96 protein-coding genes and 2 tRNA genes (2 of these 98 only partly in view) are annotated in these 115,343 nt (G+C 56.7%); 61 read left to right on the top strand and 37 right to left on the bottom strand.

Annotated elements, in window-relative coordinates; all coding sequences use genetic code 11:
• The 3 genes from RBB77_RS15290 to RBB77_RS15280 form a co-directional block, all read right to left on the bottom strand.
• On the bottom strand, positions 1 to 338 hold the beginning of the coding sequence (locus RBB77_RS15290) for a response regulator transcription factor (protein ID WP_353062604.1). 415 nt of this gene lie to the left of the window's left edge; only the first 338 of its 753 coding nucleotides appear in the window; it begins with the start codon at positions 336 to 338; its stop codon lies beyond the left edge, outside the window.
• 256 nt (positions 339 to 594) lie between these two features.
• Positions 595 to 1,554 carry a UDP-glucuronic acid decarboxylase family protein gene (locus RBB77_RS15285; protein WP_353062603.1) on the bottom strand — a complete coding sequence of 320 codons (960 nt, stop codon included), beginning with the start codon at positions 1,552 to 1,554 and terminating at the stop codon, positions 595 to 597.
• A 107-nt stretch (positions 1,555 to 1,661) separates the two neighbouring features.
• Positions 1,662 to 3,080 carry a UDP-glucose dehydrogenase family protein gene (locus RBB77_RS15280; RefSeq protein ID WP_353062602.1) on the bottom strand — a complete coding sequence of 473 codons (1,419 nt, stop codon included), beginning with the start codon at positions 3,078 to 3,080 and terminating at the stop codon, positions 1,662 to 1,664.
• Positions 3,081 to 3,766: 686 nt separating this feature from the next.
• On the opposite strand from RBB77_RS15280, the gene RBB77_RS15275 reads away from it, so the two are divergent.
• Positions 3,767 to 5,218, top strand: a complete 1,452-nt coding sequence (locus RBB77_RS15275; RefSeq protein WP_353062601.1) for a sugar transferase — start codon at positions 3,767 to 3,769, stop codon at positions 5,216 to 5,218.
• 105 nt (positions 5,219 to 5,323) lie between these two features.
• Here RBB77_RS15275 and RBB77_RS15270 read toward each other — a convergent pair whose 3' ends face one another.
• Positions 5,324 to 5,995 carry an RNA polymerase sigma factor gene (locus tag RBB77_RS15270; RefSeq protein ID WP_353062600.1) on the bottom strand — a complete coding sequence of 224 codons (672 nt, stop codon included), beginning with the start codon at positions 5,993 to 5,995 and terminating at the stop codon, positions 5,324 to 5,326.
• Positions 5,996 to 6,371: 376 nt separating this feature from the next.
• Here RBB77_RS15270 and RBB77_RS15265 point away from each other — a divergent pair, with 376 nt between their 5' ends.
• The 3 genes from RBB77_RS15265 to RBB77_RS15255 all read left to right on the top strand — a co-directional run bounded on the left by RBB77_RS15265 (position 6,372) and on the right by RBB77_RS15255 (position 8,694).
• Positions 6,372 to 6,617: a PAS domain-containing protein gene (locus tag RBB77_RS15265; protein WP_353067643.1), complete on the top strand. Its 246-nt coding sequence runs from the start codon at positions 6,372 to 6,374 to the stop codon at positions 6,615 to 6,617.
• 255 nt (positions 6,618 to 6,872) lie between these two features.
• Positions 6,873 to 8,246: a sigma-54 dependent transcriptional regulator gene (locus RBB77_RS15260; protein WP_353062599.1), complete on the top strand. Its 1,374-nt coding sequence runs from the start codon at positions 6,873 to 6,875 to the stop codon at positions 8,244 to 8,246.
• 214 nt (positions 8,247 to 8,460) lie between these two features.
• Positions 8,461 to 8,694: a hypothetical protein gene (locus RBB77_RS15255; RefSeq protein WP_353062598.1), complete on the top strand. Its 234-nt coding sequence runs from the start codon at positions 8,461 to 8,463 to the stop codon at positions 8,692 to 8,694.
• 152 nt (positions 8,695 to 8,846) lie between these two features.
• Here the strand turns inward: RBB77_RS15255 and RBB77_RS15250 are convergent, their stop codons facing one another.
• From RBB77_RS15250 to RBB77_RS15240, 3 genes are read right to left on the bottom strand one after another with little or no spacing between them, the layout of a single operon-like run.
• On the bottom strand, positions 8,847 to 10,997 hold the full coding sequence (locus RBB77_RS15250; protein ID WP_353062597.1) for a PqqD family peptide modification chaperone: 2,151 nt from the start codon (positions 10,995 to 10,997) through the stop codon (positions 8,847 to 8,849).
• A complete protein-coding gene (locus RBB77_RS15245; protein WP_353062596.1) occupies positions 10,994 to 11,881 on the bottom strand; it encodes an efflux RND transporter periplasmic adaptor subunit in 888 nt (295 codons plus the stop codon). The genes RBB77_RS15250 and RBB77_RS15245 overlap by 4 nt, the downstream gene beginning before the upstream one ends.
• Before the next feature lie 9 nt (positions 11,882 to 11,890).
• Positions 11,891 to 14,236, bottom strand: a complete 2,346-nt coding sequence (locus RBB77_RS15240) for an efflux RND transporter periplasmic adaptor subunit (RefSeq protein WP_353062595.1) — start codon at positions 14,234 to 14,236, stop codon at positions 11,891 to 11,893.
• A gap of 149 nt (positions 14,237 to 14,385) precedes the next feature.
• On the opposite strand from RBB77_RS15240, the gene RBB77_RS15235 reads away from it, so the two are divergent.
• Complete coding sequence (locus tag RBB77_RS15235; protein ID WP_353062594.1) at positions 14,386 to 14,739, top strand: STAS domain-containing protein; 354 nt, start codon at positions 14,386 to 14,388, stop codon at positions 14,737 to 14,739.
• 84 nt (positions 14,740 to 14,823) lie between these two features.
• On the opposite strand, the gene RBB77_RS15230 is transcribed toward RBB77_RS15235, so the two are convergent.
• Both RBB77_RS15230 and RBB77_RS15225 read right to left on the bottom strand, forming a co-directional pair.
• Positions 14,824 to 15,126, bottom strand: coding sequence for a cytochrome c oxidase assembly protein (locus tag RBB77_RS15230; RefSeq protein WP_353062593.1), 303 nt, complete (start codon positions 15,124 to 15,126; stop codon positions 14,824 to 14,826).
• 403 nt (positions 15,127 to 15,529) lie between these two features.
• On the bottom strand, positions 15,530 to 16,117 hold the full coding sequence (locus RBB77_RS15225; protein ID WP_353067642.1) for a response regulator transcription factor: 588 nt from the start codon (positions 16,115 to 16,117) through the stop codon (positions 15,530 to 15,532).
• Between the two features lie 1,082 nt (positions 16,118 to 17,199).
• On the opposite strand from RBB77_RS15225, the gene RBB77_RS15220 reads away from it, so the two are divergent.
• The 4 genes from RBB77_RS15220 to RBB77_RS15205 all read left to right on the top strand — a co-directional run bounded on the left by RBB77_RS15220 (position 17,200) and on the right by RBB77_RS15205 (position 19,030).
• Positions 17,200 to 17,463 (top strand): hypothetical protein, encoded by a 264-nt coding sequence (locus RBB77_RS15220; protein WP_353062592.1) that lies wholly within the window; start codon positions 17,200 to 17,202, stop codon positions 17,461 to 17,463.
• 154 nt (positions 17,464 to 17,617) lie between these two features.
• Complete coding sequence (locus RBB77_RS15215; protein ID WP_353062591.1) at positions 17,618 to 17,836, top strand: hypothetical protein; 219 nt, start codon at positions 17,618 to 17,620, stop codon at positions 17,834 to 17,836.
• A 163-nt stretch (positions 17,837 to 17,999) separates the two neighbouring features.
• Positions 18,000 to 18,608: a response regulator transcription factor gene (locus RBB77_RS15210; protein WP_353062590.1), complete on the top strand. Its 609-nt coding sequence runs from the start codon at positions 18,000 to 18,002 to the stop codon at positions 18,606 to 18,608.
• 50 nt (positions 18,609 to 18,658) lie between these two features.
• The gene (locus RBB77_RS15205; protein WP_353062589.1) at positions 18,659 to 19,030 is read left to right on the top strand and encodes a response regulator; all 372 of its coding nucleotides are present in this window, start codon (positions 18,659 to 18,661) and stop codon (positions 19,028 to 19,030) included.
• A gap of 698 nt (positions 19,031 to 19,728) precedes the next feature.
• Here the strand turns inward: RBB77_RS15205 and RBB77_RS15200 are convergent.
• On the bottom strand, positions 19,729 to 22,362 hold the full coding sequence (locus RBB77_RS15200; protein ID WP_353062588.1) for a PAS domain-containing sensor histidine kinase: 2,634 nt from the start codon (positions 22,360 to 22,362) through the stop codon (positions 19,729 to 19,731).
• Between the two features lie 271 nt (positions 22,363 to 22,633).
• Here RBB77_RS15200 and RBB77_RS15195 point away from each other — a divergent pair, with 271 nt between their 5' ends.
• The 3 genes from RBB77_RS15195 (at position 22,634) to RBB77_RS15185 (ending at position 28,120) form a co-directional block, all read left to right on the top strand.
• Positions 22,634 to 23,182 (top strand): MarC family protein, encoded by a 549-nt coding sequence (locus RBB77_RS15195; protein ID WP_353062587.1) that lies wholly within the window; start codon positions 22,634 to 22,636, stop codon positions 23,180 to 23,182.
• 439 nt (positions 23,183 to 23,621) lie between these two features.
• Positions 23,622 to 24,737: a hypothetical protein gene (locus tag RBB77_RS15190; protein ID WP_353062586.1), complete on the top strand. Its 1,116-nt coding sequence runs from the start codon at positions 23,622 to 23,624 to the stop codon at positions 24,735 to 24,737.
• Between the two features lie 41 nt (positions 24,738 to 24,778).
• Positions 24,779 to 28,120, top strand: a complete 3,342-nt coding sequence (locus tag RBB77_RS15185) for a two-component regulator propeller domain-containing protein (protein ID WP_353062585.1) — start codon at positions 24,779 to 24,781, stop codon at positions 28,118 to 28,120.
• 316 nt (positions 28,121 to 28,436) lie between these two features.
• On the opposite strand, the gene RBB77_RS15180 is transcribed toward RBB77_RS15185, so the two are convergent.
• Entirely contained in the window at positions 28,437 to 29,324 is an 888-nt protein-coding gene (locus RBB77_RS15180; RefSeq protein WP_353062584.1) for a LysR family transcriptional regulator, read from the bottom strand.
• Positions 29,325 to 30,080: 756 nt separating this feature from the next.
• On the opposite strand from RBB77_RS15180, the gene mdcA reads away from it, so the two are divergent.
• The 8 genes from mdcA to mdcH are packed head-to-tail and all read left to right on the top strand — an operon-like array spanning position 30,081 to position 37,161.
• Positions 30,081 to 31,739, top strand: coding sequence for a malonate decarboxylase subunit alpha (mdcA, locus tag RBB77_RS15175; protein ID WP_353062583.1), 1,659 nt, complete (start codon positions 30,081 to 30,083; stop codon positions 31,737 to 31,739).
• Positions 31,739 to 32,656: a triphosphoribosyl-dephospho-CoA synthase gene (locus RBB77_RS15170; RefSeq protein ID WP_353062582.1), complete on the top strand. Its 918-nt coding sequence runs from the start codon at positions 31,739 to 31,741 to the stop codon at positions 32,654 to 32,656. The genes mdcA and RBB77_RS15170 overlap by 1 nt, the downstream gene beginning before the upstream one ends.
• Positions 32,643 to 32,939 carry a malonate decarboxylase subunit delta gene (locus tag RBB77_RS15165; protein ID WP_353062581.1) on the top strand — a complete coding sequence of 99 codons (297 nt, stop codon included), beginning with the start codon at positions 32,643 to 32,645 and terminating at the stop codon, positions 32,937 to 32,939. Before RBB77_RS15170 ends, RBB77_RS15165 begins: the two co-directional genes overlap by 14 nt.
• Positions 32,936 to 33,805: a biotin-independent malonate decarboxylase subunit beta gene (locus RBB77_RS15160; RefSeq protein WP_353062580.1), complete on the top strand. Its 870-nt coding sequence runs from the start codon at positions 32,936 to 32,938 to the stop codon at positions 33,803 to 33,805. Before RBB77_RS15165 ends, RBB77_RS15160 begins: the two co-directional genes overlap by 4 nt.
• Positions 33,802 to 34,635 (top strand): biotin-independent malonate decarboxylase subunit gamma, encoded by an 834-nt coding sequence (gene mdcE / locus RBB77_RS15155; protein WP_353062579.1) that lies wholly within the window; start codon positions 33,802 to 33,804, stop codon positions 34,633 to 34,635. Before RBB77_RS15160 ends, mdcE begins: the two co-directional genes overlap by 4 nt.
• A gap of 9 nt (positions 34,636 to 34,644) precedes the next feature.
• Positions 34,645 to 35,592, top strand: coding sequence for an AEC family transporter (locus tag RBB77_RS15150; RefSeq protein ID WP_353062578.1), 948 nt, complete (start codon positions 34,645 to 34,647; stop codon positions 35,590 to 35,592).
• Complete coding sequence (locus tag RBB77_RS15145) at positions 35,589 to 36,242, top strand: malonate decarboxylase holo-ACP synthase (protein WP_353062577.1); 654 nt, start codon at positions 35,589 to 35,591, stop codon at positions 36,240 to 36,242. Before RBB77_RS15150 ends, RBB77_RS15145 begins: the two co-directional genes overlap by 4 nt.
• 1 nt (position 36,243) lies before the next feature.
• On the top strand, positions 36,244 to 37,161 hold the full coding sequence (gene mdcH, locus RBB77_RS15140) for a malonate decarboxylase subunit epsilon (protein WP_353062576.1): 918 nt from the start codon (positions 36,244 to 36,246) through the stop codon (positions 37,159 to 37,161).
• Between the two features lie 181 nt (positions 37,162 to 37,342).
• On the opposite strand, the gene RBB77_RS15135 is transcribed toward mdcH, so the two are convergent.
• From RBB77_RS15135 to RBB77_RS15125, 3 genes are all read right to left on the bottom strand, one after another.
• Positions 37,343 to 37,418 (bottom strand) — tRNA-Lys (locus tag RBB77_RS15135).
• Between the two features lie 187 nt (positions 37,419 to 37,605).
• On the bottom strand, positions 37,606 to 38,460 hold the full coding sequence (locus tag RBB77_RS15130) for a menaquinone biosynthesis family protein (RefSeq protein WP_353062575.1): 855 nt from the start codon (positions 38,458 to 38,460) through the stop codon (positions 37,606 to 37,608).
• Between the two features lie 91 nt (positions 38,461 to 38,551).
• Complete coding sequence (locus RBB77_RS15125; protein WP_353062574.1) at positions 38,552 to 39,148, bottom strand: biotin transporter BioY; 597 nt, start codon at positions 39,146 to 39,148, stop codon at positions 38,552 to 38,554.
• A gap of 274 nt (positions 39,149 to 39,422) precedes the next feature.
• Here RBB77_RS15125 and RBB77_RS15120 point away from each other — a divergent pair, with 274 nt between their 5' ends.
• On the top strand, positions 39,423 to 39,812 hold the full coding sequence (locus tag RBB77_RS15120; RefSeq protein WP_353062573.1) for an FtsB family cell division protein: 390 nt from the start codon (positions 39,423 to 39,425) through the stop codon (positions 39,810 to 39,812).
• Positions 39,813 to 39,879: 67 nt separating this feature from the next.
• Here the strand turns inward: RBB77_RS15120 and RBB77_RS15115 are convergent, their stop codons facing one another.
• Positions 39,880 to 42,375, bottom strand: a complete 2,496-nt coding sequence (locus RBB77_RS15115; protein ID WP_353062572.1) for an ABC transporter permease — start codon at positions 42,373 to 42,375, stop codon at positions 39,880 to 39,882.
• Positions 42,376 to 42,723: 348 nt separating this feature from the next.
• Between RBB77_RS15115 and RBB77_RS15110 the strand changes: the two genes are divergently transcribed.
• From RBB77_RS15110 to RBB77_RS15070, 9 genes are all read left to right on the top strand, one after another.
• Positions 42,724 to 44,700, top strand: coding sequence for a peptidyl-prolyl cis-trans isomerase (locus tag RBB77_RS15110; RefSeq protein ID WP_353062571.1), 1,977 nt, complete (start codon positions 42,724 to 42,726; stop codon positions 44,698 to 44,700).
• A 311-nt stretch (positions 44,701 to 45,011) separates the two neighbouring features.
• Entirely contained in the window at positions 45,012 to 45,908 is an 897-nt protein-coding gene (locus RBB77_RS15105) for an alpha/beta fold hydrolase (RefSeq protein WP_353062570.1), read from the top strand.
• 179 nt (positions 45,909 to 46,087) lie between these two features.
• The gene (locus RBB77_RS15100) at positions 46,088 to 47,122 is read left to right on the top strand and encodes an FUSC family protein (RefSeq protein ID WP_353062569.1); all 1,035 of its coding nucleotides are present in this window, start codon (positions 46,088 to 46,090) and stop codon (positions 47,120 to 47,122) included.
• Between the two features lie 66 nt (positions 47,123 to 47,188).
• On the top strand, positions 47,189 to 48,784 hold the full coding sequence (gene malQ, locus RBB77_RS15095; protein ID WP_353062568.1) for a 4-alpha-glucanotransferase: 1,596 nt from the start codon (positions 47,189 to 47,191) through the stop codon (positions 48,782 to 48,784).
• Positions 48,785 to 48,821: 37 nt separating this feature from the next.
• The gene (locus RBB77_RS15090; RefSeq protein WP_183761474.1) at positions 48,822 to 49,007 is read left to right on the top strand and encodes a hypothetical protein; all 186 of its coding nucleotides are present in this window, start codon (positions 48,822 to 48,824) and stop codon (positions 49,005 to 49,007) included.
• A complete protein-coding gene (locus RBB77_RS15085; protein WP_353062567.1) occupies positions 49,004 to 49,606 on the top strand; it encodes a 3-hydroxyacyl-CoA dehydrogenase NAD-binding domain-containing protein in 603 nt (200 codons plus the stop codon). The genes RBB77_RS15090 and RBB77_RS15085 overlap by 4 nt, the downstream gene beginning before the upstream one ends.
• Before the next feature lie 128 nt (positions 49,607 to 49,734).
• Positions 49,735 to 50,991: an ABC transporter permease gene (locus tag RBB77_RS15080; protein ID WP_353062566.1), complete on the top strand. Its 1,257-nt coding sequence runs from the start codon at positions 49,735 to 49,737 to the stop codon at positions 50,989 to 50,991.
• Positions 50,992 to 50,995: 4 nt separating this feature from the next.
• Positions 50,996 to 52,237, top strand: coding sequence for an ABC transporter permease (locus RBB77_RS15075; protein WP_353062565.1), 1,242 nt, complete (start codon positions 50,996 to 50,998; stop codon positions 52,235 to 52,237).
• Between the two features lie 154 nt (positions 52,238 to 52,391).
• Positions 52,392 to 53,060 (top strand): pentapeptide repeat-containing protein, encoded by a 669-nt coding sequence (locus RBB77_RS15070; RefSeq protein ID WP_353062564.1) that lies wholly within the window; start codon positions 52,392 to 52,394, stop codon positions 53,058 to 53,060.
• Here RBB77_RS15070 and RBB77_RS15065 read toward each other — a convergent pair whose 3' ends face one another.
• Positions 53,061 to 55,043, bottom strand: coding sequence for a M1 family aminopeptidase (locus tag RBB77_RS15065; protein ID WP_353062563.1), 1,983 nt, complete (start codon positions 55,041 to 55,043; stop codon positions 53,061 to 53,063). It abuts the gene before it with no gap.
• Positions 55,044 to 55,088: 45 nt separating this feature from the next.
• Positions 55,089 to 56,303, bottom strand: a complete 1,215-nt coding sequence (lpxB, locus tag RBB77_RS15060; RefSeq protein ID WP_353067641.1) for a lipid-A-disaccharide synthase — start codon at positions 56,301 to 56,303, stop codon at positions 55,089 to 55,091.
• Between the two features lie 57 nt (positions 56,304 to 56,360).
• On the opposite strand from lpxB, the gene RBB77_RS15055 reads away from it, so the two are divergent.
• Positions 56,361 to 57,029: a YdeI/OmpD-associated family protein gene (locus tag RBB77_RS15055; protein WP_353067640.1), complete on the top strand. Its 669-nt coding sequence runs from the start codon at positions 56,361 to 56,363 to the stop codon at positions 57,027 to 57,029.
• Positions 57,030 to 57,103: 74 nt separating this feature from the next.
• Complete coding sequence (locus RBB77_RS15050) at positions 57,104 to 57,835, top strand: alpha/beta hydrolase (protein ID WP_353062562.1); 732 nt, start codon at positions 57,104 to 57,106, stop codon at positions 57,833 to 57,835.
• On the opposite strand, the gene RBB77_RS15045 is transcribed toward RBB77_RS15050, so the two are convergent.
• Both RBB77_RS15045 and RBB77_RS15040 read right to left on the bottom strand, forming a co-directional pair.
• The gene (locus RBB77_RS15045) at positions 57,832 to 59,868 is read right to left on the bottom strand and encodes an ABC transporter ATP-binding protein (RefSeq protein WP_353062561.1); all 2,037 of its coding nucleotides are present in this window, start codon (positions 59,866 to 59,868) and stop codon (positions 57,832 to 57,834) included. The two genes, RBB77_RS15050 and RBB77_RS15045, sit on opposite strands and share 4 nt — an antisense overlap.
• A gap of 59 nt (positions 59,869 to 59,927) precedes the next feature.
• On the bottom strand, positions 59,928 to 60,704 hold the full coding sequence (locus RBB77_RS15040; RefSeq protein ID WP_353062560.1) for a DUF1223 domain-containing protein: 777 nt from the start codon (positions 60,702 to 60,704) through the stop codon (positions 59,928 to 59,930).
• Between the two features lie 101 nt (positions 60,705 to 60,805).
• Between RBB77_RS15040 and hemW the strand changes: the two genes are divergently transcribed.
• Positions 60,806 to 62,032 carry a radical SAM family heme chaperone HemW gene (hemW, locus tag RBB77_RS15035; RefSeq protein WP_353062559.1) on the top strand — a complete coding sequence of 409 codons (1,227 nt, stop codon included), beginning with the start codon at positions 60,806 to 60,808 and terminating at the stop codon, positions 62,030 to 62,032.
• 39 nt (positions 62,033 to 62,071) lie between these two features.
• Positions 62,072 to 63,118 carry a threonine aldolase family protein gene (locus RBB77_RS15030; RefSeq protein ID WP_353062558.1) on the top strand — a complete coding sequence of 349 codons (1,047 nt, stop codon included), beginning with the start codon at positions 62,072 to 62,074 and terminating at the stop codon, positions 63,116 to 63,118.
• 38 nt (positions 63,119 to 63,156) lie between these two features.
• On the opposite strand, the gene RBB77_RS15025 is transcribed toward RBB77_RS15030, so the two are convergent.
• Both RBB77_RS15025 and RBB77_RS15020 read right to left on the bottom strand, forming a co-directional pair.
• The gene (locus RBB77_RS15025) at positions 63,157 to 64,959 is read right to left on the bottom strand and encodes an ATP-binding protein (protein WP_353062557.1); all 1,803 of its coding nucleotides are present in this window, start codon (positions 64,957 to 64,959) and stop codon (positions 63,157 to 63,159) included.
• A gap of 37 nt (positions 64,960 to 64,996) precedes the next feature.
• A complete protein-coding gene (locus RBB77_RS15020) occupies positions 64,997 to 65,365 on the bottom strand; it encodes a response regulator transcription factor (RefSeq protein ID WP_353062556.1) in 369 nt (122 codons plus the stop codon).
• A gap of 160 nt (positions 65,366 to 65,525) precedes the next feature.
• Here RBB77_RS15020 and RBB77_RS15015 point away from each other — a divergent pair, with 160 nt between their 5' ends.
• The 7 genes from RBB77_RS15015 to phoU all read left to right on the top strand — a co-directional run bounded on the left by RBB77_RS15015 (position 65,526) and on the right by phoU (position 72,264).
• Positions 65,526 to 66,230: a response regulator transcription factor gene (locus RBB77_RS15015; protein ID WP_353062555.1), complete on the top strand. Its 705-nt coding sequence runs from the start codon at positions 65,526 to 65,528 to the stop codon at positions 66,228 to 66,230.
• Between the two features lie 16 nt (positions 66,231 to 66,246).
• Positions 66,247 to 67,617: a sensor histidine kinase gene (locus tag RBB77_RS15010; protein ID WP_353062554.1), complete on the top strand. Its 1,371-nt coding sequence runs from the start codon at positions 66,247 to 66,249 to the stop codon at positions 67,615 to 67,617.
• 74 nt (positions 67,618 to 67,691) lie between these two features.
• Complete coding sequence (gene pstS, locus RBB77_RS15005) at positions 67,692 to 68,735, top strand: phosphate ABC transporter substrate-binding protein PstS (RefSeq protein ID WP_353067639.1); 1,044 nt, start codon at positions 67,692 to 67,694, stop codon at positions 68,733 to 68,735.
• A gap of 179 nt (positions 68,736 to 68,914) precedes the next feature.
• A complete protein-coding gene (gene pstC / locus RBB77_RS15000) occupies positions 68,915 to 69,931 on the top strand; it encodes a phosphate ABC transporter permease subunit PstC (protein ID WP_353062553.1) in 1,017 nt (338 codons plus the stop codon).
• A 1-nt stretch (position 69,932) separates the two neighbouring features.
• On the top strand, positions 69,933 to 70,844 hold the full coding sequence (pstA, locus tag RBB77_RS14995; protein ID WP_353062552.1) for a phosphate ABC transporter permease PstA: 912 nt from the start codon (positions 69,933 to 69,935) through the stop codon (positions 70,842 to 70,844).
• The gene (gene pstB / locus RBB77_RS14990; RefSeq protein WP_179637861.1) at positions 70,844 to 71,602 is read left to right on the top strand and encodes a phosphate ABC transporter ATP-binding protein PstB; all 759 of its coding nucleotides are present in this window, start codon (positions 70,844 to 70,846) and stop codon (positions 71,600 to 71,602) included. Before pstA ends, pstB begins: the two co-directional genes overlap by 1 nt.
• Positions 71,602 to 72,264 (top strand): phosphate signaling complex protein PhoU, encoded by a 663-nt coding sequence (gene phoU / locus RBB77_RS14985; RefSeq protein WP_353062551.1) that lies wholly within the window; start codon positions 71,602 to 71,604, stop codon positions 72,262 to 72,264. Before pstB ends, phoU begins: the two co-directional genes overlap by 1 nt.
• A gap of 12 nt (positions 72,265 to 72,276) precedes the next feature.
• Here phoU and RBB77_RS14980 read toward each other — a convergent pair whose 3' ends face one another.
• From RBB77_RS14980 to RBB77_RS14970, 3 genes are read right to left on the bottom strand one after another with little or no spacing between them, the layout of a single operon-like run.
• Positions 72,277 to 75,936, bottom strand: a complete 3,660-nt coding sequence (locus RBB77_RS14980; protein ID WP_353062550.1) for a UvrD-helicase domain-containing protein — start codon at positions 75,934 to 75,936, stop codon at positions 72,277 to 72,279.
• A complete protein-coding gene (locus RBB77_RS14975; RefSeq protein ID WP_353062549.1) occupies positions 75,893 to 78,676 on the bottom strand; it encodes a PD-(D/E)XK nuclease family protein in 2,784 nt (927 codons plus the stop codon). Before RBB77_RS14975 ends, RBB77_RS14980 begins: the two co-directional genes overlap by 44 nt.
• Complete coding sequence (locus RBB77_RS14970) at positions 78,673 to 79,830, bottom strand: MFS transporter (protein ID WP_353062548.1); 1,158 nt, start codon at positions 79,828 to 79,830, stop codon at positions 78,673 to 78,675. The genes RBB77_RS14975 and RBB77_RS14970 overlap by 4 nt, the downstream gene beginning before the upstream one ends.
• A 58-nt stretch (positions 79,831 to 79,888) precedes the next feature.
• On the opposite strand from RBB77_RS14970, the gene RBB77_RS14965 reads away from it, so the two are divergent.
• The 5 genes from RBB77_RS14965 to RBB77_RS14945 all read left to right on the top strand — a co-directional run bounded on the left by RBB77_RS14965 (position 79,889) and on the right by RBB77_RS14945 (position 84,350).
• Positions 79,889 to 80,779: an SCO family protein gene (locus RBB77_RS14965; protein WP_353062547.1), complete on the top strand. Its 891-nt coding sequence runs from the start codon at positions 79,889 to 79,891 to the stop codon at positions 80,777 to 80,779.
• A 71-nt stretch (positions 80,780 to 80,850) separates the two neighbouring features.
• A complete protein-coding gene (locus RBB77_RS14960) occupies positions 80,851 to 81,189 on the top strand; it encodes a hypothetical protein (RefSeq protein ID WP_353062546.1) in 339 nt (112 codons plus the stop codon).
• Positions 81,190 to 81,327: 138 nt separating this feature from the next.
• Positions 81,328 to 81,705: a hypothetical protein gene (locus RBB77_RS14955; protein WP_353062545.1), complete on the top strand. Its 378-nt coding sequence runs from the start codon at positions 81,328 to 81,330 to the stop codon at positions 81,703 to 81,705.
• Positions 81,706 to 81,774: 69 nt separating this feature from the next.
• Positions 81,775 to 83,646: an ABC transporter ATP-binding protein gene (locus RBB77_RS14950; protein WP_434557065.1), complete on the top strand. Its 1,872-nt coding sequence runs from the start codon at positions 81,775 to 81,777 to the stop codon at positions 83,644 to 83,646.
• Positions 83,647 to 83,699: 53 nt separating this feature from the next.
• Positions 83,700 to 84,350, top strand: a complete 651-nt coding sequence (locus RBB77_RS14945) for a class I SAM-dependent methyltransferase (protein WP_353062543.1) — start codon at positions 83,700 to 83,702, stop codon at positions 84,348 to 84,350.
• Here the strand turns inward: RBB77_RS14945 and RBB77_RS14940 are convergent.
• Complete coding sequence (locus RBB77_RS14940; RefSeq protein WP_353062542.1) at positions 84,347 to 86,431, bottom strand: S9 family peptidase; 2,085 nt, start codon at positions 86,429 to 86,431, stop codon at positions 84,347 to 84,349. The genes RBB77_RS14945 and RBB77_RS14940 overlap by 4 nt on opposite strands.
• 136 nt (positions 86,432 to 86,567) lie before the next feature.
• On the opposite strand from RBB77_RS14940, the gene RBB77_RS14935 reads away from it, so the two are divergent.
• The 3 genes from RBB77_RS14935 to RBB77_RS14925 all read left to right on the top strand — a co-directional run bounded on the left by RBB77_RS14935 (position 86,568) and on the right by RBB77_RS14925 (position 88,856).
• The gene (locus RBB77_RS14935; protein WP_353062541.1) at positions 86,568 to 87,248 is read left to right on the top strand and encodes a DUF4142 domain-containing protein; all 681 of its coding nucleotides are present in this window, start codon (positions 86,568 to 86,570) and stop codon (positions 87,246 to 87,248) included.
• Between the two features lie 106 nt (positions 87,249 to 87,354).
• Positions 87,355 to 88,146 carry a TPM domain-containing protein gene (locus RBB77_RS14930; RefSeq protein WP_353062540.1) on the top strand — a complete coding sequence of 264 codons (792 nt, stop codon included), beginning with the start codon at positions 87,355 to 87,357 and terminating at the stop codon, positions 88,144 to 88,146.
• Positions 88,147 to 88,271: 125 nt separating this feature from the next.
• Positions 88,272 to 88,856 carry a LemA family protein gene (locus RBB77_RS14925; protein ID WP_353062539.1) on the top strand — a complete coding sequence of 195 codons (585 nt, stop codon included), beginning with the start codon at positions 88,272 to 88,274 and terminating at the stop codon, positions 88,854 to 88,856.
• A gap of 72 nt (positions 88,857 to 88,928) precedes the next feature.
• Here RBB77_RS14925 and RBB77_RS14920 read toward each other — a convergent pair whose 3' ends face one another.
• Both RBB77_RS14920 and RBB77_RS14915 read right to left on the bottom strand, forming a co-directional pair.
• On the bottom strand, positions 88,929 to 89,276 hold the full coding sequence (locus RBB77_RS14920) for an STAS domain-containing protein (RefSeq protein WP_158945525.1): 348 nt from the start codon (positions 89,274 to 89,276) through the stop codon (positions 88,929 to 88,931).
• Positions 89,277 to 89,290: 14 nt separating this feature from the next.
• Positions 89,291 to 89,818: an ATP-binding protein gene (locus tag RBB77_RS14915; protein ID WP_353062538.1), complete on the bottom strand. Its 528-nt coding sequence runs from the start codon at positions 89,816 to 89,818 to the stop codon at positions 89,291 to 89,293.
• A gap of 144 nt (positions 89,819 to 89,962) precedes the next feature.
• Here RBB77_RS14915 and RBB77_RS14910 point away from each other — a divergent pair, with 144 nt between their 5' ends.
• From RBB77_RS14910 to RBB77_RS14890, 5 genes are all read left to right on the top strand, one after another.
• The gene (locus tag RBB77_RS14910; protein ID WP_353062537.1) at positions 89,963 to 91,240 is read left to right on the top strand and encodes a magnesium transporter MgtE N-terminal domain-containing protein; all 1,278 of its coding nucleotides are present in this window, start codon (positions 89,963 to 89,965) and stop codon (positions 91,238 to 91,240) included.
• A gap of 39 nt (positions 91,241 to 91,279) precedes the next feature.
• The gene (locus RBB77_RS14905) at positions 91,280 to 92,356 is read left to right on the top strand and encodes a CgeB family protein (protein ID WP_353062536.1); all 1,077 of its coding nucleotides are present in this window, start codon (positions 91,280 to 91,282) and stop codon (positions 92,354 to 92,356) included.
• Complete coding sequence (locus RBB77_RS14900; RefSeq protein WP_353062535.1) at positions 92,353 to 93,891, top strand: GMC family oxidoreductase; 1,539 nt, start codon at positions 92,353 to 92,355, stop codon at positions 93,889 to 93,891. Before RBB77_RS14905 ends, RBB77_RS14900 begins: the two co-directional genes overlap by 4 nt.
• A gap of 28 nt (positions 93,892 to 93,919) precedes the next feature.
• A complete protein-coding gene (locus RBB77_RS14895; RefSeq protein WP_353062534.1) occupies positions 93,920 to 94,924 on the top strand; it encodes an aldo/keto reductase in 1,005 nt (334 codons plus the stop codon).
• A gap of 129 nt (positions 94,925 to 95,053) precedes the next feature.
• Positions 95,054 to 96,304 carry an Nramp family divalent metal transporter gene (locus RBB77_RS14890; protein ID WP_353062533.1) on the top strand — a complete coding sequence of 417 codons (1,251 nt, stop codon included), beginning with the start codon at positions 95,054 to 95,056 and terminating at the stop codon, positions 96,302 to 96,304.
• A gap of 37 nt (positions 96,305 to 96,341) precedes the next feature.
• On the opposite strand, the gene RBB77_RS14885 is transcribed toward RBB77_RS14890, so the two are convergent.
• The 5 genes from RBB77_RS14885 to RBB77_RS14865 form a co-directional block, all read right to left on the bottom strand.
• A complete protein-coding gene (locus tag RBB77_RS14885) occupies positions 96,342 to 96,815 on the bottom strand; it encodes a (deoxy)nucleoside triphosphate pyrophosphohydrolase (RefSeq protein ID WP_353062532.1) in 474 nt (157 codons plus the stop codon).
• Between the two features lie 52 nt (positions 96,816 to 96,867).
• The gene (locus RBB77_RS14880; RefSeq protein ID WP_353067638.1) at positions 96,868 to 97,509 is read right to left on the bottom strand and encodes an HAD family hydrolase; all 642 of its coding nucleotides are present in this window, start codon (positions 97,507 to 97,509) and stop codon (positions 96,868 to 96,870) included.
• A gap of 352 nt (positions 97,510 to 97,861) precedes the next feature.
• Positions 97,862 to 98,494 carry an outer membrane lipoprotein chaperone LolA gene (gene lolA, locus RBB77_RS14875; RefSeq protein WP_353062531.1) on the bottom strand — a complete coding sequence of 211 codons (633 nt, stop codon included), beginning with the start codon at positions 98,492 to 98,494 and terminating at the stop codon, positions 97,862 to 97,864.
• A complete protein-coding gene (locus tag RBB77_RS14870) occupies positions 98,494 to 99,018 on the bottom strand; it encodes a type II secretion system protein (RefSeq protein WP_353062530.1) in 525 nt (174 codons plus the stop codon). Before RBB77_RS14870 ends, lolA begins: the two co-directional genes overlap by 1 nt.
• A 63-nt stretch (positions 99,019 to 99,081) precedes the next feature.
• Complete coding sequence (locus RBB77_RS14865) at positions 99,082 to 100,398, bottom strand: M16 family metallopeptidase (RefSeq protein ID WP_353062529.1); 1,317 nt, start codon at positions 100,396 to 100,398, stop codon at positions 99,082 to 99,084.
• Between the two features lie 136 nt (positions 100,399 to 100,534).
• On the opposite strand from RBB77_RS14865, the gene rlmN reads away from it, so the two are divergent.
• Complete coding sequence (gene rlmN, locus RBB77_RS14860) at positions 100,535 to 101,731, top strand: 23S rRNA (adenine(2503)-C(2))-methyltransferase RlmN (RefSeq protein WP_353062528.1); 1,197 nt, start codon at positions 100,535 to 100,537, stop codon at positions 101,729 to 101,731.
• Positions 101,732 to 102,032: 301 nt separating this feature from the next.
• On the opposite strand, the gene RBB77_RS14855 is transcribed toward rlmN, so the two are convergent.
• The 4 genes from RBB77_RS14855 to RBB77_RS14840 form a co-directional block, all read right to left on the bottom strand.
• Complete coding sequence (locus RBB77_RS14855; protein WP_353062527.1) at positions 102,033 to 103,160, bottom strand: gluconeogenesis factor YvcK family protein; 1,128 nt, start codon at positions 103,158 to 103,160, stop codon at positions 102,033 to 102,035.
• Between the two features lie 61 nt (positions 103,161 to 103,221).
• A complete protein-coding gene (locus RBB77_RS14850) occupies positions 103,222 to 103,785 on the bottom strand; it encodes a tetratricopeptide repeat protein (protein ID WP_353062526.1) in 564 nt (187 codons plus the stop codon).
• 188 nt (positions 103,786 to 103,973) lie between these two features.
• Positions 103,974 to 104,561, bottom strand: coding sequence for a DUF4254 domain-containing protein (locus RBB77_RS14845; RefSeq protein WP_353062525.1), 588 nt, complete (start codon positions 104,559 to 104,561; stop codon positions 103,974 to 103,976).
• An 83-nt stretch (positions 104,562 to 104,644) separates the two neighbouring features.
• The gene (locus RBB77_RS14840; RefSeq protein ID WP_353062524.1) at positions 104,645 to 105,922 is read right to left on the bottom strand and encodes a GlcNAc-transferase family protein; all 1,278 of its coding nucleotides are present in this window, start codon (positions 105,920 to 105,922) and stop codon (positions 104,645 to 104,647) included.
• Between the two features lie 120 nt (positions 105,923 to 106,042).
• On the opposite strand from RBB77_RS14840, the gene RBB77_RS14835 reads away from it, so the two are divergent.
• The 4 genes from RBB77_RS14835 (at position 106,043) to RBB77_RS14820 (ending at position 110,963) form a co-directional block, all read left to right on the top strand.
• Positions 106,043 to 107,110 carry a glycosyltransferase family 9 protein gene (locus tag RBB77_RS14835; protein ID WP_353062523.1) on the top strand — a complete coding sequence of 356 codons (1,068 nt, stop codon included), beginning with the start codon at positions 106,043 to 106,045 and terminating at the stop codon, positions 107,108 to 107,110.
• 61 nt (positions 107,111 to 107,171) lie between these two features.
• Complete coding sequence (gene hldE, locus RBB77_RS14830; protein WP_353062522.1) at positions 107,172 to 108,680, top strand: bifunctional D-glycero-beta-D-manno-heptose-7-phosphate kinase/D-glycero-beta-D-manno-heptose 1-phosphate adenylyltransferase HldE; 1,509 nt, start codon at positions 107,172 to 107,174, stop codon at positions 108,678 to 108,680.
• Entirely contained in the window at positions 108,677 to 109,657 is a 981-nt protein-coding gene (rfaD, locus tag RBB77_RS14825) for an ADP-glyceromanno-heptose 6-epimerase (protein ID WP_353062521.1), read from the top strand. The genes hldE and rfaD overlap by 4 nt, the downstream gene beginning before the upstream one ends.
• A gap of 94 nt (positions 109,658 to 109,751) precedes the next feature.
• Complete coding sequence (locus tag RBB77_RS14820) at positions 109,752 to 110,963, top strand: ATP-grasp domain-containing protein (RefSeq protein ID WP_353062520.1); 1,212 nt, start codon at positions 109,752 to 109,754, stop codon at positions 110,961 to 110,963.
• 61 nt (positions 110,964 to 111,024) lie between these two features.
• Here the strand turns inward: RBB77_RS14820 and RBB77_RS14815 are convergent.
• Positions 111,025 to 111,100 (bottom strand) — tRNA-Lys (locus RBB77_RS14815).
• 441 nt (positions 111,101 to 111,541) lie between these two features.
• Between RBB77_RS14815 and RBB77_RS14810 the strand changes: the two genes are divergently transcribed.
• Together RBB77_RS14810 and bcsA are read left to right on the top strand one after the other, a co-directional pair.
• Positions 111,542 to 113,854, top strand: coding sequence for a cellulose synthase operon protein YhjQ/BcsQ (locus RBB77_RS14810; protein ID WP_353062519.1), 2,313 nt, complete (start codon positions 111,542 to 111,544; stop codon positions 113,852 to 113,854).
• On the top strand, positions 113,851 to 115,343 hold the beginning of the coding sequence (gene bcsA, locus RBB77_RS14805; protein WP_353062518.1) for a UDP-forming cellulose synthase catalytic subunit. Its footprint extends 3,187 nt past the window's final position; only the first 1,493 of its 4,680 coding nucleotides appear in the window; the start codon lies at positions 113,851 to 113,853; its stop codon lies beyond the right edge, outside the window. The genes RBB77_RS14810 and bcsA overlap by 4 nt, the downstream gene beginning before the upstream one ends.

Below are 115,343 nucleotides of genomic sequence, written 5' to 3'. Positions count from 1 at the left end.
CCCTTCGCGCCGGCGCGAAACAAGGAGATGACCTCGGCATAGTCGGGGTCCTGGGTGAGGACGACGACGCGGGCAGTCTTGTATGCGTCAGGGATGGACTGAAGAATGGAGACGGCGCCGGGAGAGTCCGTCTTTGAAGAGCCGATGAGGATGACGTCGACCGGGACAGGTTCGGCCGGATTGAGAAGATGCTGGAGTTCGTTGGCGGGGAGGACGATCTTAATGTCCGGAACGGCTTGAAATGCACCCTGCAAAAGCTCACAGAGAATGATGGGAAGATTTGCCACCATCACCTTGATGGCGCCATGGGAAGTTCTTTCTTCAATAAATCGCTTCATGAGTCTCTCCAGCCAAAGGTTGGTCGCTCAATTGAGAACATCTTCTCACCTAAAGAGATGTTCTCCAATCGCAAAAGTTAAAACTAATTTGTCCCTCGCACTAAGACGTAAGTACTCATCCAGCGTTTCTTACGGCAACTCATTTACTCGAGAAATTAACAATGAAGGCTCGAATATCGCGGATGATCGCAACTCTGATTCATTGTCTTTTCACGGGGAAATTTTTACTAAATTCTCTATGAGAACAACTTCTCAGTTATGGATTTTGAACTAGCCCGGTTTCGACATTAGCTCGAAAGTAGGCTAACGACATCTCGAGCCCCTGACGAAGCTTAATCTTCGGGGTCCACCCGAGCAGCCTGATTGCCTTGCTGATGTCGGGTCTGCGACGTGTTGGATCGTCCTGGGGGAGGGGCTTGAAGACGATTTTCTTGTCTGACCCGATGAGCTTGAGAATTTCTTCGGCACAACTCAGGATGGTCCACTCTTCTGGATTGCCGATGTTGACCGGGAGGTGCTCGTTCGAGTCCGCCAGGGCGACAATGCCTGCGATCAGATCCGAGACGTAACAGAAGCTTCGGGTCTGCATTCCATCGCCGTAGATGGTGAGAGGCTCACCGCGAAGAGCCTGCGTCATGAGGTTGGAAATGACGCGGCCATCATTGATTTGTAACCTTGGTCCATACGTATTGAAGATTCGCACGAGGTGCGTATTCACTTGATGGTAACGGTGATAGGCCATGACGGCAGCCTCGGAGAACCTTTTGGCTTCGTCGTAGACCGATCGGGGGCCGACCGGGTTGACATGTCCCCAGTAGTCCTCAGTCTGTGGATGAACCTCCGGATCGCCATAGCACTCGGAGGTAGATGCGTGAAGATAGCCGGCGTGGTGTTTCTTCGCAATTTCGAGCGTGTTGATGGTTCCCGCCGACCCGACAAGGAGGGTTTCAACGCCGAGTCGGGCGTAGTCGACGGGACTTGCGGGTGAGGCAAAGTTGAAGACGAAGTCGACTTTGCCGACGTCGAAGGGCTGACAGATATCGATCTCAGTAAAGTCGAAGCGGGGCTCGTTCTGAAGGTGGGCGAGGTTTGCTTCATTGCCTGTGCTCAGGTTGTCGACGCCAATGACACTGTTTCCGGCGTCGAGCAGGGAATCGCAAAGGTGCGAGCCAAGAAAACCTGCAGCTCCTGTGACGAGGATTCTTTTTGAATTCATAGTTCCCCCAGATGCTACAACGGTTTAGCTCTTTGGAAAGAGCCTCACCTATTCGTATTGCAATGATATTTCAAGACTTCGAAGGTATGACGAAAACAAAGCTTCGACTAACGAGAGCGAGATGCAACGGCTGTGAGCTCCGGGGTGTGATGCCGCGTGGGCCTTCCTACACTGAAGTAAGTGATCTCATTTTCCAGCATCAGGTCGGGATCATAGAGATTGCGGCCATCGAGCACGATGGGATAGCGCATGGTGGCCGCGAGTCGCTGGAGATCGAGACGGCCAAACTCCGCCCAATCGGTGAGGATCAGAAGTGCGTCTACATCCGTTGCGGCGTCGTATGGGTCGACAGCATACTGGAAGTTTGGGCGAGGTGGGAGTATGTGCTCTGCACGCTGCATTGCTGCGGGATCGAAGGCTCTGATGGAGCATCCTTCCTCCATCAACATTTGAACTAGCTCGATGGCAGGGGAGTCGCGAATGTCGTCGGTGCCGCCTTTGAAGGAAAGACCGAGGACAGCGAGCTTTTTCCCGCGAAGGGTCCAGAGTGCTGAACGCACCTTGCTAAGAAAACGCCGCTTCTGGTCCGCGTTGATATTTTCGACTTCGGTCAGCAGTGCAAAGTTGACTCCGAGTTGCTCGGCGACGGAGCGGAATGCCGCGACATCTTTGGGGAAGCAGGACCCCCCATAACCGATTCCGGGTCGTAAAAATTTTGGACCAATGCGGCTGTCGAGTCCCATGCCCTGTGCGACTTGTTCGACGTCGGCGTCTGCGGCCTCGCAAAGATTGGACACGGCGTTGATGAAAGAGATCTTCAATGCGAGAAAAGCGTTTGAGGCGTGCTTGATGATCTCGGCGCTCTTGGTGGAGGTGCGTAACAGTGGCGGTGGGGTGTCGTGATTGCAGACGCCGTCGATGGCTCCTGCCTTCGCGTAGTATCTGCCGGAGGTCAGGGGTTCGTAAATCCTCGCCATGATATCGGCAGCGCGGTCGCTGTCGGTTCCGACAACAATTCGATCCGGATGGAGGAAATCGGCTACGGCGGTTCCTTCGCGCAAGAACTCGGGGTTCGAGACAACGTCAAACATCTCACGCGAGACGCCATTGCGTTCCATGACGCGGCGAATCCACTCATTCGTGTAGACAGGAACCGTACTCTTTTCTGCTATCACCTTATAAGTCGTGATGGACCGAGCAATTTCACTGGCGACCGCTTCGACATAAGAGAGGTCGGCATCTCCTGTTTCGCTCTGGGGTGTTCCTACCGCTATGAAGATTGCCTGTGCTTCACGCGTGGCGGCAGACAGGTCGGTTGTGAAACGCACCCTGGCATTGCGGTATCGCTGCAGGAGGTCAGGCAGATACTTTTCGTGGATCAGACTCTCTCCGCCTTGCAACGCGGAGACTTTTTGCTGGTCATTGTCCACACACACGACGCTGTGACCCATCTCTGCAAAGCAAACAGCAGCTACTAATCCGACGTAGCCAGAACCGACGACTGCAATGTGAATTGAATCACTCATAGGATCTCCAAGGGGGTCTACTTTAGTGCGCTAAATCGAGATTGGCGACTGCTGGCCGACTCTATTCTTTTCTTTTTGCATGTAGCTTGATTCTTACAGGCTGTGCCGCCTCTATAAGACGGCCTAAATTGGGAACGCGTTGGCTGGGTAGCGGAGATATCTTAGATATCGCGATCAGACCTCGACAAGGCTTTAAAGACCGGTTGATGGTCGGAGCGCGAATAAGGGTGATGGCACAGGAAGAAGCTATTTCATCGATAAGTCGATCCATGAGATACCTCTGCTGATTATGGAACTTCGCTCGAGTTCAATGGGGTCTGATTCAGAAAAACGGTCAAGTCTTCTTATACCGCAGTTTGCGGTGTGGATGCCATTCTTATTTTTCCGGGGTTCCGCTTCAGTGAACAAGCTTTGAGTGCCTGTCGTCGGTATTTGACAGATGGCTAGCTACCGATGTGTTGACGATGGGCCCCGACCGACAAGAAAATATTCACAATGTTGCAATCGTTTCGTCTCGGTTTTGCAAAACGTAACGTCTCGAGTGAGAAATACTTCTCGGGTCATTTTCTTCATTGCCTGAACGCTTGAAGACGGGTTACTCTGAGGACTGACGAAATCGGGCTCAACCTGCTGCTCAGTAATTCCACGCACTTTTAGAGAAGGCACTCTCAGAAGGGGCTTCCCCAATGACACCTTCCAACAGAGCAACGATTTTAGAGCTGGCGCCAGTCGGCGATATCGCGTTATTGTTCTGCTGTCTCGGCCTCTCCTATGTAGCAACCGTTCATCAGCCCGTCTTCGATGTTCTGAACTCGCTTGAGACCCATTACCCCATTCAGGTCTTTTCTTCGACCTTCGTGCTGGCGTTGGGATGGCATGTGGCACTGCGGGTCAATGGGCTTTATCGTGGGGGGCGACGGCGAGAGTCTCTGCGGGAGACCCTGAAAGTAGGTTGGGCCTGCTCTTTCTGCGCGTTGTTGAGCCTGGTCTGGCTTTGGCTGATCGGTTCAGGATCGATGCGGAATTCGGTGGATCTGGTTGTTGTCGCGGTCCTCTTCGGCATCATGAGTTTTGCGGCTATTCTTACGACCCGTCTAATCTCGCGAGCGATGATACAGACGTTTCGCGCTCGAGGGCGAAACCGTAGACATATCCTCATCGTGGGTACGAATCGCCGCGCGAACAGTTTCGTTCGAGAGCTGGCAGGACATCCGGAGTGGGGCTATTGTGTGCAGGGCTTTGTGGATGATCAATGGTGGAGCAAGCAGACGGCTGACTCACATCTGGGAGCTTTAGTCGGTGGACTTGATTCTGTTCCTGAGTTGCTCAGAACGCTGCCCGTGGATGAGGTCATTGTTGCTCTGCCACTCGCATCGTTTTACCAGCAGATTGCGGGCATCATCTCCTCATGTCGCGATCACGGAATTGCGGTTCGGTTTCTTGGCACTTTTTTCGATCGGGAAGATTCGAAGGAAACAGCTTTTTTGCATGGAACCATCAGCACAATTACTTTGCATGACGAATCATGGAATGCATGGGCTTTCATGATCAAGCGTGTGGCCGATGTGATGATTTGCGTGTTGTTGCTCGTGACACTCGCGCCCCTTTTCCTGATGATTGCTTTATTGATTAAACTGACAAGTCCAGGGCCGGTCTTCTTCAGGCAAACCAGGATGGGCCACGGTAAGCGGCCATTTGAGATTCTGAAGTTTCGTACGATGGTTCAGAATGCGGAGCGTCTTATGGCGCAGGTTGAACACCTGAACGAAACTCAGGGGCCCACGTTCAAGCTGAAGAATGATCCTCGGATTACACCGGCGGGCAAGTTTCTTCGCAAGACGAGTCTGGACGAGATACCGCAGCTCATTAATGTTGTGGTCGGAGAGATGAGTCTTGTGGGCCCGAGGCCACTTCCGCTTCGCGACTACGAGGGATTTTCACAGGACTGGCATAGGCGGCGGTTCAGTGTGAAGCCAGGAATTACCTGCCTGTGGCAGATTATGGGTCGGAGCTCCATTGGATTCGACGAATGGATGGCTTTGGATATGCGGTATATCGATCAGTGGTCCGTCTGGCTCGATATCAAGATTCTCTTTCAGACGATCCCTGCCGTGTTTAGGGGATCTGGTGCAGTTTAGGAGTTTTCTGGCTATCCAAAAGAAAAGGCCAACCGTCTCTCCGGTTAACCTTACAGAAAATCACAAATGTGTGGATTGGTGCGTGAACCCCTATGCCTTGCGGCGCTAGCACCGCAAGCCAAAACTAGGTGTATCGCCGTGTTTCCTAGGGGACATGGAAGACTGTAGTGAGCTACGAAGTAGAGCTCTGGCTCTCACCAAACGCGATTTAAGCGCGGCCACAGAAATCCCTGCTGCGTCCGCAATCTCTTTGTTAGTCCCGTCATGGAATCGTTGAATCTCCATGACAATTCGAAGGGGAGGCCGTAGAGACTCTATTGCTTCTTTCAACTTCAGTTCCGCTTCCTTCTTCAAATAAAGATCTTCAATATTTGATCTGTTGTCTGGAACTTCCCATTGGTCCCATGTCTCACCATCTCCACTCCCATCCATCGAGGTTTCTGGATGGGAACGCTTCCTGCGCAATACCATAAGAGCAGAATTGATCGCTATCCGGGTGAGCCAGGTGGAGAATTGTGAGCGACCATCGAAAGTTTTCAAATGGACGAACGCCTTCATCCATGCGTCCTGTAATGTATCTTCCGCATCGTCGCGATTTCTGAGGATCCGATATGCCGACCTGAATGCTGTGTCCGAATGTCGAGCCCATAACTCTTCAAAGGCCGAATGATCTCCCGATTTGGCTGCCTCAACGAGGATAGCCTCGGATGTAGTGGTGCCAAAGCAATTCAGGTCGATGTTGGCTCGTGCCCCGCAAGATTGCATGAAGATCTCCAAAATAATGTTTCCCGTACTCTGTTTCGAACTCGCGACGTCAAACTGCCATTTTCAACGCAGGAGATTCCAGTTGTGTTCTACAGATTGGGCCTGTACTACGTTATGGTAGGCATAGTGGTGTGGCCCGCCAATCACATCTTCCTGTTAGTTGATTCTGTGACATGATCCGAAGGCAAAACTTCCGACAACGCCGGTCGTTTGCTGGGTTCGTTGGCTGAGACCGGCGATCTTAGGCACGTGGGAATATGACGCGCATCATTGAGGCGATGCCCGCCTTTGTGGGGACCGCTTTGCCTGGCGGATCGGCCGATTTCGTCAGCCAAAGTTGGGTGGATTACACAGGGCTTACCAGAGAACAGTTGCAGGGTTGGGGCTGGTGAACCTATTACATCCCCTCGACCGTGATCACTTGACGGCCAATTGGCAGTCCGCATTGGCCGCCGGAACTTACCTCGAAACGGAGGTACGCTTTAGACGCGCAGATGGAACCTACCGATGGTTCTTCGATCGTGCTTTCCCGTTCCAATCGGATTGGACTTTCAACCTTTGCTTGAGCCGAATCCGTCATAGTCGGTCTGAATCACACTTCCCCAAAAATCTTAAAGCTCGGTGCGAACCATGAGACGAATCGTCAGCTGAAGCTATTAGAGGTAAGTGCATCGGCGATTTAAGACTGATTGGCAAGATCGTTTGCGCTAACTAGTCCGTTATCGTTGAAGAGTCACCTTCGCATCGGGTTCGAAATAGCCGAACCTATGAAACGAGCATCGAACCTTCCCAATTCTGAAGACTCTCGTATAATTCTCGCCTAATCCTTTATATCGAGGCGCCATTGCTATCGAGTGCGGGTGCACTAGAGCCCACAGACGGGCTGAAATTGCTGTTTGCCACTAGCGACGACGGCGCGCTGCCCGAAATCGGACAGGAGCTGGCCTCGGCCTTCTTCATCCGTTTCGCGGCAGACTCCGCAGCTCTCTTCCAGAGCCTCTCCGAACACAAACCAGAGATCCTGGTCATCGACCTCGACACGATCGTCTCGCCCGGTGCAGATGTCTTCGCCTACATCGAGTCTATCCGTGCGGCTGCGCCCCACATCTATCTCACCGCCATCTCGCGCACGCACCTCAAAAACGCCCGCACGCGCACAAAGAAGGCTGGAGCCGACGAGATGCTACAAGCTCCCATCGGCTTTCCCGAACTTCGCGACCATCTCCTCGAAGCCGCGCAACAACACCGCAAACGCCTCGAAGCCAAGCAGCTCCGTGGTGAACTCGCGCAACGCAACTCACTTTGCGACATGATCGGCGGCAGCGAGCCCATGCAGCGCCTGTACGAGACCATTCGCCGCGTTGCCTCCAGCAACAGCACTGTCCTTCTCCGCGGAGAGAGTGGCACCGGCAAAGAACTCGCCGCACGCGCGATCGTCGATCTCAGCCCACGCCGAGGCCAGCCCTTCATCAGCGTCAACTGCGCAGCTCTCCCCGAAACCCTCATGGAGTCCGAGCTCTTCGGCCATGAAAAAGGCGCCTTCACGGGAGCTCACGCCACCCATCACGGGCAGATTGAACTCGCCGACAGCGGAACGCTCTTCCTCGACGAGATCGGGTCGCTCCCGCTCGTCCTCCAAAGCAAGCTGCTGCGCGTGCTCCAGGAGAAGACGGTTCAGCGCATCGGAGCCAAGACTCCGCACAAGATAGATTTTCGACTCATCTCCGCCACCAATGACAACCTCGAGCAGATGGTCCGCCAGGGCCAGTTCCGCGAAGACCTCTTCTATCGCATCTGTGTCATTCCGGTCGCGCTTCCTCCACTGCGCGAGCGTGAAGGCGACATCCCGCTGCTACTGAACCACTACCTCAACAGGTACTGCACCGCGGGGAATCTGCCTCTCAAACACTTCTCGCCCGAAGCCCTCCAAGTGCTCGAATCCAGCGCGTGGCCGGGCAATGTACGCGAGCTGGAGAATCTTGCTCAGCGCCTCGCTCTCATGGTTGACGGCGAGACCATCTCGATGAAGCACCTTCCCGAAAAAGTTCTCTACGAGAGCACCGCGAACTACGACGAGATCCTCGTTCCGCCGGAGGGCCTCGATCTTGAAGACGAGCTGACGCGCATCGAGGTCGCCTACCTTCTGGCAGCACTGCGTCGGGCGGGCGGCAAGACTGCTGCTGCAGCGCTTCTGCATATCCCGGTTGAAAAGATGAAGTATCTCTGTCGCAAGCACTCCATCAACGGAGACCGGGTCAAATGATGGTTTCAAGTGGTCAGGGGGTTAAAAATTAACCCCGTGTGGTGAAAATTTACACCCGAGACACATCTTTCGACCTGGGCTGACGCTTGTAAGTTCCAAAAACTCCGTGTTTTCGTATTTCACGGCTTTGGCACGCCGCTTGCATTAGGTAAAAGCACAGCTCAGCCTTAGAAAAACTACAGCTGACCTGAAGACTTTCAAAGGAGAAATAACCATGGCTATCCAGAAGAAATCGCTGACCAGCAACCTAAGCCCCGAGAAGAATTCCGCCATCACCACGAAGTCTTCACCCAAATCGGCCGCCGCTGCTGCCCCGGTCGCCCTATCGAAGACCGTTGCCAGCCGCTCGATTCTCTCGAAGACGATCGCCAGCCGCGCGGTTCTCTCGAAGACGATCGCCAGCCGTGCGGTTCTCTCGAAGAAGGTCGCGAGCCGCAAGCTGGTCTAAGCGAGGCTCGGTTATCGATGTACGTTATGCTCCCCGCTGTCATCTTGCTTTAGTTCTGTTTTGGATCTCTCTGCGTTCGCTTTCTGCGCGAATTTTTCTGCACCAACCCAACGTACATTTAGGGTGGAAGCTTCGGCTTCCACCCTTTTCCTTTACCAGAGCTTCCGCTGGACGAACTCCCGCACCTCGCGAACCAACGCTTCTGCAAGGCTCTGCCGGCGCACCACGATCTTCGCCGTTCCCGTCATTCCGTCGCGTAGCGTGCCATCGTTTGCGATCATCGCATCGGCCGCAAAGTAAGTCAGCGTTCCCACTCCTCGAATCTTTTCATTCGTATCCAGAGCGGCATCCAGAGGCTCAGGCGTTCTCTCTACGCTCATCACTCGCGATCGCAGGACACCGAACCGTCCATCCGCCAGCAGATGCACAGGCTCTCCCTCGCGCACGCGCGGTAGCGCATATTCAAGCACAAAGATTCGGGCCCGCATCTGCCCTATAGCGCCGATCTCCGCCACTATGGTCCCTGCATCCAGGTAGCTTCCCGCCAGGTCCTTGAGCCCCGCGTTCATCACCACGCCCGAGATCGGTGCGCGCGGACTCAGCCGCTCCGACTCCTCCTCGGCGATCGTCCGCTCTACACCTGCACGCGCGTGTTCAGCGATCACCTGACCCTGATCGCTATGATCGAGCTGCGCCTCCACGCGCTTCATCCCTGTCAACGCAAACTCGCTGCCGGCCCCCGCGCGCATCGAGCGCACCTCGCGGTTCTCCATCTCGATCAGAGGCGATCCTGCCGTCACCGTCTCTCCTTCACGAGCGATTACCGACACTACGCGCCCGGGGATGGTCGTGCGTACCACGGCGCGCTCTCCCGGCTCCAGCACAAATCGCGCCGTCACTGTCTCATGCAACACTGGGGCGAACAGAATGACCAGCGTAGCTAACGCAGCTATCGCTACTCGTGTGGCTGTCCACCACGCCCGCACTCGATCCTTCTTGTCCAGGTATACGGTCTGCGCAAACTGCGTCAGCGTTCGAAGCCGGCCGCGAAACATCACGAGGGCGATGATTGCCGCTGGCACAAATCCCCACTGCGGACTGTACCTGGAGCACACGTTGTAGCTGAATCGCACCACCGTGAACAGCAGCCCGTAACTGTAGATCCCCGAGAGCAGCGCGTATGCCACGTAACCGGGCCGCCGGCGCCGCGTCACATACTCCATCTCCACCGGCAGACGAAATATCCGGCCGCGCACCAGTCCTGAAAGGTATGCGGTCGACTTCTCCTTGATATCCGAAAACCCGATGATCTCGGAGAACGCATAGTATCCATCGAGTTTGATCAATGGATTCATGTTTACCACCACTACTGCCGCTCCCGTGAGAAGCATGATCTTGTACGCAAAGTCATGCGCTCCACTTCCGGGCGGCGTTCCCCACCACACAATCGTCGCGATCGAGCAGAAGATCATTTCCACCCATACGCCTGCGATGATCGTCACCAGCCGCTGCCATCGCGATGCATACACCCAGGCTTCGCTCACATCGACAAAGAACGCCGGCGTCAGGTAAACGAGGTGAAAGCCCATGCCGTGCACCTCGGCGCCGTAATGTTTGCATGTGAGCCCATGTGCCGACTCGTGAAAGAAACCAAGGAACAGAAAGATCAACCAGAACTGCGCCAGGTCCGACGCGCTCTTCTCCGTGAACGTGTAGAACTGCACCGTATCGAGACGGATCTGCTGCCAGTTCGCAAGCGAAAGCAGCAGCATGCAGGCAAACAACGTCACCGTCAGCGCTGTGAACCACCCGCTGTACACCCACTTTGTGTACGGATAGATTCGATTGAAGTATTGGTCCGGATCCCACGCCGAAAATTGCATGTGGGCAATGTCACCCCACTTCGACTTACGATGCGTATGCTGGTGCCGTCCGCTCTCCAGCTTCTGCCGCAGCGCCACACTGCGCTCGAGAGGTGTCCGGTACCAGAGCTCGGCATCATCCAGTCCAGCCGCAAACTCGCGTAGATCATCCGTGCCATAAGCTACGCCGTACCGCTCAGCATGCAGAGCCGCGATCTCCTCGTAGTTTCGTACCCCATCGAAAAGTTCGATGATTCTCCACTGCGTGGGGTTGAAGCGAAACATCTTGTCTGTGCTGCGGTTCAGCACGACCATCACCGGCTCGCCGTCCTCGACGTTCGCCTTCACCACCGCTGCGGGATCCATCTTTGGAAAACCCGTGCGCACCCGTCGCACCGGCATCTCCGGCAATGCCGCGTTCAGTGCTTCGGCGAGGTTCATCGCGCGCCCGCTATCCTTATCGAGGCTATCGTTCCGGGAATCAACCCGGGAAGACGATCCTTCACCGTTGCCACGACCTCGATCGTTCCGCTTCCGGGATCTATCACCGGACTCAGGTGCGTCACCGAAGCAGGCGTGCTCTCGCTGAAATCTGCGGTCGCCGATACCGTTACCACGTCTCCGCGCCGCAACAGCCGGGCATCCTCCGCGGGCAGCGTGAATCGCACCTCAAGTGAGGACCGTCCCACCACGCGAAAGAGCTTCTCTCCCACCGTCACGTACTGTCCCTGCCGCACGTAGCGCTGAGATACCACACCGCGAAACGGCGCGACGATTTGCGTCTTCTCCAGTTCGAGGTCGATCGACCGCACATTATCCTTGGCGCTTAGCTCATCGCCGCGCTGCCGTTCCACTTCGTACTTGCTCGCCGTCACTTCGTAGATACTGTGGTCGTATGCCTCCTGTGTGCTGATACCCGCCTTGTGCATGGCCTCGGCCCGGCGCAGGTCGGCCTCTTTCACCTGGAGCTCCGACTCCCAGTTCTTCAGATCGGCATCCACGCTCTCCGCCTTATGTTCGGCCGTCGCGCGATCTGCTTCGAGCTGCCGCGCATCGAGACGAGCCATGACCTGGTCCTTTTCTACCTCTGAGTCCACATCCACCGGCATCGCAACGATCACTCCGGACCGCAGCGCCACCACATCCAGCTGTTCTTCCACGGTTACCGGACCCGTCACCACAATCGCACGCGGGGCGCTCGCGCTCGGCGCCGAAGCCATGACAGGCCGTGGCCTCTCCGCCGGAGCTGCCGCTACCGGAGGAGGATCCGCTGTGCATCCCGACATCCCAAAGATCACCAAAGCAGCCGCAACCAGACGAACCATTCGTGCTCCTTACCAGGCAAACCAGTTCCACAGCGTTGACCAGACCCACAATGCAGGATCGCGAAACAGCACATACCCCAGCGGCCGTAGACCCACTCGGACCTTCCCGGTGCCCTGCATTCCCGGCCGCAGCCTTCCATCTTCGTTCGGCAACGCCACCCGTGCAAAGAACAGGTGCTTATCCCCCACTGTTATCCCCGAAGGGCTCACGGTATCCACCCGCCCGCGAAAGGTCGCTGCTGGAAACGACTCGAGCTTTACCACCGTCTGCGCTCCCGGCCTTACCAGCGCAACATCCTGCTCCGGCACCGCGACATTCACCACCACACTCTGCGTGCTCATCAGCTCCACCACAGGATCGCCGTTCGAAAGTTTCTTCCCAACGAGGTCCTCCACATGCGGAGTCGCGACCACACCCGCGATCTCCGACCGCAACATCGTCCGCTTCAGCCTGTCATTCAGCCGCGCTACCTCACCGCGCGCGTACTCAGCCTCCAATTGATGTTGCCCAGCTGCTGTCGCGTCGTTGTCGGTGAGCGCGCGATTCATCCGCGACATCGCGGTTTCATACTTCGCCTGAGCGCCGGCGAGCGTCGCCCTCTGGCCCCAGTCTGCCATCTGGAACAGCGGCGTTCCTGGCTCCACGTGATCGCCTTCGCGCACAAACGCATGCTGCACCACGCTGTCCTCTTCCGCATGCACATACTCCGTCAGCGAGGGACTCACCTGCGCCTGCCCAGACACCCGCATCGGCAGCGGAACGAGCACCAGCGCCAACGCCACCAGCGCCACTGAGCCCAATAGCAGCCCGCGCCGTCGCCGCTCAATCGCCATGAATCGGCGCCGCTTTTCAATCAGGGGTTCCAGGATCCCGATGAAAGGGACCTCTTTGTACAGCGAAGCGTTTCTCAGCGCCAACGTCGCCTGGCTCGAAAGAATTTTGATGATCTCCAGGTGAAGCACTCCGAGAAATTCCGCGTCCGAGCTCTCAAACGAAAGAATGCCCAGCCGTCCCTCATCGTCCCCCAGTGGCAGCGCATAAAAACTTCTCATCCCCGAGGTCTCGAAGTATCGCCGAAACTTCTCGCGTGTCTCCGGCCTTGCGTCGCTGATTTCGTCGCCCCGCTGCGTGACATACACCTCCGTTCCCACCCCGCCCACCCAGCTCAGCAATCCATTCAGCGCCTGCACCTCCGACGTCGATCTATCCAGCTTCGTCACTCCCGAAATTGCCTGCACCGAAATCCGGCCTTTTTGCTCCAGTGCGATCGCCGCCCGTTCGTACGGAATCACGAGCTGTGGCTGATTCACAATCGCCTCCAGCACACGCGGTAGATTCAGCGTCGAGGTGATCTCCTGCCCCACTCCTACCAGCGTCCGCAGCACTTCGATCTTCCGTTCCGCCTGCAGCAGGGAAGAGTTATGGAGCGCCTGTGCCGCCGATCCAGCCACCTGCGTGAGGGTAAACAGATCATCTTCCCCAAACTCTCGCCCGACCGCCCGCACAACCTCCAACACACCCGTGAGAGCTTCCGCATGCAGCAGAGGAGCAGCCATCACCGACCGTCCATCTTCCTCCTGCACGAGCACTTCTTCGCCTGTCTCTCCAACTCCACCCACAATTCCTTCGCCGTCCGCGCGACGTTCCCCAAGTGCTGCCCCGTCCTCGCCTACCTGTTCCATCAAGACCAGATCGTTTTGATCCACCATCCACAGATTCACGGCATTCGCCCCGAGCAGGTCCTGCACCTTCGAGCAGATAATTGGAAGGAGCTCACGCATCTCCAGCGTCGCGTTGAAGATCCGCTCAATGTCGTACAGCTGCGTCAACCGCAGTACCGAACCGAGCCCCGCACCGCGTTCTGCCTCATACCGCTGTGCCGCGTCCAGCGCAATGGCCGCGAAGTCCGCCATCTCGGACGCCTCGTCAAGGGCCTCCTCGGTCGCGGCCTCGCCAAAGCTGACAATCTCGACGCAGCCCAGCAGGCGATCGTTCAACAGAATCGGAACATAGCTCAACGCACTGAAGCTTTGGCGCACATCGAAATGTGCGAACTCCTCTCGCGCGAGATCTGTCGCCGCAAACTGTAATACTGCACGCTCTTCGGCGACCGCACTCAAGCTGCCGGCCTCTTCGTACGCAATTGCGCCCCGGCTCGCCGTAATCCCACCTACGGCTGCCCTCGCCTGCCACGTCCTCGCCGATTCGTCCACGGTGTAAACCACCACTGCAGACCCCACGAACAGCGCTTCGACCTCGGCTGCGAGCACGCGTGCCCGCGAAACACTCTCCAGATGCTTCAGCAGCAAGCCAGAGAGACGAATAAGACGCAATGACACTACCGGATCACTCACTCCAGGAAACTCCACGCCATCGATTCGATTGATGGCTAGAATGGTATCCTGCCCCGGCCTTCCTGTGGAGCTTTCCTTTGTTACAAATATTCGTAGGAACTATATCCGGCACATCGGCGGACAGCACGCAGTTTCAGGAGATAGAACCCTTGACCCGATTCGAGATCGACACACTTACGCACGGAGACGTCGAATCCATCCGCCTTCGCGGCCACCTCGTCCTCGGTCAGCCTATCGACGATCTTCGCCAGAAGATGGACAACCTTGCCAGCCACGGCGAATCTCAATTCGTCTTCGATCTCGAAGAGGTCTCCCGCATCGACTCAAGTGGCGTCGGTGTCCTTGTCCGCATCCTCACCTCCAGCAAGGAAGCAGGCGGCTCCCTCAAACTTGTCAACCCGTCGCGCCATGTTACTCAGGTTCTACAAATGTGTTGCGTCCTCCCACTCTTCGAGCTCTTCAGTGACGAGCAGCAAGCCATTGCGTCTTTCAGCCAAACTTGATCGTCACGTCCTTCCGGTTCAGGCCGAATCTCAGCGTTTTAAGGAAACCTGGATGCCGTCTGGCAACGGGTTTGCTAAGTCCGTTTATAGGAATCGATCTTGGGCCGTTCGACGACTCCATAGCTCTGGTAGAGTAATCGCCCTGAAATACGCAGGAATGCCGTCAACCCTGTGTTTTACGAAGTCCGACGTCAACAGGTACGGAATGATCATCCACGAGGTTGATCGGTGTCGTGCCGGCCAAGGCTGCACGATGGGCCACCAGAAGGTGAGGCTCGTCGCGAAAAAACAGAAGTGTTCGAAGTTGTGCCAGTCTTCCGACGACAATGCGAATTCGTACGCTTTCGGAATGTGCAGTCCACATAAGTGAGGTCCATCGCTAGCCACGCACTCGGTAGTCGGGAAAGGAACTCCTGGAGGATGAGCGACCTAAGATCGAAAGAGCAGTCCGCCAATCCAGTGAATAATCGGCCGCGGTAGTCCGCGCAACATGGGGACGAACGGACATCCACCACACATGTCTCGACATCTTCGAATGTGAATTCCCCGAGACAAGGCGTTGGTCTTTCTGTCAGTGCGCTACGTCGACAGCGTGATCGTAGCAATAGGGTGAACCGATCGAAATTACATGTTCCTGTTAGCGATAGATCGAAGAAGGAAGAGCATCGAATATATGTGATCGGTGTCGAAGCTCTTTCGCCGTGACGGGGCCCTGATCATCTTTGGGCGAACGTGTGTGCTGTCGTATCGTGCAGCAGATATACGCGTACGAGATCCCTGGACGATCTAGTCACCTGCGCGAAGGAATGGCAGAATTTCCTTCCACCGTTTCCGCGAAGCGATAGCCGATCCCTGGCTCTGTCAAGAGGTACTTTGGATTTGCAGGATTGTCCTCAATCTTGAGGCGCAACTGCCTGACGAAGATTCGCAAATACTCGCGATCACTACCGTACTGTGATCCCCATACTGATCGTAGTAATTTCCTATGTGAGACCGGCTTCCCCGCATTCCTCATCAGGTTATGGAGAAGTGCGAACTCCTTCGGAGTCAGGTGGAGGGGGCGACCTCTCTTATGTACCAGGTGCCTCGAAGCATCAAGATGCAAATCCCCCACCCTGAATAGAACTTGTTCCTCATTGGAGTCATGAGTCCGTTTCAACGCGGCGCAAACTCGCGCGATTAACTCGTGGAACGGCAACAGATCTATCGAGTAGTCACGGGCGACCGCCTCCGAAGATCTGTCTAGCGGGCCGTGACTGTCTCGTGGCGTATGGATAGCAACCAGGAAACTCGAGGAGATCGCACCTTCCAGAGGGCTGATGTCGACTCCTACGGTTTCCGGTTTACTGCGCCCACGCGCACCTTGGACCAGTGTCATTCCGATTGGGAGCTTGACCTCCGGAATTCGTTTTCCGCTACTACGATTAGCGATGGTTTTGACCTTCCAGTTCATGGAGAACCCTGCCCGGATTGCGATTTTTTAAAAGGAGTGCCGTGAGATTCGAGTTCGTTAAAGATTGCTCGGCGAGTAGCGAGGACTCAGCTCGGGGGCGACTGTGCTCTCGAAGTAATGCCACCTCTACTCAGGAATGTGCTTTCCGCCCTCACCGATGGCCAATGCGATTCAGCATCGTTTTGGTCAACATAACGCTTACAATCCCGTTGCGCCATTACATGTTCATGTGGCAAGGGTGTGCGAACTATGAGCCGATAAGACTGTGGCCTGAGCCGCTACCACGGGCACTTGTTGAGTCGAAGCAAGTTGATCTTCACACTCGGCAAGATATCGATATACGAGGTGTACCGCCATTGAATTCTCGCCGACTGCGGAGGCGACCCGTTTCACGCTCCCCGCTCGCGTGTCGCCAACAGCAATGATTCCTGGGATGTTGGTTTCGAGCATGAGTGGAGGCCGTTTTAGCGGCCATTGATCCTCACATGCGAACGCAGCAAGATCGGATCCGGTGACGATGAATCGTTTGTTGTCGAGGGCGAAGGAATCGTCAAGCCATTCCGTTCGCGGCGCTGCCCCGGCCATCACAAAAACGTGGCAAGTTTTTCTGGCGTCATCTGGGAATTGCATCGCCTGCAACCGTACGATATCCGAAGCACTCCACGTCACGCCATCACATCTTTATGTGTGCTGTCGGCATGCTCAGAGTTGAAATCCGCCCGCCACCATAAACAAGTAATGCACTTATATTCCCTTCAGTAAGAGGCTCAACAGAGCAATAAATCGGAAGATTTGCACGGGAGTCCACTTGGCTGTTGCCGTGAAAATCTTCTCAAGGGATTCACCCGACACGTCGCGGAAATGATGGATACGACTGCACTGGATGCCTTCCTTGAGCGCTCTCCAAATCCCACGTGGTTGGCAGATTTCGACGGCCGGCTCATCTATGTAAATCAAGAGTCGAGAGAGATCACTGCTGCGAGCACAACCCAGCTTGGAGACTTCAATTGCTGGATCTGTCTTCCAGTCTATGGCAGGAAGCGCGGATTCATTATCAGCCCTATCGCGCACGTCTCTTTCTCCGTGCCAGAGATTCTGCACGAGGCGGTGCGGTAGATGTTGTTGGAACGGAGCATATAGCTCCCGACGGCTCCGAAGCGTGGCTCTTCACCGCCGTCGTCTCAGCATCGTTGGGCAAAGCGCCTCCGCCTGTCGAGGCGAATCTTCAAGTGCCCCTCAAGGCGGAGGGCCGATCTTTCGGAGCCGTGTAGCGCGACCCTCGTGGGAATTGTTTTGAGCCTAGACCAATAGATATGTAATGGCATTCTGAACGCTGCCATCCTTATGATGGCGAAGACATTAGAGCTCCGGCGCGAATCAAATTGACTGCCCCCAGCGAGTGCCCGAACGAAATAGGAGGAGTCCATGGTGTGGATCGACATTGGTGTGACCTTGTTGTTGACTATCCGCATAGCACTGTTCAGGCCAACGCTTCCGCAGCTAGTGGATCCGAACCATGATGCCTCGGAGGCAAAAGATGGACAGCAGAAGTACCTCTTCGTGATGATGGAGGAGCGAAGAACATTTTCCGCGAAATCCTTCATTAGCGAAAAATTGGGCTTTCGCAATTACATATTCATGTAATGCGTGATTCGAAGGTGCGTCAATGATTTCGACATGCCTTCCCGATATAATCTCTCACAAGGTGCGCTTAGAAGCGGTGCGCCGAGCATTTTGAGGCTTGTGAATAATGACGAGCGCAGCTATCAGTAGCCCACTCCTGGAGGGGATCGTGCCGTCAACCGAAATGATCTACATCGTTGATGATGATGCCAGTGTTGGAAACGCTCTCTCATCGCTACTGCGGGCCAATGGCAAGCAGGTTCAAATATTCACTTCAGGACAAGACTTCCTCGACTTCGAACTTCAAGACTGCTCCGGGTGCGTGGTTCTCGATTTGAGAATGCCAGGATTAAATGGATTGCAGGTGCAAGAGTCGATTGCCGCCCAGACGGCAATCCCGGTCATTTTTATTACCGGACGCGGCGATGTTCCGTCCACTGTCACAGCGATGAAGGGAGGAGCGATGGACTTCCTCACCAAGCCTATTGACGAGGCGGCACTACTTGCCTGTATCGAAAGGGCGCTCGAACAGGATCGGAAACTTCGGTTGGCTGCATTAGAACGGAAGAATCTACTCGCCCGTTACGGATCGTTGACTCCCAGGGAACAACAGGTGTTACCGCTGTTGGCACGGGGTCTTTTAAACAAGCAGGCAGCCTGGGAGCTGGGAATCACGGAGTATACCGTGCAGATACACCGTGGGCACATAATGCGGAAGATGGGAGCCGATTCATTCGCGACCCTGATTAAACTCGCCAGCAAGCTAAATCTCGAGTCTTCCAAAGCATCCTAAATTGCTGTGAATGATTTTCTATGGATCGCCCCAGAGGGGCGGAGGTTTCAATGGGCATGCAGGCCCGCACGATCGCAGTCATTGATGATGATCTCCGAGTTCTCGAGTCGCTGATAAACCTACTGGCCTCCTCCGGATATATCGCTGAAGGCTATGGCTCGGCAGAGGAGTTTCTCGAGTCAGATGGTCTGGAAAAGAGCTCTTGCGTCATCACTGATGTGGAGATGCGGCAGATGAGCGGTCTGGGTTTGCTCCAACACATTAACAGTACCGGTAGCTCATTTCCAGTCATTGTCATCACCGGAAAGCCTTCTGAGAAGTCGGAATTGTTCTACCTTGAAAAAGGAGCAGTCGGCTTCTTCCGCAAACCGGTTGATGGCGATGCCCTGATCAACCTTCTAAAAGGAGTTTGTGAAGGATAAATCTCGGAATTTATCTGTGCGCCAAGTCGCTTGTTCATAGCCTTCGCGAGCTCCGCCCTATACTTTAGCCCGAAATCGTTCAGCGGATGTGCATGCTGCTGCAAAGCCACTGATTTTGATTTGGTCGACGCTCATTCGAGTGGAACCGACACGGGTTTTATCGTAGTGTTCCAACTCGGATACCTGCTATTACAGATTTCTGGTAGCTGTCATGCCTCCTTGAAGAACGGAGTGGGGTGGCAAGACGGGAGATGGCGATTTCATCTCGGTCTGGCCTGAGCGTCCATATAAAATCTGAGCCGCGAAATCTTAAAATATCTCCGTCGAAAAGAACATCACATATTTTCACTCCGAAGTGGCGTCCCTTTCATGTGAAGCAGAGAACAATCCTGACTCGGCGCAGGATTCCTCTCAACGTGCCACTTGCAAAGAACGCTTGATCAACCCCTGGCGGCTAAGAAGGTCGGCAAGGCTACGAAGACCGGCGCCAAAGACGTTGATCATGCAGCTGAGGTCAGGGCCAGAGACGCCGGAAAAAATGTCAATACCCGTGGAGAAAAGACCGGCGATGGTGTTAACTATGCCGTCACCAAGTAGTTGAAAAATTGATTGCCAGCAACCCGGCGAGAGCAGCTTGGCTCGCCCGGGATTTTTATTGTGGATTGAAGGGTGAGGATCGTTGGACGAGGAGCTAGCCGTCACGTTTTTGACGACACGGGCAATGCGACATTGAAAGTGGCGCCCCCGCGGTCAGGATTGTTCTCTGCCCAGAGTCGCCCGCCATGGGCTTCGACGACAGATCTTGAGACGGCCAGGCCGATACCCATTCCTTTTTCCTTGGTTGTAATAAAGGCATCGAATATTTTTTCGGTATCTTCGAGTCCCGTGCCATTGTCGATGACCTGGACAACGACCTCTTGCTCCTGTGTAAGAAAGGCTCTCATCAGAATCTTGGATGTATTTGGACTCCCGTCGGCCGCTTCAATCGCATTCGAAATTAGGTTGATAAATACCTGCTGAGTTTGAATTCGGTCGACACAAATTGGCGGCAGACTACCTTCAATGGACCAGTCAATTTGGACCTCGCGCTTGTTGGGGCCTTCATGGATAAAACGTAAGGACTCTCGTATGATGTCCAGAACATTCTCGTCCCTCTTCTCGTATGGCTCGCTCTTAAAAAGAGCGCGAATGTGCTGCATGGTCTGGTCAGCTGAGCGAATATCTCTCAATATTCGCTCAATCGAGGCGTTTGTTTCGGGTAGATCAGGCGGGTTGGCTGCCAACCAACGCTTGGCGGCTTGGGCATTTCCAAGCACAGCCATAAGCGGTTGATTGAGTTCATGAGCGATCGATGCTGAAAGCTCAGCTACGGTTGCGATTTTCGACGCTGTGCTGAGCTTGATGCGCGCCTCGTGAAGGTGGTCTTCTGCTCGTTTCCACTCATCGATGTCAATTGAGAGACCGTACCACTGAATGATCTTTCCGTCGGGGTCACGAAAAGGTTCGCCTCTCGTTTGATGCCACTGGTACTCTCCATCCGCACGTCGCACACGATGTATTACGTTGTATGACTCTCCAGTTTCGATTGCGCGGAAGAATGCCTTCGAGGATTCCTCTCGATCATCAGGATGAATGAAGCTCACCCACCCGTGATTTGCGAATTCTTGGAAGGAAGCCCCAACATATTCAAGGAGTCTTTGAGAATTATGGATTGGTTCTCCGGTCGGCGACGTTATCCAGAGCATTGAGGGAATTGTTTCGATAATGCCAACGAGCTCGTGTTCTCGCGCCTGAAGAGCGCTTTCGGTCTCTTTCAATGAATTGATGTCGAAGAGAATCCCATACCATTTAACGATCTTCCCTTCGTCATCACGGAGAGGGAGACTGCGACTCAGGAACCAATGATAGATTCCATCCGCTCGCCGGCAACGAAACTCCTGCTCTACAGATTTTCCTGAAGTCAATCCCACCTGCCAGTTTGCCAACACTCGATCGACGTCGCTGGGATGAACCACACTCGCCCATCCCCATCCCAGAGCCTCTTCTCTGGTCTGGCCGGAGTAGTCCAACCAACTCTGGCTCAGAAAATCAGCTGTTCCGTTAGGCAAAGAGGTTCCCATGTAGGCGGGCATGATCTCAATGATCGTCCGAAGCTCTCTCTCCCTGAGTTGGATCTTCTCTTCTGCCCGTTTGGACTCAGTAATATCGATGACCGCCCCGGCGAACTCGAGGTCATCGGAGTCGGTTTCCAGCGGCCGCGCGAGAACGTGAACATACTTGACGCGTTCGTCGGGAAAGAGCAGACGGTACTCGTAGTCGATGGAGCCGCCGCTGGTAGAGGCTCGTTCGACAGTCTCAAGAACGAAACTACGGTCTTCAGGGTGAACGCGGTCCACGATCATGTCGAGCGTGATCTTCACCGCCGGATCATATTCGAAGATGCGGTATGTTTCGTCCGACCACACATGCTCTTCGCAGCCCGGTCTCCAACCAAAGCTGCCCGTGTGACTCAACCTTTGAGCTTCTGACAGATAGGCTTCGCGACGCCGAAGTTCCTGGGTAAGTAGTTCGTGCTCCGTTACATCCATGGCGCTGCCTGCGATTCGTTTCAGAGATCCCTCTTCTACAACAGGAGCACCCACACAACGAATATGCCTCACCTCGCCGTCAGGTCGCACAATACGCTTGGTGACATCGCATCCCAATCCTTCGGCAAGCATTCGCTTGATCAACGATGCCATGAACTCACGATCGTGCGGATGAACGCGTCCAAGGTATTCCTCAAGGGTTGGGGCAGGTTTGTCAGGATCAAGCCCGTATATCTGAAAGAGTTCACGGGACCAATGGCCAAAACTTCCTGCAGGCTCGAAAACCCAGCTGCCCACGTGCCCTAGACGTTGTGCTTCGGACAGGTAGAATTCACTTCTCCGCAGCAACTGGGCACTGATCTGGAGCTCTTCTTCGGCCCGCTTGCGTTCCTCGATCTCAATGCTCGATCCAACCCACTGGACCACAACTCCATCAACGTCTCGTCGTGGTACCTTGCGATGGAGCATCCAACGATAGACTCCATCAGCCCGCCGTACTCGTACGGCTGTTTCGAAGCGTTCTCCTGTAGCGATCGACTCTCGCCACCTCTGCACAAAACTCTCGACATCTTCAGGGTGAATACAGGAGGTCCATTTCCATCCCAGCAGATTCCTCAGTGGCTGCCCAACGAAGTCCAACCAGGTCTGGTTAAAGAAATAGAGATAACCATCCGGCCGTGCGGTGTGGATCAACGCAGGAGCCGAGTCGATAATCTGACGAAGATCCAAGTCTTGATCGTCCACGGAAGTATGCTCGGCTGCTCCCATGGTGCAGATGGTACACCCATAAGGATTCAACTATAAAGGCGTAAAGCTTGATTGCGCGGATGGAGGCACCGTCTCATCGAACCGCGCGGGGATGGGATGTTCAGCCGGTGCGACGGCGATTCTCCTGGGATACCAGAAAGATGTAATGGACGTTGTGTGAATGGTCCACTACATTGAATCGCAGAATAGGTAACTGAATTGGTCTACAGAGGGTTCACAGCTTTTGCAAATCTGCGGGGCCGTCGCGATGTGCATTTTAAGTCCACCTTTGGCGCATTGCGATCAACCGTTTTTCCTTGCTGGTTGCAACGTATTTTGTCGGGACTTATGTGCTCGCCTTTCTGGGATTTCGCTGCCCGCGGTGCAGGTCGGCGGAGGTTTGATCGTCATTGCGACTGGATGGACGTTGCTGAAGCAGCGAGACGACGAAAAACAGGACGTACAGAAAACCGTCCAGCCGCAAGACTCAATCCGCCGGGCGTTCTATCCCTTGACATTGCCACTGAGTGAAGGCCCTGGATCAATCTCTGCGGCGATCACGCTGGGTGCGAACGCGGCTCACCATCGCGCGTACCATCCCTTGACAATCTTGGCGGCACTCATTGGATTGGCGTTGATAGCAATTAGCATTTTGCTCTGCTATGGATTTGCCGACCGTTTGGCGCGAATCCTGGGAGCAACGGGGATGACTGTGATCACACAATTGTCGGCTGTTTTCCTAGTTTGTATCGGGGTGCAGATTGCTTGGAACGGGATTAAAGCATTGCTGGAGTTAATGACGCTGCATATTGGCTGACTAGAGACCGCATCGCTCAAATTCAGCGCTATGATTGGGTTGTTCGCATGATAGCGAATGACATGGGAGGCACGATCAACCTCTTCGATCGTGAAAACGCATGGATCGATGTGAGCGGCGCGCTCTACATACAGATCAAGAAGAAATCGGGCAGGTGGTCGTGTGCAGAAATATTCATAAATCGCAGTCTCGGGTACGGCACGTATTCGGTAACAGTACGTGATACTTCTCACTTAGAGGCCACCGGGTCTTCAGTATGTTTCCCTTCGAGGAACGGTCTTCCGAGCAGCGTCATCGCGAGATGGACACGGGTGACGCCGGGAGTAAGAACAATGCACAATAGGTCAGAAGTCACCAGGTGCGAACGGGCACGACGCGTTTTGGTTTTGGTAAGCTTGCTGCTCGTAATGCCGCTTACCTCGGATTGTGACGGAGATCGATGATGTCGCGCCCGCACTTAGTCGCAGGTCCCGCAACCTTGTCGGTGCTGCTGCTGTACTTTGTGCTGACCGGATGTCACTCTTCATCAAAAACTTCGCCTCCGACAGTTGCTTTCAGCATGGTCCCTGTCGCATATCAGGAGGATCCCTACAAGACAGACATATTCGAACGTGACTACAAGACAGGCATGGCCGAAGGTCGCGCCACTGGGACTCGAGTCGGGCAGCGAATCGTGTTGTACGCAAAGACAGATGGACGATGGGGTGTGTGCCGGCAATCAGGTCAGCCGTTTACGAATATCGAAACTGACGGCCGGTGGAAAGCTTCAGTCCACTTGGGAATAGAATATGCCGCTTTGCTGGTTGATCCCACCTACAGCCCGCCTGAACAAATTGAATCGTTACCGATCGTCGGCAATGGCGTGGTGACGCTGGCAGTCGTGAACGGGGAAGGCACAGCCCCGGTACTCCCGTCGCCAAAGATACTGAACTTTAGCGGTTATGAGTGGACGACGAGCGCGGGTCCAATTTTTCACGCTGGGGCAAGAAATTTTTTCGATCCTTCGAACGTCTGGACGGACGAAAGAGGTGCACTCCATCTTCGCATCTCGGGAAGCCCGGGAAAGTGGGCCGTGGCAGAAGTGAAGCTCACGCGCAGCCTGGGATACGGAACATACAGATTTCAGGTGCGCGATACCTCTAATCTTGAACCTTCTGCTGTTCTCACGTTAATCACATGGGACGGCGCAGGCACAGAGAGCAATCGGCGCGAGTTGGACGTCGAGCTCGGTCATTGGGGACGCCTTGATAACGACAACGTACATTATGTTGTGCAGCCTTATTACGTTCCAGCTAATATCGTTACGTTTCGGGTGCCGCCAGGTGTCTACACGCACTCCTTCCGCTGGGAACCGGGGCAAGTAACGTTTTCGACAGTAGCAGGATCGGGCAATATCGGCGGCGGCCGTGTCATTAACCAGCATGTGTTTACCTCCGGTGTACCGTCTCCGGAGGGCGAATCGGTGCGCATCGCCTTGTATGTATTTCGTCAAGGCCAAATCCCCCTGAAAAGCGAAAATGAGGTCATAATTGATAGTTTCGAGTACCTCCCGTGATCTGTTCGACGAAGCAAACTCGACGGACTCTTATTGGAATTGTGCTAGCGGGCCTTGTCCCCGCTGCACATGCACTCGATCCTAATCGTCTGCCTTCGCAGTATGTCCGCGAACAATGGACTACCGAAACCGGGTTTCCCGGCGGCGGGATCAACGGAATATCGCAAACCGCAGATGGATACCTCTGGATTGGAACCGACAGTGGCCTGATACGGTTCGACGGCTTTAATTTCAGGCATGTCTCTTTTCCTTTCGCCACCGCTTCGAACGTTCCCATATTGCAACTGCTTACGGATGCCAGCGGACAACTGTGGATCCGTCCGCAGGGCACCGATCTTGTACGCCAAAAAGATGGCAAGTTTGAGAGCGTCAGACACGGTCAAGACGCAATCACCGCCTTGTCAAAAGATAACAACGACGGAGTACTGGTTTCGAGCATTGACCAAGGGACATTCCGTTACATGGCAGACGACGTTCAGAAATTGGGATCCTCTTCACCGCCAGTAATCTCCATGACAGAAACAGCCGACGGCAAGATTTGGATGGGCACACTCGGCGATGGCCTCTTCGTTCTCACAGGCGGGCGAGATACCCAGGTCAACGCGGGATTGCCCGACCGAAAGATCAATTGTCTGGTGGCGATCGGCAGTGACGAGTTGTGGGTCGGCACCGGCACGGGCTTGTATCACGGAGACGGCACACGCTTTCGCCGGTTTGAATTGCCGTCGTTCCTCGGTGATGTTCAGGTTTTGAGCCTCCTGCGCGATCATGATTCGAATATCTGGGTGGGTACGACGCGCGGGCTACTGCGCATCAACGCGAAAGGTATTTCGTTCTCTGAAGAGAATGAGCTTCGCGGAGACGGTGGGATTAACGTTCTGTTCGAGGACCGCGAAGGGAATCTCTGGATCGGAGGTGGGCGAGGGCTAGGCCGTATTCGGGACAGTGCGTTCGTGACTTATTCATCTGTTACCGATCGTCGCTTCGAACACAATGGCCCTGTATATGTCGACCCGGAGGGCCGCACCTGGTTGGCTCCTGCTCACGGCGGGCTGTATGTTCTCCAGAATGGACAAGCTCAACCCGTTACATCAATACCACGAAATGAGGTCGTCTATTCCATCAGCGGACGGGCAGATGAGGTGTGGTCCGGACGTCAACTCGGCGGACTGACTCGTCTACAATTTCGCAACGGTGCGATAGCGAGCCAGAGTTATACAGAGGCAAACGGACTGGCCCAAAACAGTGCCTATGCTGTTTATGAAAGCCGCGATGGCTCTGTGTGGACCGGCACACTCAATGGCGGCGTCAGCAAATTCAAAGATGGGCACTTCACCACTTACACGACGACCAACGGCCTCGCTTCGAATACCGTCTCGTCCATCCTTGAAACCCGCGATGGTGCAATGTGGTTTGCCACACCTGCCGGGCTGAGTTCTTTTTCAAACGGCCAATGGAGAACCTATACGACAGTAGAGGGGCTGCCTTCCCCGGAGGTGAACTGTCTTTTCGAGGATTCATCCGGAACTCTCTGGAGTGGAACGTCTGCTGGTCTTGCATCTTTTACCTCTAATCATTTTCAAGTTCCCAATGAGTCGCCCGACGTTTTGCGCGAACAAATCCTCGGAATGGCGGACGACAAGAGCGGAAGGTTTTGGATTGCGACCTCGCATCATGTTTTGCGCGTTCCTCGCGACAAACTGCTAAGTGATGTTGTGAAGGCAGTCGATGTTCACGAGTATGACCAGGCTGATGGTCTCGACAGCACTGAAGGAGTGAAGCGGAGCCCATCGGTGGTCTCGGATTCAGCGGGCAGGATCTGGTTTTCACTCAGAAGTGGCTTGTCGGTTGTTAGTCCATCCCAGATCAATGACAACTCAGCTCCCGCACTGCCACACATCGAGACGATCACCGCCGATAACACCACCGCAAATCTCGCCGCCTTCGTTCAAATTCCTCCATCTCCCAGGCGAATCACATTTGAATACACGGGGCTGAGTCTCGCGGTGCCCGAGAGGATTCGCTTTCGATATTTTCTCGAAGGTTTCGACAGTAGCTGGAGTCAGCCGGTTGCAGCACGAGAGGCTGTTTACACGAACCTTGGGCCCGGCCACTATCGATTCCGGCTAGTCGCCAGCAACAGCGAGGGGTTGTGGAACGGGCCAGAAACTGCAATCGCTTTCAACGTCGCCCCGGCCTACTATCAAACCTACTGGTTCCGATTGTCGTCTGTGGCTGCGTTTCTGGCATTCCTTTGGGGGTTGCATCAACTCCGATTGCAACAATTGCGACGGGAGGAAAGAAAACTTAGCGAAGCCATTGAAACCATTCCGGCGATGGCGTGGATCACTGGACCCGACGGAGTCACTCAATTTGTGAATCGACGCTTGCTTGAATATACCGGCCTCTCGCAGTTGGGGAAAGCGGAAAAAGTCGGGGAAATTGCTATTCATCCCGAAGATCGCGATCGAATTGTACGACGAATGGGCGCAAGCTTTGTCAGTGGTGAGCCGTTCGAGGACGAGATGCGCGTTCGCAACTCGGACGGGGAGTATCGGTGGTTTTTGGGGCGTGCCGTGCCGCTGCGGGACAAGCGAGGAAAGATCGTGAAATGGTATGGTGCGGCGACCGACATTCAAGATCGCAAGCGTGCGGAAGAGCTACAGGCCAACCTTGCACACACCAATCGGGTCAGCCTCCTCGGGGAACTGGTCGCCTCCATCTCGCACGAACTCGCACAGCCCATCACGGCCACAACCAATCATGCCAAGGCATCTTTGCGATGGCTTCAACGCGACCCGCCAGATCTGGCGCAAGTTCGCAAAGGGACGGAAAGAATCGTCGAGGCGGGCGCCTTTGCCTCGGAGATCATCGACCGTCTGCGCTCGTTGTATAAGAAGGCACCTCCCAAACGGGAGTTGGTCGCGATAAATGAAGTCATCGGCGAAATGGTCAGGCTGCTGCGGGGCGAAGCCAACGAGTATGCCGTTTCTATTCGTACTGACCTTGCCGCCGATCTTCCCAAAGTCGCGGCGGATCGGGTGCAGCTGCAGCAGGTTCTGATGAACCTCATGCTGAATGGTATCGAGGCGATGAAGGAGACCGGCGGAGTGCTCACGGTCAGGAGGGGACGAGGCGAGGACGGTCAAGTGCTGATCTTAGTCAGCGACACCGGAGTAGGATTGCCGGCCGGAAAAGCGGACGAAATCTTCAATGCCTTCTTCACGACTAAACCTGAAGGCAGCGGCATGGGCCTGGCGATCTGCCGTTCCATCGTGGAATCGCATGGTGGCCGTTTGTGGGCCACATCCGACGAGGGACGAGGCGCCACGTTTCATTTCACTCTGCCTACCGCAGTCGTGGAAGTGTCTACGGCAATATGATTCCGAGTTCAATTGGCTCGAGGCTGCTATGGTACGTTGAAATGCCTTCGCTAAGATGGCGGCGCGCCCCGTCCCTGCGGGTTAGTGTGAAATCCCTCCTACATCCCTCCACGACAATGTGCCCTCGAGCCATCCGCTATAACTACCGGAGGGAGATGCCAATCGCCGCATTCTCGACAGGGATGCAAGCCAGAATTCCTACTTCGCTGCGACGCTGAAGAGTTGCTGCATCTCCTCCGGAGTCGCGGTGCGGGAGGCCTGTTCGGATCGAATGCCTGTGCGCCGGCCAATGTAGTCGATGGAATATATCGGCGTATCAATGATCCAGCGACGTCCGAGCGAATTCACAGAATCGGCGTACAACTGCTGCACTGTTATGACGCGCGAGGGCCAAGCCAATCTCGGACTCGGGCAGTCGATCCGCAATCGAGCACACGACCACCTTGGAGACGATTCTTTTTGCGACAGATGCTGGGACAATCGCGACGCCCACGCCAGCATCGACGAGAGAGATAAGTGTAGGCATCTCTCCTGCCGTTTGGACCACCTTAGGGACGACTCCAGCGTTGCTCAGAATTCCAGTCAAGAGATCGTGGAATCCAGGAGCATACTCCCGCGCATACATGACAAACGGATTTCCTTTGAGTTCGCGCAGGCGAATCTCTTTCTTGGCGGAAAGCGAGTGCCATGAAGGTAAGATCGCGACAAATGGTTCCCTGTGAACCTTTGTCACCTCGATCCCCTTGCGATTTTCAATGGGAAGACGAAGAAAGCCTACGTCTAACAAACCATTGTCGATCATTTCCAGTTGAGGGCCCGTCAAGATATTTCTTATCGAAAATTCAACATCGGGATAGCTTTTCCGAAAGCGTCGCATCAAGTTCGGGATGATCTCAAAACCAGCAGTTGATATGAAACCGATGCGAATATGGCCGAGTTTGCCTGCTGACGCCCACTGAGCTTTCCTCTTAGCAAATTCAAGTTTCTCCAGAGCGACCGCAGCGTCTTCCCGAAACGCCTCCCCAGCCTCGGTAAGCACCGTGCCTTGTCGGTTTCGACTTAGCAGTTGCACACCCAACTCTTCCTCAAGCGCTTTGACTTGAAGGCTAAGCGCAGGCTGGCTCACGTTGAGGAGTCGAGCGCTCCGACCGAAGTGGAGAGTTTCAGCGACTGACAAAAATGAACGGATGTGACGGAATTCCATGCGGCTTCCTCATCAGCTGACGCTATCACGATTATAAAAAGACTTCATCGTCGTAAATGATGCGTCAGTATCAAATCATCCGCACCATTCGTAGCGCTCGATAGAGCCCTGATTGTGTTCGCTAATCACAGTGATTAGCAACATCCGACGATCCTAATCGCGAATAAGGTTTGAGACTATACCAGTCGAATTTCCACCCGGCCTGACTGACCCCACTCGCGCCAGCGATTAAAAGTCGGCCCCGCAGGCGAAAGCTAATTGACACAACCTACCAGCGGGATGGGTGGGTCGCCAGCTTCAGTTGCTTTTCGAAGTGAGGGTAAACAAGCCATGGGTAATCAATGCCTGCAGCCTCCGCTGCCCCTCGGCATGCTGCCCGGCCCCGGCCCGGGCCGGTGAACGCCCTGGCCCAAACTGGCGCGCTTACGCCGCCAGAAGTGAACATTGGGGGTCGCCTCGCAGGCTCGATGCATCTCGGCCACCGATTACCCCAGCTCAAGCCGTGCACCGCGGCGCCCTTAATTCAAGCATGAACTTCCGTTCCCCTGTCCCATGACACAAGTCCATTCACTGAATGGTGTTTCTTATTCGCTGTGTGAACTTCGGGGACAGTCAACGCGGCGGTTGAAGGGATTGATTTGTCGTACTTCTGTAGCCTGTCTGATTGGTAACATTTATCACGCTGATACAGACCTACAACAATCATAATCACGCGGGAAGTACTCCAATAGTTGTGTATCGGAAAGGAGAAGTTGAATGAGTGACCGAACACTGACACATCCGCGAACCTCATGGACGACCAGACGGGACACAAAGCGACGTCTGCTAGAGAGCGTAAAGCCATGGATGAAAGGTCCGGTTTTGGCGCAAAACAGAATATTCGAAACTCTCGAAACAGTGATTCGGAGCGGCGACCGGATTGTCATGGAAGGCGACAATCAAAAACAGGCGGATTTTCTTTCGCGTTCTCTCGCTAAGGTAGATCCAAAGAAGATTCATGATCTTCACCTCATCATCTCAAGCATCAGTCGCCCGGAGCATTTAACGCTTTTTGAGTTGGGCATCGCGAAAAAGGTAGATTTCGCATTTGCCGGTCCCCAGAGCCTGCGGGTCGCGCAACTTCTCGAAGATGGTGTTCTTGAAATCGGTGCCATTCATACGTACGTCGAACTGTATGCCCGTTTACTCGTAGACCTCATCCCGAACGTGGTACTGGTTTGCGCAGAGCAGGCGGACCAAGAAGGCAATCTGTTCACAGGCCCCAACACTGAGGATACCCCGGTGATTGTTGAGGCCGCCGCTTTCCACGACGCGATTGTGATCGTGCAGGTCAACAAGATCGTCGACACATTGCCAAGGGTCGACATCCCCGGTTCCTGGATCGATATCATTGTCGAAGCTGACAAGCCATACGCGGTGGAACCTCTCTTTACTCGCGATCCCCGCCACATCGGCGATCTGCAGATCCTGACCGGGATGATGGTCATTCGCGGCATCTATGAGAGACATCAGGTCCAGTCACTCAATCACGGAATTGGTTTCGACACGGCCGCCATTGAGCTTCTTCTCCCGACCTATGGAGAGTCTCTCGGACTTCGTGGAAAAATATGCAAACACTTCGCGCTGAATCCGCACCCCACACTGATTCCGGCTATCGAGAGCGGATGGGTTCAGAGCGTTCACTCGTTCGGAAGTGAAGTCGGAATGGATGAATACATCCGTGCTCGCCCCGACGTCTTCTTCACTGGCCGGGATGGCAGCCTGCGGTCCAACCGTGTTCTTTGTCAGCTTGCTGGTCAGTACGCCGTGGATGCCTTCGTTGGGGCAACGCTTCAGATGGACGGGGATGCCAATTCCTCTACGGTAACGACCGGACGCCTTGCAGGCTTCGGAGGCGCGCCGAATATGGGACATGACCCGCATGGACGCCGCCATTCGTCACCGGCTTGGTTAGATCTCAAGACCAATGCGGACCCAACTCTCCCAGGCCGCAAGCTGGTGGTTCAGACGCTTGAAACTTTCGCGAAAGGTGGCGAGCCTGCCTTCGTCGAAACTCTGGATGCAGTTGAAGTAGGCAAGAAGGCCGGCATGCCGATCGCACCCATCATGATCTATGGCCAGGACGTTAGCCATGTTGTGACGGAGGAAGGGATTGCTTATCTCTACAAAGCCGAAGGCGTTGAAGAGCGCCGCCGGGCTTTGGCTGCGGTAGCAGGTATCAGCCCTGTCGGCCTTAAGGCAAAGGCCAATGAGACAGCCGATCTTCGTCATCGCGGCATTGTTGCCTTTCCCGAAGATATTGGAGTCCATCGCCTCCAAGCCAACCGGTCCTTACTCGCTGCCAGGAGCATGGAAGACCTGGTCGCATGGTCTGGTGGTCTTTATAACCCGCCGGCCAAGTTCAGGAGCTGGTAATGGCACAGCTAAGACCAATCACGAGATCGTCTAAGCGCTTCGACGCATTGGCCCGGTCTGAGTGGCTTTCAGAACTCGCCTGGCAATCGTTGATCGCTGAAGCAGAACTGACGCCTAAACCGGGCCTGGTTGATGGTCGAGGCTCAGGATCACATTCGGATCTGTCGCTCGAACTAATGAGGAGATCTGCCGAAGCGATTGCGCCCTACTTTACCCGGATGGCCCTGGCATCCGCCGACGTTCCGATGGATACCAGCCTGCGTGCTGTGGTTGCAAGTATTGGCCGAGAGGCCGAAGTAGCGATGCTTCGCGCGACTTCAGGCAGCAATGCGCACAAAGGCGCAATCTGGGTTCTGGGGCTACTGGTTTGTGCCGCAAGTCTGAGCGAGGGTTCCAGTCCGGAATTTGTAGCCGAGTCTGCAGGATATCTCGCTCGTTTGCCCGATCGTGCAAGACCGCAGGCGGTATCTCATGGCGATGTCGTCCTTGAACGATATGGGGCTACCGGCGCTCGCGGCGAAGCCTATGTGAATTTTCCGCACGTCGTCAAAATCGGGCTTCCTGCACTCAAGGCAGCTCGCAAAAACGGCCGAACAGAGCGGGACAGTCGGCTCGCCGCTCTGCTTTCGATCATGTTGTATCTCGATGACACCTGTGTTCTCTATCGAGGGGGGCCGGAGACACAAAAGATCGTCCACGAGGGTGCCGCTCGTGTCATCAAGGTTGGCGGCCCGGGAAGCCCAAAAGGAGATGCAGCATTGATCGCACTCGGACAAGAGCTTGTCAGTCTGCGCATCTCTCCCGGCGGCAGCGCGGATCTTCTCGCGGCCACACTCTTTCTGGACGCTCTCGAACGCGGTCTCGAACGAGTGGAAAAGGACAACAGTCTAGTGGAGGAAAACGATGGAGAAAATTGAGTTTAACTATCTTGAGGCGAAACGTCTCATCACCAAGAGAGCGCACGTCGGTGTAGTGGGCTCAGGCGACATGGAGGTCCTTCTCGAACCGAATGGTGAGGAGGGAGCCCGTGTCTTCATCACGACCAGCGTCAACGGCTTTGGCGATGCGTGGAAGGCGGTCTTCGATCGGTTCTTCTCGAAGTTCGATGGGGCGGTCCGTATCTACATTAACGATGCCGGCGCAACACCCGGCAGTGTGTTGCTTCGTCTCGAACAGGCAGTGGAGGTGATAGAGCAATGAACGCGCCAACTCTCATTCCCGATTTCGTCAACCGTAAGAGCTTTATCGAGCTGGACGCTCGTGTCCGTGCTCAGAGCTTCTTTGATGAAGGTACCTGGAGGGAGCTCGTCGGTCCCTTCGATCGCATCGAGTCTCCATGGCTTGCTAAGCAAGGCATCGCTCCACAATCCGATGATGGCTGCATCGTGATCAAGGGAAAAATCGGCGGATCCCCAGCAGTCGCCATTGCGTTTGAAGGGGCCTTTCAAGGTGGCAGCGTCGGCGAGGTATCGGGCGCCAAGATGACCGCCGCCCTGGATCTCGCAACGAAGGATTCCGAGGCGGGGAGACCGACAGCTGCAGTGCTTTTGCTCGAAACAGGCGGTGTGCGCCTTCAGGAAGCGAACCTTGGTTTGGCTGCTGTTGCTGAGATTATCTCTTCAGCTCTCGCCCTTCGTCAGCATGCCCCGGTGATCACAATCGTTGCTGGCACTGTCGGGTGTTTCGGAGGCATGTCTCTTGTAGCGGGCGTATCCAGCTACACAATCATGACGCGCGAAGCCCGGCTTGGATTGAACGGCCCCGAGGTGATTGAGCAGGAGTCTGGTATCGATGAGTTTGATTCTTCCGATCGAGCGCTCATATGGGCAATTCATGGCGGAGAACAACGCGTCGGCATGGGACTCGCTGATTCGCTCGTCGAAGATGATGCCAACAAGATAGCCGCGGCAGTTCGTGATTGTGTCCACAAAGGCGTACCGGAAAAGCACCGGACCGAGCAGGTGGAACTCTATCGCGCTCGTATAGCGGCGATTAATACGTCCCACCAGATAGATCCGGCAACATTACGGCAACAGTGGGCTAACACAAAAGGAGGTGTGCGATGAATGAACAAGTTGGATTGCGCGGCAGAGCATGGTTCAAAGCCCTGACCGGAAGCGACACACCGAATAGCGGTGATCCGAACTCCGTACTGGCCACAACCGCGGCTGTTGAAAATGAGTCATCCCTCTTCCTCTGCGTTGTACCTGACAAGAACAGCCGCTTTCCTTGTGTCCGCGACGGGCAGGTTGGACTCGAAGAAGCATTCACTCTCGCAACCCACGTTCGAGCGATTATCGCGGAAGATCGCGATAAACCTCGTGAAGCGAAGCGTCCCATCATCGCAATCATTGACGTCAAGAGCCAGGCCTACGGGCGCCGGGAGGAAACGGCCGGTATCTTCTTCGCGGCGGCTACATCGGCAGATGCATACGCATCGGCAAGGGTGGCGGGACATCCCGTTATTTCGTTGGTAGCCGGCCAAGCTTTTAGCGGCGGATTTCTCACTCATGGCTACCAAGCCAATCGCATTTTGGCATTTGACGATGCTGGGATTGTGATCCATGCAATGCATAAGGAGGCGGCAGCCAGGATTACGAGAAGATCCGTTGCGGAACTCGAAAAGCTGGGACACGAGATCGCTCCTATGTCGTATGACGTCCGGGACTATGCCAAACTCGGCCTCCTGTGCAAGCTGTTGCACGCCGACGACCCACAACACCCGACTTCGAGTGAGGTTGCCGAAGTGAGAAAAGCAATCACTGAAGCGATTGCCGATGCACGTAATGGCAAGCTTGATCTGAGTAACAGGTGGGAGTCAGACGCCGCAAAAACAACGCGGAGAGGTACCCTTGCGGTGCGAGCTGCCCTTGAAGCGCAGTGGTTCAACGAGTAAGAGGCTGAAATGACTTCGATTCTTCTTAATGCGTTGCTCCCTATCTTCGTGGGCCTGCTTTTGGGATATATAGCCGGCCGGCGCGGAGTCATGGACAACCTGAATGTTCGAAATCTAATCGTGCTAGTGATGGACTTCGCCATCCCATGTGCGATGTTTTCCACGATCAGCAGCACATCCTGGCGTGTGCTACGAGAACAATCGGAATCCGCCGTGATGATCGCTGTGGTATTTGTGGCTTTGTATGCTGCCAGTTATATCTGGGCAAGAAAAAGTCTCAAAATGTCCATCTCCGATGCTTCTGTTCTTGCACTGACAGTGGGCTTTCCGAATTCCGCGGCCGTAGCTTTGCCGTTGCTGACCAATGCGTATGGCCCCAGTTCAAGAGTCACAGCTGCTCTATCAATCGCAGTCGGAGCGATCACGATCTCCCCTTTAACCGTTGCGCTGCTCGAGTCCGACAAAACGTCCGATGGAAAGGGCGTCTCTATTCAAGCGGTTGCGATCAAATTTCTTCGGGCATTCACTCGTCCTGTGGTGTGGGCTCCTGTGTTGGCTTTGGGGAGTGTTTATTTCGGCTTACATTTACCGTCCTATGTTGATGGGTCATTAACGATTCTTGGGAGCGCAGCATCAGGATCAGCTTTGATTCTTACCGGGGTTGTTGTCTCCTCCCAGACGTTTCGCTTTGATCGGAAAGTCGCCTGGGCAACCGCTGCAATTGTCCTAATTCAACCCTTGTTTGCTCTTGGAATTACTGAGCTCTTTCATATGAGTCATGCTGAAGTCCGTGACATCACGCTTATCAGCGCTATACCGGGTGGGTTCTTCGGTCTTGTTTTTGGAAAGAGCTTTAATGCAACTCCTGAAACCGCTAGCTCGGGGCTGATTGCTTCGTATTGCGTAGGAGCATTTTCTTTGGCTGGCTGGATGCTCGTACTAACGAAGTATCTATGAGGCGATCCATGGTCTGCGCGCTGCATGTTCACGATCTCATTCTCCTAGGAACGAATTCGACGATCAAGTCCGCTGAAGGGGAGCCAGCATGCCGATATCTCAATCCGAAGCAGCGCCCTTGGGTGGTTGTGCGGAGAGGCCGCATCTCAGATGGATTGATCCCCGTGGGAGTGCGCGGAGCGCAGAGGCACGAACGCTGCGCAGGATTCACAAGTTTGAGTGAAGTGTTAGAGATTCGGCCGCCAGATCAGTTGCGGCTGATGCTCGCAGAGGATTCACGCCGGGTACTACAGGCGTTCCGAACCCTGTCTCATCTCGAAAGCCACCTCGTAGGATTAGATATGAACTGGGGTCCGGGCGGGAGCGTGGGTTATGAACTGGCCTCAGGGATACCGGCTGTCCGCGCTGACAGTGATTTAGACTTCATACTTTTCGCGCCTGGAAAACTCGAGATTACAGAAGCACAGGATTTGTGGCGCATGATCAGTAGTGCTCCGGGAAAGGTCGATGCATTGGTAGAAACGCCGTTCTGTGGTTTTTCTTTGGAGGAATTCGCGACAACCTCGCCTCGCAAGATTCTGCTTCGCACGAGTGACGGCCGCATTCTCGGCTCCAATCCTTGGAATCTGTCGAATGGAGAGGATAGCTAACGTGAATACTGCATTTTTGTTTCCGGGACAAGGAGCACAGAGACCTGGAATGCTTCATGAACTCGTTGATGATCCTGCCGTCCAATTGACACTCGATGAGATCAGCGACGTATTGAGGTCCGATGTTCGTCTGTTGGATTCGCCTGAGGCACTGAATTCGACGGTATCGGTTCAGTTGGCTCTTCTCGCTTCTGGAGTTGCCACAGGTAGAGCTTTACAGAGAGGTGGTGTTACCTGTTGTGCGGTTGCGGGTTTATCTGTGGGCGCTTTTGCAGCAGCAGTCGTCGCCGAGGCGATCTCATTAAAAGATGCGGTAATTCTGGTTCGTTCCCGCGCAGAGAAAATGGAAAAGCTATATCCAGTCGGATACGGATTGGCTGCCGTCGTCGGTCTTAATGAGCGACAGGTTACGGCGATTGTCGATTCTGTACACACGGCCGCGTCTCCGGTATTCGTAGGAAATATCAACGCACCGAGGCAGATCGTAATTGCAGGCTCCATAGAAGGGATGCAGAAGGTTTTAGAAGAGGGCCGCCGGCACGGTGCCAGGAAGGCTGAGCTCCTACACGTTTCAGTGCCGTCCCATTGTCCTCTACTTTCATCCGTTGCCGACTCACTTCGGCTTCAGTTAAATTCTATGCAGCTAAAGGCGCCAAAGTTTCCCTATATTGCGAACGTGAATGCACGAGCTGTGCGCTCCGCGTCGGCAGTAGCAAAGGATTTGGCGGACAACATCGCCCACGGAGTTCGCTGGCATGATGCGACGATAGTCGCGGAGGAATTGGGCTGTAACCTCTTTCTTGAAATGCCGCCGGGCCACACCTTGGCAGACCTCGCGGAAGAAAACGTCCCGGGCGTTACCGCTTCTGTCGTCACATCGGATCTTTTCAGACATGTTTTGCGACTCGCCGCCGCTTAAAGTCTGATGTGAAGGGCCTGGCTATCACCTATCCTGAAAGCTCACTACCCGAAATATGTTCGCCCAAGCCAAATAGAGAGCTTGAGACAGCCTGCAGCAAAGCTGTTCGGGTACCCCAATTTTCACCATAATATCTACGGCTTATGTTGAGCCCGTGCTTCATAAGTTATTGATTTGAAGGTGGTGGACGCGGTAGGGATCGAACCTACGACCAGTCGATTAAGAGTCGAATGCTCTACCAACTGAGCTACGCGTCCATTTGGTTTTTTCTCCTGGAGAAGGAGATCGGTGAGAGTCTTTGTATGGGGTGTTGCAGGCAGGACTCAATCAGCCGACTTGTTAAAGATAACACAGCTTGCAGCGTAAAACAGGCCTGCAAGCTGTGAGTTGGATGAAAGTATTTGAGTAATACGCTGATGCTGGAGTGCCTATGAACCGGCCGGGTTAGCCGATGAAGTCCACGTTGGCGCGGTGGGGGATGATGCCGCGATCGTAGCCCATGGCGAGGAGTTTGCGAATGGCGTCTTTGCCGTCTTCGCCGTAGTTGAGGGTGCGCTCGTTGACGTACATACCGACGAAGCGGTTGGCGAGCGTGGGGTCGAGGTCGCGCGCGAACTGCATGGCGTAGGCAAGTGCCTCTTCGCGGTTGTCGAGTGCGTGCTGGATGCTGTCGCGCAGGGCGTTGGTGGTGGTGAGGAGAGTTTCGGCGCCAAGGGAGCGACGAATGGCGTTGCCTCCGAGGGGGAGGGGGAGACCGGTCTGTTCGCGCCACCACTGGCCGAGGTCGAGGAGCTTAATGAGGCCATCGTTGGCGTAGGTGAGTTGGCCTTCGTGGATGATGAGGCCGGCGTCGAACTCGCCCGCGACGACGGAGGGGATGATCTTGTCGAAGGGGACGGTGACGGTTTCGATCTCGGGGGCGAAGAGCTTTAGGGTGAGATAAGCGGTAGTGAGGGTGCCGGGGACCGCGATGCGCGTCTTCTTGACTTCATCGAGAGAGAGCTTGCGGGGTGCGACGATCATTGGGCCGTAGCCTTCGCCGACGCTGCCGCCGCAGGACATGAGTGTGTATTTGTCCTGCAAATACGGGTAGGCGTGAAAGGAGATGGCGGTGACGTCGTAGAAGGCCTCGTTGATGGCGCGGTGATTGAGGGTCTCGATGTCGGTGAGGGTGTGGGTGAACTTGTAGCCGGGGACTCGGACCTTGTTGGTGGCAAGGCCATAGAACATGAAGGCGTCGTCGGAGTCGGGGCTGTGGGCGATGCTGATTTCCTGGATTGCGGTGCTTGCGGTGATCATGATGCTTCCTTCGGTGTTCGTGATGCGTGTGTGATGCGCAGTGGGGAGTGGCTCTGCGCTAAGTTTGGTTGCTTGCGGCTGGGTGGTCGCGTTAGGACTTGCGCCAGCGTTTGATTGAGCTGAAGATGCCAGCGGCCGCGGTGATCTTGACGATCTCGCCGGGGAGGAACGGGGCGATAGCCATGGTCCATGTGGCGGCGGCGCTGGTGTGGAGGAGATGTGCGAGCCAGCCTGCTCCGAGGATGAAGATGGGCGCGCTGGCGAGGGATGCGGCTGCGAGGCCGGCACGGAAGGGAGTGGTGATGCGCTGCATGGCGCGGACAGCCCACCCGGCGGTTGCCGCAGCCAGAGGATAGGAGAAGAGGTAGCCTGCGTTGGGACCGAGCAGGTGAGCGATGCCGCCGATGCTGTGTGGAGTGAAGACAGGGAGGCCCATCGCGCCTTCGGCCAGATATAGAACCATCGCGGAAAAGCCGGCTACGGGACCGAGCAACATGCCGATCAGGATGACGGCGAAGTTCTGCAGGGTGAGGGGCACGGGTGTGAAGGGAAGCGGTAAAGAGATGTGCGCGCAGATGGCTACGAAGGCACTCGCTGCGACGGTAAGGACGACTTTGCCGGAGAGAGATTCCTGAAGCGATCCGGTGCGGTGTGTGAGACCGAGTTGAGAGGAGGTGGCGGATTGCATGCGGGAGATCCTTTCGCGCTGTGATTGCTTTCGTGTTTTTGAGCTTCGGTGGAGGTGTTGAGGATGAGCGTCAGATTGCACGTTCCACACAAGAAGGATAACAAGGCGGCTGAGTTCGTGCAGGTTATTCGGTCATCAGCGTGGATTCGGATGGTGTGGAGATCGATTTTTTTACAGCTTTGTATCCGAAGGCGGTATGAAGTAGGTACGTGCCTGTGGGAATTGGGGATTTCCACTTGACGGTGGTGAGAGCGAAGTCTGTACTGAAATTGGGATGACTCGTTTGAATACAACAGGCGCGGTACCGAAGCGGTCGAGCACGATCGTGCGTCTGTATGAGCGAGGCCGGCTGGGGTGGCGGAAGGTCGCTACCGGCGCGGCAGCGGTGCTTGCGGTGGCGATGGGGTATCACGTTATCTTTGGGCAAAACGGACTGACGGTCTACCAACAGAAACGGAACGATGCACAGAGTCTGGACAGCCAGCTGCGCAGCCTGCAGCGGGAGAATGATCTGTTGAAGGGGCATGTGGAGCGGCTGCAGAGCGATCCCAATGCGATTGAGCATCAAGCGCGCGAGGAACTGCATTACACCCGGCCCGGTGAGGTGATTGTCTATATGCCTGCTCCAGCTGGATCGAGTTCCACGGGCGTGGCGAAGCAGTAACTGCGCCAGTCTGGCTACGTGAGGGTTCCGTACTTTATCGTTCTGGAACCCTCAGGAAACTCCTTCGTTACTCGGATCGTAGTGCTTGGGTGAGGTCGACGGAGGCTGCGCGACGCGCCGGAAGCAGAGATGCGGCTAGCGCCAGTAGCAGGAGCGAGAGTGTCGCAAGAGTAAGCACGATGGGGTCGAATGCGCTGACGCCGAAGAGGAAGGTCTTAATAATGCGGGAGGCGGCGAAGGCTCCTACCAGACCAATCGCGCAACCGATGATTGCGAGTTTGGCACCTGATAGAACTACCAAGCGAACAATTCCCGCACGTTGAGATCCGAGAGCCATTCGAATTGCCATCTCCTGCACGCGTAGCGCAACGGAAAACGCGATGACGCTGTAGATGCCCAGGACTGCCAACAACACCGCAATAATGGCGAAGGAGGAGATCAGTGCCGTGTTGAAACGGCGTGGAGCTTCCGTGTCTGAGAGGGCGTGCTCCATGCTCTGGACCTGCGTGAGAGGAAGCTGCGGATCGATAGAGTGCACGGTGGAGCGCAAGAGATTCTCCATCTGTTCGGGAGCCATCGACGTTCGCACTGCGATGTATCCGCCGTTGCCGTTGATGTCGTCCGGGGAGCCAAGCGATCCCGCCATTGCTTCCTCTTGTTCGACAGGTTTGTAGTACTGCTGTTTCAGCGGGAGATCGGGTGAGTTCTCTTTTACATCCGAGACTACTCCGACTACAGTTGCCCACGGCGTGGTCATCGTCTCAGAGCCGATGCGGAATCTCTTGCCGATGGGATTTTGATCGGGCCAGGACTCCTGCGCGAGCATTTGATTGACGATGACGACAGGTGGCTGGTTTGCATTGTCATCGGGGGTAAAGAGCCTCCCCTTGAGCAGTGGAATCCCAACTGCGCGGAAGTAGTCGCCCTGAACGGATATGGATGTTCCCAGATCGAGCCCTCCTGCGGCTGGGGGCAGAACGTGGCCTTCTGCGACGAAGGCGCTACTAGAATTCTGACCGCTTGCGGGAAGGAAGGTGGTCAAACCAACACTTTTGACGCCCGGAAGAGCTTGCAGGCGCGCGATGAGCTCATGGCTAAACTCGTTAACGGCGGTCTGGTTTCCATATTGTTTTTTGGGAAGACTGTAGCTGGCGACTAGTGTGTGGTCTGGTTGAAAGCCAAGATCGACCTGACGCATTTTCTCGAAGCTGCGCAGCAGAAGGCCGGAGGCGGCGAGAAGAACGAGCGCGACGGCGATCTCGGAGATCACCAGTACCGAGCGAAGTCTTGCGTGGCCTCCACCTGAGGTGCCGGTTCGGCCACCTTCTTTGAGAGTGTCGTTGACGCTGGTGCGGATGGCCGCGAAGGCGGGGGCGAGGCCGCAGACAATGCCGGTGACGATTGCCAGGACGAGAGCGAAGGCGACGACAGGCCAGTCGAGGCCAATCTCACTAATGCGTGGCAACGTCTCAGGAAGTGCCTGGATGCCCACGCGAAGCGCAATGGCGGCAAGAATGAGGCCTAGAACTCCTCCGGAAACGCTGAGGACGAGGCTTTCCAGAATCGCCTGCCAGAGCAGGGTAGATGAACTGGCGCCCAGTGCGAGACGGACGGCAATCTCGCGACGGCGCCGGATGGAGCGGACCAGAAGAAGGCCGGCAAGGTTCGCGCACGCTATCAGAAGAACGACAGCAACAGCGAGGAAGAGAGTGCGAATGAGAGGCCGCGCTTCTTCGACGGTTTCTTCGTCGAGCGGCCGAACGGTGGAGGTGATGCTGAACCCGGCCATGAAGGCGGGATAGTTCCGGACAGTCTCTTTGGCTACTACGTTGGCATCTTCTATGGCCTGAGGGATGGTGACACCCGGCTTAAGGCGGCCTACCATCTCAAAGTTCCACGAGGCCGAGCCGGTACCGAGTTCCTGCGGTTCGAAGCTGATGGGAACCCAGAACTCACTGCGGTTGAGATGGCCGGGGACCAGGGGGAACTCGAAGTTGCGTGGCATGACGCCGATGATGAGGTAGGGCTTGCGATTGAGTAGAACCTTGCGACCGAGGACGTTGGGGTCGCCTTGAAACCGGGTCTGCCATGTTGAGTAACTTAGGACCATGACCTGCTGATGCTGATCATCTTCCTCCTTCGTAAAAAAGCGGCCCATGAGCGGCTGGACGGCGAGGGCAGGAAATACGCCACTGCTCATGCGAGCAGCGTTGACATTGGCGGGCTCGCCCACGCCAGACAACTCATAGCTGGTGGTGTGGTAGCCGCCCAGGCTGGTAAAGCTGTGAGTATCACGGCTGTAGTTGCGGATGTCGGGCGCGGTGACACCGGCTTCATTGTTACCGCCGCCGGTGTCCAGGCCTTTGAGGATGTCGGAGAGGACTACGAGGCGGCTGGGGTCAGGGAAGGGGAGGGGGCGGAGGAGTACGCCTTCAACGAGCGAGAAGATGGCGGTGGTTGCACCGATGGCGAGAGCCAACATCAGGATGGCGGTTGCGGAGAATCCTGGGGACTTCGACAAGTGGCGAATAGCAATCTTCAGGTCACTAAAAAAGGTGCGCATACGGATCCTCGCGAGAGCTGTGGTTATGAGTCGTGAAGCAATTGGAATGCCGGAGCGGGTTTGGGTGAAGTCCTTGTTCTGTCAGTCAGTTAGCTTGATGTGGAGATGTTACCGAAATTTGAAGGTGTCCATATGCGAAGCGAATCGTCCAAAGATGGACACTTGCGTTGCAGGGCGCTGGCGGAAGATGAATTCCAGAGGCTGGTGATTTATACTTGTCGCTTGCCCTGCAACCGGCGTGGCGTTGGTCGAAAGACCTCCCCGCAAGGTCACGCAAAATCCCGGGCACGCAGCCAAATTTCCTGTGAGGGAAGCGGCTTTCGCGCGAAGTGAAGGTTTTAGTCAAGCATGATTCGTATTCTGCAGCAGGACAACCGCATCACGAAGATTATCTTCGCCGTCATTATTGGATTTGCCGTGATCACGATGGTGATTACGCTGGTGCCTGGCATTTTTGATAACGCGACGACCAGTGACTCGTCCGTGTATGCGACGGTGAAGCAGCCTGGTTATTTTGGGCGCGTGTTTGGGGAGAGCACTCCGATCAAGACAGTTGAAGTGAATCAGCTGGCGAGCCGGCAGCTGCAGCAACAGCACTTTCCGGATGCCTTGCTGCCGTACTTTTTGCCGCGCGCAGGGCAGATTCTGGTCCAGCGGGCAATCCTGAAGCACGAGGCCGACAGGATGAACCTGCAGGTGAGCGATGAGGATCTGCGCCGCGAGCTGCAGACGGGACCGTTTGCGCAGTACCTGTTTCCGAATGGCCAGTACATCGGCGACGATGCCTATATCAACTTTGTGCAGAGCGCGTTCCAGACGACTCGTGGAGATTTCGAGTCGCAGGTGAAGAGCGACATGGAGCTGAACCGGCTGCAGGCGTTGATCACGGGCGGAGTTTCTGTCTCGGATAATGCGGTGCGCGAGGCCTACAAGGTCGATGGGACCAAGGTGAAGTTCGATTATGCGGTGATCTCGGCCGACGATGTGCGGAAGACGATCAATCCTTCGGATTCGGAGCTGCAGGCATACTTCAAGACGAACGCTGCGAAGTATGCGAACGCTGTTCCTGAGACAAGGAAGATCGAGTACGTCTCGTTCGATGCGTCGAACCTGCCGGGTGGCAAGCCGCAGATCTCAGACGCTGACGTACTGGCGTACTACAACGCGCACAAGGATCAGTACCAGGTGAAGGAACAGGCGAAGGTTCGGCATATCCTGATCGCGGTGCCTGCGGGTTCTGATGCGAAGGTCGACGCAGCTGCGAAGACGAAGGCCGAGGACATCCTGAAGCAGATCAAGAGCGGCGGGAACTTTGCCGATCTGGCGAGCAAAAATTCAGACGACCCGGGCAGCAAGACGCAGGGTGGCGAACTTGGCTGGTTGGATCCGGGCAAGACGGTGCCGGAGTTTGATAAGGCGGCGTTTTCGCTGCCGGTTGGCCAGACGTCGGATTTGATCAAGACTCAGTTTGGATACCACATTCTGCAGGTGGAAGATAAGAAGACGGCGCATCTTCGTCCGCTGGAAGAGGTGAAGGCAGAGATCGTGCCCGTGCTCGAACAGCAGCGTGTAGGCGCGGCAGAGCAGACGTTCGCTTCTGCGCTGGCTGCAGATGCGAAGAAGAACGGTCTGGGAAAGGCGGCTGCATCGAAGGGTTTGCATACGGTTACAACGGACTTCGTTGCGAAGGACGGCGTGATTGCCGGGCTTGCTGACGGTTCTCCGCTACTGACGCAGGCGTTCTCAGTGGTCAAGGGTGCGGATCCGGCGGCGGTTGCTACTGGTGATGGATTCGCTGTGTTCCAGGTGACCGATGTAAAGCCAGCGCACGCTCCGGAGTTTGCAGATTACAAGTCACACATCCTCGAAGACTATCGTGAGCAGCAGGTTCCTCAGTTGCTGAGCGCGCAGTTGAACAAGCTGGACGAGCGGGCGAAGGTGCTGAACGATCTGAAGAAGGCCGCCGCAGAGATGAACGTTCCGTTGAAGACCAGCGACCTGGTGGGCAAGGATGGTCAGGTCCCGGATCTTGGCGCGATGAGCGGCGCGGGTTCGGTGGCGTTCTCGCTTCCGAAGGGTACGATCTCAGGGCCAATCAATGCAGGGCGGGTTGGAGTGGTTCTCAGCGTGACCGACAAGCAGGAGCCGACGGCCGACGACATTGCGAAGAGCTTCAATGCAACCAAGGACAAGCTGCTGAATGAGCAGCGGGAGGAGATCTTCCGCGTGTACATCGGCGAGCTGACACAGAAGTATGAAAAGGGCGGCGCTGTGAGATTCTCGAAGCAGCAGCAGGCACAGCCGGGCTTGCCAGCCGGGAACTAGCCAATCTGCAGAATGCATATGAGCCCCGGAGGGACCATCCCTTCGGGGCTTTGTTTTGCCTATCGTTTGGTTTGGAAATTCGAGAGCGGAGGGAATAAATTCTGCTGGATGCGGTTAAGGTTTTATAGCCATTTGAAATGAGTGGATTTCTCGATCATAGAATTCAACTCCATTTCCAGGGGCAGTGCATCTCATTAGCGGAGCGAATCGTGGGTACTGAGGGAAAGTTTGCACACAGATACCGCATTTCACGGAGATCGATGATGTCGGGCGGTGCAGTTGTTGCGGCTGGCTTGTACGGAGGGATGAGGATGCCGCTGTTTGCTGAATCGCGATCTGGGGCGGCCTCGTTCGAGGTTGTCTATCGTACGATAGACGTGGATGGTGTGCAGGTTTTCTATCGGGAGGCAGGTGCGGTAGACGCTCCGGTTCTGCTTCTTCTGCATGGCTACGCAAACTCATCACATTATTTTCGGCAGTTGATGCCACGTCTTGCGGATAAGTTCCGTCTGATTGCTCCGGACATGCCGTCTTTCGGCTTCACTGTGGTTCCGGAAGCGCGAAACTACGATTACTCCTTCGCTGGCCTTTCGAACACAATCAAGGCGTTTGTGGATGCGCTTGGGTTGAAGAAGTTTGGGCTTTACGTCTTCGATTACGGTGCGCCCGTAGGGTTCAACCTGGCGCTGTCCTATCCGGAGCGGGTGACAGCTATCATCTCGCAGAACGGCAATGCCTATGAGGAAGGTTTAGGTGAAGGGCCATGGCGCCCGGTCCGTGCCCTATGGAAGGACCCGAGTGAGACTAACCGCAATGCGATACGGGAACGGTTTACGTTCGATGGAGTGCGGGCTGCGTATCTGCACGGTGTTTCGAACCCATCGTTGGTTGCGCCCGAGGCTTACTGGCTCGATACCGCAATATTAGCCAGACCAGGCAATGACAAGATTCAGATTGATCTGAAGTACGATTACCGCAACAACGTGGCGCGGTATCCCCTCTACCAGGAGTACTTTCGCAAATACAAGCCCACGGCGCTGGCCATATGGGGCAAGAACGATCCCTTTTTCATTCCACCGGGAGCGGAAGCGTACCGGCGTGACATTCCAAACGCGAAGGTTCAGTTGCTGGATACGGGGCACTTTGCCCTCGAAACAAATCTGGAAGATATCGTGAAGGCTATTCGACAGGTTCCCCTCAAAGCCTAGGGCGATTAGGTGCTTAGCGCTGGTGTGACTGTCGGGTGCGGTCCCGATGGTACGCTTGGATCGATTCTCGAGATTTCTGTGAGGACGATTCGATGGAAACCAGCGGGCAGGATCTCCAGGGTCGCGATCATTCGTCAGACGTTGTGGACGGTCGTCGTCTGCCAATGATATCGAGAGCTGTGGCATGGATCGAACGAATCGATCCGGGGACGCACCGTCGTATCAAGGGACTTCGTCTGGTCACGGCTTGTGGGATTGCGTCGTTATTGGGCACGGTGCCGTCGATCTTGCAGGGGCTGCAAGGCGGCAAGTCACTGGCCTTTCTTGCCGGTGGATTTGCTCTGTGGGCGAGTGTGTCTGAGGCCCGGATCGTTCGGTGTGAGTCGAGCCGCGATCTTGCTCTGTTGTGCGGAGCCGGAGTGCTGGGCGCAATGTTGATGATTGGTCTGACTCCACTGGTGATAGGGACGGGTCGACCGGGTGCGGAGCTTATTCTTGCGTCCGGTGCCTTCTTGGTCGGATATCTGAAGCGGTACGGAGTTCTTGGCGCCGGGATAGGATCTCAAATTTATCTTGGCCAACTCTTCGCCTTTGGATTGGGGCTAACGGCTGCAGACGTGAGGATGGTTGGGGTTGCAGGATTGATTGGTGCTGTCGGGGCAATCGTTCCTCGACTCCTGAGTGGCCCAGCTGAACATCCAGCCGTTTTGCTGACGACTATGCCGGGAGATTCACAGAAGAATGAGCTGCCGGCATTGTTTATGGGTTTGCAGGCTGCGGCGGCTGCGGTGCTGATCGTCGCATTGAATGATGCCATAGGACTGACAGAGTCCGCATGGGCGATTACAGCATCCACTTACGTTATCGCGAGCTCCGCGGCTGGCACGATCGAACGGGTTCGACGACGGATTGTGGGGACGATGATAGGGGTGCCGCTTGGGCTTCTGTGTCTTCCGGTAGCCGACCGTGCGCCGCTGGTGGTCTGGGTGGCGGCGGGAGTTGCCATGATTGTCTACGCGATGGCGCTACCAGAGCGGTATGACGTAGCATGTGCCGCCTTTGCTTTTGCGCTGATCGTCACTATGGCGGCGGCCGGAGATCACTCGTTCAGGCTGCTTGCATCGAGGGGCTGGGAGACAGTGATTGGAGGTGTAGTCGGTGCGGTAGCCGCGATGCTGATCGTGCCGCGTTGGACTCTTCGACATGGCCGATAGTTCTGGGATTATCTGCTGTTGCGTTGGTTTCTGGCATCATAGGTTGAAGTGACATGAGGGGGCTGGATGAGTGGGGACGTAAAAAATCAGGAGCGGCTGTCGGGAGTTTTGCTGCATGTGACGTCGCTGCCGTCGTATGGTGGGATCGGGGACTTTGGACCGGCGGCTCACGCGTTTGTGGACTTTCTGGCGGCGGCGAAGCAGAGGATGTGGCAGGTGCTGCCGCTGAGTCCTACCGGGTATGGGAGTTCGCCCTATTCGGCGCTCTCTGCGTTTGCGGGGAATCCGTTGCTGATCAGTCTGGAACTGCTGGTAAACGATGGGTGGATCGCGGGGGAGAGGATCGCGGGCCTGCCTGGGCATGATGGCCCTGCCGACTTCGAGGCGGCGTTCCGGTTGAAGCTGCCTCTGATTGAAGAGGCTGCGGGGAATTTTCTGGACCATGCGCCGGATGACAAGCGCGCGAAGTTTCAAAAATTCTGTGAACATAACAGCTCGTGGCTGCAAGACTATGCGATGTTCAACGTGCTTCGTCGCCTGCATAACTATGCGAGCTGGCATGAGTGGCCGGAGGAGTACGCGCGGCGTGAGGGCGACGCGTTGAGCAAGCTGCTGAACGATCATGGACGCGAGCTTGCGATCGAACAGGTGATTCAGTTTTTGTTCAATGATCAGTGGTGTACGTTGCGGGGGTATTGCGCGGCGCGGAAGATTCGCATCATGGGCGATGTTGCGATCTTCGTGAACTATGACAGCGCGGACGTGTGGACGCACCCCGAGATGTTCGAGCTCGATGAGGACCTTAAGCCAGTTCGGGTTTCGGGTGTGCCTCCGGACTATTTTTCCGCGACTGGACAGCGGTGGGGCAACCCGCTTTACAAGTGGGGGCTGTTGAAAGAGCGCGGATTTGATTGGTGGGTGGCGCGGATTCGGAGATCGCTGACGTTATATGACGTGATCCGTCTGGACCACTTTCGCGGATTTGAGGCTTTCTGGTCGATTCCCGCTGAGGAGGAGACGGCGATCAACGGGCAGTGGATAAAAGCTCCGGGCCATGAGCTGTTTCAGCGGTTGAAGGAGGTCTTTGGGGAGCTGCCATTTGTGGCGGAGGACTTGGGGCTGATTACGCCTGAGGTCGATGAGCTGCGGGAGCACTTTGGAATGCCGGGTATGCGGATCCTGCAGTTTGGCTTCTCCGATCGCGGAGCGCACCTTTACCTTCCGCATCGGTATGTTCCGAATACAGTGGTGTACACGGGAACGCACGACAATAACACGACGCTGGGATGGTGGAGGGACAATGTGAGCGACGTGGAGCGCACGAATGCGCAGACTTATCTACAGAAAATTGACCACGACGATGATGTTGTCTGGGCGATGATTCGCGCGGCGGCCCGGTCGGTTGCGAATCTATGCGTGTTTCCCCTGCAGGATGTGCTGCATCTGGGGAGCGAGGCGAGGATGAACACGCCCTCGGCTGGTGCGGGAAACTGGAGCTGGCGGTATGGCACGGATGCGATCCATCCGGACTTCGCGAGCCAGCTTGCCGAGTTGATGGTGATGACCGATCGCGATGGTTGGGAGAAGCCGACCGAGGGTGGCGAGGCCGGCAAGCCTGTGGAAGAAGCGTCGAAACGGGCAGAGCTTGGCGCGAACGTTTAGACTAAAGCGGTAGCTTAATTCTCAGGAGCACCAAAGCATGCCTCTCTCTGGCGAAGCAATCCGCACTATGAACTACGTTGACGACATCTCGGTTACGTTGCGCCGCATTCTCGCGGTGCTGCCGTCGCTGACAGAGGAGGAGCGCCAGCGCGTGTCCGAGCATATCAAGGGCGCGGAGCCGAGCTATGAGTCCGTGATCACGGCAGTCGCGAGCAAGAAGTGACGGAAGAGCCTGTGGGCCAGCCATCGCCCGAGATTCGCAGGGTTGCGATTATCGGGGCCGGGGTGGCTGGTCTCAGCTTCGCTCTAGCTTGTGTCGCTGCGGGCTTTGATGTTGTTCTGGAAGATGTGATGCCGGCCAATCTGTGGCGCGCTGAGGCGGAGTACTCGGACTTGAGTGCTCGCGTGGCCGCTGGAAGTCTGGAGTTGGCACAGACGGTCGAAGACGCTGTGCGTACGGCTGATATTGCGGTGGACTTTGTGCCGGATGAGTTGGAGTCGAAGCTGGAGATCTTCAGCATGATCGACCGGATGGCACCGCCGAAGACCATCTTGTGTACCCCTAGCTATGCGTTGAGCATCACGGATCTTGCTTCCTGCGTGTATCGGCCGGAGCGATGTTTTGCTGTGCGGGGAGATCTCGTCCGTGGCGATGCCGCGGTGGCACCGCTCGTGCGTCTGTTGTACCCGGCGGCAACTCAGGAGTCGATCGTCGAGACGGTGCGTGTTTTTTTGAGTACTCTTGGAGTTGCGGTCCAAGTAGAGGCCGATCCGGACGAACCTGTCCTGAGAAAGAATGCTTCACCTTCGGTGTCGCGATAGCTTGCGCTCCTGTTTACTTTCCCTTTCCGTGTTCGCGAAGTTGTCTGTTTTTATCTGGAATTCGTGGGGAACTGTTTCAATCAACCCTACGTAGACCATTGCGGAGAGTCTTCGTCCAACCATAGCTTATGCGCGCCCTTTTCAATGTCTTTGCTCAGGTATTCCGGTCGATCGGTGCTAATAAGCTGCGTTCGTTCCTCACTATGTTTGGGATTGCTTGGGGCGTGGCTTCGCTGCTGCTGCTGATTGGGTTGGGCGAGGGTTTTCGCTCGGGGCAGCGCCGTGGGTTGGCAGAGCTTGGCACCGACGTGATCATGATGTGGGGCGGAACGATTCCGGTGCTGCCGGAGCAGCATGTGGGGATGCGTCCGTACAAGCTGACGATGAGCGATGCCGCGGCGATTCGCGCCGAGGCGCCGGATGTTCGGAACGTGACAGCCGTCATCAATCGCAGCGATCTGAAGCAGGTGAGCGACTTTTCGAGCGCGGGTGGACAGGTGCTCGGAGTCGAGCTTAACTACCCGGAGATTTCAAATCTTCCGATCGCGCAGGGAAGATTCCTAAATCAGGAAGACATGGCTGAACGGCGTCAGGTGGTGATCCTCGGGCAGCGGATGGTGGGGCTGCTGTTTCCGGGACGGCCGCCTCTGGGCGCGGTGATCACATTGAATGGCTATCGCTTTCAGGTGATTGGGGTGGCTAAGAAGGTTGGGCGCGGTAATAACGACGGGAGCAATCAGCGGATCTACATTCCCCTGACGACGATGCAGGAGTTCTTCCCGCTCACCGGCGACAATATTCCACAGGATTCGATCTCTCAAATTCAGTATCAGCCGCTGACAGAGGAATTGAACGAGACCGCGAAGTCCGAGGTGCATAAGGTCATCGCGACGCGGCACGGTTTCGATCCTGCTCGAAAAGAAGGATTTGAGGAGTGGGACACGATCAAGTCAAACCGCATGGTGGGACTGATCTTTACTGCGATGGACGTGTTTCTGGGCGGCGTTGGGATTGTGACGCTGGCGTTGGGTGCGGTGGGGATTATCAACATCATGCTGGTGACAGTGACCGAGAGGACCAAGGAGATTGGGCTAAGAAAGGCGCTGGGTGCTACGAATCGAAGCATCCTCTTTCAGTTTTTTCTAGAGGGGCTGACGTTGACGGCACTGAGTGGGTTGATCGGGATTATCGGTGCTGCGACGCTGATGGCTGCGCTTGGTTCGGTGGTGGGGAATAACGACATGGGGTTCGATCCGCCGCGACTTGTGCCGTGGTCGGCGGCGATGGCGATGGGGACGCTGACCCTGTGCGGGATTGTGGCAGGACTTTACCCGGCGAGGCAGGCCGCAATGCTGGCTCCCGTTGAAGCGCTGCGAAAGGAATAAGAACATGCTGAGCGACATCCTTGGACAGGCTATCGAGGCGATGAAGCATAATCGCCGGCGCACGACAATTACGATTGTGGGCATGGCGTGGGGCATCGCGACAGTAGTACTGCTGCTGGCCTACGGTGCAGGATTTGGTCAGGCGTTTGAGAACATCTTTGCGCAGTTCGGAACGAACATGATCGGCGTGTTTCCTGGACGGACGAGCGAACAGGCGGGTGGATCGAAGGCCGGCGTGCAGGTTCGCTTAACGCAGGATGATGTGGAACGGATTCAGGAGACAGTGCCCGGCGTGATGCGCGTGGCTCCGACGGTGGATAAGACCGTACCGGTGCAGAACGATCTGCATAGCTTTAGCTGGGATGTGACTGGGATTACGCCGGAGTTGCAGTCGATCCAGAGACTCGAGCTTGCGGAGGGACGGGCAATCACTGAGGCAGATGTGCAGCAGAGGGCACACGTGACGGTGATTGGTTCAGAGGCAAAGACGAAACTGTTTTCGGGACTATACCCGATTGGCGAGAAGATTCGGCTGAATGGCGTGAGCTTTGAGGTGGTGGGGGTGATGACGCCGAAGATGCAGGAGGGCGACGACAACGACATTAACCGTCAGGTGAATGTGCCGCTGACGACGATGAGCGATATCAAGGACACAAAGTACCTCGATGGCATCTGGATGGACTACAAGGGAGAGCCAAAGATGGTAGAAGAGGCGCTGCGGAAGACTCTCGCTACGGCGCATGGATACCGGCCGAGCGATCGTCGCGCGGTGTTTGTGGCGAACATTATGGAGCAGTTGACGCAGTTTCGGATTATCTCGCTGGGGCTTCAGGTGTTGCTGTCGTTCATTGGCGCGCTGACGTTGGGAATTGCGGGTATCGGGCTGATGAACATCATGCTTGTGAGCGTGCAGCAGAGAACGCGTGAGATTGGTGTCGAGAAGGCGCTGGGTGCGAGGAAACGGCATATCCTGATGCAGTTTCTGGCCGAGGCGCTGGTGATCTCGGGTGTTGGTGGTGTGGGTGGGATTGCGCTGGCGTATGCGGTGGCAAAGGGAGTGGGGCGGATTACGTTCTATAGTGCGCTGGCCTCGAATGCGGAGGCGGGAGATATTCATCTGCTGATTTCGCCGAACACAGTGCTGGTTGCGACTGTGATCCTGGTTATTGTCGGGACGATCAGCGGTATGATTCCGGCTATGAAGGCGGCGAGTCTGGATCCGATTGAGGCGTTACGATACGAGTAGAAGCACACTCTTTCGTCTCGTTCCTGAGCCATGGCTAACAAATTGATAGGTGCAGTTGCGCGAAATTCGACGAACTTGGCTAGCATGAAGAGTGTCGGTCGTCGGAGAGGCTCGCAGACAGATGGCTGGTCACTAAGAGTTTGCGGAGGCGCAGTTGAAGCAGGCCAAGAGTCCCAAGGAGTTTGTATTCCATCGTCGAGAACCCGAGATTCACGACGATTTGATCGCTGTGGTTGACGCAGAAGCTCTTTTCGGACGGGATGTGATCTCGGTTTCCGAAAGTCTGATCGAGGGAGTGCAATTTCAAGAGCGCAATGCAACGTCTCTCTTCATCGAGGCTTCGGTTGTCGAGCGCGTCAACCTGTCGAACTGGAGCTTTGGTTCGATCAAGCTGGCGGATGTACGCCTGGTCAACTGCGATCTGGGGAATCTCGAAGCCAGGGCAATGAACATGGTGAGGGTGGAATTCATTAACTGCCGAATGACCGGGTTTCGTGCGGGGAAACTGGAGTGTCAGGACGTTCTGATCTCACAGGGTGACCAACGGTACTCTCAATTCCGGTTCTCTCATTTCAAGTCGTCGGAGTTCGAGTCCTGCAACTTCGAGGATGCCGATTTTTACGGAACAGATCTGTCAGGAACGCGGTTCCGGATATGCAATCTTCGAAATGCGGAGATGAGCAAGACGAAGCTTGTCGACGCGGATCTTCGAGGGTCCGTAGTGGACGGAGTTCAGATGAACGCAGAGGATATTCGAGGCGCGGTGGTTGATGCGTCGCAGGCGATGTTGTTTGCTCCGCTTTTGGGCATACGAATCGCGTAGTTAGTTTTCTGTCTGCTCGCGCTTGTAGGGTTTCTGCATGGAGGCGCGGGCTTCGTTGACCGCGCCCTGGGTGTTGTCGTTGGTCTGGACGGCCAGACGATACTCGTTGACGGCGCGATCGCGCTGGCCGGTGACGTCGAAGATGCGGCCGAGTTCGATGTGGCTCCAGACCTCGACCCATTTGGGATCGCCGTCGCCTCGGAGGGCGTCGCGGAAGCTATTGGCGGCGGACTGGTAGTTACGCTGCATGAAAAAGATTTCGCCGATACGATATGCAGCGAGCGAACTGTTTTTGTTGGCGTCGAGGGCCTTTTGATATTCGATAAGGGCGCCGGTCAGGTCTCCCTGCGCGACCAGCTCCTGGCCACGGAGAACGGCGACGCGGACGGCCAGGTCAGGAGTGCTCTTTAGTAGCCAGTTGTCGGGGTCGACGCTGATGCGACGGGGTCGGCCGAAGGTTTCGATGGAGTATTGCGAGTCGGAGCCGGAGATGTCTACGCGGCGGATCTCGGTTTTACCGTCAGTTTCGATGCGGAGTTCAATCGGCATGCGGAAGAGGTCGAGGTCCTGGGTAATGGCACCGACGGTGCGGAAGCCCTTGTTGTCGCCGAGGCGGAAGACGGAGTACTTGTCGGCGAATGCGGGGGCTCCGGTGCCGTCAAGCCACTGAGCGAAGAACGCCTGGAGTTCGAGGTTGGACTGTTTTTCGGCGATGGTCTGAACGTTGGAACTGCGGACGGATTTGTCGGCGTACTCCGAAAGAATGGCACGGAGGAACTTGATGAAGACATCGTCTCCCATCTCCCAGCGAAGCATGTGGAAGACCATGGCTCCTTTTTCGAGAGTCATGGATTGGAACTGAGGAGAGAAGGGGTCGAGGCGGCCGATAGTGGTTAGGGGTTCGGTGTCGTAGGCAAGAGCGCCGGCGGAGATATCGGTGATGGCTGACTGGAAGGCGTTTTTGCCGGAGGAGTCCTCGAGGTACATCAGCTCAGCGTAGCGTGACATGCCGTTGGTGATCCAGGCGTCGTTCATGGTTGCGGGCGAAACCTGGCTGCCCCACCACTGATGGGCAAGAGTGTTGGAGAGCAGACGCTGCTCGTTGCGGGCGGCGATGCGGTTGCCGGCAATCGCGGCGATCTCGGGGGCCCATGTGGCGGAGACGGTGTCGTCGGGCAGTTCGACGAGGTTCATGTGCGTGGATTCGGGTTGGCCGAAGGTGCCGGACATGAAGAGATATTCTCGCTCGCCAAGGCTGGCGAAGTCGTGGGCGTGGTCTTTGTGCTTCTCGGTGACGTAGACGCGCATGTTGCCGGCGGTGATCGGCTCAAGAAACTTGCCGGCAATGATAGTGCCGGGGAAGCCGGGTTTAGCCCACTTGAAGGTGTGTTCGGTGCGGTTGCCAGGGAGGCTTTTAGCTGCTGCTACGCCACTGCCGGAGCCTACGACACGCTCGTCGGATGGGACGCGGATGTGCATCTCGGCAGTGAAGCGGTTGGTGAAGAGGCCGGTCATGGGGAACCAGCGGCCGGGATAGAGCAGGATGCTGATGGGATCTTCGATGGAGGCGAGCTTGATGCCTTCGACGGGGCTGGTTTCAGAGCCTTTGAGGGTGCCGGCGTATGTGAAATGGAAGGTCGTGCTAGTGCCCTTCGGGATTGGCGCCGCGAGCGTGAATCGGACGGTGCTGTTGTTGGTGAGGCGCTCGGATTCGAGAGGGTGACCCTGGGCGTCCGTGACCTTGGTGATCTGCAGACCGTTGTTCAGCTCGAAGGTGGGGGTGGTGAGTTCTTCGAGTGCGGTGAAGGTGACGTCGGCAGTGGCGCTGAGGCGGTTGACCGAGGGGTCGAGGTCGGCGTTGATGAGATAGCTGGTGATCTGGAGCTGCGGCTTAGCCGGCGCGGCCCAGACCATGGCCGTGAGAAGACAGAGCGTGAGGGCTGTCAGGGATGTCGTTCGAAGGATGCGGAAGAGAGCGGACATGCGAGCTAAGGTTCCTCAAAACACAATGGTACAGCGGTCGATTGATTAGACGCTTGCAGGGACGTTTCGGCCACCTGCGGGAGTATTTCTCGGTAAAAGTGCTTCGACTGCATCGGCCACCTGCAGGATGGATGAGGATTTCGAGGTTGGTCGGAGGATTTGGCCTACCTCGGCGAGATCGGCGATCATCTGCTCGCGCTCAGGGCTGTCATTGAGCAGAGGCCGCAGGACGGAGGCTACGTTTTCAGCGGTGAATCGGTCCTGCAGGAGTTCGGGGACGATGCGGCGGCCGGCGATGAGGTTAACCATGGCGATGGGCAGATTGCCGTCGGCGTCGAGGGGGGCAGGGATCTCCGGCGGGTAGTGGACAAGGCGTTTTGCCAGCCGGAAGGTGAGCGGGGAGACTTTATAGACGACGACAAAGGGGTTGCCGATAACGGCGGCCTGTACTGTGGCGGTTCCGCTGGCGACGACGCTGGCGCGGGCGTGATGGAGGGCTTCGCGGGCGTCAGGGACGAGGTGCACTGGCGAGTCTGCGCGGCCGCGTTTGCTCGCAGATATAAGTTGCTCGACCCATTCACGTTTGAGGGTGGAGGCGACAGGGACGATGTACTCGTAACCAGAGCCGAGCGCGGCGGCCGCGGCGAGCATGGTCGGAAGGTTGAGTCTTACCTCCTTGGATCGCGAGCCGGGCAGCAGAGCGATCCACGGCTTGTCGGGGTTCAGGCTGTGCTGCTGGGCGTAGTCTTCGCGCGAGATGGTGGGAAGGGGCAGTTCGGCCAGGGGATGACCTACGAAGGCGGCATCGACACCTCGGGCCTGATAGAACTTTTCTTCAAATGGAAAGATGACCATCATCCGGCTTACGCGCTGCTGGACCCAGCGGAGGCGGCGAGGCTTCCAGGCCCAAAGCTGCGGGCTGACGAAGTAGATCACGGGGATGTTGAGTTTCGTCAGTTCGCGGGCGAGGCGAAAGTTGACGTCAGGAAAGTCGATGAGGACGGCGACGTCGGGGCGGCGTTTCTTTATGGATGCGACGAGGCGGCGGTACTCTCCGTAGATGTAGGGCATGTGCCGGATGACCTCGGTGATGCCCATGTGGGCGACGTCTTCGGCTCGGACGACGCGGTTGAGGCCCGCGGCTTCCATCTCTTTGCCGCCGAGGCCGAAGCTGGTGAGCCCGAGGTGGCGGCGGCGGAGTTCGATGAGGAGCTGGGCGCCGTAGTGGTCGCCGCTGGCTTCGCCTGCAGAGAGAAAGATGCGCGGGTTGGGGCTCGTGACGATGAAACCAGTGTAGATTTTTCTGGAGAGGATTGCATGGCTTTAAGTGCAGTCAAGAGGTTTCGCGGGGTGTTGGAGCCAGCCAGTAATGGGCTGGGGTGGGTGATCGTGTGGCTTCCGTTCGAGATTGAGAAGACATGGAAGAAGATGGTGCGGTTACGGGTAAAGGTCGAAATTGGTGGAGAGGTATTTCGGACATCTTTGTTTGGTGATGCTGTACGGGGTGGGTATTTCGTACTCGTGAATAAGAAGATGCAGAGGGCGGCAGCCGCGAAGGTTGGGGCGATGGTGGACTTTGCGATTGAGCCGGATCTGGACGAGCGCGAGGCGGTGGTGACGCAGGAGTTTGAGAGGTTGCTGAAGGGGCAAAAGAAGTTAGCGAAATGGTATGGAGAACAAAGCGAGTCCAGGCAGCGCGACGTAGGTAAGTGGTTGGGCGCGGTGAAGAGTGTAGAGGCGCGACAGCGGCGGGCAGAACAGGTGGCTGAATGGATGTTGTTGGCGATGGAAGGGGAGAAGGTTCTGCCGCCAGTGATAGAAGCGGCGTTCGGCCGGGTGCCTGCTGCGCGCAAAGGATGGCACGCGATGACCTTGACGCAGCGGCGGAACAGTCTGCTTGCGGTGTTTCACTATCAGAGCCCGGAGGCCCGCGAGAAGCGCGTGAAAAAGCTGCTTGAGGATTGCTTGAGGGCGGTGGGAAGATGAGAGACCGCATTCTTTCTGTCGCGTTGGACGTTGTCGGCCGGGTGTTTCTCCGAAGAGACCGCTTGAACGGCTCGATGAAACGTTTGCTCGATGAGTTTGCCTTTGACCAAGAGCGTCTGACTATTCGCAGTGGGGGTAGAGATCTGTCCGCTGTGTATGTTCGTGCGAGCGATGACGCGCCAGTGTTTCTGATCTGTCACGGGATTGGAGAACAGGTCGAATATTGGAGCGGCATTCAGGAGTTATTGAGGTCGATGGACGTTTCTTCGCTTGTGTTCAATTACTCCGGGTATGGTGCTAGCTCCGGCAGAGTCAGCGTAGCGCATTGTGAAGAAGATGCGATTGCGGCTCATCGGGAGTTGAAGGACCGCGGGCACCGGTCTATATTCCTGCTCGGCTTTTCTCTTGGAAGCGGCGTGGTTTTATCTGTCGCTCCACGGCTGAAGATCGACGGCGTCATTCTTTGTCAGGGATATTCCACGCTTCGTGAGGCGGCGCTCGCGATGGGCTTTCGACGTTGGATGACTTACGCGATGCCGGACGTCTGGCACAACCTCCGACAGTTGAATGCAACGACGACGCCGGTTCTTGTAGTTCACAGCGATGGGGACCAACTGTTCCCGGTGGCTATGGCGCAGCGAGTTTATGAGGCTTGTGGGAAGGGTGGGGAACTGATCATCGTCTCTGGATTTGCACACGATGGGCCGGTCTACTTTCCGACGGAGGCATACTGGCGCCCCGTCGTTGAGTGGGCAGAACGAGTGTCTTCGAGGATCACGGTACGGGAGTTACCTGCAGGAGACTAGTCGGCGCTGAGTGGTTCGAGCGGAACCGAATCGCTGCCGGTGCCGAGTTCCTGATCACGGTACTGGAGTTGGTAGAGCTTCCAGTAGAGGCCTCGCTCGGTGAGAAGCTGCTGGTGGGTGCCGCGCTCGCGAAGCTGGCCCTTGTGCATAACGAGGATGGTGTCGGCGCGCTGAATGGTGGAGAGCCGATGGGCGATGAGGATGGAGGTGCGGCCGGTGATCATGCGGGAGAGCGCGAGTCGGACGCGGAGTTCAGTGTCAGTGTCGACTGAGGAGGTGGCCTCGTCGAGGATGAGGATTCCGGGTTCGTGGGCGAGGGCGCGGGCGAAGCTGATGAGCTGCTTCTGGCCGGTGGAGAGGGTTGCGCCACGTTCGCGGACGGGCTCGTCGAACTGTAGGGGAAGAGAGCGGATGAAGTCGCCCACGTTAACCTCGTCCGCTGCCCGCTGCAGGCGCTCGTCGGTGATCCACTTGGAGCCGAGGCGGATGTTGTCGGAGATGGTACCTGTGAACAGGAAAGGATCCTGCAGGACTACGCCGAAGCGCTGGCGGAGTTTTTTTAGATCCTGTTTGCGGACGTCAACACCGTCAACCCGGATGCTGCCGCGCTGGATGTCGTAGAAACGCATCATCAGGCCGGTGATGGTGGTCTTACCGGCGCCGGTGTGGCCGACGATTGCTGCGGTCTCGTCGGGTTCGACGATGAAGGTGACTCCGCGAAGGATCCACTCGATGTCGGCGAAGGTGTTGAGTTCTTCTTCGGTTGCGGCAGCTACGCGAGTGCTCTGGGCTTCGTCAAGAGCCTGATAGGTGAACCAGACGTTGCGGAACTCGACGCGGCCTGAGTTGTCGCCCGCTACAGGAGAAGCAGGGGAGACGATGGTGGGTTCGGTGTCGAGCAGCTTGAAGACGCGTTCGCTGGCGGCCATGGCGGCTTGCAGGATGTTGTATTTTTCGCTGAGGTCCTGAATGGGCCGGAAGAAGCGTTGGGCGTACTGGATGAAGGCGATGAGGATGCCTACCGTGACGACGCTGCTGGCCTTCGGCAACGCGTGAAGAAGAGGTTGAAGCTCGTGTAACTGCGTGGCCTGAAGGTAGTGGAGAGCTGATATGCCGCCGCGCCAGATGACGAGCGCGATGGCTGTGGAGCTGAGGAACTCGACCACCGGGTAGTAGACCGCGTAGGCGAAGATGGCGTCGGTCCAGGCTTGTTTGTTTTCGGCATTGACGGAGGAGTAGTCGTTAAAGGCGCGGCGCTCGCGGTTGAAGAGCTGCACGATAGACATGCCGGAGACGTACTCCTGCGTGAAGGAGTTGATGCGCGCTGTGGCGGCGCGTTGACGGCGGTAGCTGTCGCGAACGTGGCGGCGGAAGATCTTGGTGACGTAGAGGATTGCCGGGATGACTGAGAGTGCGAGCAGGGCAAGGGGCCAGCTCATTCGCAGCATGATGAGGACGATGAAGAGGAGAACGAAGATGTCCTCGAAGATGGCGAGGACACCCGAGGTAAACATCTCGTTGAGGGCGTCTACGTCCGAGGTGACGCGAGTGACGAGTTTGCCGACCGGATTGTGATCGAAGAAAGAAGGCTGCATGCGCTGCAGGTGACGGAAGATCTGGCTGCGAAGATCGAACATGATCTTTTGACCGGTCCACTGCATCATGTAGGTCTGGGCGAACTCGAGTACGTAGGTGAGGAGGAGCGCCCCGAGGTAAAGGCAGCCGATCTGGGTGATGCCTGTCATAGGGCGCGAGCTGAGATGGCGGGCGAGCCAGGACAACTTGGCGGGCGTCGTGTCGGTCATGTAGGTATCGACGGCGACCTTGACTAGGTACGGACCCATGACGTCGGTGGAGGCCTTGAAGAAGATGGTGAGAGCGGAGAGTCCGGTCTGCAGTTTGTAGGGCTTGAGATAGGTAAGGAGACGGCGCATCAGACGTCCGTCGTAGGCCTTGCCGGCGACTTCATCGTCCGCAGGTGGCTTTTTTGCGGTCTCTTCCTTGGGATCCTTCGGTTTCTGCTCGTCTGCCATAGGCAATCTCTATTCTAGATGCTTAAGACAGATACGCGATTCGGGAAGCTCAGGTTTCACTAGGGCTTTACGTCGGTTACGACCGCGCCCAAGACATTTCCCTGGTTGCTTTGCTGGGCGAAGACAACTACGCGCATGTCAGTCAGTTTGGCGTCGCTGGGGGCGTTGAGGCTGAAGTTGAGTGCTCCTCCGCTGAGATCTTTCAGGCTGCCAATGCGCTGCAGGCTGCGAACGACGCCGGCGTGCTGAAGGCGCCGGCCACCGTTTTCGCCGTTGTGAACATCGGTGGTGTCCGTAGAATCGACAAGAGCAGCGTAGAGTTCCGCATGCGCCTGGGAGGGAGACGATCCCGGCACCGAGACTGAGGAAGAGATCTTGTGCGCGTCCACGACAGGGCGGGAGAGCGATAGATTGAGCTTTATTTTCTGAGCTGCGCTGGTGATGGAGCGGTGGGCGTGGAAGGAGTCGTTGCCGACGAACTGGTCGGTTCCGTCGACGATCATCTGCGGGGTGTATACGCCGTCAACGCCGAGACGGGCACTGTATTGGCTCTGTCGTTCGGTGTACTGATGCGAAGAGAAACGGTCGTGCCAACCGAGGTCGTCCCAGTAGTCGACGTGCTCTTCGAGAATGATGATCTCGGCGTTTTGAATAGGTTGTTCGTGGTCGAGCTTTGCCAGGAGAGCGTCGGCGGGTGGGCAACTGGAGCAGCCTTCGGATGTAAAGAGCTCTACGAGGACCGGCGTGCGATTTGCGTGTGCCGTCTGCGCGTGGCCTGAACCGAGAGAGGGAATGAGAAATAATGCGATGACGGTGAGCAAGCAAAGCTGCGACATGGAACTAAACCTCTGTGGATTAGAGTCGCTGCCGAGGTTTTAGTTACACCCCGAGAAGTCGCTCGTCGTGAAACAATCGAGGAGAGGGTTATTTCGTTTCAATGGTTGAACCAGTCGGCGTCTATATTTCGGTTCCGTTCTGCAAGGCGAAGTGTACTTTCTGCAACTTCGCTTCGGGGGTTTTTGGGGCGGGGCGGATGCAACAGTATGTGGAACGTCTTGGCGGGGAGATTCGCGGCGTACATGCGGAAGCGGGGAGGATCGGAGCGTCGTTGCCCAGAGCTGTCGACACGATTTACTTTGGTGGTGGCACGCCTAGTCTGCTGTCTGCGCAACAGTTTCGGCGAATCTTTCAAGAGCTGCGAAGCGAGTTTGATCTGGCCACGGATGCCGAGATTACGTTGGAGTGTGCGCCTGGACAACTCGCGGATGAAACCCTGGATGAGTTGTTGCGCCAGGGAATGAACCGGATCAGCTTCGGGGTTCAGTCGTTTATGGATCAAGAGGCCGCTGCGGTTGGCCGCCTGCACACGCGGGCACAGTGCGAGGCGGAGATTACAAGGGCAAGCGCCGCCGGAGTTCGCGAGATCAATGTTGATCTGATCGCGGGGTTGCCGCACCAGACAGAACAGAGCTGGCAATACTCGGTGCGGCAGGCAATTGCTAGTGGTGTGTCGCATATCAGTGTTTATCTTCTTGAGGTGGATGAAGATTCGCGGCTTGGGCGAGAGATGCTGGAGCAGGGAAGCCGTTATAGTGCAATGGCTGTGCCTGATGAGGATCGTGCGGCGGAGTGGTATCAGCAGGCGTGCGATTTGTTGGGTGCCGCGGGCGTGCAACAGTATGAGATTTCGAATTTTGCACGGCCAGGACATTGCTCACGTCACAATTTGAAGTATTGGCGTCGTCAGCCATATGTCGGTTTTGGGCTGGATGCGCACTCGATGCTGCTTGCCGATGAGGGTGCGGTGAGATTTGCCAATACGAGCGATCTGGACCGATATCTTGGAGAGGAATCGCCACCGAATCCGTTTCGTCTTCTTGAGTTTGAGCGGGACGCGACAGATGGTGAGGTTGATATTGTAGGGCGCAGCGAGGCCTTTGAAGAGTCGCTGTTCCTCGGTCTGCGCTTGAACGAAGGCGTCGATCTTAGTGTGTTGCGGGGACAGTTTGGTGATGGGTTGCTGCAGGACACAATGCCTGCGCTCGTTGAAGTTCGCGATGCGGGGCTGTTGGAGTTGAGTAGTGTAAGAATTCGGTTGACTCCGAAGGGACGACTTGTCTCGAACGAAGTCTTCAGCCGGCTGTTGATTCATGCGGCGGCATAACAAATCAAGGCACAACAAACAGAGGAGAGAACGAACACTATGATCGACCTGCGCAGCGACACCGTGACCCGCCCCACCCCAGCCATGCGCGAGGCGATGGCCTCCGCGGAGGTCGGCGACGACGTCTACGGTGAAGACCCTACCGTCAATCGGCTGGAGAAGGAAGTTGCGGAGGTCTTCGGTCGCGAGGCTTCGATCTTTGCGCCAACGGGGACGATGGGCAATCAGATCGCGATTCGACTGCATACTCAGCATGGGCAAGAGGTGATCTGCGAGGCGCGGTCGCATGTGTTGGATTGGGAGATGGCAATGATGTCTGCGTTCTCCGGCTGCCAGGCGCGGACGGTAGCAGCAGAGCGCGGCATCCTGACGTGGCAACACATCAAGCCCGCGATTGGGGCGAAGATTTATTATCGCGCGCAAACCGGGATGATTAGTCTCGAGAATACACACAACATGGCCGGTGGCACGGTGACTCCGTTACCGGTGCTTGAAGAGGTTTGGGCGGGCGCTCGTGAGGCTGGGCTGCCGGTGCATCTCGATGGGGCGAGGATTTTCAATGCGGCCACTGCGTTGGGACTGAGCGTGGCGAAGCTGACGAGTGGATTCGACACGGTGATGTTCTGTCTATCGAAGGGACTGGGCGCGCCAGTGGGGTCCATGCTGGTTGGGAGCAGGAAGGCGATCGAGCAGGCGCGAGTTTATCGCAAGGCGTTAGGCGGAGGCACGCGGCAGGCGGGTGTTCTTGCGGCTGCGGGGCTGATTGCTTTGCATGAGATGTCGAAACGGTTGCATGAAGATCATGCGAATGCGCGACTCCTGGCGGAGGCGGTTGCTGCTGAACCCACGGCTGCGGAGATCGATCTCGAGACTGTGCAGACCAACATCGTAATCTTCAAGCTGCGCTCTAAAGATCAGGCTAATGGTGGAGATGCTGCGGCATTTACCGCCACCCTGAAACAGAAGGGAGTGCTAGTCAGCGCGATTGGCCCGCATTCGGTTCGATTTGTGACCCATTACGATGTCGATCGTGTTGCGTGCGAGAGAGCTGCGGCCATCGTGTCGGAGCAATTGCGGTTGCTTTAGAGGACGGGAGAAGCTTTTCATCCGAGGGATTCGAAAACCTAATCGCCGCCGCCCGCATTAATCGTCGGATTCGTCGCGAGGAACACGCCTACTTTGGTGCCGTGATCGGTATCGCTGGTGTCGCTGGCGACACGGATGGTGCCGCCGTGTTTGTTGATGATGCCGCGGCTAACCCAGAGGCCGAGGCCGGTGCCATTCTCACCTTTGGTGGTGAAAAAGGGCTGGAACAGGTGTGGCTGCACATCTTCTGGAATGCCGGGGCCGTTGTCGGCGATCGTCACGGTTGCGCCCGCTTGCAACTTTTGACCACTTCCATCGATGCCTGCCGTTTGTGGGGTGATGCTGACCTTTATCTGGCCATCCTGTCCGGCCGCCTCGGCTGCATTGGTGATGAGGTTGGTGAAGACTTGTCGCAGCTCGGCAGGGAAAGCCGATACTTCAACTGGCTCCGGCATGTCGGTTGAGACTGTTACGCCGAGGTCGTGGAGCCGTCTCTCCATCAAGAGGAGGATCTCTTCGAGTATCTCTTTGAGATCGACCACGACGGGAGCCTTCGATTCACGATAGAGACCAAGCATGGCACGGCTGATCTGCGTGACTCGCGTCAGCTCCTGCTCTGCCATGCTCATAAAGTGGACCGATTCTTCAGGGGTGGCGCCGTTGCGCATGAGATAAATTAAATTCGTGACTGAGTCGAGCGGATTGTGGATCTCGTGCGCGATGGTGGCGGCGAGACGTCCCGCGACTGCCAGTTTTTCGTTCGCAATCAAAGCTTCCTGAGTCTTGCGTTCCATCGTGATGTCACGAAAGACGAGGACGATGCCGATCGTGTTGCCGGCTTTGTCGCGGATGGGAGCGCCGCTGTCGGAGATGTCGAGTTCGGTGCCGTCTTTGCGCAGGAGAATCGTGTGATGGTTGGCCATGCCCACGATTTTGTCGAGGCGCATCACTTTAGCTACTGGGGTTTCTACCGGCTCGCGCGTTGTCTCATTGACGATGCGGAAAACATCTTCGAGGTGATGCCCGTCGGCTTCGGGCTGGCTCCAACCCGTCAACTCGCTGGCTACGGGATTCATCATCTGAATGCGTCCTTCTGCGTCACAGGTGATAACTCCGTCGCCGATCGATTCTAAGGTGGTTCGGAGTTGCTGCTCGGATTGGTAAAGCTCTTCGGCGCGACGGCTGAGAATGTCGAGCGAACTGCGGTATGCGGCAGAGACCGCGTGGAGTCGGCTGCGGGTGAAGAGGCCGATCAGCACACCCATTCCGAGCGCCAGAGCGAGCAACACCAGAAGCAGGGTATGGACTTGACGATGCCAGCGTGCGATGCGCCGGGTCCGGCTGGCCTCGGCCTTCTGGATGATGTCGTTCAGGTCGTGGCGGACGTTGTCCATCAAGACCTTACCGTGGAGGTTTAGATCCACATCGTTGGTTTGTCCACCTCCGCGAACCGTGGCAATGACCGGAAGGGCGAATGCGTCTTGCCATGTCTGATGTTCGTCCCGGAGGTCCGCGATGTCGTGCTTCTGATCGGCATCCGCACCCGCCAGGTTGTCAAGGTTTTGAATCTCCATCTGCAGATGGGATTCTGCCTCGTAAAACGGCTGCAAAAACCGCGTATCGCCGGTGGTTTCGTACCCGCGCAGGCCGGACTCCTCATCGACGACCAGCTTCGAAAGCAAGGTTGCTTGTGAGATACGGGCGTCTGACTCCTGAATCAGATTCACCGTTTCGTTAGATCCCCGGATCTGAAAGTACAGCGCGCCTGCGACCACCAGCAGCGCGACGACAGGTAGTACGAAGACCTGCCTCAAAATATTGTTGAATTGACTTAGATTCAAAGCCCTCTCGCCCCGTGGGTTGCCTTTACTCGCGGCATCAACTGATTGGTTGCAGCAGGCTGCCTAATTTTTCCAGAAGCACCGGCGCGCCCTCTCCCTTGGTCATATAAAGATTGACCAGAGAGGTGACCTCGGGAGCTAAACCAATGTAAGCCGACAGTAAAAGGATGGGAACCTCAGGCTTGATCTGTTTCATCTGGCTGGCGATCTCGCCCCCGTGCATCCCCGGCATGGAGTAGTCGAGCACAACCGCCTCTACCGGTTCGGCCGAGAAGACGGCGAGCCCGGTCGGTCCATCCGATGCCGTCAGCACCGTATATCCGGCGCGTTCCAGCAGAATCTTCCGAACCTCGAGTCCGATTCGTTCGTCATCGACGCATAGGACTAGATTGGAGTGTTGTTTCATGCAGTTCTGACCGTTGACGCCACTTACAATGACTCTAGAGTATACGAACGTACCCTTCATTCGTTTACTGTGGACGATTCATCGTACGTTAGCAATCCCCCGTCCGTGGTGCGCTAACCTGACGTTAATCAAGTCACGCGATCACAGAGGTTTATACGAAGTGAGTCAGACGATTTTTGTGTTGGAAGATGATGCGGATATCTCGCGCCTGGTGCAGTATCACCTGGAGAGTGCCGGGTTTACAGTTCGCCCGTATCTCGCTATCAATCAAATACTTGCTGACGCCGAACGGCAACCGCCCGCACTCTTTCTCTTGGATATTATGGTGCCAGGTGGGGATGGTCTGGATCTTTGCCGGAGGTTACGCCAGAATCCTACCCTGAGCGTAGTTCCGATTATTTTCCTCACGGCGCGTGCGGCCGAGAACGACCGCGTCCACGGCCTTGAGATGGGGGCCGATGATTACATCACCAAGCCTTTTGCCACTCGTGAGCTTGTAGCCAGGGTCAAAGCGGTGTTGCGGCGCTTTGAACGGCCAAGCTCACCTTCGGTATTGAAGTTCGAGAATGTAGAGATCGACGCCAGTGCTATGCAGCTTCGTGTGGACGGCGAGCTGGTAACGACGACGGCCACCGAGTTCCGGCTTCTGGATTATCTGGCCCGCCATCCGGGACGAGTCTTTAGTCGTGATCATCTCCTGGATGCGGTATGGGGCGATGCTCGCTTCGTCACACCACGTTCGGTCGACGTTTATGTCCGCCGCATTCGCGAAAAGATTGAGGCCGACGCCGAGACGCCACGCTATTTGAAGACCATGCGCGGCGCCGGATATCGCTTCGAGATTCCGAAGGCGGCGCAGGCCTAGGCGAGAGGGACGGTCCGTGAGGCGTGATTTCTTTTTTTCGGTCTTCCTCCGCGTCGCGATCGCGCTCGTGTTCCTTGCGTTTGCGGGGTTTTCGTCGGTACCCCAACGCTGGCTAATCGCGAGCTTGCTCATGCTCGCATGGGCTGGCATTAGCGCCTTCCTTTTCGCGCGTTCGGTTCGGCAGGACGTTAGGCTCTTGCAAGACTCTGCCGCGGCAATCCCTGAGCGCCAGATCGATGAAATTCGCCCGTCGTTCAACGATTTCGATGGCCTGGCACGGGCTATTTCGCTTGCTTCCGAACAAGTGAGTCATGCACTGAATGACGCATCGGAGAGCCGGCACGAACTTGAAGCGATGATCGACAGCATGCAGGATGCGGTCGTTGCCGTTGATCCGGCCGGCCGTATTCAGTGGACGAATCAACGGATGCACAAGCTGATTCCAGGCGCGTCCTTTAGCAGTGCGATCCGTGTCGGACACGCGTTGGTCCAGACAATCCGTGATCCTGAGGTGTTGGACTGCGTCCGCACAGCTCTGGAGCAGCGGGTAGTAAGCGATGGCCGCTCGACCTCGCTGCTGCCCGGGCGCATCTTCGAGATTAACGCATCGCCCATGCCCGGTGGCGGGGCGGTTGCCGTTCTGCATGACATCACCCGCATCGAGGAGATTGAACGGACCCAGCGCGACTTCGTTGCCAATGTATCCCACGAACTGCGCACACCGCTGACGTCGATTACGGGTTATGTTGAGACGCTGCTTGATCATGAAGCTGCGCTTAGCCAGTCGGCACGAGAGTTTCTCACCATCATCCTGAAGAATGCCAGTCGCATGAATCGGCTGACGGAAGACCTGTTGGTGATGGCGCGGGTAGAGTCCTCCGAACAGGAGCTCCACCCGGCTCCGATTCCCGCCGACATTTTGGTGCGCGACGCCGTGCAGGCGATGAGTGGTCTGGTGCAGGATACCGAGTCGATTCTCGAGATCGGCAATATCTCCACTACCGAAGTCATCGCTGACACGGACGCGATCCTTCAGGTTCTCAGCAACCTCATTGAGAATGGCATCAAATATGGTCAGGCTCGAAATGCTCCCGTTTGCAGAGTGGTCGTCACCTCTCGAGATGTCTCGGAGCCAATTGAGGCGGTCGAGTTCAGTGTGCGTGACTTTGGCCCTGGAATTGCCTCGGAGCATCTGGGCCGAATCTTCGAGCGTTTTTACCGGGTGGACAAAGCACGTTCAAGAGAATCCGGAGGAACCGGATTGGGGCTCGCGATTGCACGGCACATGGTGCAGACTCATGGCGGATCGATTCGCGCGGAGAGCGAGCTCAATGCTGGCAGCAACTTTATTTTCACACTTCCGAAAGCTCAAAACCTAGTGGAATAATGCCGTTTTCACTCCGATGTAACCTCTCCGTAACAATTCCCCCTCACACTCAAGAGTGAGATGTATTGACTGAAATGCTGGATCGATGCATTGAAAGCCTAGGGGGACAAGTGAAATTGAAAGCCATTGCAGTAGGCGTATTGGCGCTCGTAACTATGGGAGCCAATGCACAGAACATTAATGGGGCGGGCGCGACATTCCCGTATCCTATTTATTCCAAGTGGTTTAGCGAGTATAGCCAAGCGAATCCAAGCGTAAAGATCAACTACCAGTCCATCGGTTCCGGCGGCGGAATCCGTCAAGTATCGGAAGGCACTGTCGACTTCGGCGCTACCGACGGGCCGATGACCGATCAACAGCTAAAGGATGCAAAGGTCAAGGTAATGCACATTCCCACCGTTCTTGGCGCGGTGGTGCCGGTGTACAACCTCCCTGGTGTCAATAAAGACCTCAACTTCTCTTCCGATGTAATCGCCGACATCTACTTGGGCAAGATCAGCAAGTGGAACGATCCGCGTATTACAAAAGACAATCCGGGAGTCAATCTGCCAGACAAATCAATTCTTCCGGTGTACCGTTCGGACGGAAGCGGAACAACGTTTATCTTCACGGATTTTCTTTCAAAGGTCAGCCCGGACTGGGCGACCCGGGTCGGTCATAGCACCTCGGTCAAATGGCCCACGGGCATTGGTCAAAAGGGAAATGAAGGCGTCGCAGGCATGGTTCGTCAGTCGCCATACTCGTTTGGATATGTCGAGTTGATCTACGCCGAGACGAACAAGATGAGCTTCGGTGCAGTACGCAATGCATCAGGTAAGTTTCTCAAGGCTTCTACGGGTGGCGTGACTGCTGCTGCCGCTGCTGCTTCCAAGTCGATGCCTGCCGACTATCGCGTCTCCATCACAAACGCTCCAGGTGCTGATTCCTACCCGATCTCCAGCTTTACCTGGCTGCTGATCCCGACTCATTCCACCGATCCAGCTAAGGCAAAGGCACTGGCTGGCTTTCTGGAATGGATGCTGGACCACGGCGAAGGCGAAGCTGCTGCGCTGACCTACGCTCCATTGCCAAAGCAAGTCCAGGATATGGTTCGGAAAAGCATTACGACCGTAAAATAGCAATTTTTGCCGCACGGGTTTCAGATCGAGATTCGTGCGGCATCTTTCTTTCCCGTTTCAAGACAGTAAGCCCGATACAATCGACCCGTAGAGTCAACCGTCAGGAAAATAGGATTGTGTCTTCTATTCGTATGACTCCCGAAAGAGAAACAAGCTCACCGTTGCCCGTACCATCACCCATGTCGAACCCTCCTGCGGCCTCTGCTGCGGACGTGGCTCCCGCTGTGGTCGGCACAACCTTGTCTCCGATCCGGGATTACCTCGCCAAGCGGGGAAGCGGTCGCCTTGCCGACAACAGTTTTGCTGCGGTTATGCTGATTTGCGCATGCAGCATCTTCGCAATCGTTCTGTTCATCTTTGGCATTCTGGTAGTTCACTCCCGGTTAAGCCTCGTGCAGTTTGGCTGGAAATTCTTCACGAGGCAGGCATGGGATCCGGTCTCGGGTGACTTCGGCGCGTTGCCTTTTATCTACGGCACACTTGCCACCTCACTGTTGGCTCTTTGCATGGCGGTTCCTCTGGCCCTAGGCGTGGCAATCTTTCTTACCGAGCTGTGCCCGCGCCCGCTTCGTGCCCCAATCTCCTTCCTGACCGAACTGCTTGCCGCCATCCCCAGCGTCGTCTATGGCCTTTGGGCTGTCTTCGTTCTTGTACCGCTCATGCGCGATGTCATCGGTCCGTTCCTTAGTAAAATCCTTGGCTGGACTGGGTTCTTCGAGGGTCCCAACTTCGGCGTCGGGCTTCTGACAGCGAGCATGATTCTCGCCGTCATGATTCTCCCGATCATCTCCTCGCTAACCCGCGACATCATGACCGCGGTGCCCAATAGCCAGCGCGAGGCTGCGCTTGCCCTTGGGGCGACTCGCTGGGAGATGATACGCATCGGCGTTCTGCGTAACTCGCGCATCGGTATAGTCGGCGCAGTGATGCTCGGCCTGGGACGCGCTCTTGGCGAAACCATGGCGGTCACGATGGTCATTGGAAACCATCCTGATATCAGCAAGTCGCTGTTTGCTCCCGGTTATACGCTGGCCAGTGTCATCGCCAACGAGTTCTCCGAGGCGACGGGCGATCTCTACCTTAGTGCCCTCATCGAGATCGGCCTGGCTCTCTTCCTGGTCACAATCGTCGTCAACGCCATCGCACGCCTGATGGTCTGGGCGGTCACACGTAATGCACCTGCGCGGGTCATCTGACATGAGTACTCAACCTCTGAGCAACCAGCCCCGCCCCATGGACTTCGAGTCGAAGTCGATGCGTAGTAATAGAGCACGGCGCACGGCGACGAACTATTTTGTCAGCGGCCTCTGCATCCTCGCGACCGTTCTCGTGATCCTTCCCTTGCTGGCGATTCTCTTTTATCTGATCTACAAGGGCGCAAGTTCGCTGAATCTTGCCTTCTTCACCCACATTCCCGCCCCGGTCGGTGAGACGGGTGGAGGCATGGCGAATTCAATCATCGGCTCCGGCATCATCCTCTTCCTTGCGAGCCTGATGGGAATCCCTATAGGCATCGCGGCAGGTGTTTATCTCGCAGAGTTTGGTCGTGGCACAACGCTTGCCAACGCGGTCCGTTTCACCGCCGACGTGTTGAATGGCGTCCCGTCGATTGTCATGGGGATCTCCATCTATTCGCTGATAGTCATACAGCAAAAACACTTCTCCGCTCTAGCTGGCGGCGTCGCTCTCGCGATCATGATGGTGCCCACGATCACGCGGACCACCGAAGAGATGCTGGCCACGGTGCCGCACGCTATTCGGGAGGCAGCTCTTGGTCTCGGTGTGCCCAAGTGGCGCACCGCGATCTCGATCAGCCTGCGTACAGCCTCGCCCGGCATCATCACGGGATGCATGTTGGCATTCGCTCGCGTAGCCGGAGAGACCGCGCCGCTGCTCTTCACAGCCTTTGGAAATCAGTTCTGGAGCTTCAAACTCAGCGAACCGATCGCCGCACTGCCTCTGCAAATTTATGTCTATGCCATCTCGCCCTATGATGAGTGGCATCGTTTGGCGTGGGCTGGTTCGCTTGTTCTAATCGTCTTAATCATGGTCTCGGTCACGCTCGTTCGCATCTTTGCCAACCGCGGCGTACTCAAGGGAGGAAGCTAGTGGGAGTCGGCATTTTAGTTGAGGATTTGAACGCGTGGTACGGCACAACGCATACCCTGCAGGACATCAACCTGCACATTCCGGCGAACCATGCCACTGCGCTCATCGGTCCGTCGGGCTGTGGTAAATCCACATTTGTCCGCTGCCTCAACCGCATGCACGAGACCAATCCCATTGCGCGCGCTACCGGCATAGTCAAAATGGGTGACATCGACATCTATAACGATGCCTCACCGGTCGAAATCCGGCGTCGCGTCGGGATGGTCTTCCAGCGCCCCAACCCTTTCCCAACGATGTCTATCTACGACAACGTCGTCAGTGGCCTCAAGCTCAACGGCTTCCGTAATCGGCGCATACTCGACGAGACAGTGGAGCGCTCGCTCAAACAAGCCGCGCTTTGGGAAGAGGTCAAGGACGATCTGAAAAAGAAGTCCGGCGCATCTCTTTCCGGAGGCCAACAGCAACGCATGTGCATTGCCCGCGCACTTGCCGTCGATCCAGAAGTGCTGCTCATGGACGAACCCGCATCCGCGCTTGACCCCGTCTCAACCTCCAAGATCGAAGATCTGATCTTTCAGCTCAAGAGCCAATACACCATCGTCATCGTGACGCACAATATGCAGCAAGCCGCCCGAGTCGCGGAAAACACAGGCTTTTTTCTCAATGGCAAGATGGTCGAATTCGATTCCACCCACAAAATCTTCACGAATCCGCGGGACAAGCGAACGGAAGACTACATCACCGGGAGGTTTGGTTGATGCGCGTCAAGTTTCATCAGAGTCTCGACGAGTTGAAGGAAAAACTGCTGGTCATGGCTGGTATGGCGGAGCAGGCAATTCAGCGCTCGATCGAAGCCTACCGAACTCGCGATCTTTCTGTCTGCGAGCTCGTCTTTCGCGCCGAACCTTCCATCAACCGCCTCGAACGCGAGATCGATCAGATGGCGCTCGATCTGCTCGCCATGGAACAACCCATGGCCATCGACCTTCGCTTTATTCTTTCAGTGATCCGCATCAACGCCGATCTCGAAAGAGTAGGAGATCAGGCGGTCAATATCGCCGTGCGCGTGCGTGAGATGGGCGCCTTTGCCAATATCGACCTTCCAGTCGATATTCCTAAGCTTGCCTCTCTCTCTTCCGCTATGGTGCGCAAGTCGCTCCAGGCCTTCATTGAAGGTGATGCCGAACTGGCTGAATCAGTTCTGCGGCTTGACGATCAGGTCGATGAGATGAATGATGCTGCGTTCTACGCACTGAGCACTCTCATCAAGGAAAAGCCTGAGCTGACTCCGCAATCGCTCAACGCACTTATCATCGCGCGCAACCTGGAACGCGTCGGCGATCATGCCACCAATATTGCGGAAGATGTAATCTTCTGGGTTCGCGGTGCGGACGTTCGCCACAGCAATAATGCTCTGTAGGGAACGATTTCGTCAGTCTGTTTCAGGGGCCCACCAAACGAGCTTTGGCAACATCGGATAGTACAAGCCCACTCGCAGCTTTCCGCTCGTTACGCGATCTTTCATCATCCGGGCATAAACCTTCATCTGGTCCGTGTACTTTGCTCGTTCTTCCACAAGAAACTCATCGACTCGTTCGCGCCCATGCGTTGCTGTTTTGTAGTCGATGATCCAGAGATAGTCGGTCCCGGGTTCCAGCGATTTGGATCCACCATGAAAAACGCGGTCCAATCGGACGCTGCTGCGAGTATCGCTCCACGTGGTTAGCGCAAGTTCGTTCGACGCCTGAGCGTGCCGGCTCAGTACCCATCGTCCCTCTTCGTCTTGCAACATGTTGGTGAGAGCCGTCTTTACTCGTCGCGCGAGCCGCTCGATGACGACCGGCTGAAGTCCTTCTCCTCGGAGCAAGGCTGCAATTCGCGGCGTCCATGATTCCACTTCGCGCAGTAAGGCTTCAACATCTATCCCTTCTACGAGTCTCTTCGCTATCGCCTCTAAGAAAGCATGTACTGCGGTGCCAAAAGCACGAGCTTCGAAGGAGCCCTCAGGCCTCTCAAAATGCGTAGTCCCTGGTGTTCCTGCATCCTCGCCGTAAAAGAGTCTCTGTCCAACTGAGAATCGTGATTCTGGCTTGAATCCGATCGGGAGGCGCTGGAGAATTGCGGGTCGCACAGCTTCATCGATGCTGGCCGCAATATCGCCGACGAACCCCTCATCTTCTTCCGGCAACGGAAACATCATGGGTAATTGGTTGACGTTCTTCGAAGCAGGTACGGCCGTAAAGTGCCGTTCTGCGGCGGGCCACGCGGTAGCCAGCAGACTCCCAGGAGGACGATTGACCTCTTCGTTCGCTTTCGTCTTGGGAGACGCGAATAGGTGTAGTTCCTCGCGCGCCCGAGTGCACGCGACATAGAAGAGTCTCTTTCTCTCAGCGGCCTCCTTTGCCTTCTCCATGCTCTTCAACCAATCGTTCAACGCCCTTGAGCCTTCGCCGCGACCCACAATTGGCGCCAGCATGATATGCGCAGCCTCTGCATCTCCAGAATCGATCTCACTCCAGTTCAGCAGCCTTTCGCGATTCGCCGGATCTTTCTTCTGCAACCCCGGGACCATCACGACGTCCCATTCGAGACCCTTAGACTTATGGATCGTCATCAGATCGACTGCCCAACCGCTTGCTGGCGGTTGGGCGTAGAGTTTATCGAGCCGACGCTTCAGCAAATTTACTTCAATCGTTCCGGCCTCTTCTTCCACTTCATCCAGAAGCTGTAGATACCTTCGTGCATTGCTGAGTTCCACAGGTTTCAAAGACGCATCGCCGCCTAATGATCGCCACGTCTTCTCCACCCATTGAGTGGTACTGATCCCCGAACGATTCTCCTCCGCTGCCCGCATCACGGGCAACACGCGCATCAGTCTCGCGTAACTCTGTTCACTTAGCAGGTTCCCTCGCTCTGCGATTGCGTCTGCAATGCATCGCTCAGACCAGATGGGATCATCTGCGCCCGCCAGTAGGTGCAGATCGGCCCGCCCAAGGCCGCACCACGGAGCATGCAGCACCGCGAGCCACGCTACGCGATCAGCCGGGTGCATCATCGCTCTGGTCAATGCAAAGAGATCAAGAACCTCCTGCCTCTCACCCAGCGCCTCGATATCTACTGCACGGAACGGTATCACTCCTTTTGAGTCGTTCTTCAGTTCAGTCACGATATCGGTAAGCAGATTGCGACTTCGCACCAGCACCGCGAGCTTCCATGGTTCATTCCGGCCCTCAGGGAGTGGCCTGGCGCGCCAATCTTCGACAATGGCTCGCACCTGTTGAGCCTCGCGCTTTGTTTGCCGACGCTGTACTTTCTTTGCCGCCTCCGTCGACACTGCCGGGGCGAGCACGCGCGTATGCCACACGAGATTCAGCGAGCCACTTTGCGAAGGTCCACGCACAGCCTTGGCCTCAACATACGGCACTTCCTCGGGGTTCTCCGTACGCACGTTCCGGGGAAACAGCAGCGAAAAATCGTCATTGAACGCTTCAACAAGATTTCTTTGCGAGCGGAAGTTAGCCGTCAACTGTAACCTGCTCAGTGGCAAGTCTCCTAGAAACTCCGTCTGCATTGTTGTCACAAATCGCTCGACCCGCGCCTGCCTGAAGAGATAGATCGATTGTTTTGGATCGCCTACGAGAAACACCGTCTGACTGTGACCGTCCCACCTCTGCGTGAGCAGCTGAATCAACTCGTACTGGCTGGTGGATGTGTCCTGCATCTCGTCCACCAGAAGATGCTGAAGCCTCATTCCCCACGCTTTGTTCAAATCGGCGACGGCGCCTTCCCTCCGCAGCGCCACTTGCGCCAGCAGCCCAAGCTCGGCGAAATCACATTCTCCACGACGTGCGAAGATTAGCTGCAATTCAACCAACGCTCTATTCAAAACACGAAAGAGCGCCTTCGCAACGGCCCACTGCTCGTTGGGATACTTAGCCGACGGAAGACTCTTCACACTTTTTATCGCTTCAAGCACATCGTCGCGGTGCCACAATTGTTGCACTAGAAGTCTCAATTGCTGGGCATGATGTTTTTCAATTTTGAAGCCGAGATGATTGCGCGCTGCAGTTGCCCTCCACTTCGGCTCCTGCGTCGTGAGCAGATGTATCAAAGCTCGCCAGTGCCCGAGATGTTCGGCAGTCTCTTGCGGCGAAGTATGGAGGCCTGCACACAACGCGATCGGAGAGGGATCGCTCTTATATCCCTCCGCGTGTCCCATCTCGCCAGCAAGCGAGGCCAGCTCCTGCAGTATGTCCGGCGGAAAGCTCAGCGACAGCCGCGTCAGCCCGGCACAGACGGCCTGCTCCAGTGCAAGTTCCAGCCGGGGCAACACCATTTCATCCAGAAAAGTGTCGTCGAGTTGCTGTCTTCCCAGCGGGACCAACTCTCCCCACTGGTTGCGCGCCGGAAGCATCTCCATCAACAGTCGCTCACAATCGCGGAGACTACCATCGCGATGCAACAACACCGTCCGGAGAGCGGCATCCAACTCCGCATCGTGTCCGCCGAGTTGCATCAACGTCTCTCTCGCTGCATCGCGATACATCAACGTCGGATCTTCTACCGGAGTCTGCCGCCCGCCACCGCCTGAGAGCACCGGTAGCAATCGCGCCACCTCTCCACACACGGAATCGATCGTGCGGATATTCAATCTGCGTGGTTGCTGCAGCAACTCCCAGCCGAGAGAAGCGTTGCGGCGGAGCACCGCTTCTGCCAACGCCCGTGTCTCACGATCAAAGGCTGAATCGCTCTTCACAGGTTGGCGCCGGGAAGCACTCTCCAGGTAAGAGATTACACGCTCCCGCATTTCGGCTGTTGCTTTGACGGTGAACGTAATTGCCAAAACCTGACTGGGATCTTCAACGCTCTCATCGGCGAGTAGCTTCAGGTAGCGTTGGATGAGGAGACCAGTCTTACCTGATCCAGCGGGCGCCTCGACGATCCATGATCGTCGAATATCAAGCGCTCGCTCTCGCGCTCGCCAGTCTGGTGGCAGTTTGCTGCTCGTCGTTTCTGGAAGAGAATTACCTTCGGAAATGTCAAACAGATCACCCACGGCTGGCCTCTGCCCATGAGCTTTCGTCGTGTTCATCGTCTTCTTCGAGCAACGAAACGTCGAGCCGACAGAGGAGTCTCTGTTCGCAGTGAGTGCAGCTTCCCGGATACGTCTTCGGCTGCACACGGGCGTCGCCCGAAGAGAACTCTTCCGCCAACGCCACCAGCACCTCTCTCCATCGTTCTATTTGAGCTTCGAGTGTGGGTGCCTCTCTCAGCTTGCTTGCTTTGGGAAGTATGCCGTCACATGTAGCGTATCCCTTAAGGCCGCGGCCCTCTCCTGCCCGGACCAGACCGAACGCGACGCCCTGCAAGCGATCCTCCTGCGTGAGAATTGCATATAACGGAAGCTGCGGAGCATCGGGTCTTGACGTTAACCATTCATTTGGCGAAGCGGAACCCGTCTTATAGTCGATCAGAACTTCACCACCTTCTACTACGTCGACGCGATCCAGGCGCACATTCAGGCGCAGCGGACCGACGCGGACATCGTCAAGTTTTTTCTCGCTGAGCTTCACCTCGAAGGGGAGCTCTCGTTCCAACTCCAGTTCCAACCATCCGGACAGAAGTTTGCGCAGCCTCTCTCGCTGCACCTCGATATAGGCCTCGTCCCAATCGGTTGCAATTGCCGCCGCTGCTTTTTTTAGAGCTTGCGCGATGCACCACTCCAACACTTCGTCACGTTCCTGAGTGTTCATCGATCGCAAAGCATCCTGCGTTTTGACCTCATTCCAGAAGTGCTCAAGCGCATGGTGTACTACAGTACCGCTTACTCTCGCATCCATACCCGGTTCGATCGACTCGACCTCCGTCGACCACAATCTCTGTTCTGCGAAAGCACGAAAACCACACGCTGCCTGGAGTTCCAGAACTCTTGCACCGCCGCGAATGACCTTGTCGGGGAGCGCCTGAACCGCAGCGGAGTCCGCGACCTCTTCAAGTTCGACGATTGTTCGTGGCGGCTCATACTCTACAAGCTCTGCTGCGCTAATTGCTTCCAGCCCGAGCGCGGCCAACAACGCCGAAGGCCGTTGCCTGCCCTCCGGAGACTCTTTCGCGTAGCTGAATGCGACTGTACCAGCGCCTGCAGCAATTCGTTCCGTGATCCTTTGCGCGTGTTCGTTGTCCAGGGTCACACTCGTTCCAGGCATCTCTAATTCGCGTTGCAGATGCCAGGGCAGCAGGGAATTGCTGGTTGTTGCGATTGGCCACGTAAGCTCGCCAGCGCGCAGGAACCAAACCGCATCAAATATGCTTCCTGCGGCCTCGAGCGGACCCATCACTTGCACGGGAGCTCCTCGCGACTCCGACGCAAACATAGTCTGGCGGGCAATTCTCTCCAGAGTGGAAAGTGCTGCTGCAAACTCGACCGGGACGCCGTCAAAGTCCAGCGTTGTGAGCTCATCAAGAGCACTATCCCACTTGCGCCGCGTTTGAAATGCGATGCTGGTCTCTCTCCGCCCGGAGCCCCATTCCGATGCCACCAGAAACTCCCGCATCTGCTCTGCCCACTCGGCGTGCGTCCTTGCATCGAGACCTTGCAATCGGTTCGAAAGACGCAGCGCTGCTCGTAGGGTGCTAAGCAATCGAGGAAGTTTTTGTCGGCGCTTCGATCGTTCAATCATCTCGACCAGCCCAGGCAGTGATATCTCCGGTCGCAGCATTCGCGCTTTACGGAGTTCAAAGGCGTCGAACTCAGCGCGCACACTTCTTTCTTCATCGGTCATCGCGAAGTAAGGTGACAGCAACAACGCACTTACTCGTTCCAGAGGCAGCGGTTCAATGGACCAGCGCAGTAAATCAAAGGCGGCTGCAATCAAAGGGATCTCCGCCAGAGCCATGCCAACTGAAAACTCGTATGGCCCATTCTGGCTGTCGGTACAGATGTCTTCCAGTTCCGGTGCCAGAACTTCGCGAAATAACCGGTCGATTTCTCTCCGCTCATTTTCAAGCGCAGGCACAATCACTGCGACGGTCCCATCGGCGTTCTCTTCGAGAAATCTCCGCACCCATCGCGCAGCAAGCAACAACTCCTGATGGTCTTCCTCGGCTTCCACAAGCACCCTTCTCTGGGTGGAAACGGCTAGCCGTAGATCCTCAACCTGTACTGCCGCCGACCGAAGAGCATCCACCAGCCGTTTCTGTGCTGGAATCATATGATCGAACCCGACCAATACAACTTTTTTCGGAGTTAATTCGAAGTTTCCAGTTCCGACGGTTTTCTCACACACGTCGCGTAGTTTTTCTTCTAACTCGGCCTGCGTGGCAAACCCCTCAGCCTGACATAGTCGCTCGAAAGTGCGCGCCCATCGCTGAAACGATCGCGTGTCTGAACTTCCGATTGCTCCCCGCAACCTCGATTGCCCGTCATAGGCAGAGAGAATTCGCCACGCGTCCGCCGCCATGACGGCCAGCGCATCGACACTTCGCAGACTTGCCAGTTCATCGTCAGCCTCGAGAATTGTCCTCCACACCACGTGTTCCTGCGACCGATTCAAAATCATCTCAGAGACATGACCCTCGACCAGGAGTCGATGCCACATACTTGCAAGCCATGCGTCCCAGGAAATGACCGCCGCAGGCGCCCAGCTCGAGAGCCCCAACTCCCGATTGCGCCGATCCCATCCCCGCCGAAGACTCCGTGCGGCCCGCTGGTTGCTCGTTACAACGACCGCGCCCTCATCTAACGCCCCAACCACTCCGCCTGGCAGCAACCCACGACCATCCATCCTTCGGTTATACGCCACCATCGCAGGAAAAGCAGACCACAGAATCAATCTGCGATCGGTCGGATTTGCGGCGCAAAAAGACTCATAGCCAGCAGTCCCAGGGCTGCCGCAAAGGGGAGAGCCAATGCCAACTGCAACGATCCGGTTTTCGTAGAGACCACCCCCATCATCCACGGCAGCGCAGCCGCCCCCAGCCCGGAGACTGCCACTACAATTCCTGCCTCTCGTGCTGTCGGTTTTTCTGCGATCAGCAGCGCAAAGGTAGCAGGAAAAAACGGCGCCAGACTGAACCCAAGGAGCACCGCAAAGCCGGCAATCGTCACCGAAGAATGCGCCGTCGCCAACGCCACCGTGAAAGCAGAGGCTAGCACCAAACTCCCACGTTGCGCGGTTTTCTCACCTACGCGGAGCATTACTGCCGAAGCGCCCAGACGGCCGAAGGTCAGCGCCATCCAAAGTAGGAGCGTCGTATACTCGCTCACCGCCAGTGTTTTATCGCCGTATCGCAATGCGAAGGTGGTCAACCAGCCACTCAGGCACGTCTCTAATCCGCCATAAAGCACGAGCAATCCAGCGAAATAAAGATATACTCGCCCACTCAGTCCAGTCTGCGGCCCAGCTTCTGCAGACGCGGCATCAGGGTCTTCAATAGGCGAACCCTCTCCGCGCATCTGCACCCGTAACACCAATACGCCGATCACAAATAGTCCCGCGAACCCCTCGAGTACTCCCCTCAACGTAAAGTGCGGCAACAGCCACGCAGCCAGAAGCGCAGACAACATAGCTCCCAGGCTGAACGAAAAGTTAAGCAGCGATAGCGCAGATCCGCGATGAGATGTGAACCTGCGACCCGCCAGAATGTTGACTGACGTGATGATCTGTCCCAGACCAAATCCACCCACGAACAAACCCGCGGACCCGAGTCCCATCGAAGGAGCGACAGCGAATCCACCGAAGCCCACGAAACCGGCCGCCAACCCCACATGAAGACTCTGCCTCAAATTTCGTGAGACCGTGACACCACCGAGAAAAGCACCGCAGAACTTCGCCGTCATCAGCAGACCGCTTTGCGAGTCCAGCATGCCCCATTCCTTTGCCAGCAGCGGAAGGATGGGTCCGAGCAACGCCGTCCCAAGGCCAGCCAGCATCAACCCAAAGTGCATCAGTCCCAAGGAGGGTGCCTGCGTCCTTCTTCGCTCCATCACTGCCCCCTGCGCAATCTTGCGTTTCAGCCATTATCATTGACCCAGGAGTCTGCCCGTGTCTCGCAAGCCTGTATTTGTTCTCGCCTTCTTTGCTCTTCTTGTCGGCTGCCATCAAAACACTCCGCCTACTGTATCCAGACCAGCTTCCGCAACAAAGACCTTCTCTATTCGCGGTAGAGTCGTCTCTACAGATGCCGCGCACGTCACACTCGATGGCGAAGATGTCCCTGGCTTCATGGAAGCCATGACCATGGACTACAAACTCGCAGATCCAAGCGTCGTCAGCGAACTTCACCCCGGCGACCGCATCACCGCGAAGGTCCTCGCGGACAAGGTGGGCGACAACTATGAAGATGTTCGTCTCGACGATATCGTCGTCATCGCGCAGGCACGTCCCGACTACAAACCTCCCGTTTCCTACCATGTCCCCACAGCAGGCGATGTCGTCCCCGACTTCAAACTCCTAAACCAGAGCGATCGCACAATCCATCTCGACCAGTTCAAAGGCAAGATCGTTCTGATGACGTTCATCTACACTCGTTGCCAGCTTGCGGACTTTTGCCCCCGCATGAGCCACAACTTTGCCGACATCGACAAAGCGCTCGCCGCCGACCCCGCGCTGTATAAGCAGACCCACCTCATCAGCGTCAGCTTCGACCCCACCTATGACACACCCAAGGTTCTTCGTAGCTATGGTGGCGCTTACACCGGCAACTATACCAACGAAAGATTTCTTCATTGGGACTTCGCCACTCCAACAGAAAAAGAGTTGCCTGCAATGACGCAATTCTTTAACGTCGGCGTCACCCCGGGTGATAACAAATCTCTAACTCACTCACTCTCTACTGTTTTGATCGGCAAAGACGGAAAGATCATTGATTGGTATCCCACAAACGAATGGAAGCCGGAACAAATATTGGCGGCAATCAAGAAGAGTGCAGCTTAGCTTCCATACAACAAGGAGCCAGAAAGGCTCATCTGACTATCTGTGTGCAAGACGCACGGAGGTAGTTCACCATGAAACCCAATCGACTTGCAGTCCCGGTACTTGCCATTTCACTTGCAATTCCAGGTCTCGCAATTGCTCAGTCCTACGCTTCGCCAGCTTCAGGTTATGGACAGGCCGGCGGCTGGGACGCTCCGCCACAGGAGTTCAAGGATATCCAGCGTCAGGGTTATCACGACGGCATCGAAGGAGCGCGTAAGGACTTCGACAATCATCGTCGACCGGACGTAAACAATCGCGACGAGTATCGTCACCCTCATGTTTCGAGCAGCGCACGGGGAGACTACCGTGATGGCTTCCGGCGCGGCTACGACACCGCAATGCAGCACCTGATGAACGGTCCACGATAAAAAGGCAAGTTACATGGGCAGAATACCCAGCCACTCAGGCTGGGTATTCTTTTGCCTGCTTGCAGGTTCAACTTTGTAGACGGCCAGCCTCACCCTTCAAGTATCCTGAGATGGCGCACTATCAAGGAGTTTCACCTTATGGCAAAGCTCACCATTGGCTTCGGCGTCCTGCTTATTCTGCTAGGCATTACCGGGTACGTCACTACGGGCAGCGCTCATCCCACGGCACTAATCCCTGCCGGTATTGGCGTCTTTTTCGTTCTGTTCGGCGTAATGGCGAACAGCGAAGACTCCAAGAAACGCATGCTCTGGATGCACATTTCCGTCACGGTCGCTTTGCTCGTGTTTTTGGGAATGATCCCCTCCGCAATCGACACGCTCAAGCTCTCCCGAGGTGCTTCGTTTCCTCATCCGATCGCAGTCGAAGAGAAGGGAGCGCTCTGTCTCCTCAGCCTGATCTATGTACTGTTCTGCGTTCGCTCCTTCATCTCTGCTCGCCGCGCTCGCCTTGTGTAATGGCCTCCCAAGCGTAAACTCAACTCAGCCATGTCCTCTTCCTTTGGTCCATCCAGCTTTGGTGGCGGTATGAAATCTGTAGACCGCACCTCTCGCGGCACCGGCAGAGCTACGTCGGCCGATCTAACGGCGTCGCGCCCCAAACCAAAACTGACCAAGGTCATGCCGGAGGTGTGGAAGCTGGTTAAGCCGCGTCGGTGGCTCCTCGCCGGCAGCTTCCTGTTGATGATTGTCAACCGCCTCTGCAGCTTTGCCCTCCCGGTCTCTTCGCGTTACCTGATCAACAACGTGATGTACAAGCATCAGCTGACCCTGCTTCCGTGGATTATCGGCATCGTTGCCACGGCCACATTTCTCCAGGGAGTGACCTCCTACACGCTCACACAACTGCTCTCCACCGCTGGCCAACGGCTCATCTCGGAGCTACGAACCCGGGTTCAACGACACATCGGCCGTCTCCCCGTGGCCTTCTACGACGAAAACCGAACAGGCACGCTCGTCGCCCGCATCATGACCGATGTAGAAGGCGTCCGCAATCTGGTTGGCACTGGCCTGCTGGAGTTTGTCGGCGGCATCCTGACCGCGATCATTGCTTTCTGCATCCTGATCCGCATCAGCGGACGCATGACGCTGCTTACTGTCTGTATTCTGCTCGTCTTCGGTCTCATCCTGCAGAGAGCTTTCAAGACGATCCGGCCGATCTTCCGCGAACGCTCGAAGATCAACGCAGAGGTCACAGGCCGTCTCACCGAATCGCTGGGTGGCGTACGTGTGGTGAAGGGCTACCACGCCGAAGAGAGCGAAGCCCGCGTATTTGCCCGCGGCGTCGAACGTCTGCTCAAGAACGTAATCAGCTCGATCACTGCTCAGTCTCTGATGACTCTCTCCTCCACGATGGTGTTGGGTGTGGTCGGAGGTCTGATCATGTACCTGGGTGCCAAAGAGATCGCTGCTCATCGTTTGGATGTCGGTGGCTACGTGGAGTACACCATGCTGCTCGCCTTCATGGTGGCGCCCATCGTGCAACTTGTTAACATCGGGACACAACTCACCGAAGCCCTTGCAGGCCTGGACCGCACCACTGAGATTCTGAACGAACGCGAAGAGGACAGCGAGCCGAATCGTGCGGTCGTCATCGGGCCGATACACGGCGATGTCGCATTTCAAAATGTGACCTTTGCATACGAAGTCAACAAGCCCGTCCTCCACGGCATCAGCTTCGAGTCGAAGCCAGGAACGGTCACTGCACTCGTGGGCTCTTCCGGCTCAGGCAAGTCCACCATCATCTCCCTCATCTGCGGCTTTCACACTGCTATCGGCGGCGAGGTCCTCATCGACGGCATCGATCTGGGTACGATCCGCCTCAGCAGCTACCGTCAGCAGCTTGGAGTGGTCTTACAGGAGACCTTTCTCTTCGACGGCAGCATCCGCGAAAACATTCTCTTCAGCCGTCCACAGGCCACAGAGGAGCAACTGATGGAGGCTAGCCGCATCGCCCGCGTCGACGAGTTCGCCGAGCGCTTCCCAGAGAAATACGACACTGTCGTTGGCGAACGCGGAGTCAAGCTCTCCGGCGGCCAGCGCCAGCGCATCTCCATCGCCCGCGCCATCCTCGCGGATCCACGCATCCTGATCCTGGACGAGGCCACTAGCTCGCTCGACTCCGAGTCAGAAGCACTCATCCAGAGTGGCCTCAACTTTCTGATGCAGGGCCGCACCACGTTCGTGATTGCACACCGTCTCTCCACCATCCGGCGTGCTGACCAGATTCTCGTTATAGAGCAGGGAAGGATTCTCGAACGTGGCACCCACGACTCGCTCTACAAACTCCAGGGCCGCTACTACGATCTCTACACACGACAGCATGGTCTCGAAACCAATCTCTTCCTCGCGCCAGGTGAAGGCGACAAGATTGAAGAGCCTGTATCAGCCGACTCTTAGTGCGACCGCGCAGTACTACCCAGACGATATAAGATCAAACGGCCGGAGAGAAAGTGGAAGCTACTAAAGTCGCCATGAACGTGCAGGAGCAGTTTGGGCAGATTGATATATATGTCTTCGACCAGATTCTGCGAGGAAACATCGGTAGTGGAATGCGTGTCCTCGACGCTGGCTGTGGATACGGTAGAAACCTGGTGCATCTCCTGCGCGAGGGGTGCGAGGTCTTCGCGGTGGACGCAGATATAGAGGGCATTGAGCATGTACGGGCACTTGCCGCTCAGCTGGCACCTGATCTGCCCTCAAATAACTTTCGCGTAGGCAAGCTTGATGAAATCGACTTACCAGATAACTTTGCGGATGTGGTCATCTGCAACTCAGTGCTGCATTTCGCGCGGGACGACGCCCATTTCCTAGCGATCATCGCAGAACTTTGGCGTGTTCTCCGGCCGGGTGGGTTGCTGTTCTGCCGTTTGGGTTCGCGTATCGGCATGGAGTTCGAACGGTTGAGAGGAAATGTTTTCCGCCTCAATGACGGATCGGAGTGGTTTTTGGTCGACGAGGCCATGCTGATGCGATTGACGGATCAATTGAACGCCGTGATGGTGGATCCACTGAAGACGACGATCGTGCAGGATTACCGGTGCATGACGACGTGGGTACTCCGCAAGCGCGGAACTCGTGGTGGCAGACAAGCGGACGTCTAGTCCGCCACTCCAAGCTGCATTAGCAAAAACGCATAGTCAAACGCAATCTCTTTAAGATAGTCATATCGTCCCGAAGCGCCGCCGTGTCCTGCATCCATGTTGATGTGCAGCAGCAGTGGAGTCTGATTCGTCTTCAGCGTGCGCAATCTGGCGACATACTTCGCAGGCTCCCAGTACATCACCTGAGAATCGTTAAGGCTCGTCTTCACCAGCATCGCCGGATAGTCTCCCGCCTTGAGATTGTCATAGGGCGAGTAAGACCGCATGTAAGCGAACGCCTCTGCTTCATTCGGGTTTCCCCACTCCTCATACTCAGCCACGGTAAGAGGCAGACTGGCATCGAGCATCGTGTTCATCACGTCCACAAATGGAACGTGCGACAGAACGACCCGGAATAAATCCGGCCGCTCGTTGACCACCGCACCCATCAGCAGCCCGCCCGCACTCCCTCCCTCGATCGCAACCCGATCCCTAGCTCCGTAGCCTTTCGCGACCAGCTGCTCAGCCACGGCGATGAAGTCGCTGAATGTGTTGCGTTTGACCAGCATCTTGCCAGCATCGTGCCAGGAATCTCCCATCTCGCCACCACCGCGAATATGCGCGTAAGCGATCACCACGCCTCGGTCTAGCAGCGACAAACGCGAGGAACTAAAACCAATCGGCAAGGGATACCCATACGAACCGTAGCCGTAAAGATAAACGGGATTCGTCGAATCCAGTTTGAAGGAATCGCGGCGGTATACGACCGAAACCGGAATCCTCACGCCGTCGGCTGCTTCGACCCAGACTCGCTCTGAAGCGTAGCGCGCCGAATCAAACCCACCTGGAACCTCCTGCTGCTTCAAAAGCTCGGAGGTGCCCAACTGCACGTCGTACTCATAAATCGACGCTGGCGAAACGAGGGATTGGTAGCTATATCGAAGTTTCTTCGTCGCAAACTCCGGATTCATATTGGTCCCTGCCGAATAAACCGGTTCCGGGAACTCGATCTCTCTCGATCTACCTAGCTCTTTCGCCATCCCGAATTCAATGAGAGTGAGCGTAGGAAGGCCAAGCCTGCGCCGTGAACAGACGCAGAAGGCGTCAAAGACGTCGAAGTCCTCAAGCGGAGCCTCCGCGTCCAGTGGAATCAGCTCATCCCAGAAATCACGACTCGGCGTCTCTACCTTGGTTGTAACCACGCGAAAGTTCTTTCCCACGTCGTTCGTCCGGATGTAGAACAAGCCGTTGCGATGATCGACCGAGTATTCCTGCTCGTCGACGCGCGGCGCAATCATCTGAAACTCTCCTTCAGGAGTCTTTGCGGAGAGGAACCGACATTCGCTGGTCGTATGGCTACCCGCCTCCATCAGCAAATACTCGTTGTCACGAGTTTTGCCGACTCCAAGATTGAAGCGCTCGTCCTTCTCTTCATAAATCACCACATCGTTTGCCGCGGAGTCACCCAGACGATGACGGAAGAGGTGGTCATGCCGTTTCGTTACCTCGTCCTCAGTGGAGTAGAAGAGTGTTTGCGAGTCTGCGGCCCAGGCAACCGATCCCACCCGTTCTGCAGTGTCCGGTAAGTCCGCACCGGTCTTCAGATCACGAATATGTAACGTGTACTGACGAAATCCCGTGTTGTCGGTTGAGTAAGCCAGCTTCGTATCGTCCATGCTCACCGACATTGCGCCTAATGCCATAAAGGGCTGACCCATCGCGAGCTGATTCACGTCCAATACAATCTCTTCGGGCTGCGATGGGTCGAACTTAGACCCCGTCGCCCGTCTCCGGCAGTGGATTGGATACTGGCTTCCTTCTACTGTGCGCACGTAGTAAAACCATCCTCGCTGCCGATAGGGAACTGACTCATCAGTCTCCTTGATATGCGAGAGCATCTCAGCATACAGCTTGGCTTGCAGCTCTTCGGTCCCCGCCATGACGGAGAGCGTATAGGCATTCTCCGCCTCGAGATGAGCCAGCACCTCGGGGGAGGACTTATCTCTCATCCACCGGTAGTTATCTTCGAGCGTGTGTCCATGCAGCGTTGTGGGCGTCGGTTCCTGGCGAGCGTGTGGTGGCTGGATAGTGCTTTGCGTCATTAATTGGAGCTCCATTGACAGGATACAGCGTCGCCCATGGGGCGAAAGGCAACCATAAACTCCCCATGAACACCCAATTAGAGGTACGCCCTTGGCGGAACGCTAGATAAGAACCGTCAACAACGGGAGCACTCCCATGAAACTCAATTCTGCTTACCCACTGATCTCTCAAACCCTGGTTCTGAGTGCAGCACTCTGCGCTCCGACCATCCTCTCAGCTCAGTCTGACCTAATGGCGCAGGGGGCCTCGCAGACACAGCCCAACCAACCGCAGCAAGTGCCCGCCTCTTCCACCTCGCTTCAAGACTCCGCGCCAAACGCCGGAGACGTCGGCCAAACAATGAAAGACAAGATCTTTCTCCGAAAGGCTGCACAGGGAGGCATGGCCGAGGTCAAGCTTGGCCAACTCGCGGCGCAGAAGGCGAGCGGCGACGACGTAAAAGCCTTCGGCCAGAAGATGGTGGACGACCACACAAAACTGAACAATGAGATGGCTCCCATCGCTGACTCCATGGGCGTGAGGCTGCCGAAGGATCTGAACAAGGAAGACCAGGCGGAGTACGACAAGCTCAACGCACTTTCAGGCAATAACTTTGATATGGAATACTTGGCTTTCATGGTCAAAGACCACCACAAGGATCTTCGCGAGTTCCGTCAGGAGGCAGCCAGCACCACGGACCCGACCCTGCAGTTGGCAGTCGCCAACGCGACCAAGGTCATACACGAGCACACCATGATGGTCGATAGACTTGCCCGCGAGAAAGGCGTTTCCGTGCCGCAGCACGGTGGTGTGCCGACTCCCGCTCCGACCTTATAAGCTCCGCTTTTGCGGGTCAAAGCGTCAATGGGTAAGTTCTTTGCAACTGACGCGACCTCTCCGCATTTTACTACCTCAAAATCGTCAGGGCGTAGAATGACCATCGATGAAATATTTTTCGCGATGGCTTGCTATTGTCTTGCTGACGTTCGCGCCGTCGCTCGTAGTGACAGCGGAATCGGTGAACTCTCTGCCGGCCCCCACCGGCTACATCAACGACTTCGCAGGCGTTCTGTCCCCCTCGACCAAATCCAACCTCGAAAACCTATGCACTCAGGTTGATCGCCAGGCCCACGCGCAAATCGCAGTCGTGACCATCAAAACTCTTGACGGAGACCAGTCGATCGAAGAGTTTGCCACCGCGCTTGAGGACAAATGGAAGGTTGGCCCAAAGGGAACTGACCGCGGCGTCTTGATGGTTCTCGTCATGACTCCCAGGCGCGGCCGCATCGAGGTTGGTTACGGCCTCGAGGGCATCCTCAATGACGCGAAAGTCGGCGACATCGGCCGTTCCATGGTTCCAGCCGCCGAGCAGGGGGATTACAACACGGCTATTCCGCTCGGCGTGAGGCAGATTGCTCGCATTATCGCGACCGACGCAGGCGTCACACTCAATCTCGCCCCACCAGTGCGCCAATACCAACATCAACAGCAACCCATCCAGCTGAGTTTCACTCAGCTCCTCATCGGGGGAGGCGCGATTCTCCTGATACTCTTCTTCCTCGTTAAGACCGGCAATACCGGCCTGATCTTTTTCCTCCTGGGAAATCTGATGGGAGGCGGAGGCGGCGGTTTTGGTGGTGGCGGTCGTGGACGAGATGACGACCGCGGAGGCGGCGGTTTTGGTGGCTTCGGCGGTGGCAGTTCAGGAGGCGGGGGAGCCAGCGGAGACTTTTAATTGCTCCAATCAAAACCAGGTTGCAGCAAAGAAACGCAAATAAAGCCGGTTACAGTGATAAAGTACAGCCGGAGACGCCAACTTTCGGTAGCATCGAAATTCAGACGAAGGGAAATTGAGGAAACATGAAATCTTTATGGGTTGTGCTTGGTGTCGTAGCTCTCCTCATCGTCGTTCTGCTCTTTATTGGAGGCAGCTACATCGGCGCGAAGAACACGCTGGTGCAGAAGAATGAGGCAGTCAATCAGGCGTTTTCACAGGTCAATGTCGTTCAACAGCGGCGCCTTGACCTTATTCCGAATCTCGTCGCATCGGTGAAGGGCTACGTCGCCGAAGAATCAACGATTTTGACGAACATCGCCAACGCGCGCGCCGGAGTTCTCGCCGCAGGCAGCGATCACGCCAGCAACATCAACGCCAACTCCAAGCTGGATGTGGCCCTGGGGCCCTTCTTCCGATTGCAGGAGCAGTACCCTGATCTCAAGGGAAACCAGCAGTTCATACGTCTTACCGATGAACTGGCCGGAACCGAAAATCGTATCGCCGTCGAACGTCAGCGATACAACAAGACGCTTGAGGACTACAATGTTTACGTTCGGCAGTTCCCTCAGAGCATCTGGGCCAATATCGCGGGCTTTCATTACCGCGACGAGTACTTCAAGGGAAACCCCGAGAACAGTGTGGCGCCGAAGGTCGACTTCTCGAAGTAGACGAAGCGAACTGACCTGGCCCAACAAAAAAGCCGTCGCGTTAGCGGCGGCTTTTTTATCGAAGAGCCTTAATTATTTGGTGAACGAAGAGATTGCAGTCGCTTCATCGTCTTTGACGTCAAAGACGGTGTAGAGCTTGGTGATCTGCAGCAGGTCGTGTACTTTCTTGGTCAGGTTAAGCAGCTTGAGCTCGCCGCCGCTGTTCTTGACGGTGGTGAAGGCGCTAACCAGCTCGCCGATGCCCGAGCTGTCGATGTAGCTGATGTCGCCCAGGTTGAGCAAAATCTTATTGGAACCTTTGGCCAGAACATCGCGCACGGCGTCGCGGATCGTCACGCTGCCTTCGCCTAGGGTAATGCGGCCGCTGAGATCCAGAATGGTAATGCCATCCACCTGGCGAGTTTTTACTTTCATGCTCATGTCTAGTGTTCTCCTTAGGTCCCCGACTGCGCGGGTGTTCGATGCTTGATGAGAGTCAGTTCTGTGCCCGGATGTAACTGGCGAAAGTTTACCTCATCCATGAAAGCCTTGATAAGAAAGATACCTCGCCCGGAGCCGCGGAGGATATTTTCCGGGGCCAGGGGGTCGGGAATCTTGTCTGGATCGAGCCCGGGGCCCTGGTCCGAGATACGGATGATCAGCGAGTCTGAGGTCGTCTCAAACGACGCAACCACATGCTTGTTGGTGTCGTATGAGTTGCCATGCAGCACGGCATTCACAGCGGCTTCGCGCACCGCCATGGCGATATGGGGAACGGTATCTTCGTCGAAGCCAGCCCGTTGCGCGCATTGCTCAGCGGTCTGCTCAATCTTGTTAACGCTGTCGAGAGACGAATCCAGGGTGAAGCTGACACGGCTTGTCGTTGAATCGGCCAAAGCAGTCCTTGCAGTGCTGGTATGCCAGTCGTCAACGTCAGACAACAGCGATGATGGCAGTTTGCTTGTGGATTTCTCGAATGTCAAGGTGGTGTCTGTTTTCTCCATGGATTTCAGTCCCGTCCTGGCCTCAAAGTTGACCAGACCGGCTTTTTCCGGCAACCTATCGGCACCAAGGTGGGCTAACATGCGACTAAAGGGTTAGTTTTGGAGCCGTGCCCGTAACTCGTTATGACAAAGCATCCTAACCAAAGGACAAGCGTTTCGGCCCTACTCGGAGCTGCGGTCGCGGACGCGCAGGGGAGTCCCCTCGGCCATGTACGCGAGTTCGCTGTGGCCCCCTCCATTGACGCTGCTCACATTCACGGTCTTGTCCTTAGGCTGGCCTCGGCCAAACGCGACAAACAACCCTCCCTCATCCTGATCTCCCAGCTCGAACTTGGCCCCGGCGGCCATATGCAGCTCCGTAAAGACGCGCAACCCACTCTACTTCAGGAGGATGACGATTACCTTCTGCTTGAGCGCGACCTGCTGGACCAGCAGATTATCGACGTACACGGGCACAAAGTTGTCCGCGTCAACGACGTCGATCTGGTCTGGGAGAACTGTCAGGAAGACACTCCCGATCTTTCGCTGCGCATCGCCGAGGTGGAGGTCGGCATGCGCGGGGCTGTCCGTCGCCTTCTGAAGGGCCTCCCCTCAGCTTCGGTCGACCGCATCTCCTCCCGCTTCGGCCAAAGTGTCATCCCCTGGGACTTTGTTGACCTCATCGAACGCGATCCGTCACGCCGCGTCCGCCTCAAAATTGAGCAGGATCGCCTCTCGAAGATGCACCCCTCCGACATCGCCGACATTCTCGAGGAACTGGCTCCCGCAGAGCGCCACGCTCTCTTTATCTCGCTTGACGAGGAGGTTGCTGCCGAGGCCCTCGAAGAGGTCAAGCCGAAGATGCAGCAGTCCCTCATCGAATCCCTCGACTCCGAGCAGATCGCCGGCATCGTCGAAGAGATGGATCCAGGCGCCGCTGCCGACCTGCTGTCTGAAATGACCGATGAGCGCTCCGAGGCGATCCTCGAAGAGATGGACCCCGAGGAGCGCCAGGAGGTCGAAGACCTGCTTGAGTTCTCTGGCGACTCCGCTGCAGGCCGCATGACGACTGAGTATCTTGCCTTACCCGCCACAGCTCTCGTCGATCGAGCAATTGATTCGTTGCGCGAGTATGAAGGCGATATAGACAACATCACCGACGTTTTTCTACTCGACGAAGAGGAAAAGATCATTGCGGTAATTCCACTCGTGCAGCTACTCCTGGCTGCGGCTGGCACTCCACTGGCCGATCTGCCCCGAGGCCACCTTGTCACCTGCAACGTCGACGCAAACGGGCGAAAGGTCGCCGAGCTCTTCGACAAATACAATCTGCGGTCCCTGCCAGTGGTTGATCACGAGAAACAACTCGCTGGGGTCATCCATGCCGAACAGGTGATTGCTCTTTTGAGGGCGAGCCGCTAGAACAGACATCAGGCAAACGTAAAGGAAACGCAGCACCGCATGAAGATTCTGTACGCTACCGGCCTCTCACCAAACGATACCTCCCTCTATCGCCTCTGGGCTTTGGAGCGCCTCGGCCACCATGTCATCCCATTCAACGTCTTCGACTACGAGTCCAGAAACCCGATCTTTCGCAAGGTAAACCAGCGTCTGGTGATGGGACCCTCCGTCGCGCGCCTCAATGGCGATCTCATCAAAATCGCAGCAGCAGAAAAACCTGACATCCTCTGGACGGACAAGCTCCTCTACATTCGGCCCAGCACGCTCGACCGCATGCGTGCGATGAATATCGCCACTGTCAGTTACATGATCGACAATCCGTTCGGAACCCGCCAGGACCCAGGCTGGCGCCTCTACATGAAGGGCATTCCCCACTATGACCTTCACGTCGTCCAGCGCGACAAGAACATTCTCGATTACAAATCCCGCGGCGCCCGCGACGTCATCAAGATCCAGACCGCCTACGAACCGACACTGCAGTTCCCTCCGCCCGACGGCTGGTCCGACGCCGATCGCAACCGCGAGGTCTCCTTCATAGGAACGCCCTACGATGACCGCGCTCAGACCCTCACCCGCCTGTCGCAGGAGTGCAAATTTCCGGTCGTGATCTCCGGCAATCCACGCCAGTGGGCACGCGCGATGCAGCCCGCCGCCTACAAAGCCCTCTTCAACGGTGGGGAACTCTTTCGCAACGAATACCGCGAAGGCATCTGGAAGTCGAAGATCAACCTGAGCTTCATCACTCACTCCAACTGCGACGAGTTCGTGCACAAGAGCTTTGAAATCGCCGGCTGCGGAGGCTTCCTGCTCGCCGAGCGTTCCGATGGCCACATGCAGCGCTTCAAAGAAGACGAAGAGGCAGTCTTCTTCACCGGCTTCGAAGAGTTAGTCGCGAAGATCCGCCGATACCTGCCAGACGAGGCCGCACGTCAACGCATCGCCGCTGCTGGTTGCGTTCGCGCAGCACGCGATGGTTACTACAACGACCGACAGGTCGAGTTGATCCTCGAGCGCGCGCAATCGATCCTTGAAAAGGTCAAGTCTTCCGCCAAAACAGAGCACGCGGGCAGTCGGTGATTCACGATCTAATTCACGAGTCGCCCACCCTCCTCGCCGCGGACCTCTGCATCGTCGGCGCGGGAGCCGCAGGCATCACGCTTGCGGTGGAGTCTGCACAAAAAGGAAAAAAGGTCCTCGTGCTCGAAGGCGGCGGCGCGACCAGGGAAGACTCCTCCCAGTCCCTGTACGACAGCGAGATCGCCGGCCTCCCTCATCGCGGCATCCACACCGGACGCATTCGCGTAAAAGGAGGAACCACGGTTCGCTGGGGTGGCCAGATACTAGAACTCGACGCGCTCGACTTTACCCCTCGCCCCGGCGTCCCCGAAAGCGGCTGGCCGTTTCCAAAATCCACCCTGACACCCTTCTACGAGCGTGCTCTCTCGCTCGAGGGCCTCGCCAAGGTCGAACGCAGCGACGCAGCCGTCTGGCAGGATCTCAGCCTGCCCTTCACTCAATACGATGATCTCGAAGCCTACCTCTCGCGCTGGTGTCCCGAGCCGAACTTCGCACGGCTCCATCACAAAACACTCGCCGAGCATCCCAACATCCATCTCTGGCTTCACGCCAGCGCCGTCGAGCTGATGACCGACGGCCAAGCCGCCACTGGCCTTCGCTGCCGCACCCTCACCGGCAAGGAAGCCATCTTCCGCGCCCCGCACTACATCTTTGCGTTGGGGGGTATCGAAAGCTCCCGCTTCTTCCTTCAACCACGAGCCGAGGGGCTCCCTTGGAACCGTTCCGGCCTCCTCGGTCAGAACTTTCAGGATCACATCGACTGCAACGCCGCCGCCGTCGAACCGCTCGACCCGAAGCGATTCCACGACACCTTCGACCCCATCATCACCCACGGCTTCAAATACCTCCCCAAGCTGCGCCTCCTTCCGCAGTCCCAGGCCGCACACGGCACTCTCAACATCGGCTCCACTATGTCCTTCGAAGACACCGGCAAAGTCCGCGGTCAGGCGAAATCAACCGTTCGCAATCTCATCCGCGCCCGCTTCAGCGAAGTAACCCGCGACAACCTCCGGCACACCGCAAAGCATCTCCCCATGCTCGTCCACCAGGCTTGGCGCTACAAAGTCCAGCGCCGCGCCTACAGTCCCCCCGAAGTTCGCATCTTCCTTCGCGTCCACTGCGAGCAGGAGCCTACTTCACGCAGCAGAATCACCCTCACCGATCAGCGCGACCCCCTCGGCCTCTTGCGCATCCGCTTCGACTGGCAGATCTCGGAGAGGGAACTGGACACCATCCGGCAATACGTCCTTGTCGCCCAGCGCGTCCTCGCTAACGTAGCTCGCATCATCCCCAACGAAGACCTGATGTCCGGTAGTCCCAACTTCCTCGCCCGCTGCGACGACAGCAACCACCACATGGGCGGCATGCGCATGTCCACCTCCGACGCCACCGGCATCGTCGACACCGACCTCCGCCTCTACGGCCTCACCAACACCTACATCTGCAGCTCTGCCGTCTTCCCCAGCTCCGGCTTCTCGAACCCCACCCACACCGTCCTCGCCCTGGCCCTGCGTCTGAGCGACCATCTCAAGTAGCCTCTAGAGCAATCGCAATTGGAGAACGATGGAGCAAATCGCACTCGGAGATACCGACCGAACCACTACCCGCCTCGGCTTCGGCTGCTCAAGCGTTATGGGCGCCATGGGACGTCGCGCCTCTCTGGCCATCCTTGAAGCGGCCTACGACGCAGGCATCCGCCACTTCGACGTCGCTCCCAGGTACGGCTACGGCGAGGCCGAGAGTTGCCTTGGCGAGTTCCTCCTACGCCACCGCAACCAGGTCACCGTCACCACAAAATACGGAATCCCTCCCGCAAAAAAGTCGCCGCTGATCTCGGCAGCCCGCCGCATAGCAGGACCGCTGATCAAAACCTTCCCCCCTCTAAAGCATCGTCTCGCTCAAGCCGCTAAGGCCGCCACTCGCACTAGCGAAACGGCGACCTTCACGGCACAGCAAGCGAAGTCCTCTCTCGAACGCAGTCTCATTGCACTACGCACCGACCACATAGACCTCTGGCTCCTCCACGAAGCCTCAGCAGCCGACCTTCACGACGACACCCTTCTTCACCTTCTCGAACAAGAGAAGCAAAGAGGAACAATCGGCACCTTCGGTATAGGCAGCAGCGCGGACAAACTCACAGCCCTCCTGGCTGAGCGCCCCTCGTACTGTCATGCCCTCCAGTACGAATGGTCGGTTCTCGCTGCGAACGTAGATGTCCTACATACCGCCTCGGCAAAGCCCTTCCGAATTCATCACCGTGCCCTTACCGATAACTTCCGCTCGCTCCATCGCGCTCTCACAGAAAATAGGGAACTCTGCCAGAGCTGGTCCGCGTCGACGAACATGGACCTCAGCAACGCGAAAGATCTCGCCCGCCTCATGCTCAAGGCCGCAATCCTGATGAACCCTGCAAGCATCATCCTCTTCTCTTCAAAAAACTCGCACCACATCGAAGCCAACGCACAAGTCGTAGACGACCGTACCCTCGACGCTCCCGCAGCCGCACTCTACCGCCTCATTCAGTCCGAACGAGATCAGCTCTTCCCAAGACGGATGGGGGCAACCTAGATACCTATCCCCAACGAACGTCTGCACTTCCCCCGCTAGGGCAAGAAGATGAGTTAGCCTGTTAGAGGCGGACCAATAGGTTCTCCCCAAAGCACAAATTCCACCCACTCGTCCGCACAAGGATTAGTAATGAGCTCATGGCGCGCCTGGAGAACCCGACTCATTCTCATCTTTGCGGTGCTTGGCCCTGGCTTCATCACTGCCAACGTGGACAACGACGCCGGCGGCATCCTCACCTACTCCTCAGCAGGCGCGCAGTTCGGCTACACGCTTCTGTGGACGATGATCCCAATCACCCTCGCGCTCATCGTTGTGCAGGAGATGTGCGCCCGCATGGGCGTAGTCACCGGCAAAGGTCTCAGCGACCTCATCCGCGAAGAGTTTGGGCTTCGCATCACCTTCGTCATCATGATCCTTCTGGTGGCAGTCAACTTCACCAACGTGGTCACCGAGTTCTCCGGCATCGCAGGCAGCATGCAGCTCTTCCACGTCAGCAAATATGTCAGCGTCCCCATCTGTGCGGCCATCGTGTGGGCGCTTGTGGTTAAGGGCGACTACAAGAGCGTCGAAAAGATCTTCCTCATCGCCAGCGTCTTCTACATCGCCTACATCATCACTGGCGTCCTCAGCGGACCTGACTGGCACCTTGCTATGGTCGAGACCATCAAGCTGCCTCCGCGCAACGTCTGGTCAGACAAGGACTACGTCTACACAACTGTCGCAGTGATCGGCACCACCATCACTCCATGGATGCAGTTCTATCTGCAGTCCTCCATCGTTGAAAAGGGTGTCAGCATCCGCAAGTACAAAACCTCACGGCTGGACGTCATCGTAGGCTCCATCTTTACCGATATTGTGGCCTGGTTCATCGTAGTAGCGTGCGCCGCCACCCTCTATACCCACGGCATCCGCCACATCACCGACCCCTCAGATGCCGCTGGTGCGATGAAACCGCTGGCCGGGCAATACGCCTTCATCCTCTTTGCAGCTGGCCTCTTCAATGCATCGCTGTTTGCGGCATCGATCCTGCCGCTATCGACCGCCTACACCGTCTGCGAAGGACTCGGTTTCGAGAGCGGCCTGGACAAGAGCTTCAACGAAGCAAAGTTCTTCTACTGGCTCTACAGCCTGCTGCTCTTCGCGGGCGCGGCCATCGTCCTCATCCCGAACTTTCCTTTGGTGAAGTTCAGCATCCTCTCGCAGGTGCTAAACGGCGTTCTTTTGCCTTTGGTTTTGGTCTTTATGTTGAAGCTGATCAACAAGCACGATCTCATGGGGAGCTACACCAACAAGCCTTGGTTCAACGTCATCGCATGGACGACGGTCATCATCGTCACGTCTTTATCGCTTGTTCTCGTCTGGAACACGCTTCACGGTTAGAAATTTGGCAGGGTATCCGCAAAAAGGCTCAACGCCGTTACAGCAGCTTGCCTTCTGAAAGATCTCGGATCAGTCCCAGATCCGCCGCCAGAAAGTCGTACCCTGGCAGATCGGCCAACGGTGCCCACCGTATGTCATTGAAGATTCGGTTCTCCAACGCGCCATCGAACTCCCGCACCACGAAGAACTGCAGATCGATCGACCCGCCGTTACGATATTTGTGCCTGACCCGCGCCACCCGCCGGCCAATCACAGCCGTAATCCCTAATTCTTCGTTCAGTTCGCGAGCCAGCGCGTCCTCCGACGTCTCGCCTGCCTCGATCTTTCCACCCGGGAACTCCCACTTCAGGCTCATCGGCTGGTCCGGTTTCCGTTGACAGATCAATACTTCGAGTCCACGCACGCCTTCCTCCGCAAACCCTCGCAGAATCAGAGCCGCAACCACCAATCGGACTGGCTTCTGTACAGCGGCTTCCACATGCTCCTCGAGTTTGCGAATCGGCTCTCTCACCTGACTACAGATTAGACGATATTCGCAGCTCAAAAGCTTCTATTCGCTTTACTTAGGCCGGACGAACTGTTGCAGGATAGTAGACCGGCCAGCCTTCCTGCGCACTCCGCTCAGACAGAGCCGGGGAAGGATTAACGGGAAACGCCCGTCGCGCGATGGCCAACATCGCCGCGTCGTGGACCGAGTTCCCGAAGACCGCATCAGGCGCCGTCACACTCGCCCGCTTGAGCGATGCCACTTTACCCTCGTCTGTCGGAACATCCAGAATCGTGTCGGTCACAACCCCGTCCTTCACCTGCACCCGAGCCGCCAGCACCCGCTCAGCCGGAATCCCAAAGCGCTTCATGCCCTCTTCGATCACCCAGTTATTAGTCGAGCTCACCGCCCAGATATCGACTCCTCTGCCCCGAAGCTCGTCTACCAGCTCCTTCATCTCCGCAAAGATATTCGGCTCAATCTGGCTCGCAAAGAAGTTCTTCGCCGCACGCCGCAGCTCGTCTTCGCGCAGCCGCTGGTACATCTGCACCATCTCCCCACAGATCGCCACCTCAGACACTTCACCCTTCATGTATCCGCGATATCGAGAGTCGATCCAGTCGGTCGCCTCTCGCGAGACAAGTCCAATCTCGATCGTCCACTTCATAAAACCGGTTCCGGCGTCTCCCGACCAAAGCGTTCCATCGCAATCAAACACGGCAACGGAAGGAGACAGTGAATAAACTGCCGAATGAAACTCCGACGTACTCAGGCGACTCACTGAAACAACATGGCTCACGATCTTGACTCTACTTTTCTGCGCGTCTCTTCCGCGCGATAAAAACTATTTCCGCTCAAAGTTGATCTGATTCTACTACTCCCACTCTCAAAAGTTCGACGTGTGATTCATCGTTGGAGCGGCCAAAATGGCGGAGAAACGAAGCATCGGGCGTCAGGTTCATCGAAAATCCCACAGAATTTAATAGAACTTTGATCCTGCTGCTTTCGATCGCTTCAAAGCATTCGAACTCGGGTAGACCTATGGCGACGTTCCAGCTGGACGCCGCTGGTTAGATTGGCGGTAACCCTTCCACCACGCTCACCCCATCCGGTGGAACAAACGCAAAATCGGAATCCTTCACAGTCACGTTCTCCTGCATCCCCGAGAAAGCAAACTCCGTCACTGCCCCATCCACCTCTTCGAGATTCATACGCTCAATCGCCCCACCCGCGGTCACCCACAGCGACAACAGCTTCACCCTTTGCGCCATCCCCTTCGGCACTCCCGAGATCCGAAAATCCGCGCCATCCGGATTCACCGTCAGGTTATCGAGCTCTTTATTCAGCTGCGTGTGCCCAAGCAAAAACCGCAGTGGCGACCGCAAATCATCCAGTTGCTTTGCTGGCACCCGCGTCGCCTGCGCATCGCCAGGCGTATAAAACCACGCAAACTTCCCATCCAGAACAAACACCTTACCCACCGGCGCAGCATAGCTCCACCGCATCCGCCCCGGCTTCTTCAGCAGCAGCGTACCTTCTTCCGCGCGAACCATCCCCATCCCGGCATAGCTCTCTGTGTAATGAGCCCGCAGCGACCCGAGATGGTTGTAGTGATCGTCGACCTTACGCACCAACGCGTCGTTCTCCTGCGCAACCAGCGGAGCGCACAAGAACGACGCGAAGAGGACAGCCTTAACCAGCATTACTGAATGGGCTGCGTGCAGTTGGTTCCACCTGCCGGGTCGTAGCGGATAGTGTTGTTTTCGTCCGTGCAGAAGCCGCGGTCGCCGGTCTTTCCAATCGAGTTCGGCACCGCCGTAATCTCAAACGACGTGTACATATCCTGATTGTTTACCGTCACCTTGGTGCAGTTGCTGATCGCGAACGTATAACCGGCCTTCTGCCCGCTCGCCAGATCCGGCGTAATCAGCTGCGCCGCCTGTGCGGTCGGAGCGCCAGACTTGGGATCACCACCCAGCGTCGCCAGCGAACACGAAAACCCATTCGCCGGATAAGCCGAGTTGTACTGCAGCTCCGCCTGCCCAATCGTTCGCAGCGACTGTACCGCCGAGGTCTCCTGCGCCTGCTTCCTCAGCTTCAACAGCTGCGGAACCGCCAGCGTCATCAGGATCAGCATCACCGACATCACGATCAGCAGTTCGATCAGCGTAAATCCGTCTTCGTTCCGTCGTACCTTTAGCTCTGCGCGCAGGTCCCGTGCATTCATTTTCTTTTTCAATCCTCGGCAATTCTCGATCTCTACCACCGAACAAACTCTATCAGCAGGGAACTAGCAGGCCAAATCTTCCCGCTCGATCTCCATCGCGCCAAGATTTCCAAGCAGCGTCAACGCCATCGTCTCTGGCCGGAACAGCTCCTGCGCCAGAATCTGTACATCGGCCGTCGACACCGCTTCGATCTCTTGCATAATCTCGTCCACGCCGAAGAATCTGCCAAAATACATCTGCTGCCGAGCAAGATTCGCCATCCTGCTGCCCGAACTCTCAAGCCCGATCACCATATTGCTCTTCAGCTGATCTTTAGCCCGCTTCAACTCCACCTCGCTGACCGTCTCTTCCTTCAGACGCCGCAGCTCCTGCAGGGTAAGCTGCAACACCTCCTGCGTCTTGTCCACCGAGGTTCCCGCATACACGCAAAGCGATCCGGTATCACGGAACGGATTCATCTCCGAGTAGATCGAATAAGCCAGACCACGATCCTCGCGAACCGTCTGAAACAGCCTCGAGCTCATCCCGCCGCCCAGCATCGTGTTCATCAGGTACACCACATACCGCCGCGAATCATTCACCGGGGGCGCCGGCATTCCCAGGCACAACTGCACCTGCTCCAGCGACTTCTTCCTCTTCAGCGTAATGTGCGGTGTCGCTTTCGGCGCAGCCACCTTCGTCGGCACGCCGTCCCCACTGGCAGCCAGCGAGCCAAACTCCTTCGCCACCTGCGCCACAAAGGCGTCATGCTCTAAATTACCCGCAGCCGAAAACACCATATTCCGCGGCGTAAACTGCCCAGCATAAAAGTTCAGCAGCGTCTGCTGGTCGAAGCTCTTCACCGTCTTCACGGTTCCCAGAATCGGCCGCCCTAACGCGTCGCCCTTCCAGAAGTTCTGCGTCCATACTTCGTGAACCAGATAATCCGGGTTGTCCTCGTCCATCTTGATCTCTTCCGAGATCACGCCCTTCTCGCGCTCCACATCCTCAGGCGCAAAGGTAGGGTGCAGCACCAGGTCCGACAGCACATCCAGCGCCGGCGCCACGTTCTCATCCAGCACCTTGATGTTGAAGCAGACCGTCTCCTTGCCGGTGAACGCGTCGAGATTGCCCCCGATCGTGTCCACCTCCCGGGCAATCTGCTGCGCCGACCGCGAGGTAGTGCCCTTGAACACCATATGCTCGACAAAGTGCGAGATCCCATTCACCTCCGGCGTCTCATCTCGCGACCCTGAGCCCACCCAGGCCCCCATCGAAACACTGCGCACATGAGGCATACTCTCGGTCAGAACCAGCAAACCATTCGACAAAACAGTTTTGCGGATATTCCGAGAGGCATTCTTCGAAATTACGACATCATCAACTAACGTTACAGACATGAGACTCCTTCAGACTCCATTGTTTCATAGCGCCGCCTGCGCCATCTTCCGTATCTATCGGAGTAGACTTATATAGATGCTCCGAGGGTATCCAAGGCTTCTAGCATCCTAAGTCTAATTACATTAACGCCTAATAATGAGCAACATAGAAGAATCTTCGAATCCAGTAGATGAAGAAAGGCCTCTCTTTGGCGCCTCCCTGCAAGACCTCACCGGTCTGATGGAAAGTTTCGGCCAGCCAGCCTACCGGGCGCGCCAGCTTTACGACGCCCTCTACATCCAACGCATCCCCTTGCTCGACCAGATCACGACCCTCCCAGCAGCTCTGCGCCAGACACTCCAAGCCGCGGGCTATATCGTTGGCCTTCCCGAACTCGTCCAGACCGCCCGTTCTATCGACGGCACCGAGCGCTATCTGGTTCGCATGGCCGACGGCGAGACCGTCGAGACCGTCTGGATGCCCGGAGGTGACGGCGGCGAACGCGGCGACGGCACCCAGGCCGCCGAAGAGGAAGAGCATCCCTCTGACGACGACTACAAACGCGCCACCATCTGCATCTCCAGCCAGGTCGGCTGCGCCGTCAACTGTCAGTTCTGCCTCACCGCCAAGCTCGGCATCCGCCGCAACCTCACCGCTGGAGAGATAGCCGGGCAGGTAGCTGCCGTCCTCAACCGCCATAACGTCGAAGTCGGAAGCGCACGAGGCAACAGCAATCCAGCTCGCATCAACCTGGTCTTCATGGGGATGGGCGAGCCGTTCTTGAATTACGCCCACTTCATGGACGCCGTCCGCCTCCTCACCGGTCCCATGCGCATTCCCGAGTCTCGCATGACCGTCAGCACCTCCGGCATCCTCCCCGGCATTGAGCAATTCGCCCAAGAGACAGTCCGACCCAAGCTAGCCGTCAGTCTCAACGCCTCCAACGACATCGTCCGCGAGTCCATCATGCCCATCACTCGCAAATGGAATATCGCCGCTCTCCTCGAGGCTATCTCCACGGTTCCGCTGCGCCCTCGCGAGCGCGTCACCTTCGAGTACGTCCTGCTAGGCGGCATCAACGACCAGCGCGGACACGCCGACGAACTGATCGCCCTCTTGAAGAATCTCCGCGCCAAGATCAACCTGATCGTCTGGAACTCGGGCCCGGGAATGCCCTTCCACGAGCCGACCCCGCAGGACGTAGGTATCTTTCAAAGGCGTCTCCGCGACGCAGGCATTCCAGCTTTCATCCGCAAGCCTCGAGGCCGCGACATCTACGCCGCCTGTGGCCAGCTAAAACGCACTCTGGAATCCCCACCCCCGACGCCCCTCGTAGAGATCGCGATGCTCTAAAGATCCCGACCAGAGGGAGGGCCGTAGGAAAAGGTATACCCGCCACGAAGTGGCCGCGCCACGCGCAGTGGGCCCGTCCGGCAGGACATGGTCTATAGGTCTGTCAACCCCCAAAGCGCCAAAACTCCTTGCCAGACAAACACATACGCCTGGCGTATGAGTTTCACTCCACTCGCTATACTGGATACAGAACAAAAAAATGCCCCCGCCACAAGCCGGGGCATCTGCATTTAAACCGCAAGGAGAACGAATCAACCCGAAGTCCAGACCTAAGCCATTATCTTTGAATACTTTGCACACATTAAGTACGGGGAGGGGGTACCTGCCCCACACCCGCAACCGCCAACGGACGCTCCATCCCCAAACCAAGCAGCTGCTCCGCTACAAGGTCATAATCATGCCGCAGCACATCACCCTCATGGACGAAGTCACCTGTAACCGGCTCGACGCCCAGCGCGCGGACCCGGTCGAGATCCGCTTCGATCGGCTCCTGGCCCTCGCGCGCATACTGCTCCAGTCGCAATGGCGAGATGTGCCCCGTATTGATCAGCGCATAGTCGAAAATGGGAGCCGTAACCGTGCCTGCATGATGCATGATCTTCTCGATATGTTGAGAAGCCGTCAGCCCCAGCGACTCGTTCGCCTGCGTCATCAGGTTGCAGACAAATACCTTGGTCGCGGGCGACGCAGCCAATGCCTCCGGGATGCCGCGAACCAGCATATTCGTGATCAGCGACGTGTAGAGCGAACCGGGCCCCAGCGTAATCAGGTCAGCATTCGCAATCGCCTCCAGCGTCTCGGGCAGCGGATCAGCTGTCTCCGGCTCCAGTCGCAGCTCGACGATGCTGCGTCGACTCTTCGTGATGTTGGTCTCGCCCCGCACCAGCGATCCGTCATCCATCTCCGCCGCCAGCGTCACGTTGGTATTCGTCGCAGGATAGATCTTTCCCCTCGCCGCCAGAATCTGCGACGACATTTGCACTGCCTGGGCAAAGTCGCCCGTGATGTGCGACAGAGCGGCCACAAAGAGGTTCCCAAAGCTGTGTCCTTCCAGATCGCCGTGCTCGAAACGATATTGAAACAGCTTCGACAGCAGGTGCTCGTCCTCAGAAAGTGCGACCATGCAGTTCCGGAGATCTCCCGGAGGCAGCATCTTGAAGTCCTCGCGCAATCTCCCCGAGGAGCCGCCGTCGTCGGTCACCGTCACAACAGCCGAAAGCTCCCGAATGATGCACCGCTGTTCAGGACAAGGCGGCGCAGGAGGCCTCTCGACCCTCGCAGAATCTCCCAGACGAGTCCCTTTCCTGCGCTCCGGAGTTGCCACATACCGCTTCAGGCCGCGCAGCAGCGTCGACAAACCCGTGCCCCCGCCAATGGCAACCACACGCAGGTCTTTGTCTTTCAATTCGGTCGGTTTCGGCAACGACATGCGCAGGTTCTCCTACACAAGCCTAAACGAAGCGCCCGTTGTGCCGGATTGCAAATCGCGCTTAGACCTCAGGATAGAGCAGCTCCGTAAAGCGCGGATCGTCGGCCATATCCTGGAAGTCTGAATCCGCTCTTGCCTGGATCCTGTTCCGTGGGTTCTGCCGGATAGCTTCGGTTAGATGCTCCAGGCAGCGATGAGAGTCGCCAGTCATGCTCGCCAGCACCGCCAGACCGTAAAAGGCATAGTCCGCCTTCTCGTTCGCCTGCAGGATCAATGTAAAGTGCTCTCGCGCATCTTCGTAGTGACCGTCGTTCAGCAACGAGATCGCATAATCATATTGTTCTTCGCAGTTTGCGAAGTCATTCTTTCCCTTCGTCATCTGCTGGGAGCATGCGGCGGAGTACATGCGGACACGGTCGCTCAGTTCACCCGCGCCGGCGGCCAGCATCTTGTCGAACGCCGCATGGGCCTTGTCGTACTTGCCCTCCTGCATCAACCGCAGAGCAGCTTCGTAGTGAGCCATCAGCTGCGCCCGGGCATTGTCGTTTGTCTGAGGAATCGTTCCAGCGATCGTGCGTGGGACACGCTTTACTGCTGGTGCTGCTACTGTCTTTGTCTGAGCCATCGTAGTTCCTGTCGCCTAAGGCGGTTTCTGAGCTCTCCCATTCTAACGGGTGCCCCAAAATTTGTTTGTTCTCGTGTCGGTTTTATACGCAGACCTGGCCGTCAGGTCAACCCCACGTCTGTACAACCTATCGGTATCATCTCTTTCGCGTTAGAAGTATTCACCCAAATAGGCACACTCGGCCATGGTTACACGCGACCATACACCGCCGGATTCAACTCGGGATCGTTATACATCTTCATCTGCCGATAGAGCTTGAACCTCCGTCTGCCCGCAAGCACTTCGCTCCAAAGCGCATCCAGACATGCCGCCAGGTCCTCGCGCTGTTCCTCGATCAAGGCCAGCCGGTTCACATTTCGCAAACGATGCTCCTCTGTCGCGGTCACCCGGTGCGCCTCCTCGTGCGTGTGATAAATCTTCAATGCCAGGATGGAAAGCCGATCGATCATCAGGCCCGGCGTCTCCGAGTGCAGCGGGGCGGCCGGATCCTGCTCCAGCCGGTCGATCAGCCACACATCCATCTTCTCTACCAGATCGTTGCGTCGCTGGTTGAGCGTATCGATCGCATGTTTTACCCTCACGATCTCCGCGTCCGGAGCGCCCGGAACCCGAGCCTTATCCTCCTCATGCCAAAGATCGAAGTTAGCCCGATGCTGTGCCATCGCCAACGCCATCAACCCATCCGCGCCCGTCTCGATGGCCACCTCGTTCTCTGTCTCATGCAGGGCAGCCGTCATCTCTTCCTGCATCCGCGTTATCACAAGTGCATCCAGCATAGGCCCTCCCAACCAAAAACTTTACCAGCTAGCGCGACCTGAATTGAAAAGCCGTAATGAGTCGCAATGGATACGCTGCGTATTTATTCAGCGTCGTCAATGACGATCGTGTAATCCTCATCGCCCAGAGTGCCTTCAATCCTCCTCAACCACCCCAGGGAATGGCTTACAGGCCAGACCGTCCACGACGCGGGAACCGCCCCCGACTCGAACTCGCAAACCAGAACGACCTGCGGATCTGTAGTCTGGAGCGAAGCGAGTTGCGACGAGGGAATATCCCGGCGATAGATCTCAACGTGATCCGCATCCTGCACCCCGACATACCAGAGCTCAGGATCGTCGAATGCCGCAACCTGCAGAGCCTCGCGATCAAACGCGATTCGAACCATCCAGGAAAAGATCTGTCCGGTCCAGTCGACAGCTGCCTCGGGATTGGGTGGCTCCCCGCATCGCACCGTGTAATCCTGGGCCTTTCGCAGCTTCAACGATAGTCCCGCATAGGCCTCATAGTCCTCCAGGCTCCGCGCGGACCCGATTCCATAGCTCTCCACCGGCTGCCCCGCAAGCAGCCTCCTCACCTTGTCTCTGCTTCGCAAATCCAGTTCATGCCACGAACGGCCCGCATTGTTCTCCTCAACGTGATCGCCCCAATGCTTCGGAGCCCTCGGCCTGCCGTAGTCATGCCAGACGATGGTCTCCTGCGGATGAAACAGGTCATACCCGCTGGTGAAAGCACGCAGGGTCATGGCTGCTTCCTCCCCCAGAAAATACAGTTCAGGATCGTACCCAATCTCATCCACAAAACCACCTTGCACAAACAAGAAACCCGCAGACAGAAAGCGCGCTCGTCGTGGCCGCGTCAAGTTCCGCCAGTCTGCGATCGCCATCGGCTTCATATGTGGAATGCCATCTTCGGTAAACCCCTGAAACGCCATTTGCAGCGGCCCCTCGACCAGCACCTCGTCTCCGCCAGGAGTAAAAGGTGCGGCGTAGGTACTCAAAATCGGCTTAGCGCTGTCCGTCTGCTTCATCTCGTCGATCAGCTTCGCATCCCACTCCCACGCAAAACGGCAGTGCGAGTCGACCTGCAGAAACCAGTCCTCCCCACGCCAGAGCTTCATCACCTCCGATCGGGCCCAGCAAGCTCCCCGGCTCTCGCGCCAGTCGATCGCCAGAATCCTGAAGCAATCGTCGTTACGAAGCGGCAGAGTATCTGAGTGGGGATCATGTTGCCAGCAGATGCCAAACCGAAGTCGCTCAGGATGCCTTGCTTTGACAATGCAGTCTTCAATCGTAGGAATCAGTTGCGGATCGCGATACGCCGCGATCGAAACAAAAATCAGGTTGTTCGCCTCGTTCAAAACCAGACCTCTCGCTCGATCAGGCTAACAGGCTCTCCGATTCAGCAACCACCAAACCCCGTCTCCCCCTTTCGTCCTATTTGCCCTAAGTCGCCGAACCAAGCAGACTAAAGACAGACAATGGCAATCACCACGAAACGGGTCCTGATCTATCGCCTCGGCAGCCTCGGCGACACTCTCATCGCACTACCGGCCCTCCACCTCATTGCCCGTGCCTTTCCACAGGCCGAACGCCGCATGTTGACCAACTTTCCTGTCAACGTCAAAGCCCCGGCCGCGGCCGCCATCCTGGAAAACAGCAACCTCGTTCACGGCTACTTCCGCTACGTGGTCGGCATGCGCAGCCCTCGCGAACTCCTCTCCCTCTGGTGGCAACTCCTTCGCTGGCGGCCGCAGGTGTTGGTCTACGTGGGGTCTGCCCGAGGCGTCGAGTCAGCCCGTCGCGACGCAAAGTTCTTCCGTCTCTGCGGAATAAAACATCTCATCGGCATTCCACTCACCGAAGACATGCAGCAAAACCGATGGGAGCAGCAAACCCGGACCTTCGAACCGGAGGGAGAGCGGCTCACCCGGAACCTGGCCGAGCTAGGAGACGCCCACCTCGAGGATCCCGCGAGCTGGGATCTCCGTCTCACCGACGCAGAACATGTTCGCGCCGAACAAGCTATTGCTGCCGCAGCAGACAGCCCCGTCATCGCAGTCAGCGTTGGCACCAAGGTGCAGTCGAAGGACTGGGGCCGCGAAAATTGGCGAGCACTCCTGTACCGACTCGCACCCCTGTACCCCAACCACGCTCTTGTTCTGTGCGGAGCTCCTGAGGAGGCCGAAGCCAGCGACTTTGCTGCCGACGGCTGGAAACAAAGCTCCTCCACGCCGGTCATCAACCTTTGCGGCCTACTCAATCCGCGCGAGAGTGCAGCCGTCTTCGCCCAGGCCCGCATCTTTGTCGGTCACGACAGCGGTCCCATGCACCTGGCCGCCGCCGTCCAAACTCCTTGCGTCGCCATCTTCGCCGCCCGCAACAAGCCTCGCGTCTGGTTTCCCTACGGCAAACAGCACCGCATTGTCTACCACCAGACCGACTGCTGGGGTTGTGGCCTCGAGACCTGCATCATCGAAAAAAAGAGATGCCTGACCTCCATCACGGTGGACGAGGTTATCACCGAGGTTCGCGCCGTCCTCGGCTAACCCGAGAGAACGCACCTTCGCTCAAAGATGCGATGATTGTCGCGGGAGATCTTTTTCGTTCATGCTGCCCGAACTTCATTCGATCCTGAACCTGCTTGAGGGTGGCTTAAGTCAACTCAAAGTATTGGTAATTGGTGACATCATGCTCGACCGCTACATCCACGGCGAGGTCGAGCGCATCTCTCCCGAGGCTCCCGTTCCGGTTATCCGCCACGCCCAGCGCTACGAGCGCGCCGGCGGAGCAGCCAACGTAGCCATGAACCTCGCCGGCCTCGGCTGCCAAACCTTCCTCGCAGGTCTCTGGGGAAGCGACGCCGAGCAGACAGAACTCGCCGCAATCCTCGATCGCGCCAACATCGACACTATCGGCGTCGTCTCAAGTTCGCTCCCCACCATCTCCAAAACCCGTATCGTCGGCCGCATGCAGCAACTCCTGCGGTTAGACATAGAAAGCCGCGACCCTGTCCCCGCCGCCGAAGCTCAGCGCCTTCAGGAACGCGCCACGGAGCTCGTCACCAAGGTCCACGCCGTCATCCTCTCCGACTACGCCAAAGGCGCTCTCACGCGTTCACTCTGTGAAGCTGTCATCCGCTCGGCACGCAACGCCGGCATCCCCGTCTTCGTCGACCCCAAGACCCCCGACTTTAGCAAATACTCCGGCGCCACCACCGTCTGTCCGAACCTAGGCGAACTCTCAACAGCGACCGGCATCCCATCGCATCACACTGAAGAACTTCTCAACGCCGGACGAGCTTTAGTCGCAGAACACGACTTCAAGTTCCTCACCGTCACCATGAGCGAGAAGGGAATTACGGTCCTCCGCGCTCCTTCAGCGGGCGAACCCGGGATCTATCACTCCCCCGCCCGCGCCCGCGAGGTCTTCGACGTCTCAGGAGCTGGCGATACTGTCATTGCAACCCTGACAGCCAGCGTCGCCGGCGGCCTGAAGGTCGAGACCGCGGTGGAGCTTGCCAACCTCGCCGCAGGCATCGTGGTCAGCAAGGTCGGTACCGTCCCCATCGCGGCTCACGAGTTGGTAGCCGTCCTTACCCCCAGCTCAGGACTCACAGCCGGCGAAAAGATCCTCGACCTCGACCGCCTCAAACTCCGCGTCGCCGAGTGGCGCTCCTCGGGCGAGACCATCGTCTTCACCAATGGCTGCTTCGACCTCCTGCACGTCGGCCACATCACGCTGCTCGAAGACTGTCACCGCTTCGGATCAAAACTCGTCCTCGGCCTCAACTCCGACGCCTCCGTATGCCGCCTTAAAGGCCCCACCCGGCCCATAGTCTCTGAGCGCGAACGCGCCCGCGTTATGGCCGCCCTCGCCGCAGTAGATGCAGTCGTTCTCTTCGAAGAGGACACGCCCCTAGAACTCATCCGTGCTCTAAAGCCCAACGTGCTTGTCAAAGGCGGCGACTACACCATCGACACCGTAGTCGGACACGAGGATGTAGTCGCAAGCGGCGGCCGAGTCGAGATCGTTCCCACCGTAGAAGGCTTCTCGACCACCAACATCGTAAAAAAGCTCACAGCAAACCCCGCCGTGAGCGAGGAGACCCAGAATTGATCATCGTTACCGGCGGAGCAGGCTTCATCGGCAGCAACCTTATCCAACAGCTGAATCAAATAGGCGAGCGCAACATCCTGCTGGTCGACAACTTCGCCCCCGCCCCGAACCTCACCGGCCCGAAGTTCCTCAACCTCGCGGGCGCGGAATATGCCGACTACATGGACAAGCGCGAGTTCCGCGCAGCTCTCAAAGCTGGCGACTTCGAGAACACCAGGATCCGGGCCATCCTCCATCAGGGCGCCTGCTCCAACACCCTCGAAGACGATGGGCGCTACATGCTGGATAACAACTTCACCTACTCCAAGGAGCTGCTGCACTTTGCCCTCGACCGCAAGATTCCTCTGGTCTACGCCTCTACCGCCGCAGTCTACGGAGCCAGCACCAGCTTCACCGAAGTCCCAGCTAACGAGCGCCCACTCAACATCTACGGCTACTCCAAGCTCGTCTTCGACAACTACGTCCGCCGCCATCTTCACGACATGAAGTGCACCGTCGTCGGCCTCCGCTACTTCAACGTCTACGGCCCACGCGAGCAGCACAAAGGCCGCATGGCCAGCGTCATCCACCACTTCACCCGTCAGCTCAAAGACACCGGCACCATCCGCATGTTCGAGGGCTCAGGCGGCTACGCCGACGGCGAACAACGCCGAGACTTCGTCTTCGTCAAAGACCTTGCCCGTATCAACCTGTTCTTCGCTGGCCTCCTCCCCGATAGCCCCAAGCGGCCCATGCACGTAGTAGTCAACGCTGGTACTGGCCAGGCCCGCACCTTCAAAGCAGTTGCCGAAGCCCTCATGCAGGTCCACGGGCAGGGAAAAATCGAGTACATCCCCTTTCCGGGCGACCTCAAAAACCGCTACCAGCACTACACCCAGGCCGACATCTCCGGCCTCCGCGCTGCAGGGTACACCGCACCCTTCACAACACTCGAGGACGGCGTAAAACAAACCTTTACCGAAGAACCCGCCGTCTAAATAGTTCTGCTCTAACCAAAAAGAAGTTACTCTAGCCCAACCGCAGACTGCTGCACCAAATTGAACCTGTTCCTAGCCGACCACAGGAGCCACCGTGACTGATACGCATCGGGACCCTACGATTCTCTGCATCAGCACTTACGAAAAAGGTCAGCGTTTTCTCAAAGAGGCGGCCCGCCTCGGCGCGAACGTCCTCCTGCTCACTGTCGACAAGCTTGAACACGCCGACTGGCCCCGCGAATCTCTCACCAAACTCATCACCATGCCGGAGAATCTCACTCCCGCTCAAGTCCTGAACACCGTCACCTATCTCACACGCACAAACCACATCGACCGCGTCGTGGCCTTAGACGAGTTCGACCTCGAGGTAGCCGCACTCCTACGCGAGCACATGCGCCTGCCCGGAATGGGCGAATCGCTCAACCGAAACTTCCGTGACAAGCTGGCCATGCGCGTCAGTGCGAAACAAAAAGGCATCCCCGTCCCCGAATTCACAGGAGTCTTCAACTACGATGACCTCCGCAGCTTCCTCCGCAAAGTACCCGGACCATGGCTCTTGAAGCCTCGCACCAACGCCTCCGCCATCGGCATTCGCAAAATCGAATCGCCAGACAACCTCTGGCCCATCCTCGACCAGCTCGGCGACATCCAGTCGCACTACGTCCTCGAACGCTTTGTCCCCGGCGAGATCTTTCACGTCGAAGGTGTCACCTGGAACGGCAAGGTTCTCTTCGGAGCCCCTTACAAATACGGCAAGCCGCCCATGCAGACCATGCATCAGGGCGGCATCTTCAGCACCCGCGCCCTCAACAGGGAATCGATCGATGCCATCTCTCTCAACACCATCCACAAACAGGTGATCGAGTCACTCGGTCTCATCTCCGGCGTCACCCACACCGAGTTCATCAAGTCTAACTCCGACGGCAGCTTCTACTTCCTTGAAACCGCAGCCCGCGTCGGTGGCGCTCACATCGCCGACGTTGTCGAGTTAGCCTCCGGCATCAATCCGTGGGTCGAGTGGGCAAGACTCGAAGTTGCCACTCTCCTCGGCATGGAGTACACGCTGCCTAATCTGACCTACCAGTACGCCGGCAGCGTCATCTGTCTCGCCCGGCAAGAGCATCCTGACACCAGCAGCTACGACGCACCCGAAGTCGTCCAACGTCTCGAACGCCATCATCACGCCGGCCTCATCCTCCGCGCCGACACAGCCGACCGCATCGAAAATTTAATCGCGGAGTACACTGAGCGCTTTCTCGAAGACTTTTGCGCGGTCGTCCCCCCTCCGGACAAACCGACAGCATAGAATCCCTACCTGAACCGGCCCGGCAGCTATTGATTTTATATGATTGATTATAAGGTGTTTATGGTGAGAGCGCTGGGGCTCGAACCCAGGACCAACGCCTTAAAAGGGCGATGCTCTACCAACTGAGCTACGCTCTCAAACCACACTACCAAGTTAGCACATTTGCCCACGTGAAAATCGCCACCAATCACTGGCAAAGCAAGCTGCTACTATCTCTTGCCCTTGCGATGGAGTTCAAAGACAGACTCCATTCGGAATATTGTTTCTAACCCCTCCTCACAAAGTCCATAGACGACTTGCAGTCAGTTGCGCCTTATTCTTGATCGAACCCAATGAGTTTCATTATAGGAAGACCGTCATATTCGTTGATATCTAGCCTCGATTGATGCAGAAAACCCGCGCCCCTATTGGCTTCTCACACTTAAGTCGCACAACGGTTTCATTGACTTGGGGTAATACCAACAGTAGCCTCAAGCTATTGCATAGCAACAGGTGCAATTTATCTCCATTGAGCTGGCATCGAACCGGCGCAGCTCAAACTAAACGAACCGGCTTCACAACACATAGGACCAAGAGCTATGGACTCTCACGGCACCGACAAGATCACCGACAAGATCGATGATCTTCCAGTAACGGAAACACCTGAAGATGTGGCAGTACTTTATTCCTGGGCAAATCTTCACGGAGCGAAGTATCGCGACTTCTCCGCATCACGTCGCGAGTATCGCGCGCAGTTGAGACAGCGCGCTGCTGAGCAGGTAAAAGAACAGGCTCTCCTCGCTCAAGCCGAGGCGGAAGACGCCGCCACGTCGGCAGAGATCGTCGCTCGCCATGCGACAAAGGCTGCGCTCAACCACCAAACAGATGACTCCGACTCCACCAGGCGACGCGCTCTGCGCGAGGCCGAAGACGCCGGTCGGACAGCCTCAGCTGAACGACTCGAAGCCGCGCGAAGAGCCGAGGTTGCCGCATTGGCCGAAGCCACTTCCCGCCGAGAAGAACGTGAGATTGCAGAGGCGCACGCCTCGGCCCAGCGCCAGGCCGCCAGGTATGCAGACTCGGAAATTCGTCGAAGAGGCGCTGCTGGCGCTCCCGAGATTCCAGGCCGAATTTCGGACCCCTACGTTCCCCATGCCCAGCCCACAAATGCAAGCCCAGCCTCAGATGCCACCGTCCGCCAACCGGCTGCTTCGACACAGGAATCACCAATGAGCAATGATCGAACCGAGCCCGAGCCAAGGGTTTCCGTGCAAAATATGACTCCACGTCGCCCCCAGGGTTATCGCCCCGACGAGGCATCCGGCGTCCGCCAGATTTATCGCGGCCCAGATGACTCTCAAGCCGAGTACACTACTTTTGATCCGCTCAGACATTTGATTCCAACACAAAGCCGAACCGTGCCTGCACCTCCTTTATCCCAGGATATGAAGCCGATCTCAGAACAGCACGCTACTCAGCCTCTTTCGCCGTCAAGCGAAGGTTCGACTGAGCTCACAGGGCAACGTCGCGGCGATCCTCAACCGCGAGCGGAGGTCCGTACAACTCAGACTGAACAATTCTCGGCATCGTCCACAGCGGACTCCGAATCTTCAGCTTCGACTTCCAAAGATCACTCGAAGTCCACGACCGATGCGCCTCTCGATTCGACCCGGGAATCGCCACCGGCAACATTCGCTCCTCCCCGGCTGTCCGGGGCTTTCCGGTCGGCACCGCCCCTCTCTTCAACCCCTGCAAGACCCGTCTCACCGTTCTCGCAAGCTCTGGTACCTTCCGACTCCAGCCGTGGTCGCCGGGCTCAGGATGACTTCGACTATCAACAGTCACACAGTCAGCCTGAGCTGCCGCGTCGCAACCCGACGGTGTCGTCTCCCGAGCCGGTACCTGTAGCCTCTGCGCGACCCGCGTTTCAGTCAGATCCCGCAGGCCCTGCGTGGCTCTACTCCCCGCCTGCTCAGCCTGCCTCTGCAAAGCCCCTTGCGCCCCCGCCCCCACCACCTTCTCAGTCCTCAGTAGCCGATACTCTTCAACACTCCAGAGAACGCGTCGCCGCCCGTTGGTACGCCCTCAAGGGCGTGTTCGAGCAGCCTGGCCAGGACCAGCCGGAAGCCGCGCCCGTACGTCAGAAGGAAACTCGCACCCCCGTCCTGGCTGTCTTCTCTCTCGCCGGTGGCGTTGGCAAGACCAGCCTCGTCGCAACCGTAGGCCGTGCTCTCTCTTCTATGGGAGAGAAGGTTCTTCTCACGGACACCACCTCTCACGGCCTGTTGCCGTTCTACTTCGGTGCCAGCGAACTCCGCCACGGAACCGTCCGCACCTTCTCGCCCCCCAGCGGTAGCACCGACGCTCCCATCTACCTCGTCAGCTACGACGTCGATCACAAGACGACTAGTGAGGACGCCCAGGAACTGCTTGCCGAGGACATCATCAACAACGGCCGCGGAGCTCACCGCATTCTGCTTGATCTCACCGTCGGTTCCAGCTGGATCGTCCGTCGCATGTCCCGCATGAGCCCCACCATCCTCGTTCCCGTGGCCCCCGACATGAACTCCGTTATTAGCCTCCAGACCGTCGAGAAATTTTTCAGCGGCGTCAACGACGGAGATGGCCGCCCCCTACAGCCCTTCTACGTGCTCAATCAGTTCGACACCTCGCTGCCGCTGCACCTCGACGTTCGTGAGGTCATGCGTCGACAGTTAGGAGATCGCCTCCTACCCTTCGTGATTCGCCGCGCGCAGTCAGTCAGCGAAGCCCTCGCCGAGGGCATGACCGTAGTTGACTACGCGCCCGATGCACCCGTCGCCGAGGACTACCTGAACGTCGCCACCTGGCTCCGTACCGTTGCTGCACCCGCTACGGCAGGCTTCCGCAACGTACGTTGGAGCGAGCGATGAGGGAGTATCCTCTCTTTGACAAATTCCAATCAGGTGACGCACTCTTCTACAAGGCACTTCGCTTTCTCATCCTGTTCAGTGGAGTATTTTTACTAGCGTTCACCGGTATCCTGGAGCTCACCTGGCCCCAGCAGATAGTTCTCGGCATCCTCACCGTAGCGCTTGTCATCTGGGCAGATCATAGCTCCGGCTCTTACCTGGTTACGCTGACGTTGATGCTCGCGTCCATGTTCTCCACCTTCCGTTACGGCTTCTGGAGAATCTCCACCACCGTCAAATTCTTTCGTGACCCCGGCTCGACATGGAGCATTCTCGACGGCTTTTTCATCTGCCTCCTGCTTTTTGCCGAGATCTACGCCTTCGTCGTCCTCTTTCTCGGTTACTTCCAAACGCTCTGGCCGCTCCGCCGCACCCCGGTCTCTCTCCCCGACGACATCAACCAGTGGCCTGCCGTCGATCTCCTCATTCCCACTTATAACGAGCCGCTTAGCGTCGTGAAGTACACCGCCCTCGCCGCCATGAACATCGACTGGCCCGCCGATCGGCTCAACGTTTACCTGCTCGACGACGGCAGGCGCGAAGAGTTTCGCCAATTTGCCGAAGAGGCCGCCATCGGTTACATGACCCGCGAAGACAACGAGCACGCCAAGGCCGGCAACATCAACCACGCCCTGGCTCAACTCAACGCTCCCTACGTCGTGATCTTCGATTGCGATCACGTCCCAACCCGAAGCTTCCTGCAGATCACAATGGGCTGGTTCCTGCGCGACAAAAAGCTCGGGATGCTACAAACCCCGCATCATTTCTATTCGCCCGATCCCTTCGAGCGCAATCTCGGCCAGTTCCGTACGATCCCCAATGAAGGCGAGCTCTTCAACGGAATCGTTCAGGATGGCAACGACTTCTGGAACGCGACCTTCTTCTGTGGCTCCTGCGCTGTCCTTCGCCGCTCAGCCCTCGATGAGATCGGCGGCATCGCCGTCGAAACCGTCACCGAAGACGCTCACACCTCGCTCCGAATGCAGACCAACGGTTGGAATACTGCCTACATCAACATCCCCCAGGCCGCCGGTCTCGCCACCGAGCGCCTCAGCGGGCACATCCGGCAGCGCATCCGATGGGCACGCGGCATGGTCCAGATCCTGCGCACTGAAAATCCACTCTTCGCTCGCGGCCTCAGCGCAGCGCAGCGTCTCTGCTACTTCAACGCAATGACGCATTTCCTTTACGCTCTGCCGCGCCTCATCTTCCTCACTGCACCGCTCGTCTATCTCATCTTCGGACACGTCAATCTACCCGGCTACTGGCTGCTCATCTTCGCCTACGCCCTCCCGCACCTGGTTCTCGCGAACATCGCCAACTCGCGCATTCAGGGCCAACATCGCCATTCTTTCTGGAACCAGATCTACGAGACCGTCCTCGCACCTTACATCTTTCTCCCCACGCTCTTCGCGTTCATCAATCCTAAGTTCGGCAACTTCGACGTGAC

This window comes from Tunturibacter psychrotolerans, from assembly GCF_040359615.1.
GTDB lineage: Bacteria > Acidobacteriota > Terriglobia > Terriglobales > Acidobacteriaceae > Edaphobacter > Edaphobacter psychrotolerans.
Note: the sequence above shows the minus strand (reverse complement) of the source record. Positions and strands in the feature narration are given on the sequence as shown.

Bases quoted from the DNA above. Each gene is read 5' to 3' on its own strand.
- RBB77_RS15050 (WP_353062562.1), top strand. From the start codon at position 57,104: ATGAAACGTTTGCTCGATGAGTTTGCCTTTGACCAAGAGCGTCTGACT.
- RBB77_RS14935 (WP_353062541.1), top strand. From the start codon at position 86,568: ATGAAACTCAATTCTGCTTACCCACTGATCTCTCAAACCCTGGTTCTG.
- RBB77_RS15045 (WP_353062561.1), bottom strand. From the start codon at position 59,868: ATGGCAGACGAGCAGAAACCGAAGGATCCCAAGGAAGAGACCGCAAAA.
- RBB77_RS15055 (WP_353067640.1), top strand. From the start codon at position 56,361: ATGGCTTTAAGTGCAGTCAAGAGGTTTCGCGGGGTGTTGGAGCCAGCC.
- RBB77_RS14940 (WP_353062542.1), bottom strand. From the start codon at position 86,431: ATGACGCAAAGCACTATCCAGCCACCACACGCTCGCCAGGAACCGACG.
- RBB77_RS14865 (WP_353062529.1), bottom strand. From the start codon at position 100,398: ATGTCTGTAACGTTAGTTGATGATGTCGTAATTTCGAAGAATGCCTCT.
- pstS (WP_353067639.1), top strand. From the start codon at position 67,692: ATGCTGGATCGATGCATTGAAAGCCTAGGGGGACAAGTGAAATTGAAA.
- RBB77_RS15280 (WP_353062602.1), bottom strand. From the start codon at position 3,080: ATGAGTGATTCAATTCACATTGCAGTCGTCGGTTCTGGCTACGTCGGA.
- RBB77_RS14910 (WP_353062537.1), top strand. From the start codon at position 89,963: ATGACAAAGCATCCTAACCAAAGGACAAGCGTTTCGGCCCTACTCGGA.
- RBB77_RS15115 (WP_353062572.1), bottom strand. From the start codon at position 42,375: ATGCGCACCTTTTTTAGTGACCTGAAGATTGCTATTCGCCACTTGTCG.
- RBB77_RS15125 (WP_353062574.1), bottom strand. From the start codon at position 39,148: ATGCAATCCGCCACCTCCTCTCAACTCGGTCTCACACACCGCACCGGA.
- RBB77_RS14905 (WP_353062536.1), top strand. From the start codon at position 91,280: ATGAAGATTCTGTACGCTACCGGCCTCTCACCAAACGATACCTCCCTC.
- pstC (WP_353062553.1), top strand. From the start codon at position 68,915: ATGTCGAACCCTCCTGCGGCCTCTGCTGCGGACGTGGCTCCCGCTGTG.
- RBB77_RS15250 (WP_353062597.1), bottom strand. From the start codon at position 10,997: ATGAACCTCGCCGAAGCACTGAACGCGGCATTGCCGGAGATGCCGGTG.
- RBB77_RS15105 (WP_353062570.1), top strand. From the start codon at position 45,012: ATGCCGCTGTTTGCTGAATCGCGATCTGGGGCGGCCTCGTTCGAGGTT.
- RBB77_RS14895 (WP_353062534.1), top strand. From the start codon at position 93,920: ATGGAGCAAATCGCACTCGGAGATACCGACCGAACCACTACCCGCCTC.
- RBB77_RS15130 (WP_353062575.1), bottom strand. From the start codon at position 38,460: ATGATCACCGCAAGCACCGCAATCCAGGAAATCAGCATCGCCCACAGC.
- RBB77_RS15165 (WP_353062581.1), top strand. From the start codon at position 32,643: ATGGAGAAAATTGAGTTTAACTATCTTGAGGCGAAACGTCTCATCACC.
- rlmN (WP_353062528.1), top strand. From the start codon at position 100,535: ATGAGCAACATAGAAGAATCTTCGAATCCAGTAGATGAAGAAAGGCCT.
- RBB77_RS15030 (WP_353062558.1), top strand. From the start codon at position 62,072: ATGATCGACCTGCGCAGCGACACCGTGACCCGCCCCACCCCAGCCATG.
- RBB77_RS15275 (WP_353062601.1), top strand. From the start codon at position 3,767: ATGACACCTTCCAACAGAGCAACGATTTTAGAGCTGGCGCCAGTCGGC.
- hemW (WP_353062559.1), top strand. From the start codon at position 60,806: ATGGTTGAACCAGTCGGCGTCTATATTTCGGTTCCGTTCTGCAAGGCG.
- RBB77_RS14890 (WP_353062533.1), top strand. From the start codon at position 95,054: ATGAGCTCATGGCGCGCCTGGAGAACCCGACTCATTCTCATCTTTGCG.
- RBB77_RS15170 (WP_353062582.1), top strand. From the start codon at position 31,739: ATGGCACAGCTAAGACCAATCACGAGATCGTCTAAGCGCTTCGACGCA.
- RBB77_RS15210 (WP_353062590.1), top strand. From the start codon at position 18,000: ATGATCTACATCGTTGATGATGATGCCAGTGTTGGAAACGCTCTCTCA.
- RBB77_RS14850 (WP_353062526.1), bottom strand. From the start codon at position 103,785: ATGGCTCAGACAAAGACAGTAGCAGCACCAGCAGTAAAGCGTGTCCCA.
- RBB77_RS14960 (WP_353062546.1), top strand. From the start codon at position 80,851: ATGAAACCCAATCGACTTGCAGTCCCGGTACTTGCCATTTCACTTGCA.
- pstA (WP_353062552.1), top strand. From the start codon at position 69,933: ATGAGTACTCAACCTCTGAGCAACCAGCCCCGCCCCATGGACTTCGAG.
- RBB77_RS14980 (WP_353062550.1), bottom strand. From the start codon at position 75,936: ATGAACACGACGAAAGCTCATGGGCAGAGGCCAGCCGTGGGTGATCTG.
- mdcE (WP_353062579.1), top strand. From the start codon at position 33,802: ATGAATGAACAAGTTGGATTGCGCGGCAGAGCATGGTTCAAAGCCCTG.
- RBB77_RS14835 (WP_353062523.1), top strand. From the start codon at position 106,043: ATGGCAATCACCACGAAACGGGTCCTGATCTATCGCCTCGGCAGCCTC.
- RBB77_RS15225 (WP_353067642.1), bottom strand. From the start codon at position 16,117: ATGACACTGGTCCAAGGTGCGCGTGGGCGCAGTAAACCGGAAACCGTA.
- RBB77_RS14925 (WP_353062539.1), top strand. From the start codon at position 88,272: ATGAAATCTTTATGGGTTGTGCTTGGTGTCGTAGCTCTCCTCATCGTC.
- RBB77_RS15145 (WP_353062577.1), top strand. From the start codon at position 35,589: ATGAGGCGATCCATGGTCTGCGCGCTGCATGTTCACGATCTCATTCTC.
- RBB77_RS14845 (WP_353062525.1), bottom strand. From the start codon at position 104,561: ATGCTGGATGCACTTGTGATAACGCGGATGCAGGAAGAGATGACGGCT.
- RBB77_RS14920 (WP_158945525.1), bottom strand. From the start codon at position 89,276: ATGAGCATGAAAGTAAAAACTCGCCAGGTGGATGGCATTACCATTCTG.
- RBB77_RS15215 (WP_353062591.1), top strand. From the start codon at position 17,618: ATGGTGTGGATCGACATTGGTGTGACCTTGTTGTTGACTATCCGCATA.
- mdcA (WP_353062583.1), top strand. From the start codon at position 30,081: ATGAGTGACCGAACACTGACACATCCGCGAACCTCATGGACGACCAGA.
- RBB77_RS14810 (WP_353062519.1), top strand. From the start codon at position 111,542: ATGGACTCTCACGGCACCGACAAGATCACCGACAAGATCGATGATCTT.
- RBB77_RS15195 (WP_353062587.1), top strand. From the start codon at position 22,634: ATGTGCATTTTAAGTCCACCTTTGGCGCATTGCGATCAACCGTTTTTC.
- RBB77_RS15255 (WP_353062598.1), top strand. From the start codon at position 8,461: ATGGCTATCCAGAAGAAATCGCTGACCAGCAACCTAAGCCCCGAGAAG.
- RBB77_RS15205 (WP_353062589.1), top strand. From the start codon at position 18,659: ATGGGCATGCAGGCCCGCACGATCGCAGTCATTGATGATGATCTCCGA.
- RBB77_RS14855 (WP_353062527.1), bottom strand. From the start codon at position 103,160: ATGTCGTTGCCGAAACCGACCGAATTGAAAGACAAAGACCTGCGTGTG.
- RBB77_RS15190 (WP_353062586.1), top strand. From the start codon at position 23,622: ATGATGTCGCGCCCGCACTTAGTCGCAGGTCCCGCAACCTTGTCGGTG.
- RBB77_RS14950 (WP_434557065.1), top strand. From the start codon at position 81,775: ATGAAATCTGTAGACCGCACCTCTCGCGGCACCGGCAGAGCTACGTCG.
- RBB77_RS15110 (WP_353062571.1), top strand. From the start codon at position 42,724: ATGATTCGTATTCTGCAGCAGGACAACCGCATCACGAAGATTATCTTC.
- RBB77_RS15080 (WP_353062566.1), top strand. From the start codon at position 49,735: ATGCGCGCCCTTTTCAATGTCTTTGCTCAGGTATTCCGGTCGATCGGT.
- phoU (WP_353062551.1), top strand. From the start codon at position 71,602: ATGCGCGTCAAGTTTCATCAGAGTCTCGACGAGTTGAAGGAAAAACTG.
- RBB77_RS14955 (WP_353062545.1), top strand. From the start codon at position 81,328: ATGGCAAAGCTCACCATTGGCTTCGGCGTCCTGCTTATTCTGCTAGGC.
- RBB77_RS15285 (WP_353062603.1), bottom strand. From the start codon at position 1,554: ATGAATTCAAAAAGAATCCTCGTCACAGGAGCTGCAGGTTTTCTTGGC.
- RBB77_RS15040 (WP_353062560.1), bottom strand. From the start codon at position 60,704: ATGTCGCAGCTTTGCTTGCTCACCGTCATCGCATTATTTCTCATTCCC.
- RBB77_RS14930 (WP_353062540.1), top strand. From the start codon at position 87,355: ATGAAATATTTTTCGCGATGGCTTGCTATTGTCTTGCTGACGTTCGCG.
- RBB77_RS15020 (WP_353062556.1), bottom strand. From the start codon at position 65,365: ATGAAACAACACTCCAATCTAGTCCTATGCGTCGATGACGAACGAATC.
- RBB77_RS15120 (WP_353062573.1), top strand. From the start codon at position 39,423: ATGACTCGTTTGAATACAACAGGCGCGGTACCGAAGCGGTCGAGCACG.
- RBB77_RS15160 (WP_353062580.1), top strand. From the start codon at position 32,936: ATGAACGCGCCAACTCTCATTCCCGATTTCGTCAACCGTAAGAGCTTT.
- RBB77_RS14870 (WP_353062530.1), bottom strand. From the start codon at position 99,018: ATGAATGCACGGGACCTGCGCGCAGAGCTAAAGGTACGACGGAACGAA.
- RBB77_RS15245 (WP_353062596.1), bottom strand. From the start codon at position 11,881: ATGGTTCGTCTGGTTGCGGCTGCTTTGGTGATCTTTGGGATGTCGGGA.
- RBB77_RS15065 (WP_353062563.1), bottom strand. From the start codon at position 55,043: ATGTCCGCTCTCTTCCGCATCCTTCGAACGACATCCCTGACAGCCCTC.
- hldE (WP_353062522.1), top strand. From the start codon at position 107,172: ATGCTGCCCGAACTTCATTCGATCCTGAACCTGCTTGAGGGTGGCTTA.
- RBB77_RS15090 (WP_183761474.1), top strand. From the start codon at position 48,822: ATGCCTCTCTCTGGCGAAGCAATCCGCACTATGAACTACGTTGACGAC.
- lolA (WP_353062531.1), bottom strand. From the start codon at position 98,494: ATGCTGGTTAAGGCTGTCCTCTTCGCGTCGTTCTTGTGCGCTCCGCTG.
- RBB77_RS15075 (WP_353062565.1), top strand. From the start codon at position 50,996: ATGCTGAGCGACATCCTTGGACAGGCTATCGAGGCGATGAAGCATAAT.
- RBB77_RS15150 (WP_353062578.1), top strand. From the start codon at position 34,645: ATGACTTCGATTCTTCTTAATGCGTTGCTCCCTATCTTCGTGGGCCTG.
- RBB77_RS14970 (WP_353062548.1), bottom strand. From the start codon at position 79,830: ATGGAGCGAAGAAGGACGCAGGCACCCTCCTTGGGACTGATGCACTTT.
- malQ (WP_353062568.1), top strand. From the start codon at position 47,189: ATGAGTGGGGACGTAAAAAATCAGGAGCGGCTGTCGGGAGTTTTGCTG.
- RBB77_RS15180 (WP_353062584.1), bottom strand. From the start codon at position 29,324: ATGGAATTCCGTCACATCCGTTCATTTTTGTCAGTCGCTGAAACTCTC.